This is a genomic window from Pseudomonas sp. CFBP13509 (assembly GCF_005233485.1).
GTDB lineage: Bacteria > Pseudomonadota > Gammaproteobacteria > Pseudomonadales > Pseudomonadaceae > Aquipseudomonas > Aquipseudomonas marginalis.
The window spans coordinates 1-114,320 of the sequence record NZ_QGAA01000006.1; the positions used below are offsets into that span (position 1 = coordinate 1).

Consider the following 114,320-nt stretch of genomic DNA (forward strand, 5'->3'; position numbering starts at 1 on the left):
GCGAGATTCTCGGTCTGTTCGGCCTGGTGGGGGCAGGGCGCACGGAGTTGTTCCGTTTGCTCAGCGGCTTGGAACGCGCCAGCGCCGGCAGCCTGGAGCTCTGCGGTGAAGCACTGACACTGCGCTCACCGCGTGATGCCATCGCCGCCGGTGTACTGCTGTGCCCCGAGGACCGCAAGAAGGAGGGCATCCTCCCGCTCGCAAGCGTCGCCGAGAACATCAACATCAGTGCCCGTGGCGCCCATGCGTCGTTTGGCTGGCTGTTGCGCGACGGTTGGGAAAAGGGCAACGCCGACCAGCAGATCAAGGCGATGAAAGTCAAAACGCCTAACGCTGAACAGAAAATCATGTACCTGTCCGGCGGCAACCAGCAGAAAGCCATTCTTGGCCGCTGGCTGTCGATGCCGATGAAGGTGCTGCTGCTCGACGAACCGACTCGCGGCATCGACATCGGCGCCAAGTCGGAGATCTACCAGATCATTCATAACCTGGCGGCCCAGGGCATTGCGGTGATCGTGGTGTCCAGCGACCTCATGGAAGTGATGGGCATCTCCGATCGCATCCTGGTGATGAGCGAAGGCGCGCTGACCGGCGAACTGAGCCGCGATCAAGCGGATGAAGCACGCCTGCTGCAACTGGCACTCCCGCGTTCGCGGGCTTGAAGAATAAGAGGGTGTAGGCATGTCTCAGGTAAAAACTGCAAAGGGCTTCTGGCCGGGCTTCAACCAGCGCAAGTTTCTCGATGACTGGGTGATGCTGTTGGCGGCATTGGGCATCTTTGTGCTCAGCGCGTTGTTTATCGACAACTTCCTCTCGCCGCTGAACATGCGCGGCCTGGGCCTGGCGATTTCCACCGTGGGCATCGCCGCCTGCACCATGCTGTTCTGCCTGGCGTCGGGGCACTTCGACCTGTCGGTGGGCTCGGTGATTGCCTGCGCCGGTGTGGTGGCGGGGATCGTGATTCGCGACACCGACAGCGTGGCGCTCGGTGTATCCGCTGCATTAGCCATGGGTTTGGTGGTAGGGCTGATCAACGGCATTGTCATCGCCAAGCTGCGTATCAATGCGTTGATCGCGACGTTGGCGACCATGCAGATCGTGCGCGGCCTGGCCTACATCTTCTCCAACGGCAAGGCGGTGGGGGTGATGAACGAGGATTTCTTTGTGTTCGGCAACGGCCAACTGTTGGGCGTGCCGGTGCCGATCATCATCACCGTGCTGTGCTTTGTGTTTTTTGGCTGGCTGTTGAACTACACCACCTATGGGCGCAACACCATGGCGATCGGAGGGAACCAGGAAGCCGCGTTGCTCGCGGGGGTGAACGTTGATCGCACCAAGATCATCATCTTTGCCGTGCACGGCCTGATCGGCGCGCTGGCCGGGGTGATCCTCGCCTCGCGCATGACCTCGGGCCAGCCGATGATCGGCCAGGGGTTCGAGCTGACGGTGATTTCCGCCTGCGTGCTGGGTGGGGTGTCGTTGAGCGGCGGCATCGGCATGATCCGCCATGTGATTGCCGGGGTGCTGATCCTGGCGATCATCGAGAACGCGATGAACCTGAAGAATATCGACACCTTCTACCAGTACGTGATTCGTGGCTCGATCCTGTTGCTGGCGGTCATCATCGACCGCATGAAGCAGCGCTAGATCGAACACCTCCCACCTTTGGATCGCCACTGTATTGAGGGGCGGTATTTGCCATAATGCCCCCGCTTTCATACCTATAGGCCCGATATGCAGGAAAACGCCCACACCCCCGTCAAAGACGCAGCCCCCACCGGCACCCAGACCCTGCTGCGTGGCCTGGGCGTCGTGCAGGCGGTGGCGGCCGGTGCGCGGGATCTGAAAGAGATCGCCAGGCGCATCGGCACCACCCGCAGCACCACCCACCGCCTGGCCAGTTGCCTGGTGGAAGAGCGTTACCTGCGCGTGGTGCCGCAAGTCGGCTACCTGTTGGGGCCGAAGTTGATCGAGCTGGGATTTCAGGCCCGCGAAGAGCTGCCGCTGGTGACCCTGGCGGTGCCGTACCTGGATGAGCTGTCGGCATTGACCGGCGACACCATCCACCTGGCCATTCGCGAATACGACGACGTGCTCTACCTGCACAAGAACCCTGGCCGCAACGGTCCGGAAATGCGCTCGCGGGTCGGCCATCGCATGCCGTTGGCGCGCACGGGCGTGGGCAAGGCGATGCTGCTGGATGACTCGGTGCAAGAGTGGCAGCGTTTGTACGAGACCAGCCTGCCGGCGGGTGGGAAAAACCTGCAATGGCCGCAGCATCCAGAACAATCCTGGGCGCAGTTCGAGCAGCGCATGCGTGAGTATGTGGTGGGCGGGTATGCGTTCGACCTGGAAGACAACGAACCGTCGATCCGGTGCGTGGCGGCACCGGTGCGCGATGCCAGCCGGCGAATCGTCGCCGGCATCAGCATCGCCAGTACCGTGCCCTACATGCCGCTGGAGAAAATGGCCGAGCTGATCCCTGTGATCAAACAGGTCGCAGCGCGGCTGTCAGCGGAGTTGGGTGCGAAGGCCTGACCAGCCCCGTAGCGTGAAGGCCCTCCCACCCATAGTATGAAGGCCCCCCGTAGCAGCTGCCGAGCGCAAGCGAGGCTGCGTCAGCGGTGTATCTGACACACCGCAACGCAGCCTCGCTTGCGCTCGGCAGCTGCTACGGGTTTACGCGGTGTTGGTATCTACTGGGAGTGGGGTGAGGGCACTCAGGCCTTCAAGGTCGCCATATCGATGACAAAGCGGTACTTCACATCACCGGCGATCATGCGGGTGTAGGCCTCGTTGATCTGGCGAATGTCGAGCATTTCGATGTCGCAGGTGATGCCATGCTCGGCGCAGAAATCCAGGACTTCCTGGGTTTCGGCAATGCCACCGATCAGCGAACCTGCCAGCACTTTACGTCCCAATACCAGTTTGGCGGCGTTGACCGGTGGGTCCACGGGCTCGATCAGGCCAACCAGGATGTGCACGCCATCAAAGCGCAGCACGTCGAGGTAGGGGTTCAGGTCGTGCTGCACCGGGATGGTGTCGAGCAGGAAGTCGAAGCTGCCGGCGGCGGCTTGCATCTGTTCGGCATCGGTGGACACGATCACATGGTCGGCACCCTGGCGGCGGCCTTCTTCAGCCTTGCTAGCCGAGCGGGTGAACAGTGTCACTTCCGCGCCCATGGCCTTGGCGAACTTGATGCCCATGTGGCCCAGGCCACCCATGCCGAGAATCCCGACCTTGTCGCCAGCCTTGACGCCGTAGTGCTTGAGCGGCGAATAGGTGGTGATGCCTGCGCACAGGATCGGCGCGGCGCTGGCCAGGTCGAGCTTGGCCGGGATCTTCACCACGAAGTGCTCGCTGACCACGATGCTGTCGGAGTAACCGCCCATGGTGTTGCTGCCATCGACGCGGTCCGGGGTGGCGTAGGTCATGGTCGGGCCTTCGAGGCAATATTGCTCGAGGTCCGATTTGCACGCTTCGCAGTGGCGGCACGAATCGACCATGCAGCCGACGCCGACGAGGTCGCCGACTTTATGCGCGGTCACGCGGGCGCCGACGGCGGTTACCTTGCCGACGATCTCGTGGCCCGGCATCAGCGGGTACACGGCGATGCCCCATTCGTTGCGCGCCTGGTGGATGTCGGAGTGGCACACGCCGCAGTAGAGAATCTCGATGGCCACGTCATCGGCGCGCGGGCTGCGGCGTTCAAACGACATGGGGGCGAGGGGAGTGGTGGCCGACTGGGCGGCGTAACCGATGGCGGTATACATGGCGAAAACCTCGCAAAAGCAGGGACAGATGAGGCGGGCCATTTTCCGCGTCACCCCCTGATGCGGCCATGGCGATTGCTCCGAGTCTCATGCCTAAAGCTCCGGAGGAGCCGCTAAAAGCAGCAAGCTACAAGTCGCAAGCTATAAACTGCGTGCTCTCTTGCAGCTTGAGGCTTGAAGCTTGCTGATGCTCAGATCTGAAAACTCCCGAGAACTGCTTTTATGCTATTGACCCGCCATGTTGATGCCAACGCCACGCTGGTTGCCCTGATCGAGGGGCTGACGTCCCGCGACGGTTTCTCCCCGACCCATCTGCCGGGTGTGCAAGTACTGCGCGCCAGTTGCGACGTAGCGCGCGGCCCGCAGATCTACGAGCCGAGCCTGATGTTCGTGGCCCAAGGCAGCAAGGTCGCCTACCTGGGCCCGCGTACGCTGGAGTATGGCGCCGGGCACTACTTGATCCAGGCGATGCCGGTGCCGTTCGAGTGCGAGACGTTCGCCATGGCGCCCGGTGCGCCGCTGCTGGGGGTGACCGTGGGCATCGACCGCGTGGTGCTGGGTGAGTTGGTGATGGCCATGGGCATGCAGGCCGGTCCGCCGCCGACCGCGCAAACCCTGGAGTCGATGAGTTCGGTGGTCCTGGATGACGCCATGCGCGGCTGCGTCGAGCGGCTGCTGCAGTGCCTGCACGATCCACTGGAAAGCCGGATCATGGGCCCGGCGCGGGTGCGGGAATTATTGTTCACCGCCTTGCGTGGCCCCCAGGCCGATGTGCTGCGCGCCTTGGTGGAACAGCAAGGGCAGTTTTCGCGGATCGCCACGTCGTTGAATCACCTGCATGCCCATTACGCCGAGCCGCTGAATATCGAGACGTTGGCGGGGTACGCGCATATGAGTGCGTCGACGTTTCACGAGCATTTCAAACGCTGCACGCTGTTGTCGCCGGTGCAGTACTTGAAGCGTTTGCGCTTGCTCAAGGCTCAGCAGTTGCTGCTGGTGGAGGGCATGGGCGTGGCGCAGGCGGCGCACAGCGTGGGGTACCAGAGTACGTCGCAGTTCAGTCGCGAGTACAAGCGCTACTTCGAGCGTAACCCTGGCGAAGAGCGGGCTGCCTAGTCATTTCAGGCAAGCCCCCTCCCACAGTTGACCGAGTTTGACTGCATAAAAAAGGCTCCCATTCGGGAGCCTCGCTTGGCTTACATATTCGGGTAAGTCGGCCCACCCGCACCTTCCGGTGTGACCCACGTGATGTTCTGCGAAGGGTCCTTGATGTCACAGGTCTTGCAGTGCACGCAGTTCTGGGCGTTGATCTGGAAGCGCTTCTCGCCGTCTTCCTGGGTGATCACTTCATACACGCCGGCCGGGCAGTAACGCTGCGCCGGTTCATCGTAGAGCGGCAGGTTGGTGCCGATCGGGATGCTTGGGTCTTTCAACTTCAAGTGGCACGGCTGCTCTTCTTCGTGGTTGGTACCGGAGATGAACACCGAGCTCAACTTGTCGAAGCTCAACTTGCCGTCGGGTTTCGGGTAGTCGATCTTCTTGCTGTCCTTGGCCAGCTTCAGGCAGGCGTAGTCCGGCTTGGTATCGTGCAGGGTGAACGGCATCTTGCCGCCGAGGATGTTCTGGTCGAACCAGTTGAAGCCGGCGCCGATGATCGGGCCGAACTTGTGCATCGCCGGGCCGAAGTTGCGGCTGGCGAACAGTTCTTCGTAGAGCCAGCTTGCCTTGAAGCTGTCGACATAGTTGGTCAGCTCATCGCCGCCTTCGGATTCGGCCAGCAGGCGTTCGGCCACGGCATCGGCAGCGAGCATGCCGGACTTCATCGCAGTGTGGCTGCCTTTGATCTTGGCCACGTTCATGGTGCCCAGGTCGCAGCCGATGAGCGCGCCGCCCTTGAACACCATCTTCGGCAACGAGTTGATACCGCCCTTGGCCAGGGCGCGTGCGCCGTAGCTGATGCGCTTGCCGCCTTCCAGGTACTGGGCCAGCACCGGGTGGTGCTTGAGGCGCTGGAACTCGTCGAATGGCGACAGGAAGGTGTTGCTGTAGGACAGGTCGACGATCAGGCCGACGACCACCTGGTTGTTTTCCAGGTGATAGAGGAACGAGCCACCGGTGTTCTCGTTGCTCATGATGTCCAGCGGCCAACCGGCAGTGTGCACCACCAGGCCTGGCTGATGCTTGGCCGGGTCGATTTCCCAGATTTCCTTGAGGCCGATGCCGTAGTGCTGGGCGTCGGCGTCGCTGTCCAGGTTGAAGCGCTGGATCAACTGCTTGCCGATATGCCCACGGCAGCCTTCGGCGAACAACGTGTACTTGCCACGCAGTTCCATGCCCGGGGTGTAGACGCCTTCTTTGGGCTGGCCTTCACGGTCGACGCCGAGGTCGCCGGTGATGATCCCGCGCACCACGCCGTTTTCATCGAACAGCGCTTCCTGGGCGGCGAAGCCTGGGTAGACTTCCACGCCCAGGTTCTCGGCCTGCTGAGCCAGCCAGCGGCACAGGTTGCCCAGGGAGATGATGTAGTTGCCTTCGTTGTGCATGGTCTTGGGCACAAAGAAGTCTGGCACCTTGGTGGAGGTGTCGGCGCTGCGCAGCACATAGATGTCATCGCGCACCACGGGGGTGTTGAGCGGGGCGCCGAGTTCCTTCCAGTCCGGGAACAGTTCGTTCAGGGCACGGGGCTCGAACACGGCACCGGAGAGGATGTGTGCGCCCACTTCGGAGCCTTTCTCGACCACGCAGACGCTGATTTCCTTACCGGCTTCGGCGGCCTTCTGCTTCAGTCGGCAGGCGGCAGACAGGCCCGCCGGGCCAGCGCCGACGATGACCACGTCGAATTCCATGTATTCGCGTTCCACAGGCTATCTCCTACTCAAGGCTCAACAGGCTTTTTTTCTAATGGGTGGAGGTTCGGTGTCGTGTCCGTCATCGCCGTGCGCAACGGCAGGGGATGACCCACCTGTCTCTCTAGGTGGCGCATTATATATAGACCACTGTCAGCGTCCAATACAAACGTTTGTTTGAATTGCCCGCAGGCTAGGTAAATCAAAGCAACGCGGCTTATGACTGGCCATTTTGCCGTATTGACCAGAATAGGCGTTCCGGTCAATATACGGTCGGTTTTGCACAGACCGTAGGCAGACTGTAGGTTTCAAGAGCACGTCCAAAAGCACGGCAAAGGCAAAACAGGTGACGCGCGTTTAATTGATGGCGCGCAGTTTACACGCCGCGATAAAGAATGACCTCCCAGTCACCACTGACGAACGGTCATCACTTCCCGTGAGCAAGGTCATTCGCCGCCGTTTTTGGAGGTGCCCTTGTGTGCCGATGAGCATCAACCGCCAGGTTCGCCTAGGCGACTTTCTTTTCACCGGAGAGTAACGAGGAATCCATGAAGGTTCTTGTAGCTGTCAAACGCGTTGTCGATTACAACGTGAAAGTTCGCGTCAAGGCGGACAATTCCGGCGTCGACCTTGCTAACGTCAAGATGTCGATGAACCCTTTCTGTGAAATCGCCGTGGAAGAAGCCGTACGCCTGAAAGAGAAAGGCGTGGCGACTGAAATCGTTGTGGTTTCCATCGGCCCGACCACTGCTCAAGAGCAGTTGCGTACCGCCCTGGCACTGGGTGCCGACCGCGCTATCCTGGTCGAGTCCGCTGAAGAGCTGACCTCCCTGGCCGTGGCCAAGTTGCTCAAGGCCGTTGTCGACAAGGAACAGCCTCAGCTGGTGATCCTCGGCAAACAGGCGATCGACAGCGACAACAACCAGACTGGCCAGATGCTGGCTGCACTGACCGGTTACGGCCAGGGCACCTTCGCTTCGAAAGTCGAAGTGAGCGGCGACAACGTTGCCGTGACCCGCGAAATCGACGGCGGCGCGCAGACGGTTTCCCTGAAACTGCCGGCCATCGTCACCACCGACCTGCGTTTGAACGAGCCGCGCTACGCGTCCCTGCCAAACATCATGAAAGCCAAGAAGAAGCCTCTCGAAGTGCTGACTCCGGATGCTTTGGGCGTTTCCACCGCCTCCACCAACAAGACCGTCAAAGTTGAAGCGCCGGCTGCACGCAGCGCGGGCATCAAGGTCAAGTCGGTGGCTGAACTGGTCGAGAAACTGAAAAACGAAGCGAAGGTAATCTAATCATGACTATCTTGGTAATCGCAGAACACGACAATAAGGTGCTGGCCCCGGCCACCCTGAACACTGTTGCTGCTGCCGCTAAAATCGGTGGCGACATCCACGTACTGGTCGCCGGTCAAGGCGCTGGCGCCGTGGCTGAGGCTGCAGCCAAAGTGGCTGGCGTAAGCAAAGTACTGCTGGCCGACAACGCCGCTTACGCTCACCAACTGCCGGAAAACGTCGCCCCCCTGGTAGCAGAGCTGGGCGCTGGCTACAGCCACATCCTGGCTGCCGCCACTTCCAACGGCAAAAACATCCTGCCGCGCGTTGCCGCGCAGCTGGATGTTGACCAGATCTCCGAGATCATCTCGGTAGAAAGCGCCGACACCTTCAAGCGCCCGATCTATGCCGGTAACGCGATTGCCACCGTGCAATCGACCGCTGCCGTCAAAGTCATCACCGTGCGTGCCACCGGTTTCGACCCGGTTGCCGCTGAAGGTGGTTCGGCTGCCGTTGAGGCCGTTGTTGCTGCCCACGATGCTGGCACGTCCAGCTTTGTTGGCGAAGAGCTGGCCAAGTCGGATCGTCCTGAACTGACCGCTGCCAAGATCGTCGTTTCCGGCGGCCGTGGCATGCAGAACGGTGACAACTTCAAGCACCTGTACGCCCTGGCCGACAAGCTCGGCGCTGCGGTCGGCGCCTCCCGCGCGGCCGTCGACGCAGGCTTCGTACCCAACGACATGCAGGTCGGCCAGACCGGCAAGATCGTTGCGCCACAGCTGTACATCGCCGTCGGTATCTCCGGCGCGATCCAGCACTTGGCCGGCATGAAAGACTCCAAGGTGATCGTCGCGATCAACAAGGACGAAGAAGCACCGATCTTCCAGGTGGCCGATTACGGCCTGGTGGCGGACTTGTTCGAAGCCGTACCTGAGTTGGAGAAGCTGGTCTAATCCAGCCGCTTCACTTATAAAGAGCCCGGTCTAGTGACCGGGCTTTTTTTGGCCCGGGCTTTTTTGAACGCCGGAGAAACCGCCATGGAACTGCGCCCCTGGGCCGTACTGCTGGGACTTACGCTGCTGCCGAGCCTGACCCAGGCAGCCGGCAAATGTGACCGCCTGGTGATCACCGGCAGCCCGGACGCACCGCCGCTGCTGTGGCGCGATCCCCAAGACCCGACGCACCTGATCGGCGCCACCGCCGATGTCTTGCAACAGGTAGCCAAGGAGCTTGGGTTGAAAATCGATCTGCTCTACGGCCGCAAGCGTTCCCTGGCCCTGGACGAAGTGCGCAGCGGGCGCATGGACATCCTCGCCGATGCACCGCTGAACCTTGGCGAGCTGGAAACCCTCGACTACATCCACCCGGCGCTGGTACAGCTCGATTATCTGGTCTGGACCCGCAAGGATTCGGCGCTGGCCTATACCACGGCGGCCGACCTGCATGGCCACAAGGGTGCAGTGTCGGAGCGAGCACGCTTGAGCCGCGACTTTGAAACCTTCGCCGGCCAGCAACTGACCCTGCAACGCCTGCCCACGTTGACCCCGGCCTTCCAGAAACTGCTGCTGGGGGAAGTGGACTACGTGCTGGCCGGGCGTTACTCCGGCATGGCCATGGCCCAGACGTTAGGGATGAGCAATGACCTGGTGGCCCGCGACGTGCCCGTCGATCAGCCCGGCCTGTACCTGGCGATTTCCCACAACTCGGCCTGCAATGATCCGTGGCTGCGCGGACAGCTGGCCAAAAAGATGACAGAATTGCCCGGGTCTGGTGTGACGGAAGCCGCGCTGCAGCGCAATCTGGAGCGTTGGAAAGCGCAATTGCAACAACCCGTCGGCACCCCAACAAAGTAGGGATTTTCAGTGACTCTTCGACCTTTTTTCGCGGCCCTCGCCGTTGTCGCTCTGGCGGGATGTGCAGCCGATCCTGCGCCGAATGAACAAATTCGCCTCACCCAGCAAGCCCTGGAACAAGCCAACGCCGTGGGCGCCAGCACCGATGAATCACCCGAACTGAAACTGGCCGAAGACAAATTCGCCCAGGCCAAGGCCGACATGGCCGAGCAATCCTACAAGGACGCGCGCATGCAGGCCGAACAGGCCGAGCTGGATGCGCGCCTGGCCGAAGCCCAGGTGCTGACCCGCAAGAGCCAGGAACAACTGAACGTGCTCAATACCCGCATCACGCGCCTGCGCAAGCAATTGCAGCTGGGAGAAGCCCAATGAACCCGATGATCCGTGGTCTGGGCTGTGCCGTGCTGCTGGGCAGTGCGGCACTGGGCGGTTGTGCCAGCCACCCTAGTGGCGAACAGGCCTTGCAACAGGCGGGCAGCGACTTCCAGAAGGTCAAGGAAGACGCCAACGTGCTGCGTATCGCACCCAAGGACGTGATCCGCGCCGGTGAATCCCTGGCGCGGGCCGACCGCTTGTCCAGCTACTGGGGCAGCGGTGCCGACGTGGTGCATTACGCCTACCTGAGCCAGCGCTACAGTGCCATCGCCCGCGAACACACCGAGCAGACACTTAACGAAGAGCGTGCCGCCAAGCTCGAACTGGAACGCCAGCGCCTGCAATTGGCCCTGCGTGAAAGCAAGCTGATCAGCGTGCAGCAGCAGGGTAAATGGCTCGAAGAACAGATCGCCAGCCTGACCACCACTCAGACCGATCGTGGCCTGGTGATGACCCTGGGCGACGTGCTGTTCGATACCGGTGAAGCGGAGTTGAAAAACTCGGCGAACCGCACCGTATTGAAAATCGTGCAGTTCCTGCAACTGAACCCCAAGCGTGTGGTGCGCATCGAGGGGTACGCTGACAATACGGGTGGTCAGCAGGAAAACGTCAAACTGTCCCGTGATCGCGCGCAATCGGTGGCCGATGTGCTGGTGGACCTGGGAATCGACGAGAAACGCATCCAGGTTGAGGGCTACGGCGACCAGTACCCGGTGGAAGCCAACGCCTCCGAACGTGGCCGCGCGCAGAACCGTCGCGTAGAAATAGTGTTCTCCGACGAGAAAGGCCAACTGGGCGCCGCTCGCTGAAGCCTTGCGCAAATCAAAAGTGTGGGAGGGGGCATGCCCCCGATAGCGGTGGATCAGTCACTATTTTCGGCGACTGACACTCCGTCATCGGGAGCAAGCCCCCTCCCACATTGTTCTGTATACATCTGAGTATTCTCTCCACTCACCTTACAGTTTTTACTGTCACTCCCGCGCGCGCTCGACTATTGTGGCAACTGTCCCCGTACACTTCTAAACTGTGCTGGTATGTTTCACACAAAAATAAAATACCCGTGAAATCGAGTGCTGCGTCATGACCAATCTGTTGCTTTACCAACGTATCGCCCAGCAACTGGCTGAGGACATCCGTCGCGGTGTCTATCAACCTGGCGAGCGCGTGCCCTCGGTGCGCAAGATGAGCTCCCAGCTCAATGTCAGCCACGCTACGGTATTGCAGGCCTACGCCAACCTGGAAGACCAGGGGCTGATCCGGGCACGGCCGCAGTCCGGTTACTACGTGCACCAGACGCCGGCGCTCACCGCTCCGACGCCGGACATCGCGCGGGTCGAGCGCCCGGGGTTGGTCACCCGCAGCAGCATAATCCAGCAAGTATTGGGTGAGTCGCGCCGCGAAGGCGTGTTCCCCTTGGGCGCCGCCGTGCCGAGTGTCGACTACTTGCCGGTCCGGGCGCTGCACCAGCAACTGGCCAAGGTCACGCGCTTCCAGAGCCCACGCGCCTTCAGCTACATGTTCAGCCCCGGTTTCGAGCCGTTGCGCCGCCAGGTGGCGATTCGCATGCGTGACGCCGGCGTGGTGGTGGACCCCTCCGAAGTGGTGATCACCCACGGCTGTGTTGACGCCTTGCAGATGTCGCTGCGGGTGCTGACACGTCCCGGCGACTTGATCGCGGCTGAATCGCCGACCTATTACGGCTTGCTGCAACTGGCCGACCTGTTGGGCCTGAAGGTCATCGAGATCCCCAGCGACCCGTCCACCGGCATGAGCCTGGAAGCCCTGCAACTGGCCGCCAACCAATGGTCGATCAAGGCCCTGGTGTTGACCACGCGCCTGAGCAACCCCTTGGGCGGCACCATGCCCGAGGAACGGCAGAAACAGTTGCTGCGCCTGGCCTCGGATTTTGATATCCAGATTGTCGAAGACGATATTTACGGCGAACTGATGTTCGAACTCGGCCGCACCAAGGCTCTCAAGGCCTATGACCGCCTGGACCGGGTCATCTATTGCTCGAGCTTTTCCAAGACCTTGTCGCCGGGTGTGCGCATCGGCTGGATGATCGCCGGCAAGTACCAGCAGGAAATCCAGCGCCTGCAAATGTTCAGCACCCACTCGGCCTGCAGCGTCACCCAGATGGGCGTGGCAGCGTATCTGGAGAACGGCGGGTACGACCGGCACCTGCGTTACATCCGCCAGGAATACCGCAAGAATCTCAGCGCCTTCCAACTGGCGGTGCAGCAGTATTTCCCGGAAGGCACCCAGATGACTCGTCCGACGGGCGGCTTTATTTTGTGGGTCAGTTTGCCTGGGCGGGTCAATACCCAGGAACTGCACGTGCGCGCCCTGCAACAGGGCATCAGCATTGCGCCGGGCTTGATCTTCAGCAATACCGAGCAGTTCAACCACTGCATTCGCCTTAACTGCGGCACACCTTGGAACCGCGAAGCAGAGCGTGCGCTGATGACCCTGGGGATGCTGGCCAGCCAGCTATGCCAGGAAACCGCAGCCGGCTTTTGAGGCGCCGAAAAGGGGCAGCGCCGATAGCTGGCTGATCACCGCGCTTGTCATGCCGCGCACAACAAGCGAGCATATGGCCCTCTGCCGTTAATGCTGTAGGCAATATGACCTCGATTGTTCGCGCTGCTTTGGTGATTGGCCTGTTAAGCCTGTGTAACGTCGGCACAGCGCTGGCGGCGGCACCCGTGGCTGAAAACAAGCCCGCTGCCAATACCCAGCCGGATGCCCCGGCAAAAAAACCTTCCACCGCCAAGCAAGCCCCCGTCGCGAAGAAGCCAACCGCCACGGCGAAAAAACGTGCGTCGACGGCGAAAAAATCCAAGTCAGCCCAGGAAGTGGCACAGACCAAACTGCCACCGGCACAGTTGGATTTGTCCCTGCCTTCGGACATGGTCAGGCACCTGCAGCCCCTGGGTACCGTGCCCAAGCCCAAGAGCGTGCCGTTGTTGCCGCCGATGTTCGGTGAAAAGCCCACCGACAACAGTGCGTTCCAGATCAACGGCCGTTTGCTCAGCAATGAGATGAAGTTGCAATTGCGCAACGAAGAGCGCCGTGAAGTGGAAGGTGCCGCGTTGGAATTCGAGTTCAAGCAATAAACTTTTTCCTACCAAGTGACGCAGGCCATCGACCATCTGTCGCAGACTGGTCGGTCACTTTTATTTTGTGCGAAAAACCCCTGTTAACCCATTTTAAAACGGCTGTTTAAGGGCGTACCCTAGCCCGGCCGTCCCTATTGAGTCGTCGAGGACCTGCTGGTCATGAATTGCCGTGAAGGCTGTGGCGCCTGCTGCATCGCCCCCTCCATCAGTTCGCCCTTACCCGGTATGCCCAATGGCAAACCGGCGGGCGAACGCTGCCTGCACCTGTCGGTCGAACAGCTGTGCCAACTGTTCGGCCGACCGGAGCGCCCGGCGGTGTGCAGTGATTTCAAGGCGGATATCGATGTCTGCGGCACCGACCAGGCCGATGCGATCCGGTTGATCGGCTGGTGGGAGCAGATGACGGCGGCTTGAGGGGCTTTACTATCGGAACTTCAACAATAAGGAATACGACAATGGGTTCGCTGAAACGAATGGCTGTGCTGTGCGGTTTTACGCTGGTATTTGCTGCCACTGCCCAGGCTGAGGATTGGCAGGTTGCCAAGGATGAAGACGGTATCAAGGTGTCCCTGAGCGAAGTCGCCGGCTCCAAATACAAGGCGTATCGCGGTGTGACCGTGATCAAGGCGCCTGTCGCCAGGATCCAGGCCCTGCAGGAAGATGTGGCCGGTGCCTGCTCGTGGATTCATGAGTGCAAATCCCAGAAGCTGGTGGACAAGAAAGGCGATGAGGCCTGGACCTACACCCAGTTCAAGGCGCCTTTCCCGGTGACCGATCGTGATTCATACATCCATGTCACCACCACCAAGGACGCCGACGGCAGCGTAACCCGCAAGCTGCAGGGCGTGCCGACCTACAAGCCCGAAGAAAAAGGCTACGTGCGTGTCGCTCAGGTCGAGGGCTTCTGGAAACTGGTCCCTAAAGGCGCCAATGAGACCGAAGTCACCTACCAGGTACACACCGAGCCAGGCGGCAGCGTGCCGTCGTGGCTGGCCAACAAGTTCGTGGTGGAAGCGCCGTTCAACACCCTGAAAGCCTTGAAGGAACACGCTGAAAAATAACTGTGCTTGATCCGGTGCTTCCTGACTTGAGTGGAACGTTTGCCGAGCCCTCAAGGTCCAGATAGAGGTAAGCCCACACATGGGTTTTATCGAGGAGGCACCGATGCAAAAGTGGCAGATTACCTTCGTTGATGATCACGGCGTACAGTCCGTGGAGCAGTTCACCTGCGAGCACAAGCCCAGCCTCGAAGATGCGGCACACATGATCCGCAACAAGCTGGTGCCCGTGGCCGCCGAACTGGACCTCAACGACCTTGAGGGCCGCAAGCCCGAGCCAACGGTCAAGATCCTCAAAGACCAGAACAGTATTCAAATCCTCGACATCTCTCCCGCCGCCTGAACATTTCCTGTATGCCATTCAAGCACCTCTGGTGGAGGTGATAGCTTCGCGCTACTCTGCAAGTGAGATCAGCGAATGAATCGCTAAGGTCTGGTCTTGTCAGCTACATGCTTGTTTTCCCGTGGTGATGTTGTTGCCGTGGTACCCGCGCCGTCAGCGCGCGGGCTTTGGGAAGCACGGAAAGTCTATCCATCGGTTTGAGGAGGACGTTTCATGAGCACAGCCTATCAAGAAGACATCAGCACCAACGTTCTGCGCCGCATGAAAGAAGGCGGTTTCGACTTTTCACGGTTCCACCCCATTGAGTTCTACGCCATTTTCCCGGATGAGGAACGGGCGCGCAGGGCTGCGGGTGAATTTCGTGGTGAGTCCCTGAATGCCCAGGTCAGTGCGCGCGACGATGGCGCCTGGTACCTGGAACTGAGCAAGATCATGTTTGCAACCTACGATGGCATAGGAGACTTCGAGCAGGACTTTGAAGCGGTGGTCGAGCCGCTGGGCGGAATCATCGAAGGTTGGGGCGTCAAGCAGGAGGTGCGTGGGTTACCCATGTAGCGCCATTGTATGAGCAACACAGCGTATCGGCTGACCCTGGGGTCGGCCGATTTTGTATGTGCTGTGTGAAAATTTCCGGAACTACCGTTGCCCTTTCCCGCACAAAAAAAAAGCCACCCGAAAAGGGTGGCTGAAAGGGAAGACCGAAGGAGCCGGTCAGTACACGAGCTTCAAGGTACCGAGTGCGGGATGGGTAAGGCTGTAGGACGTGTCCTGTTCAGCGGATGGGGAGAATTATCCGCAGGCTGGCACGGGCAGTGAAATCAACTCTGACTATGCTGTTGATAGCCAAAGCCTGCATTGCCATGAAGCGTGCGGCAGTGCAGTGGGGATTCCGCGCACCAGGACGGTGCGATCAGGTCTTTGCTTATATTCAACTCACTGATTTTTAAGTGTTTATGCCGCTGGCACGGGCCTTGCGATGGTTCTCGCGTCCGGGTGACAAGGAGTACGGCATGATCCGCACTTATTACGACGAAATGTACGATGGGGCAGGGCAGGTTCGCCCTCACTACCGCGAGTTCGCCCGCTGGTTGGCCGACACCCCCGCTGAACTGCTGGCCCAGCGCCGGCGCGAAGCCGATTTGCTGTTTCACCGCGCCGGGATCACCTTCACGCTTTACGGCGACGAGCAGGGCACCGAGCGCCTGATTCCGTTCGACACCATCCCCCGCAGCATTCCCGCCAGCGAATGGCGGATGGTCGAGCGTGGCTGCATCCAGCGGGTCAAGGCGCTGAACATGTTTCTCGCCGACCTCTATCACGAACAACGCATCATCAAGGCCGGGATCATTCCCGCCGAACAGGTACTGGCCAACGAGCAATACCAGTTGGCAATGCAGGGGCTGAACCTGCACCGCGACCTGTATTCCCACATCTCCGGAGTCGACCTCGTACGCGACGGCGACGGCACCTACTACGTGCTGGAAGACAACCTGCGTACACCCAGCGGCGTGAGCTACATGCTCGAAGACCGCAAGATGATGATGCGCCTGTTCCCCGAGCTGTTCGCGGCCCAGCGCATCGCGCCGATCGATCATTACCCCAACCTGCTGCTCGATACCCTGAAAAGCGCCAGCCCCCTGGATAATCCCAGCGTGGTGGTACTGACCCCGGGGCGCTTCAACAGCGCGTTTTTCGAGCATGCATTTTTAGCCCGGGAAATGGGTGTGGAGTTGGTGGAAGGCGCGGACCTGTTCGTACGCGATGACCGTGTGTTCATGCGCACCACCGACGGCCCCAAAGCCGTGGACGTGATCTACCGTCGCCTCGACGACGCATTCCTCGACCCGCTGGCCTTCAACCCCGACTCCATGCTCGGCGTGCCCGGCCTGCTGGCGGCGTATCGCTCGGGCAATGTGGTGCTGGCCAATGCCATCGGCACCGGGGTGGCGGATGACAAGTCGGTGTACCCCTTCGTCACCGAGATGATCCGTTTTTACCTGGACGAAGAACCGATCCTGCAGAACGTTCCCACCTTCCAGTGCCGTAAGCCCGACGAATTGTCCCACGTGCTGGCCAACCTGCCGGACCTGGTGGTGAAGGAAACCCAGGGCTCCGGCGGCTACGGCATGCTGGTGGGGCCAGCGTCCACGGCCGCGGAAATCGAAGCCTTCCGCGCGCGTATCAAGGCCAAGCCCCACGCCTATATCGCACAGCCAACCCTGTGTTTATCCACCTGCCCGACCTTTGTCGAAAACGGCATTGCGCCGCGCCATATTGATCTGCGCCCGTTCGTGTTGTCCGGCAAGGAAACCCGTGTGGTACCCGGCGGTTTGACCCGTGTCGCGCTGCGTGAAGGGTCGCTGGTGGTCAATTCGTCCCAGGGCGGCGGCACCAAAGACACCTGGGTGGTCGAGGACTGATGCCATGTTGAGTAGAACTGCCTCGGATTTGTACTGGATGTCGCGCTACCTGGAACGCGCGGAAAACCTCGCGCGCATGCTCGATGTCAGCTATTCGCTGTCGCTCATGCCCCAGGATGGGCGCGGTGATGGCCTGCATGAACTGGCCATGCCGCTGTTGATCACCGGCACGCTGGATGATTACCGCGAGCGCCACGGCGAATTGCACGCCGAACGCCTGTTGCATTTCTTCGCATTGGATGCGGCCAACCCGGCCAGCATCTACAGTTGTCTCGGTGCCGCGCGGGCCAGCGCCCATGCTGTGCGTGGGCGAATCACTGCCGACATGTGGGAAAACATCAACGCAACCTGGCTGGAGATTCGCGAAATCTCACAGCAGGGCCTCAGCCGCTACGGCATGAGCCGGTTCTGCGAGTGGGTCAAGGAGCGTTCCCATCTGTTCCGGGGGGCGACCTACGGCACCATTATGCGCAATGACGCCTTTCGTTTTATTCGGCTGGGTACGTTTATCGAGCGCGCCGACAACACCCTGCGGCTGCTGGATGCGCGCTATGAAATGGCCGGCGACCAGGCCGAAGCCGTTACCGATGGCACCGCCCACGCTTACTATCAATGGAGTGCCTTGCTGCGCGCGTTATCGTCGTTCGAGGCCTACACCGAGATCTACCGCGACGCCCCAGGTGCCCGGCAAGTCGCGGAGCTGTTGCTGTTGCGCGCCGATGTACCGCGCTCCCTGCGGGCCTGCAGCGAAGAGATCGACCAGATCCTCGCCAGCCTGCCCGGCATCAACGGCCGTCCGGCCCAGCGCCTGGCTGCCGAGATGGACGCGCGCCTGCGGTTTACCGCGATCGATGAAATCCTCGAGGAAGGCCTGCACGCCTGGCTGACCGACTTTATCCCCTTGGTCCGCCAGTTGGGCGACGCCATCTACAGTTCTTACCTGGAGGCCGCATGAGACTCTCCATCAGCCACGAAACCACCTACCACTACGAAGACCAGGTACGCGCCAGCATCCAGTACCTGCGCCTCACGCCCCACGACAGCGAGCGCCAGCATGTGCTCAGTTGGCAACTGGACCTGCCTCGCCCGGTGCGCGCGCAGATCGACCCGTTCGGCAACATCCTGCACGTGCTGACCCTGGACGAACCCCACGACGCCATCATCATTGGCGCCCGTGGCCAGGTGGATATCGATGAGCTGCGTGAGGCTGAACACGAGAGCCAGTCAGCCTTTCCGTTCCTGCGCTGCACCCGCCTGACCGAGCCCGACGACGCCCTGCGCGCCTTTGCGCAACAGCATTGCCACCAGCGTCGTGATCGCACGGCCCTGATCGACCTGATGCACGCCCTCAACCAGTCGATGGTCTACACGCCCGGCGCCACCGAAGTCGACACCTGCGCCGCCCAGGCCTTCGCAGGGCGGGCGGGGGTATGCCAGGACCATACCCATGCGTTCCTGGCCTGCGCGCGCAGCCTGGGCATTCCTGCGCGGTATGTGTCTGGGTATTTGTACACGGAAGACAGCACTCACCTGGCCAGCCACGCCTGGGCCGAAGCCTGGCTGGATGACGCCTGGTACAGCTTTGACGTGACCAACCAACTGGCCCGGCCGGAGCGGCATTTGAAACTGGCCGTGGGCCTGGACTACCTCGACGCTTGCCCGGTACGCGGTATGCGCCGTGGCGGAGGGCATGAGCAGATGCATGCCAAGGTGTTCGTGGCGCCGACGCCGGTGGTCCTGGTCCAGCAGCAATAACCCGCTCGCCACCGAGATCAGGCTGGGTTCAGGGGTGTTGTTTACGCCCCGCCATATGCTTCAAGTACCCCACCAGCAATTCCAGCTCGCTGTCAGGCAACACGCTGGCGGCGAACGCTGGCATCTTTGCCTGCGGCCAGTGCCTCAGGCTCTGCGGGTCGCGGATATAGCGCTTGATGAAGTCGCCGCTGAAATATTCCGTAGGGTTGTAGGGAACATTCAGGTCCGGCCCCACCTGTGCGTCGCCGGCGCCATTGAGGCGGTGGCAGGCCAGGCAGTTCTTCTGGAACAGCGCAAAGCCCTGGTTGACCGGATCATTCGCAGCCAGCGTCGGGTCGGGCAGCAGCGCCGGAAAACGTTCGGCCACCGTCTTCAACTGCTTGATCGCGCAGATCTGGAACGGCCACTGCTCCGGGCTGATATGCCCGGCCTGCGGATCGGTCCACACCAGGTAGAACGGCCCGGCACTCGGCTTGCCGTCTGCCAATGGGGGCCATGGGTGGGCCGGGTCTTCCACGGCCAGCCAGGCGCGGGCACCGTTTTTTTGCAGCAACGGTGCAGCCGTCAGTTCGGCGGCGAAGCCATCCAGGGCAACGGCTTGCAGATGATTATCGGGCTGTAGGCCCGGCAGGAGCACTGCCAGCGGTACTGCGCGATAGGTCATGTTGCGCTTGTAGGAAACGTCATCGACGACCTGCACTGTCTGCGCGTCCGGATGCTTGAGCAGGTCGGCGGTCTGCCAGGTCTTGCGGCTGTGATCCAGCTCGACGGTCAATTGCGCCGCCGAAGCGGGCAGGGCGAGCAACAAGGCAAGGAATGCGAAGATCGGTTTCAAGACGGCGGCCCCGTGTTAAGTGGCGATAGGGCCCACGATAGCGGAAAAGTGCAGATAAAAAGGCAGCCCCTGCAACAGGATCGCTATGCACGAAGTCCCGGCAGGTGCTGCCAAAAGCGGTAATCCTGAGGTAAGAACAGGCTCAAGAAGAGGTCACCCAATGACCTTGGTCAAGTTGGGCAAGATCAGAATCAATGTGGTGGCGAACAGAATAAGTCCTGCCTGACGTACTTTCGAATGTTTAAACATGGCTGACTGCCTTTTGTTGTTATTCCTGAGCGTCAAATGCGTGCCGTTGAATATGAGTATCGCAATGTGACGTGTCGCTTTTCTTACAGCTGCTCCAGCAAAACCCGGCAGCAACTTCTTACTGATTGAACCTTAGAGCCCTCGTTCTGCGCGGCTTAGACCCATTTCATATCACCTAATCAGCATTTCAGCTTAAAAAGGCATGAGGCATAACGCCATCTTGGCGCCAATGCCTTGGCTAGACAGCTAAAACGATTAATCCAGCAATTACCTTAGGTGCCTACCGTTCGTCCGAGCGTGGCGGTCAAAAGCAATGAGCGCATCCGTCATTGAAACCGTGTCAATCGGGCCTAAGGTAAGGGCATTACTGCGCAATGGTTCGAGGACGTCATGACCCAAGCTTTGATCTTTGATGCGATACGCACGCCCCGCGGCAAAGGCAAGGCCGACGGCGCCCTGCACAGCGTCAAGCCGGTAAACCTGGTGGCCGGCCTGCTCACCGCGCTGGGGCAACGCAACGACCTCGACACTCAACAGGTGGATGACATCGTGCTCGGCTGCGTCACCCCGGTGGGCGACCAGGGCGCCGACATCGCCAAGACCGCCGCCCTGGTGGCGGACTGGGCCGTCAGCGTCGCCGGTGTACAGATCAACCGCTTCTGCGCCTCGGGCCTGGAGGCGGTTAACCTCGGCGCGATGAAAGTGCGTTCCGGCTTTGAGGACCTGGTGGTGGTCGGCGGTGTGGAGTCCATGTCCCGCGTGCCCATGGGCAGCGATGGCGGGGCCTGGGTGCTCGACCCGCAGACCAACATGCACAGTCACTTCACGCCCCAGGGCATTGGCGCCGACCTGATTGCCACCCTGGAAGGTTTCACCCGCGAGGATGTCGATACCTTTGCCCTACAGTCCCAGCAGAAAGCCGCCAGGGCGCGTGCAGACGGTTCCTTCAACAAGTCGTTGATCGCGGTGCAGGACCAGAACGGCATCGTGCTGCTGGACCATGATGAATTCATTCGCGCCGATTCCACCCTCGAAGGCCTGGGCAAGCTCAAGCCCAGCTTCGAAATGATGGGGCAGATGGGCTTCGACGCCACCGCGTTGCGGGTCTACAGCCATGTGGAACGCATCCACCATGTCCACACACCAGGCAACAGCTCCGGCATTGTCGACGGTGCCGCATTGATGTTGATCGGCTCCGAAGCGAAGGGCCGCGAGCTGGGCCTGCAACCGCGGGCACGCATCGTTGCCACGGCGGTCACCGGTACCGACCCGACCATCATGCTGACCGGGCCGGCGCCGGCCACGCGCAAGGCCCTGGCAAAGGCAGGTTTGCACGTGGAGGACATCGACCTGTTCGAGGTCAACGAGGCCTTTGCCTCGGTGGTGCTCAAGTTCATCAAGGACATGGGCATCGACGCCGCGCGCGTCAACGTCAACGGCGGCTCCATCGCCATGGGCCACCCGCTGGGCGCCACGGGCTGCGCGATCCTCGGCACCCTGCTCGACGAACTGGAGGTGCGCCAGCAGCGCTACGGCCTGGCCACCCTGTGTGTTGGCGGCGGTATGGGCATCGCCACCGTTATCGAACGCCTCTGAGCCAAGGAAGTTGTCATGACCGATGCCATTCGTTACGAAAAAGGCCAGGACCAGATCGTGGTGCTGACCCTCGACATGCCCGGCCAGAGCGCCAACACCATGAACGCCGCGTACCGTGAGGCAATGGCGGCCACCGTCGCACGCCTGCAGGCGGAAAAGGACGACATTGCCGGCGTGGTTATCACCTCGGCGAAGAAGACCTTTTTCGCGGGCGGCGACCTCAATGAACTGATCAAGGTCGACAAGGCCCACGCCCAGGATTTCTACGACAGCGTCCTGGTGTTGAAGGCGCAACTGCGCAGCCTGGAAACCCTCGGCAGGCCGGTGGTGGCCGCCGTCAATGGCGCAGCCCTCGGCGGCGGTTTGGAGATCTGCCTGGCGTGTCACTACCGCGTCGTGCTGGATGACAAGTCGGTGCAACTCGGTTTGCCGGAGGTCACCCTTGGCCTGCTGCCAGGCGGCGGTGGCGTGGTGAGGATGGTGCGCATGCTTGGGCTGGAAAAGGCCTTGCCGTATTTGCTCGAAGGCAAGAAAGTCCGGCCCCAGCAAGCGCAGCAAGCCGGGTTGGTCGATGAGCTGGCGGCGGATCGCACTGAGCTGCTGGCCAAATCCCGCGCATGGATTCTCGCCAATCCGCAGGCCAGGCAGCCGTGGGACAACAAGGCCTATCAGATTCCCGGTGGTACGCCGTCTCACCCGAAAGTGGCGCAAATGCTCGCCATCGCACCGTCGATTTTGCGCAGCAAAACCAACGGCTGCTTTCCGGCCCCGGAGAAAATCCTCTGCGCCGCCGTGGAAGGCGCGCAGGTGGATTTCGATACCGCACATGTGATTGAAACCCGCTACTTCACCGAATTGGTCACCGGGCAGGTGGCGAAAAACATGATGGGCACCTTCTGGTTCCAACTCAATGAAATCAACGCCGGCAGCTCGCGGCCTCAGGGCTTTGCACCTTACGTGACGCGTAAGGTCGGGGTGCTCGGCGCCGGGATGATGGGCGCAGGCATCGCCTATGTCAGCGCCTGCGCCGGTATCGATGTGGTGCTCAAGGACATCAACCTGACGGCCGCCGAGAAGGGCAAGGCGCATTCGATGGCGCTGTTGGACAAGAAGGTCAGCCGTGGGCAATTGACCGCTGAGCAGCGCGAAACCACCCTCGCGCGGATTCATCCTACGGCTTCGGATGCTGATCTGGCCGGCTGTGACCTGATCATCGAGGCCGTGTTCGAAGACCGTGAACTCAAGGCCAAGGTCTCGGCTGCCGCACACAATGTGGTCGGCGCCGACGCGGTGATCGCCTCCAACACGTCTACCTTGCCCATCAGCGGCCTGGCCACGGCGGTGCCGGATCAAGGCAAGTTCATCGGCCTGCATTTCTTCAGCCCGGTGGACAAGATGCCCCTGGTGGAAATCATCAAGGGCGCCCGCACTTCGGAAGAAACCCTGGCCCGAGGGTTCGATTTCGTCCTGCAAATCAAGAAAACTCCGATCGTGGTCAACGACAGTCGCGGGTTCTTCACCTCGCGGGTGTTCGGCACCTTCACCCATGAAGGCATCGCCATGCTCGGCGAAGGCGTGGCTGCGCCGATGATCGAGACCGAGGCGCGCAAGGCGGGTATGCCGGTGGGGCCGCTGGCGGTGTCCGACGAAGTGTCTCTCAGCCTGATGAGCCATATCCGACAACAGGCTGCCAAGGATCTGCAGGTTGAAGGTAAAACAGTCCCAACCCATCCGGCCACGGTGGTAATTGATCTGTTGGTGAACGAGTACAAACGCGCGGGCAAGGCCGCGGGGGGAGGTTTCTACGAGTACCCGGCGGGCGGGCAGAAGCATTTGTGGCCTGAATTGAAAGCGCGCTTTGAGCGAGCCGACCAGCGCATTTCAGCGCAGGATGTGCGCGACCGTTTGCTGTTTATCCAGGCCATCGAGACCGTGCGCTGCGTGGAGGAGGGCGTGTTGATGTCCACCGCGGATGCCAACGTGGGGTCGATCTTCGGGATCGGTTTTGCCGCCTGGAGTGGTGGCGCGTTGCAGTTTATCAACCAGTACGGCCTCAATGACTTCATCGCCCGCGCCCGCTACCTGGCCGAACAGTATGGGGAGCGGTTCTCGCCGCCGGCGTTGTTGCTCGACAAAGCTGCGCAGAACACGACCTTCTGACGGTTTTGGGCATGTACAGGGCTTGCCTTGTCAGGGTATTTCAAGGCAGGCTCTGGGGTGTGCATTATTCCCATCACCGTGTCAGGTATTTTTTATGTCGCTACGCGTCTGTATCCTGGAAACCGATATCCTGCGTCCAGGCTTGATCGATCAATACCAAGGCTACGGGCAGATGTTCAAGCGCCTGTTCTCCAAGCAGCCGATTGCCGCCGAATTCGTTGTGTACAACGTGGTGCAGGGCGAATACCCGTCGGACGACGAAGTGTTCGACGCCTACCTGGTGACCGGCAGCAAGGCCGATTCCTTCGGCACCGACCCCTGGATCCAGACCCTCAAGACCTACCTGCTCGAACGCTATGAGCGCGGCGACAAGTTGCTGGGCATCTGCTTCGGCCATCAATTGCTCGCGCTGCTGCTGGGCGGCAAGGCCGAGCGCGCCGGCCAGGGCTGGGGCATGGGCATTCACGATTACAAACTGGATACCAAGGCGCCGTGGATGAGCCCTGAAGTGCCAGAGCTGACGCTATTGATCAGCCACCAGGACCAGGTCACCACCTTGCCGGACAATGCCACGGTCATCGCCTCCAGCGAGTTTTGCCCGTTCGCCGCCTATCACATCGGCGACCAGGTGCTGTGCTTCCAGGGGCACCCGGAATTTATCCATGATTATTCCCGCGAGTTGCTGGAGATTCTTCAGACGACCCTGGGTGAAAAAGTCTACACAAACGGCGTCGCCAGCCTGGCGCGCGACCACCACGGCGTGACCGTGGCGGAATGGATGATGCGCTTCGTGGCGCACAAGCCTGAGGCCCGGGTTTAAAGCCAGCCCGAGCGCTTGAAACTGGCCCACAAGCCCGTGCAACCGAACGCAATAAACCCGAGCACAGCAAAATAGCCGTAGTGCCATTGCAGCTCGGGCATGTTCTGGAAGTTCATCCCATAAATCCCCGCCACCGCGGTGGGGAACGCCAGGATCGCCGCCCACGCGGCAAACTTGCGCTGCACCACGCTCTGGCGCGACGCTTCGAGCAATACACCGATCTCGATGGTCTGGCTGGCGATATCGCGCAGGGTGGTGAGGTCTTCCATCTGCCGCGTGACGTGGATCTGCACGTCACGGAAATACGGGCGCATGTTCTTGTCGATAAACGGGAAGCTCAGCTTCTGCAGTTCCTGGCTGATCTCCACCATCGGCGCCACATAGCGCTTGAGTCGCAGCACGTCGCGGCGCAGGCCATGGATCTTCTGGATATCGCGCTCGCTCAGCGAGCTGCACAGCACGTTGTGCTCCAGTTCATCGATCTCGGCGTGGATCGCCTCGCTGACCGGCTGGTAGTTCTCGGTGACAAAATCCAGCAGGGCATAGAGTACGAAATCTTCCCCATGCTCCAGCAATAGCGGCCGAGCCTCACAGCGTTGCCGAACAAAGCCGTAGGACGCCGAATGGCCGTTACGCGCAGTGATGATGTAGCCGTTGCCGGCGAAGATATGGGTCTCGATAAACTCCAGCTTGCCGTTCTCGCGCACCGGTGAATAGGTGACGATAAACAGTGCGTCGCCGAAGGTTTCCAGCTTGGGGCGGCTGTGTTTTTCCAGGGCATCTTCGATGGCCAGTTCATGCAGGTTGAACTGGCGTTGCAGGTTGGCCAGCTCCTGCGCGTTGGGCTCTTCCAGGCCGATCCACACAAAATGCCCGGGTTTGGCGGCCCAGGCCGCGCCTTCGTCGAGGGTGATATCAGTGACTTTCTTTCCGGCGCTGTACACGGCGGCCGCAACAACTCTACCCATGGTGCTGATCACTTCTTATTAGGAGGACAGGTGTTGGGCAGCTTAGCTTGAATGGCGTTCCATTGTTCCTGTTGCAGGCATGTGCTTTTTGTGGCGAGCACGCCTGTTTGCGTCGGCGCACGAAGCACCCGTAAACAAGGGGTTCAGGCAGATTGCACGTCGCGATCCATCGCAGCGATGCATTCATTCATCTGCGCCTGACAGGTCTGCATCAACTGCGGGATGTCATCCGAAGTCAGGCCCACAGTGGGAATCGGCGGCAACGAACGTATGAGCACATCACCGCTGTTCCAGCGATTGAGCTTCATATGGGTGACGTAATTGCTGACACACACCGGCACGATGGGCACGCCAGCGGCGATGGCCATATGAAACGCGCCTTTCTTGAACGGCAACAGGCCTTTGCCCAGGTTGCGCGTGCCTTCCGGAAACACCCAGATCGACGTGTCCTGATGCTGCAACGTATGAGTGGTGGTGAGCATCGCGCGACGTGCCTTGTGCGCATTGCCGCGGTCGATCAGCACATTGCCCGCCAGCCAGAACAACTGGCCGAACAGCGGTACCCATTTCAGGCTCTTTTTGGCGATACACACAGTGCGATGGGGCACCACGGTGCCCAGCACAAACAGGTCATAGTTGGACTGGTGGTTGGCGATGATCACACACGTACCAGGCTTGTTGCGCAGGGAGTCGACATCGGTCTTCACCTTCAGGCGCAGGATCCACATGGCTGGCAGCGCATAGAGACGCGCGCACAAGCGGCTGTTGTCCGGGTTGAACGGCCGGCAGGTCCCGAGCAGCACGCCCAGTACACCGGCCACCATAAAGTGCAGGCCCATCAATAACATGCGTAACAGAAAAAGCATCGACACGGCCCATCGGGATAAAAGGTGGCGCAGTGTACGGATGTGCACTGAGTTCGGCAATTACCCGTAAAGAGGTAGGAGATAGGCGATGTTTAAGCACATGTTTCAATATGTGCCGATATAGGCAGGCTAGAGCGGCTAAAGATGTTTCGGATTCATTTGTACGAAAAAGCCCGACGCAAGGTCGGGCTTCGATGTTTCGGTTGTAGGGCTTAACTCAGGATATGCCCCTGATCCTGGATGATTGCCTCATCCAACGCCTCCAGCAGCGCCTTACGCACCTTCAGCTTGGTGTGCTTATGGGCGTTCATATTCAGCTTCTTCAACTGACGTGCCGCTTCCAGCGCCGCCGCCTGCAGCTCTTCAGGTGCCACCACCTTGTCGAGGAAACCGGCCTGCAACGCGCCTTGCGGGTCAAACATCTCGGCATTGATCACCGACCGATGAAACGCCGACTTACGCAGACGCTCCCGCGCCAGCTCGATACCGGCGTGGTGCATGGTCATGCCGATCGCCACCTCATTCAGGCCAATGCTGAACGGGCCTTCCACCCCAATCCGATAATCCGCCGACAACAACAGGAACGCACCCTTGGCCACCGCATGCCCAGGGCACGCCACAATCACCGGGAACGGGTGGGACAACAGGCGACGCGCCAACGTCGAGCCCGACGTCACCAGGCCGATGGCTTCTTTAGGGCCGGCTGTCATTACCTTCAAGTCATAACCACCCGACAGGATCCCCGGCGTGCCGGTGATGATCACCACCGCCCGATCTTTCTCGGCCTGGTCCAGCGCTGTATTAAACGCACTGACCACATCCGGAGAAATGGCATTCACCTTGCCGTTGCTCAGGGTCAGGGTCGCGATACCGTCTTCGAGGTGGTAAGCAATCAACTCACTCATGACGCGGTTCCTTGTAGGATTTGTTGTAGAGAGGCTGTTTATAAAGGCGCATGCGCAGACGTTACCCACCACGCCCGCCCCGGTAAAGCGCCGTGACTGACTACCCAGTCAGACTTTCCCCGCAAGGAGAGCGCCGGAAGGCCTGGGGCAGGGCGCAACACCGACCCCAGACACAGGCCGCCCATGCCCAAGAATGGCAGAATCACCACCCCTCGCCGGGCACATCCCGGCATACCCATCTAACCGCATGAAAATTCTAAAAAAAACCTTTGCCATCAGAAAGGCTTTCGACTACATTAGCGCGCCTCGACAGACTGAACTGGTTTGACGAGATACGGTGAAGTGTCCGAGTGGCTTAAGGAGCACGCCTGGAAAGTGTGTATACAAGAAATTGTATCGAGAGTTCGAATCTCTCCTTCACCGCCACATTCTGAAAACGCAAGCCCCTGATTTTCCTAGAGAAAGTCGGGGGTTTGTGGTTTTTGGCGTCTGAAAAATGGCCATATGGGACAGATCTGGGACAGATGGTGCATATTGGTGCCTATCGCGTACTCGGCTTACGATCACCAATAGATCCCAAATTAGGAGCACGCCGTGTTGATAAAACTCTGCCGTGACGGCCTTCTATTGGCCTTGATGTTGTACCTGTCAGTTGGAGCCCAGTTTGATTTTGATCCAGCCCAGTGGCCTATCGGCCTGCGCTGGGGGCTTTTAGGAACCTGGTTGTTGCTGATGGTTTGCTTGATCAGTGTTTATCGGGAGCGCGCACAACGGGAAAATGCGCGCTTCGGAAAGTCTGAATAAATTGCCTTTGATAGACGGCCTCAGACTGATAGAGCCATTCAACTTGGCTCACATGGGGTCTTATCATGAAAGCAGCAACACTATCTGTAGTTCTCAATCAAGCGCTATCGTCTTCTGCTGATGTAGCCGAACCTCGCCGTCGTTCCGGTCCAGGGCTGTCTTGGATTCCCTCACGTCCCGCCTCAGTAGCTTGCTCACCGGTGGCTAGACCAGTCACCTATGCCAGTCCCGCAATTGACATCGATGCGTATACGATTCCCGTAAGGCCGCGATGGGGCGAACAAAAAACCGGCCCTGGGCTGGCTTGCTGTGATTACAATGAGCCATCATCAAAGGAGGCAGTAACTATGCAGATGCATGAGGTAGTAGAAGTTATTGAGGCGTCGAACGTGGAAGAGGTGGATGAACTGTTGGCTGCTGGTTGGAAGCTTGTAGCCGTAGTGGCGGGGAGTCGTCATTCCTACGGAGTGGCTGAGGTTGGGCCGATTTACGTACTAGGTAAATCTTAGTAAGGCTAGAGTGATGTGTCGCTCAAGTGCCTGAGCTAACTGTGACAAACGTTGAAACGGCCCCCTCCTTGCGCCTAGGATCGGGGGCTTTTTTATACCTACTGTTTACGAATCCCCCCTATTCTGGTCTATCAGAACCCCCTACATTAGGTCTGGCGCACAGCCCAACATTTTGAAAGGAGGTGACCTGTGTACGAAAGATTGACTGACCCCGCCGCCATTGATAGCGCTAATCGGTATTTCAATGACTTGATTGCCTTAGCGGACCCTGCTGAGCAGCTGCCATTTTTACGGCCTCAGGTCGAAGACTTCCGATTCGAAGTGTTGAACCATAACGGCATGTTAAGTATTCAGAACCAGTTGCGTGGTTTTCTGTGGGGGCTGCTTGTGGCGGGTGTGTTGACGCCAGAACAGGGGCGAGACTTGAGCCAGCGGTTAGAAGTAGGCCGTCAAACCGGATGGTTGTGATGACTGACGCTGATCCGCTGTCTGGTATCGTGCTTCCGACGCGGGTGCGCAGTCATACCGAAAAACACCTGGCGCGTTTGGGGCGTGCCGAGCGTGCCTACGAAGTGCATCGGGCACTGGAACGCGCCGAGGGGTTTGTGGAAGGTCTAGATGTGTGCGGTGCGCTCAATCCGCGCACCGTTGAAGCGCTGTACAGCCTTTTTGACGGTGTGGCCACCGTGCAGCTGGAAGCTTTGAAGGACGGTTCAGATACGTGGCAGTCAGAGCTTTAACGCTAACTGCAACATCCCCACCACATCCGGCCCATCCTCGTTAATCCACGTCCCGTAATGCTGACGGATCATGTTCCCGTTGGTGTGTCCCATCTGTTCCGCGATCCAGTCAATCGACGCTATCCCTGTGGTCAGCAGTTGACTGGCATACGTGTGCCGGCATTGGCCAGGCCCACGATAGCGAACCCCGGCCGCGAGCAAGTGAGCCTTGAAAAACCTATCCCTGACCACGAAGTCGCTCACGTGCGGTAATCCGCTTTTCGTATTCAAGAAAACAAAGTGCAGCTTGTGCTGCCGTACCGTCTTGTTGTCCCGCTCGACAATATCGACGGTTTCCGCCTTTCTTTTCCGATTCAGTGCGTCGATCTTCTGCAGTGCATCCCAGGCCGGGACGAGTAGTCGAACCTTGCGCGTTGAACGCCGGGTCTTCGTCACCCTGTAAGCCCCGCGCACCTTGGATCTGCGGAATGTTACGGTCCCTTGCGCCAGATCCACATCCTCCCATGCCAGGGCAATGGTCTCGGATACGCGGGGGCCGGCCCATATCATGAACTGGACTGTGCATGTCCACGGGCCAACACCCGTACCAAGTAACTCGGATGTATTTGAAATTGCAGGTGCAGAGGTAAAGAAACTGGCGGCGGCGTTGAAGCTCGTCACGCAGTAAAATAATAAGTTTTTGAAGTGTAAATCGACGGCTTTGTGGGAAAAGTGTTGGTTGTGGTGTGGGGCATTTGGCGATGTTTATGACGTTTTTGGCAAGTGATCAACTTTTTCTCTGGTCAAGTTGGTTTGAAAGCGGTCAATTAATGTTCCGTGCTTTAACTGGTACTCTAGCATTGAAAGCTTTTCAATCTTATTGGTCTCATAATTGATTATAAAGTAGAAGGGGTCTTCCAATCCGCTGAATTTCGTAGATCTTGCTATTAGTACTTTGTGAGCCCCTGAGCCGTAAAGTTTTGCATTAAAATATATGTCTCTAGTGTCAGAGCCCGAAGGGATTGCCAACAGCATTACGCAATGACATTTTTGCGGAGGTATACCGAATAGATCTGAAATTACTTCTTGTGCGTCCTCACCAAAAGACGAGGATGGCAGCTCCGGAGTTCCTCTCAGTATAGAACTTTTAATACCGTTGCACTCGGCTTCGTTTGCCGCATACTCTCCCAGGGTAAGAATAAAAAAATTGAAACCGATTTTAGCGATAGCTCGTTCAGTCTCTTGCATGTCCACGACCATTTCTACCTGTACTATCGGATTTTCTATAGTGTTAGGTTGAACATCAGCATGCTTTTGTCGAATAGATGGAAGAGTTCGTCGCATATTTCTTAGAAGGGCAGTATGGCCTTCATTGTTTTCCGTCTTTAGTACGAGCTGCCCCTTGAGCTTCTGGAAAAAGCGAGGCTTGAAATTTTGGGTTTTTTCAGATGGGGAGTCTACCCATATTCCTACGGTGGGAGGTTTATTAACGGTTTCTTTTTTTAGGAATTCGTACTTGTCATTTGTCCACTCATACACTGTAACCTCAAAAGACTTTGAGGTTATTTTTTTGATCATGTTGATTGTAGTCTTGCTCAATGCGATTTCGAGGGCGTCATACATTTTTTTTAGGTGTGGTGAGTCTTGAGCCGTATAGTATATTTTTTCACCTTCGAAATAGCACTGAGCTAATATGGTTTCTACCCCGTTCTTGTCTTCTTCTGACTCAAGCAGTCTGCCAAATTCGTCTATAACATAACGATTTCTGGTCTCTATTGAAGGCTTGGCGGTTTGCCCACCTCGCTCCCTAGATTTTGACTGCATGAAATTTCTACCAAGTCCTGTTGGCGATCTACGCATTAGTGATAGTTCAAGTTTTGAAAAGGTCACGGTGTTGCACTCAACGCAAACTAAATCGATAAGGATATAGTCTTTGTCATCGCCGCCCATGCCGGCAGGAAACACATGCTCATCAGAGAAGGGACCAAAACTACCGCAGTAGATGCATTTTTTTTGTTTGTCCATTTTTATGCTCCGTTTGGATTCGTTTTATACAGTGGTTTCGATGTATAAGTTGCACCTTTGTCGTGGTGTTAATACTTGAATTCGGCGCTTTTGGATATTGGTTTTTAAGGTTGTGCAAATCATAAGTTGGGTGTGTTGCGTAAGTGATCCACGTAGGCGGAAGTTATACTTAGCTTGTTTGCTATTTCAATAATTGTTGTTTTTTTCGATTTTTTTTCTTTTTGAGCTATCACTTCAAGGCATTGGTAACCATGAATGGTACAGCTAAGTATGTTCAGTGAACCTATAGCTATCTGATTGGTGTTCGAAGGGTTGTTGTAAGTGGAAGTGAACGCGTGCAGGCTATGATTAATGTATTTAACGGCTGGTGCAATTTGAGTAAGGGCTTCTCTTTCTAGTTTGGTATAGCGGTGTGCGATACTTACAAAGTGTTCGCGTAGAAAAGGAGTATCAATTTCTTCCGGTATCTGGTGTCCTAAGACCGCTTGCTGTGCGGCCGCGGAGTCGTAAATTTTAATGCATTCTTTGAATATATGCTCCAACTCACTTCGCGTTCGTTCTAGCTCCTCGTTGATACACATTTTTTTGTTTTTTACTGCGCTGTCGTCTTTTTTTCGATCTCGAATTACATTTATTCCGAAGCCGATAAAAATGCCAATTGCCGTAGTTGCTATTGGTAATAGCAGTTCAAGACTCGATTTTTCTCTTTGTGCTAAAGATAGATAGCTGAGGCAATTGTGGAAGGTTTCAATATCCATTTGTCTTCCTGAGATAACAAGCCAGTAAAATGAGTAGGTTTGGTAGCAGATAGTTATGTTTTTGACTGATCTGTATTGCTTGAGTTTTCCGTGTTTTCGGTGGCTTTTGAGGACTCAGTATCCTCTTTGATTTTGGGGTTTTGAAGGCTTTCGTTGTCGTCAGTCGAAGAAGATGGCGATGGCTCGACGTTTTCAGGGGAGGCTAATACTTCAATTTGAGAGTTGTCTCTTTTTGGAAGTTTCTCTGAAATGTTTGCGATTGGGGCACGCATTCCATTTATTGCATCTAAGATGGCAGCATTTGGCCGAGTAAAGTTTTGTATGGCGTCTGATATCGCTCCGTTCGGCATGTTTAGGCGTTTAATCGCGTCTGCGTATATCGAGCTTTGGTTTTTCATAGCTGCTGCGAGTTCACTGCTGATATTTAGTCCGGACATAATGGCGCGTGCTTGCTCCGCTGCTTGGCTAAAGCCGTGTGAACTCGGGGCTAAAATGCTATTGAGAAATGCGCTATTTGGGAGTGATATGTTCCGGTCTTTGATCTTGTCGACGCTAGTTTGAAGAGAGTCAATTGAGTCGTCTGGCGCTTTCCCATCAGATCGGAGCTTGTTGATTTCTTCTTGAAGCTTTTCTAATTCGGCATCTCTAACTGATATGGCTAATTCGCTTTCGGTCAAAGAGGCACTTTGCTGCTTTATTAGATTGTCTAGAAGTATTACAAATGACCCCATTTCGTCGGCGGTTCCAGATAGTCCGTTAAATACGTTTAGAAAGTACTTCAGGATTTCGTTATTGGAGAAGTCAGGGTATTTGACCTTGTGGTCGATCTCACTCCAGCCTTCTTGAAATATAGTTCTGACTTGTATTTCAACTAGTATGGGTTCTTTTTCAGGTTTGTAAGAGATACCGTAATGAATTGATCTGTATCCTGCACTATGTATTTCCTCCGCAGCACCGCGTGCAATGATTTTGGATATTTCCGTATCACCATCTCTTTTAAAAATAGTAATGTCATCTACGTGCCAGGTTTCACGTATTTGTTTATCGACGACGATACATTCTTCTTTCAATAAGTGAAGTGCTCTCACACCAATCAGGTCAGAAAAAACCGACCTGTAGTTTTCGGGTGCGATGGTTTGCCATTTGCTCTTTGGTTGTGTTTCAAGGTTTTTTCTTAAGATTTTTTTTAATAGCGCAAAGGTGTCTTTAATTCTCCATCTAACGGAGTGAACACCCTCGAACGCTTGAATCCGGTTAGCAATAGCACCGCCGTATAGCGCTAGCGTAGATCGCATTTTTTCATGCTGAATTGCGATGCCAATGAACCGCTCCCAATTAAGTAGGGACTTGTCCCAATCATTCTCCGTATAACCTGCCTTTAGAAGAAAGTCTTCTTTATTCATTTGAAAAGCCATTTTTTACCCCCGTTGGCACATGCATGCGCTGACTATAGATCAAGCACCTGTCCTTTTGCCATTATCGAATTTCCCACTCGAGTTTCTTCTTCACCGATTCGATGACGAAACTACCTAAGAACCACTTGTCCTCTTCCCTCCAATGGGCTTCGTGCTGACGTGCTTTGCAAGGCACTCAAAGAAAAAGTCTCTTGGAAAAGCACTTATCCCCTCCCGCCGACGGGCTTTGTGTCCCTTTTTTGTGCAAACGGCTAGTGGGTGCAAGCGAGGCTCCCGCCCAAGCCCGCTGAGGGGTCTGCGGGATGTTTCGCAATTACACAGAGTGCAAGGCTTTGCAAAAAAGTGCAGTGGCTTTGCACATGCGTCAGGGGGCGGCAGGGGAGGGGGCACTTAGACGAGGTGCCCGGTTTACGGGGGCTATGGTTATGAAAACCTGCTGCAGGCGGTGTTTTCGTTTTCGGAACCGCTCATTTCAGGGCTATACCAGCCGCTGTCGAGCCCTACGTAAAAATGACCGTGAGGCCCAGCCTGTAAGGGTTTCCGGCATTCCGAGACATTGCACAGCATCGCCATCAATTTCCGGTTGTCAGTACCCATCAAGAGCGTGTGGAAAAAAAACGCCAAAAAGGTCAGCGCATGGCTATTTTTCAGGCGAGGGGTGGGGAAAGGGTAATTTTAGTAATCGGTATGTCAGAACGGGCTGGAGCCCTTACAGGACGTGGCTTTCAGCCATTACCATGGAGGGTAATATAAGGTAACGAAAGAGGTAATATTTTATTCAAGTCCCCATTTTACTGGGTTTGGCGGCTCACTGACATTACTAGCACTGAAAGTAATTTTCTAACCATTTACTTACCTTATTATTACCTCTGTAAAACTATATCAACTACCTGATTTTATTAGGCTTTATCCAGTTTTTCGCAGCTCATTACCAAAATTACCTTTTTCCCACGCCTCAACATAAATCGTTCAAAACGTCTGTTGTGACCGTTTTCTGCAACCTGGTGCATTTAAGCCATGGGACTGCCATGGGACAGATCCTGCGCGCACCACCGGGCTGCAGCCCTTATAAACCGGGGGGCTTGGTTCAAAAAAACGAGAACGGGTAGTTTCGAATCTCTCCTTCACCGCCAAATTCGATGTAAACAAAACCCCTGGTTTCGAGAGAAACCAGGGGTTTTGTGATTTCTGGGGTTTGAAACACTAACCTAATTCAAATCATTCGCTTGGCGTATCCATCCTTCGCCCTATGACGTCCAGCAAGTCACACCCATCGCGTAACGGGATTGAGCACAGTAAGGCAAAATCGCTGAGTACGACCGCATCGCTATTTATTTCACCGCGCAGCGCAAGGTTCTCTAGGACCTGTGTCACGGCACGCAGTCGATAGGTCGCGGCGTCGAGGAGGATTTCCAGTGGTGCGGTTGTATCGACAAAAAGCGCAGGTGTGGCACTGTCATTGCTGGTTAGGGCCATGTATTGGTTCATATGTGGAGCTCCGGTTGTCGAAGGGTAGCAACCACACATTTGTCGCCAAACAAAAGGGTGGCAGCTGTACGCAGGTTGGCGAACCGGGACAATCGGAAAAACCGGCAGACCCGAAGGTCTCCCACGCACAGCTACCATCGAGCAGCTTATTGCGCGCAGAAGCATCCCGCAAATCGCCGGGAGGCATCTGTCGATTTATCCTCGAGTCGCCAAACCCGATCGCCATTTCAGCGACCGAGGGACTATAGGTTGGGCGGTTTTGAAGTGGGAGAGTGGCGCTTCTGAGAGCTTTGTAGGAAGTTGCTCAAATCTATTGCTGCTGCGCAATACATCTCCCTTCAATGCCTATGCCGATGATGCACATCCGGAAAATGCGCATGGCTGTGCCTCAGCGGACTGTGCACATGCCCATGGCTATGGGGTTCCGCCGGATCCCACGCAAACCCGTGCTCATGCTGATGGTGTTCATCATGTACATGCCGATGCCCGTGTTCCGTCGCGTCATGCTGATGTTCATGGGCATGCCGCTCCGTCAGGTGCAGCCAAACCCCCACGGCCATCAGCGCTGAGGCAATCCAGAACGCCAGCGTCACTGACTCACCCAACAACAGCACCGCAATCGCAGCACCCAGGAACGGCGCGGTGGAAAAATAGGCTCCCGTGCGAGCGCTGCCCAGTCCGCGCAACGCCAGCACGAACATCACCAGGCTGATGCCATAGCCCAGAAAACCCACCAGCAAGATAGGTGCAAGCTGCGCCATGCCCGGGATCTGCGCCCCGAGATAAAGCGCCAACCCGCCATTCACCAGCCCCGCAATCAACCCCTTGGCCCCGGCGATAAACAGCGCGTCCGATGCAGACACCTTGCGCGTCAGGTTGTTATCGATCCCCCAGCACAGGCACGCCACGGCAACCGCCAGCGGCCCCGTCCAGTCATGGCTTGTGCCACCGCCGTCGGCCCCCGACAGCACCACGCCGCCCAGCACGATGGCGATCATCCCCAGGACGATGCGACGGTCGGCGTTTTCCCTGAACACGACCCAGGCGATAACGGCGGTCAGCACCGATTCCAGGTTGAGCATCAGGGAGGCGGTTGCGCCGGCGGTGCGGCTCAAGCCGAACATCAACGCGACGGGCCCGAGGATGCCGCCGAATGCGATGGCGCCGAGCAGCCAGGGCCATTCCGATGGGGTCAGTCCGCTGGGTTTCCAGCCACGATCACGGATCAGGCGCACGCCGGCGAGGCCGACGCCGCTGCCGAGGTAGAGCAGGCCGGCGAGCAGCACGGGCGAGAGGCCCAGGCCGAGGTGTTTGGCGAGCGGGGTGCTGGCGCCGAACAGGGCGGCGGCGGCGAGTGCATAGAGGATACTGAGGTTCATGGGCCATCCTCGAAAGGTTGGCCCATGATACGTCGCGGGCTCAGTTGAAAGCCCGAGCGATTTTACTGCGCGGTTTTCAGCTTGATCACATCACCGGAAATCTTGGTGGTGTAACCGCTGAGTACCCAGGCCCAGAACCAGTTTTCCTGCACTTGGGTGTTGATCAGCGCATCGCCGCCTTTTGCCTTGATGGCGGCATCCTGGGCGCGCACGAAACGGCTGTTCTGGCCGATCGGGATCACGCCGAACAACATGATGCCGGTGGCGCTGGCTTCACTGTGGCCCAGGACGGTGTATTGGCTGCTGTCGTATTGCGGGGATTTGATGGCGGTGCCGGTGCAACCTGCGAGGGTGAAACCGAGAACGGCTGCTGCAACCACTTTACTGATGTACTTCACTGGGAAACTCCATGGACTAAAGCCCGAGATTCAATTCTCGGGGGCTGCACTTTAATCGCCCCGGCAAGGGATTGAAATCAATCTTCCCCTGTCAGATATGCAACCACGCCAGGCTACCTAACACCACCGCCACACCCGCCGCCGCATAGGACATGCGCTTCAACCACTCCCTCCTCGTCAACAACGTAATCGCCGCCAGCGAAATCGCGATCTGAATCGCGGTCATCGCCTGGGCCCAACGATGGTGCTGGTGCAGGGCCTGCTCGGATTTTTCATCCCATTCCTTTGAGGTCGCCTCCAGTTTCTCCGCTTGCTTGCGTACCTCTTCCTTCTGGCTTTTGTAGCGCTCGATCTCATCCTTGTAATGGGCGGCATCCACACCGGGAATATGGGTCGCGAGTTCCGCCAGGTTCTGCCGGCTGGACTTGGCCTGGTAGTAGTTCCACTGGTTGGCGGCTTCGGTCTTGATGATGGCCGCGTTGTTCTTGTCCATCGCCGCTTCGCTCTCGGTGGAGCCGGCCTGGTAGCTGAGCATGGCGCCAAGGGTGGCCATCAGTGCGGTCATGACGGCGATGCGACTGGCGAAACTGTCGCCGTGGACGTGGGCGTGTTCGGTGGTGTGTTCGAGGTGTTTTTCGTGGGGGCTGGGGACTTCGAAGGCTTCGGACATGGTGGCGCCGGTGAAGGGACTGAGGGAGTCTGATTCTTCACCAGTGAAGCTGTCTCAAGCCTGTACGTAACGCCGGATCAAGCGCACATACACCGCAATATTGATCGCCAGCACCAATGCGCCCAGGCCCAGCTGGATCTGTGGCGTCAGCCCGGCCGGGTAGATCAGTGTGAGGATGTAATGCTCGATAAACCCACCGCCATAACCGTCCTGCCCGGCGAGGTGGCGGAACAGGTTTTCCCAGCGGGTCAGCGGGCAGGGCAGGTGGAACACTTCGACCGCCACGCCCCACGCAGCGGCGGGCAAGTGCAGCCAGATAACCGGGCGCCATTTCAGCGCCAGCAGCCCACCAAACAGTACGAACAGGATGAAGCACAGGTGGAACAGCACGAGGCTGTCTGCGGCTAGACGATAGAGCATGTTTGGTTTCGCTTTTAGGTGACTGAAGGCGCGGACTGTCCCGTTTGAGGCTATAGCTCCAGTTGAACGGCGTTGATGCCAAATGCCTTGGCAATCTTTTCCCGCGTCGTCCGGCGAGGTTTGTTCACCGCCTCTTGCTGGGCAAATGCGGATTGGGAAATGCCCAGGCGTTGGGCGACTTCTTCCTGGGTCAGGTTCAGGTGTTCGCGCCAGGCTCGGATCGGAGTGGCTCCATCTACCAGGCGGCTGACCACCGCGTGGGGAATGAGGTTTGGATCGTTCTGCCGGGCCAGATAGTGTTCATAAGGGATTACCACGAAGGCTGGCTTGCCCTCCGTATTGTGGATGATCTGTATGGCAGTAGGTTCGCTCGTCACGTTTCTTGACCTCTTGAATGCTGACTACCTGGATATTGCCGTCCCAGTCGAAAAGGACTCGGTAATGACCCACCCTTAATCGGTAACCGTGGGGGTGGTTGACCAACGCCTTGACGTTGACTGCCTCGGGCATGCGTTCAAGCGCGAAGACGGCATCGCGTACTTGTTGCTGATGATACGAATGCAATCGAAGCAATTGCTTGACGGTTTTTCGGGTCCAGTGGATTGAGTTCATCAGAGGTTAATAAGTCTTTTATAAGGTTTGCAAGGGGTATTTTTCAAAGGAGAGCTATCGGCCGAACGCTCTGTTCCTACAAACCCTAGACGGCCGCATCGCAGGCGGGCGGGTAAAACTGTTGCCCGGTATGAATCACTGATCGCACACAGACTGCAGTCCTGTGCCGACTCAATACCTGGCCGCGAAGGTTGCTTGCAGGTAACCCAGGCCGTTATTGTGCTGAATCCATTTAGTCCTTCTTCCAGGGTTTGTAGTGATGAATGCACCGCGTACCGCAGTCGGTCCGATCAAGGCCGTGATTTTCGATATGGACGGGTTATTGCTGGATACGGAAGGCATCTACACCGAAGTCACGCAGATCATCGCTGAACGCTACGGCCGAACCTACGACTGGGGCATCAAGCAGCACATCATCGGGCGCGGCGCCCAGGATTTGGCCGACTATGTGGTCAAGGCGCTGGACCTGCCGATTACCCCGTCTGAATTCCTCGAAATTCGCGAACCGCTGATGAGCGAGCGCTTTCCCAAGGCCTTGGGCATGCCTGGCGCGGAAGCTCTGGTGCGGCACTTGAAGGCGCACAACATTCCGATTGCCGTGGGCACCAGTTCGTCGCGCAATTCGTTTGGCCACAAGACCACCTTGCACCGCGAGTGGTTTGGGTTGTTCGACACCATCGTCACCGCTGACGACCCGGAAGTCGGCGCCGCCAAGCCGGCGCCGGACATCTTCCTCACCGCTGCACGCCGCCTGGGCGTTGCCCCGGAGGATTGCCTGGTGTTCGAGGATTCGCCGTTTGGTGTAACGGCGGCGAAGGCTGCCCATATGACCGCGATCGCCGTCCCTGATGAAGCCATGGCCGACAGTAAGTACCAGCATGCCGACCAGATCATCCGCAAGCTTGCGGACTTCGACCTGGCGGCCTATGGCCTACCCCCCATCTCCTGAACCAACAAGGTCAACAGGTGGGAGGGGGCAAGCCGCTCCCACATTGGGTTATGCGCTGAAGCCACCATCGATAGTCAGGCTGGCACCGGTGATATACCCCGCTTCCGGCCCGGCCAGATATGCCACGAAACTGGCAATCTCTTCCACGTGCCCGTAACGGCCCACCGCCATCAACCCGATCAGGCTCTCGGCAAAATCACTGTTTGCCGGGTTCATATCGGTGTCCACCGGCCCAGGTTGCACGTTGTTGATGGTGATGCCGCGCGGCCCCAGGTCCCGCGCCAAACCCTTGGTCAAACCGACCAGCGCCGCCTTGCTCATTGCGTACGGGCCACCACCGCCAAACGGCATGCGCTCGGCATTGGTGCTGCCGATGTTGATCACCCGGCCACCTTCACCCATATGCCTGGCGGCTTCCTGGGTGGCGATAAACACGCTGCGCACGTTGATCGCCAGGGTCTGGTCGAAGTCTTCCAGCTTGAAGTCTTCCAGCGGTGCAATGGCCAGCACGCCGGCGTTATTCACCAGGATGTCTAGGCGGCCGAAGGCTTCCACGGTGGCGTTGACTGCGTTGCGGATCGCAGTGGCATCGGCGCTGTCGGCGTGGATCGCCAGGGCTTTGCCGCCTTCGCTGATCACGCTGTGCTGCAGGGCTTCAGCCTTGGCGGCCGAGCTGACGTAGGTAAAGGCAACGGCTGCACCCTGTGCTGCCAGGCGCTTGACGATGGCGGCGCCGATGCCGCGGGAACCGCCTTGGATCAAGGCGACTTTGCCGCTGAGGTTGTGTGTGGTCATGTCGATCTCCTGGTCATTCAAGGCGCAATGCCCTGTTGTTGGGGCCGAGTATCGACCTCGCTCGCCGCTGCCGGTAGACCGTGATTGCTATAGTCTGTGTAAACCAAAAGTTTAGAGTGTGGCGTTATGGAAAGCTTTGGCAGTATCGAATGCTTTGTGCGCAGCGCCGAAGGCGGCAGCTTTGCCGAGGCGGCCCGGCACCTGAGCCTGACCCCGGCGGCGGTCGGCAAAAGCGTCGCCAAGCTGGAGGTGCGCCTCGGCGTGCGGCTGTTCCAGCGCAGCACCCGGCGTCTGGCCCTGACCGAAGCCGGCAAGTTGTTCCTGGCCGAAGTCAGCGGCAGCCTCACCACCATCCAGAATGCCGTGGCTAACCTGGCCAGCGCCGAAGGCCGGCCGGTGGGCACGCTCAAGGTCAGCATGGGCACCGTGTTTGGCAATCGCTACGTGGTGCCGTTGCTGGGGGCGTTCATGGCGCGCTTTCCGGATATCAGCCCGGACTGGCATTTCGACAACCGCCAGGTGGACCTGATCGGCCAGGGCTTCGATGCCGCCATCGGTGGCGGTTTTGAGCTGCCCCAAGGGGTGGTGGCGCGCAAGCTGGCGCCGGCGCATCGGGTGTTGGTGGCCTCGCCGGATTACCTGGCGCAGCGCCCGCCGGTGCGCGAGCCCGAAGACTTGTCGCGCTGCAAGGGCATTCTGATCCGCTCGCCGCAAACCGGGCGTATCCGGTCCTGGCAATTGACCAGTGTCGCGCGCGAACACCGCCCGCTGGTGCTCAAGCCCGGCATGACCATGAGCGACTCCGAAGCCGCCTGCTGTGCCAGCGCCCAGGGCCTGGGGATTGCGCTGGTGAGCATGCCCATGGCCGTGCCGTTCCTTGACAGTGGCGCGGTGGTGCGCGTGTTGCCCGGCTGGTGTGTCGACGACGGCAATATTTCCATCTACTACGCGGAGCACAAACTGCTGCCCGGCAAGACCCGGGCGTTTGTGGATTTCATCATCGAGCAGTTTGCCGAGAAGAAGCTGGGCCAGAGGTTCAGCGCAATCTGAAACCAGGTGCCGGTCAGCGGCCGAACCGAGTCGGCCAGCCAATCACCTGCTTCGGCCGTGGCGTCGCGTAAGTGCGGATCTTCGACGTCGACAACCCTAGTCGCACCAGGGATTCGGCAATGGTCACCGCCGCCGTCACCCCATCCACCACCGGCACGCCGGTGCGCTGGCGAATCTGCTCATCCAGCCCGGCCATGCCGCCGCAACCCAGGCAGATCACTTCGGCCTTGTCCTCGCGGATGGCCAGTTCCGCCTGGCGCACGATGGCTTCCATGGCGGCCAGCGGGTCTTCCTCCAGTTCCAGCACCGCCATGCCGCTGGCGCGCACCGAGGCGCAGCGCTGGTACAGGCCGGCGAGTTTCAGGCGGTCTTCGATCAGCGGCACGGTGCGGTCCAGGGTGGTGACCACGGAGTAGGCGTGGCCCAGGAACATTGCGGTGCTGGCCGCCGCTTCGGTGATGTCCACCACCGGCACATTCAGCAACTCCTGCAAGCCTTCCCGGCCGTGCTCGCCGTAGCCGGCCTGGATCACCGCATCGAACGGTTGGTCGTAGGCCATCACCCGGTCCATCACGGCGATGGCGGCCAGGTAGCTTTCAAAGTTGCCCTCCACCGATTCCGCGCCGAAGTAGGGCGTGAGCCCGACAATCTCGGTGCCCGGCGAGGCCACGGACCGCGCCTGTTGAGCGATGGTTTCAGTGATGGATTCGGTGGTGTTGACGTTGACCACGAGGATACGCATGGAAGGTCCTTACTCAGTGACTGACGTTATCGACGGCAATGCTTTCGCCGCTGACATCGGCGTAGAACGGCTGGCGCTTGGCGATCAGCAGGTACAGCAACCCTGCAATACCGGCGCCAAACAACCAGGAAAACGGCGAGACGCTGGCAAATCCCGGCAACAGCGCCAGCAGGATGGCGATCACGGCTGCAGGAATAAACGCCGCCACTGCACGCATATTCACCCCACGGCTGTAGTAATAAACGCCATTCGGGTTTTCGCTATACAGCTGCGGTACGTCCACCTGGCTTTTACGAATCAGCCAGTAATCGACCATGATCACCCCGTACAGCGGCCCCAGCAGCGCGCCCAGGCCGGAGAGGAAATACACGATCACCAGTGGGCTGTTGTAGAGGTTCCACGGCAGGATCAGCACGGCCACGGTGGCGCTGATCAAGCCGGCACGGCGGAAGTTCAGGTATTTGGGTGCCAGGTTGCTCAGCACAAAGGCCGGCGCGACGAAGTTGGCCATGATGTTCACCGCCACGGTCACGATCAGGAACGCCAGGCAGCCCAGCACGAGAAAGAAGGTATTGGGGATGGCTGCAATGATTTCAGTCGGGCTTTCGATCACTCGGCCATTGAGTTGGAATTGCCCGCCGCACAGCAGCACGGTGATGGCGGCAAACACCAGGATATTCACCGGCAGGCCCCAGAAGTTGCCGACGAGGATGGTCTTGCGGCACGGCGAAGAGCGCGCGAAGTCGCAAAAGTTGAGGATCAACGTGCCATAGATCGCCAGCCACAACGCGCCACCGGCAAAGATATTGCGCCACATCTCGCCGCCGCTCAGCGGTTCGCGGATCGACCAGGCAATGTGGCCGCCGGCCTGGAAGTACATCCAACCGGCCAGCGCCGCCACCGTCAGCAAAATCACCGGCCCGGCGAAGCCTTCATAGCGGCGCACCATCTCCATGCCATAAGCGAGGATCACCAGTTGCACGAACCAGATCGCCACGAAACAGGCCCAACCCAGGGTCGATAGTCCCAGGATCGAGTTGTGGTCATAGTCGGCAAAGCCCGGATGAATCGCCGTCAGCAGTACGCGGAAAACCACCGACGCCAGGTACGTCTGGATACCAAACCAGGCAATCGCTATCACGGCGCGGATCAACGCCGGGATCTGCGCGCCGTGAATGCCGAAACTGATGCGGCTGATCACCGGAAACGGCACGCCGGTCTTCTGGCCCATATACCCCGACAAGTTCATGAAGAAGTACACCAGCGCCGCGCCGATGCCCAGGGACAACAGGATCTGCCAGCCGCCCAGGCCCAGCGCGTAGAGGCCGATGGCGAACGAATAGTTGGCGATGTTGTGCACGTCATTGGTCCAGAGCGCGAAGATGCTGTAGCGCCCCCAGCGTCGGCCTTCGACCTTGGTGGGCGCCAGGTCCTTGTTGTGCAGGCGCGGGCTGAGCACCAGGGGGCCGGGGCTTGCGGCGTCCGGGTTCAGGGTGGAGGAGGGCAGATCCAGTGCGATGTTATTCGAGAGGCTTGTACGCATTCCGGCAGGCTCCGGCACATCTGCCGAGGCGCTGCAGATGGCAAAGTGTATGTAGGTTTTGTATTTATTGTATACAAGGCGTATTTCACCTTAAGCCACATGCGTGCCAGCTTTGGATCTATGAAAGTCCTGGGTAATTTCGTTTTTATAGGTTAGTTAAATAACTGGCTGAATTTGAAGAGATATAAATTGACCGATTGAACAGCTATTTATTTTTGCGTTGTCAGCCTGTGAATCACCAGGCCAACCGAGGGGAGGGGGGAGGTGTTACGTTATGGTGCGGCTGAAGAAAAATTGCACACATAAATGGCACCGATGGTTACATCTATGTGTACATCTCTAACACTCAACCCAAAACAAAATGAGGGAGGGGGCTTGCCCTAATACCAGTCAGTTAAGCGTACATCGCCTCCTGTAGGAGCGAGCTTGCTCGCGAAAAACGTCAACGATAACGCGTGCTTCCTGAATGAACGCGGCGCCTGTGAGTTTTTCGCGAGCAAGCTCGCTCCTACAAAAAGCCTCAACTGACTAGCATCAGGGCAAGCTCCCTCCCACATTTTTTACAGCATCAACTTCAAGCCTTGCTGATGATATTCCCGGCATGCAGCCCGCATTCCTTCTGCGTGGCTTCTTCCCACCACCAGCGTCCTTCGCGCTCGTGCTGGTTCGGCAGCACAGGACGGGTGCACGGCTCACAGCCGATGCTGATAAAGCCGCGCTCATGCAGGCTGTTGTACGGCAGCTCCAGCATGCGGATGTAACCCCAGATCTCCTCGCTGGTCATCTGCGCCAACGGGTTGAACTTGTACAGGGTACGTTCCGGGGTGGAGAAGGCGGTGTCGATTTCCAGCGCCGCCACCTGGCTGCGGGTGCCGGGGCTCTGGTCGCGGCGTTGGCCGGTGGCCCAGGCGCTGACGCCGGAAAGCTTGCGGCGCAGCGGCTCGATCTTGCGCACGCCGCAGCATTCGCCATGGCCGTCCTTGTAGAAGCTGAACAGGCCTTTCTCCTTGACGAAGGGTTCCAGCTTGCTCTGGTCCGGAGAGATCAGTTCGATGTCGATCTTGTAGAAGTCGCGCACCTGCTCGATAAACCGGTAGGTCTCCGGGTGCAGGCGACCGGTGTCGAGGCTGAACACCTTGACGTTCTTGTTCAGCTTCCAGGCCATGTCCACCAGCACCACATCCTCGGCGCCGCTGAAGGAAATCCACAGGTCATCACCGAACTGGCTGAACGCCAGCTTGAGAATGTCCTGGGCAGACTTGTTGGCATAGGTCGTGGCGAGTTCAACGACATCGAAGGCTTGGTTCATCAGGACGGTTCCTACAGGTCAATGGCGCTGAGCGCTCTATAGGGGAGCGATGGTATCAAAATCCGCCCTGCGTTGCGGCGGCGGGCTTGAATCGCTAGAGTTCGGCAGTCCTTTTGCTCGCTCAACTAACAACATCTAATGGGAGTGTCTTGTGGAAATTGCCTGTCTCGACCTGGAAGGGGTGCTGGTGCCGGAAATCTGGATCGCCTTCGCCGAAAAAACCGGTATTGAATCCCTGCGGGCCACCACCCGTGACATTCCCGACTACGACGTGCTGATGAAGCAGCGCCTGCGCATCCTCGACGAACACGGGCTCAAGCTCGCCGACATCCAGGAAGTGATCGCCACCCTCAAGCCGCTGGACGGTGCCATCGAGTTCGTCAACTGGCTGCGCGAGCGCTTCCAGGTGGTGATCCTGTCCGACACCTTCTACGAATTCTCCCAGCCGCTGATGCGCCAGCTGGGTTTCCCGACCTTGTTGTGCCACCGTCTCATCACCGACGAAAACGACCGCGTGGTCAGCTACCAACTGCGCCAGAAAGACCCCAAGCGCCAGTCGGTATTGGCGTTCAAGACCCTCTACTACCGCGTGATCGCTGCGGGCGACTCCTACAACGACACCACCATGTTGGGCGAGGCCGACCGCGGGATTCTGTTCCATGCGCCGGACAATGTGATCCGCGAATTCCCACAATTCCCGGCGGTGCATACGTTTGAAGATTTGAAGAAAGAGTTCATCAGGGCGTCGAATCGGCCGTTGAGCCTGTAATTTCTTTCGGTTCGGCTGATGGCCCTATCGGGGGCTTGCTCCCGATGGGGAAGGTAGCGCCACTACCATGTTTCTGTCAGCTCCCTGCAAGCAACCGCTCATAAGGAATACTCAAGCCTTCATGCAGCCGCTTGATCATCGACAGGCTCAGCTTGCGCTTGTGGTTCAGCACTTCGGATACACGTCCGCTGGTGCCGATAAATGGCTCCAGGTCGCGGGCAGTCATGCCCAGTTGCTCCATGCGAAATTTAATGGCTTCCACCGGATCAGAAGGTGGTATTGGGTAATGTTCGGCTTCGTACTTCTCAATGAGTACTGCAAGAATTTCCAGCTCATCGCCTTCAGTCGAGCCGATGTCCGCTCCCCAGAGCTGCTGTACCCGCGCGAGTGCAGCAGTGAGGTCTTCCTCGGAGTGTATGGGTTTGATGTTCATTACACGGTCTCCGCGTTGATCTGGTCGTACTGCGCATGAGTCCCTACGAACCGTATGAACCCAAGCTGTCGCTGGTAATCGATCGCCATGATCACTCGATATTTGTTGCCGCCCACGTTGAATACAACCCTGCCACCTTTGAGAATGCTCGCGGTCCTGAGCGCTGCCTTGAGTGCTTGTGGCGTCGGGTAAATGGCCTTTTCCATATGCCGATACAATTCAATAAGCGGCGCTTTTGCATCGATATAGGCGGGTTGGTTTTCCCAGAATATTCGTAAGGTCGATAGAGCGATTATCCGCATCGCTGCAACCTCCCAATTTGGGAGATAGTAGATGCGCTTGAGAGGAGATGCAATCTCGGAAGTATTTCCTGACGGGTAGGCAGTCGCTTCATGTGATCCTTCACAGACGGCGGGCGGACGGTTGAAGCCGGACGCTATCCTCCGACGTTCAACTGCGTCTACTGTGGGTCTGATTCAGGTTTTTTCTACTGCTTGGCTCTGCGTCTGAGAGCCAGGAAGGCACTGCGCGCTACAGGTTTTCCAGCGTTTGTAACAACACCTGTACCTTCGTCAGCGACTCCTGGTACTCCGCCTCCCACTGCGAATCCGCCACGATCCCACCGCCGCCCCAGCAACACACCTGGCCATCCTTGACCAGCAAACTGCGGATGGCGATGGAGCTGTCCATCTCGCCGCGCACATCCAGGTACACCAGCGAACCGCAGTACAGCCCGCGTCGGGTCGGCTCGAGTTCGTCGATGATCTGCATCGCGCGGATTTTCGGGGCACCGGTGATCGAACCGCCGGGGAAGCTGCCGGCGATCAGGTCGAGGGCGTCTTTGTCGTCGGCCAATGTGCCGGTCACGCTACTGACCAGGTGATGCACGTTGGGGTAGCTTTCCAGGCTGAACAGTTCCGGCACGTTTACCGAGCCAGTGCGGCAGGTGCGGCCGAGGTCGTTGCGCAGCAGGTCGACGATCATCAGGTTCTCGGCGCGGTCCTTGGGGCTGGCCAGCAGTTCGGCGGCATTCGCCGCGTCTTCTTCCGGCGTAAGGCCGCGGGGGCGGGTGCCTTTGATCGGGCGGGTCTCGACGTGGCGCTCGCTGATGCGCACGAAACGCTCCGGCGACAGGCTCAGCACCGCGCCGTCGTCCGGCAGGCTCTGGAACCCGGAAAATGGCGTCGGGCAGGCTTCGCGCAACGCGCAGTAGGCGGCCCAGGGATCGCCCAGGCACGGCGCGCGGAAACGCTGGGCGAAGTTGACCTGGTAGCAGTCGCCCGCCTGGATGTAATCCTGGATCCGCACGATGGCTTGGCGGTAGGCCTCGGCGCTGAGGTCGGGGGCCATCGGGCCCTGGAGTTTGAACGTCGCGCAGGTGTCGACCGCCCCCTGGCTGAACAACGCGATCAGCCGTTGCCGTTCGCTGTCTGCCAGCGAGGGATGAAACACCAGCTGGCTGGCCTGCGCCTGGTGGTCACTGATCAGCGCCCAGGCATACAGCCCGAAGCGCGCGTCCGGCAGGTGCAGGTCATCCACCGCCAGGTGCGGCATGAGCTCCAGGTGCCGACCGAAGTCGTAGCTCAGGTAGCCGATCAAGCCACCGGCGAACGGCAACTGCAAACCGGCAGGAATTGCGGCTTCACCCAATCGCGTCAGGTTTTCCCGTAAGCGATGCAGGAAAGAAGCGCCGCTTTCGTCAGGCGCTACCGTCAAGGTTGCTTCGGGCCAGGCGCTGAGCAAATCGTAACGCCCACGCTCGGCCGCCGGGCGGCCGCTGTCGAGCAGGACCGCGCCGGGAGCGTGGCGAATCGCCGCAAAATACTCGGCGGGGTTGGCCCGGTAGGGCAATGGGTGTACGGAGCAGGTCGACATGCGGGGTTGGATCAGCCAATGGCGCGGGGGGAGAGGGATTGTAGTCCCCCGTAGGATTTGCTCCTAGGGGGGATGTCGGGGATAGACAGTTCGAAGACCGGATCAGCCTTCCACGGGCGGAATATGCCCGAACATCTCCTGCACGAACTTCACCCGCTCTTCCGGGGTTTCCGTCACGCCGGCGGCTTTCAGGTCTTCCAGTCGAGCCTCCACCGCATGGGTGCGCAAGGTCAGGCCGCAGTCGTTGGCGATCTGGATATTCAGCCCCGGCCGCGCATTCAGCTCCAGGATCAGCGGGCCCTTTTCCTGGTCGAGCACCATGTCCACGCCGATATACCCCAGCCCGCACAGCTCGTAGCAGCCGGCCGCGAGCTTCATGAACCCGTCCCAGTTGGGCAGTTGCACGCCATCCACCGCGTTGGTGGTGTCGGGGTGTTTGGTGATGATGTTGTTCAGCCAGGTGCCGCGCAGGGTCAGGCCGGTGGCGAGGTCGACGCCCACGCCAATCGCGCCCTGGTGCAGGTTGGCCTTGCCGCCCGACTGGCGGGTGGGCAAGCGCAGCATCGCCATCACCGGGTAGCCCATCAGCACGATGATGCGGATATCCGGTACGCCTTCGTAGCTGATGCTCTTGAAGATCTGGTCAGGCACCACGCGGTACTCGATCAGCGCACGGTCGCGGTGGCCACCCAGGGAGTACAGGCCGGTGAGGATGCTGGAAATCTGGTGCTCGATCTCTTCATGGCTGATGATCTTGCCCGACACCGTGCGGTAGCGCCCCTCGAAACGGTCCGCCACCACCAGGATGCCGTCGCCGCCGGCGCCCTGGGCCGGCTTGATCACGAAGTCGCTGCGCCCACCGATGATCTCGTCGAGCTTGTCGATTTCCTTCTCGGTGGAGATCACCCCGTACATTTCCGGCACATGGATGCCCGCAGCGATGGCCCGCTCCTTGGTGATGATCTTGTCATCCACAATCGGATACAGGCTGCGCTTGTTGTACTTGAGCACGTAGTCCGCATTGCGCCGGTTGATGCCCATGATCCCCCGAGCTTCCAGGGCCTTCCAGGTCTTCCAGAAGCCGAACATTACGAGTCAGCCTTGAGGAAGGCCTTGAATCGCACCAGCTCGGTCAGGCGGTAGCCGCGATAGCGACCCATTGCCAGCATGAAGCCCACCAGGATCAGCAGGATCGCCGGGAAGGTGAATACGAAATAGATCAGCTCCGGCACGCTCATGATGATGTGCGCCAGGGACGCGGCGAACAGCGTACCAATCGCGACTTTCATGGCATGGCTGGCGCCGCGCTCTTCCCAGGTGATCGACAGGCGTTCGATGGTCATGGTCAAGATCACCATCGGGAACAGCGCCACCGACAGCCCGCGCTCCAGCCCCAGCTTGTGGCTGAACAGGCTGATGGCGGCGATCAGCACCACCACGAAGGTCAGCACCACCGACAACCTCGGCAGCATCTGCAGCTTCAGGTGTTCCAGGTACGACCTGAGGGACAGGCCCAGCGCCGTGATAATCGTGAACAGCACAATCCCGAAGCCCAGCTGCGTCTCTCGGAACGCCAGGGCAATCAGCACCGGGGTAAAGGTGCCCAGGGTCTGCAGGCCGATCAGGTTGCGCAGGATCAGGATCACCAGCACCCCAATCGGGATCATCACCATGATCATGAAGGTCTGCTGGGTTTGTAGCGGCAGGCCGTACAGCGAGTATTCGAGGAAGTTGGCGTCGGTGTTCTCGTCGGTCAGCTTGGCCAGGCGAATCGCGTTCATTTCGCTGTTATTGAGGCTGAAGGTGACCATGGCTTTCTTGCCGCCATCGACGGTGATCAGGTTTTCATCGCCGGTCCACCACAGCAGGCGGTCGGCGGGCAGGCCCTGTTCGCCGGTTTCCGGGTTGAAGTACAGCCAGTCGTTACCATTGAAGCTACGCAGCCACAGCTCCGGGGTTTGCGGCTGGTCGGCCACCAGGCGGATGGTGTGGACCTTTTCCACCGGCACGTGGGCAATGGACAGCAGCAGCTCGACGATCTTGGCCTTGTGCGGCGTCGACGGGTCGCCGGCCAGCAACAGCTTCACGTTGTCGTCGTTGAGGTTGTTGGTGCGCTTGATGGCTTCGGTGATGAAGGTCTCGACGTCGGCCGAATGCTGGCGGATCGGCGCCAGCAGGGCTTCGGCGGCGATTTTTTCCGGGCCTTCCACGGCAATGCTGTCGCGGAAGGTCGGGCCCTTGATCTTGGTTTTTTCGCCGCTGTAGCGCTTGGTCAGCACCAGGCGGTAATACAGGGTCTGGTTGCCCTTGGCGCGGCGTGCCGACCAGGTGACCTTACGGTTGCCGTCGATGCGGTTGACGCTCACCCCGTAGTTATTCGAGATAAAGCTCTCATTAAGGCTGACGAAGTCGCGGCTCAAGGGCGGCACGAACATCTGGATCTTCACCGGGTCCTTGGGGTTGGCGACGAACTCGACCTTGGCGTCGATGTTCCACAGGTCGTCGGTGGCGTCCTCGGTGACGGGAATGCCCAGCACGAAGATCTGGTAGGCGGTGACCGAAATACCCAACACCACCAGGATGGCGATCAGGATTCTCAGGTGCAGGGTTAGAGCGCGCATTCGGTTTACTCGGCGGTATGAGCGTCGGCGGCGCAGGCGGGTTTGCCTGCTGCGTATTTAAGACTGGGGTCGACCAGCGCATCAAAGCGTTTGAGCGCTTCGGAGCCGATCAGCAGCGGGTATTGGAAAGCGCTGCGGTCAGTCAAGTTCACTTCGATGCTGCGTAAAGCGGTGCCCATGCAGATATCCAGGGCAATCACAGGACGGGCGGTGTAGTTCTTGTCCTCATCGGGGTCGTAGTCGCCGGCGCGCCGCTTGATCTTGCTGACGCGGGCCAGGGGGCGTTCGATGGGATGGGAATGGGCGGTGTCGATGGCCAGGTAGAAGCGCACCCAGGATTCGCCGTTGCGCTTGAAACGCTTGATGTCACGGGCGCTGAGGGAGGCGGTCTTGGCGCCGGTGTCGAGCTTGGCGGCTACTTCCAGGTCGATGCCGGCCAATTGCGCGTATTCATTGAGGCCATACACGGTCTTCTCGGCGGCAGCGCCAAGGCTCGGCATGGACAATAGGCAAAACAACAGGGGGAAGGGCTTGAGTCTCATAGATCCTGAGGCGGTGCAGTGCGATGTTCAATTCAAGGCGACTGGCATTGCTGCGCAAGCTCCCTTCGTGCGCCGTTTCATCAAGTGATGTCAGGCAAATGCGGCGGGCATTCTAACATGATGCTTTTCTGGCGCCAGCGCTGGCAGCCGGCCATGCCCTGAGCGAGTGCAGCCCGGATTATTAGACGATTGTCGACAATATAGATTTATTCTTTGACTGGTAGCGGTTTATTGGCTAGTTTTTGCCACATTGCTTTCCAAGGTGTCGACAATATGCTGGGTCAATCAGAAGCTCCGATAATGGCGTCGGACGAATCCCAAACGATGTCCGAGAACGTCTTCCGACGCATCCAGGCCGCCATCGTCAAGGGTGAGATCGCTCCCGGCAGCAAGATTTCCGAGCCGGAACTGGCCCGCACCTACGGCATCAGCCGTGGCCCGCTGCGCGAGGCGATCCACCGCCTGGAAGGCCAGCGCCTGCTGGTGCGCGTGCCCCATGTGGGCGCCCGGGTCGTGTCCTTGAGCCACGCCGAGCTGGTTGAACTGTATGAAATCCGCGAGTCCCTGGAAGGCATGGCCTGTCGCCTGGCCGCCGAGCGCATGACCGACGCGGAAATCGAAGAATTGCGCCAGGTGTTGCACACCCACGAGCGCGACGCCGCGTTCCAGGCGGGTGTCGGCTACTACCAGCAGGAAGGCGACTTCGATTTTCATTACCGGATCATTCAAGGTGCGGGTAACCGCACCCTCACCCAGATGCTCTGCGGCGAGCTGTACCAGCTGGTGCGCATGTACCGCATCCAGTTCTCCGCCACCCCCAATCGTCCACGCCAGGCCTTTGCCGAGCATCACCGCATTCTTGATGCGATTGCCGATCGCGACGGTGAACTGGCCGAGTTGTTGATGCGCCGGCATATCGGTGCTTCCAAACGCAATATTGCCCGTCATTTCCCAGGCGGCGCCCCTGATAGAGGTGAGTCATGAGTTCTAACAACAAAAGCACACCCGGCCAGCGTTTCCGTGACGCGGTCGCCAGCGAGCACCCCTTGCAGGTGGTCGGTGCGATCAACGCCAACCATGCGCTGCTGGCCAAGCGCGCCGGCTTCAAGGCGATCTACCTGTCGGGTGGCGGCGTGGCGGCCGGTTCCCTCGGCGTGCCGGACCTGGGCATCACCGGCCTGGATGACGTACTCACCGACGTGCGCCGTATCACCGACGTCTGTGACCTGCCGCTGCTGGTGGACGTGGACACCGGCTTCGGCTCCTCGGCGTTCAACGTCGCGCGCACGGTCAAATCAATGATCAAGTTCGGCGCCGCCGCCATCCATATCGAAGACCAGGTCGGCGCCAAGCGCTGCGGCCATCGTCCTAACAAAGAGATCGTGTCCCAGCAGGAAATGGTCGACCGCATCAAGGCCGCCGTGGACGCGCGCACCGATGATAGCTTCGTGATCATGGCGCGCACCGACGCGTTGGCCGTGGAAGGCCTGGAGTCTGCCCTGGAGCGTGCCGCCGCCTGCATTGAAGCCGGCGCCGACATGGTGTTCCCGGAAGCCATCACTGAACTGGAAATGTACAAACTGTTCGCCGCCCGTGTGAAGGCGCCGATCCTGGCCAACATCACCGAGTTCGGCGCGACGCCGCTGTATACCACCGAACAGTTGAAATCTGCCGATGTTTCCATCGTGCTGTACCCGCTGTCGGCCTTCCGCGCCATGAACAAGGCCGCCGAGAACGTCTACACCGCGATCCGTCGCGACGGCACTCAACAGAACGTGATCGACACCATGCAAACCCGCATGGAGCTTTACGATCGCATCGACTACCACACCTTCGAGCAGAAGCTTGACGCGCTGTTCGCCGCGAAAAAGTGACGAACACGCCTCCCTGAATAACGACAAAATTGGAGAAAAACCATGGCTGAAGCAAAAGTACTGAGTGGTGCCGGCCTGCGTGGCCAGGTCGCCGGGCAGACCGCACTGTCCACCGTGGGCCAGGCCGGAGCCGGCCTGACTTACCGTGGCTACGACGTGCGCGAACTGGCCGCCGATGCACAGTTTGAAGAGGTCGCTTATCTGCTGCTGTACGGCGAACTGCCGACCCAGGCCGAACTGGCCGCCTACAGCGCCAGGCTGAGCACGCTGCGTGACCTGCCGCAAGCGCTGAAAGAAGTGCTCGAACGCATCCCCGCCGACGCCCACCCGATGGACGTGATGCGCACCGGTTGCTCCTTCCTCGGTAACATCGAGCCGGAAAAAGACTTCAGCGTGCAACGCGACGTGACCGACCGCCTGCTCGCCGCGTTCCCGGCGATCATGTGCTACTGGTACCGCTTCAGCCATGACGGCAAGCGCATCGACTGCGTGACCGACGAGCCGAGTATCGGCGGCCACTTCCTGCACCTGCTGCATGGCAAGAAGCCGAGCGAGCTGCATGAGAAGGTCATGAATGTGTCGTTGATCCTCTACGCCGAGCACGAGTTCAACGCCTCGACCTTCACCGCGCGGGTGTGTGCCTCGACCCTGTCCGACCTGTACTCCTGCATCACCGCCGCCATCGGTTCCCTGCGCGGCCCGCTGCACGGCGGCGCCAACGAAGCGGCGATGGAAATGATCGAGCGTTTCGGTTCGGCAGAGGAAGCCGTCGAAGGCACCCTCGGCATGCTGGCTCGCAAGGACAAGATCATGGGCTTCGGCCACGCGATCTACAAAGACAACGACCCGCGTAATGAAGTGATCAAGGGTTGGTCGAAAAAGCTCGCCGACGAAGTGGGCGACACCGTGCTGTTCCCGGTCTCCGAAGCCATCGACAAGACCATGTGGGAGCAGAAGAAACTGTTCCCCAACGCCGATTTCTACCATGCCTCGGCGTACCACTTCATGGGCATCCCGACCAAGCTGTTCACGCCGATCTTCGTCTGCTCGCGGCTGACCGGCTGGGCCGCGCATGTGTTCGAACAGCGCGCCAACAATCGCATCATCCGTCCAAGCGCCGAGTACATCGGCGTTGAACAGCGCAAGTTCGTGCCAATCGAACGTCGCTGAATGGGAACACCGACGATCCCGAAGTGGAAACCGGACCAAGTGTGGGAGGGGGCTTGCCCCCGATGGCGGTTTATCAGTTGCCATAGGTGTTGAATGACACACCGCTATCGGGGGCAAGTCGAATCGTCGCACCGCCCCTCCCACATTTGGATCGCATTTCAATTCCGGATCGGCCCAGGTCTTCCTTTTGCAATCACCGTGACCGAGTCCTGACGATGAACACTGAATTTCGCAAACCGCTCCCCGGCAGCCGCCTGGATTACTTCGACGCCCGCGCGGCCGTCGATGCAATCAGCCCCGGCGCCTACGCCACATTGCCCTACACCTCTCGTGTGCTCGCCGAGAATCTGGTGCGCCGCTGCGACCCGGCCACCCTCAACGCATCCTTGAGCCAGTTGATCGAACGCAAACGCGACCTCGACTTCCCCTGGTTCCCGGCCCGCGTGGTGTGCCACGACATTCTCGGCCAGACCGCGCTAGTCGACCTCGCCGGCCTGCGAGATGCCATCGCCCTGCAAGGCGGCGACCCGGCCCAGGTCAACCCGGTGGTCCCCACCCAGTTGATCGTCGACCATTCCCTGGCTGTCGAAGCCGGTGGTTTCGACCCGGACGCGTTCGAGAAAAACCGCGCCATCGAAGACCGTCGCAACGAAGACCGCTTCCACTTTATCGAGTGGACCAAAAAGGCTTTCAAGAATGTCGACGTGATCCCGCCGGGCAACGGCATCATGCACCAGATCAACCTGGAGAAAATGTCCCCGGTGGTCCAGGTGCGTGACGGTGTGGCCTTCCCGGATACCTGCGTCGGCACCGACAGCCATACCCCCCACGTCGATGCGTTGGGCGTGATCGCCATTGGCGTCGGCGGCCTTGAAGCCGAAAGCGTCATGCTTGGCCGCGCCTCGTGGATGCGCCTGCCGGAAAGCGTCGGTGTCGAATTGACCGGCCAGCTGCTGCCGGGCATCACCGCCACCGATATGGTGCTGGCCCTGACCGAGTTCCTGCGCCAACAGAAAGTGGTCGGCGCCTGGCTGGAATTCTTCGGTGAGGGCGCGTCCAAACTGACCCTCGGCGACCGCGCGACCATCTCCAACATGGCCCCGGAATACGGCGCCACGGCGGCCATGTTTTATATCGACCAGCAGACCATCGCCTACCTGAAACTCACCGGCCGCGAAGACGAGCAAGTCGCCCTGGTCGAGCAGTACGCCCGCCATACCGGCCTGTGGGCGGATGACCTTAAAGGTGCGCAATATGAGCGTGGTCTCACCTTCGACCTGTCCAGCGTGGTGCGCAACATGGCTGGCCCGAGCAACCCGCACGCCCGCGTCGCCACCCGCGACCTGGCCGCCAAGGGCATCTCCGGCCAGTGGGATGAAGTGCCGGGGCAAATGCCCGACGGCGCGGTGATCATCGCCGCCATCACCAGTTGCACCAACACCAGTAACCCGCGCAACGTGATCGCCGCCGGGCTGCTGGCGCGCAACGCCAACAGGCTTGGGTTGACGCGCAAGCCGTGGGTCAAGTCGTCCCTGGCACCGGGTTCGAAAACCGTGGCCATGTACCTGGAAGAAGCCGGCCTGGGTCATGAGTTGGAAAAGCTCGGCTTTGGCGTGGTGGCGTTTGCCTGCACCACCTGCAACGGTATGTCCGGCGCGCTCGACCCGGCGATCCAGCAAGAGATCATCGACCGCGACCTGTACGCCACCGCCGTGCTCTCGGGTAACCGCAACTTCGACGGGCGTATCCACCCGTACGCCAAGCAGGCGTTCCTGGCTTCGCCGCCGCTGGTGGTGGCCTATGCGATTGCCGGCACCATCCGTTTCGACATCGAGAAGGACGTGCTCGGCCTGGACGCCGACGGCAAGGAAATCCGCCTGCAGGACATCTGGCCGAGCGACGAAGAGATCGACGCGGTGGTCAAGGCCTCGGTCAAGCCGGAGCAGTTTCGCGCGGTGTATATCCCGATGTTCGCGATCCACGAAGACACCGGCCCGAAAGTCGCGCCGTTGTACGACTGGCGCCCGCAGAGCACCTATATCCGTCGCCCACCGTACTGGGAAGGCGCGTTGGCCGGTGCGCGGCCGCTCAAGGGCATGCGCCCGCTGGCGGTGCTGCCGGACAACATCACCACCGATCACCTGTCGCCGTCCAACGCGATCATGCTCGACAGCGCCGCCGGCGAATACCTGGCGAAAATGGGCCTGCCGGAAGTCGACTTCAACTCCTACGCCACCCACCGTGGCGACCACCTGACCGCCCAGCGCGCGACGTTCGCCAACCCGAAACTGTTCAACGAAATGGTGCGGGAGAACGGCAAGGTCAAGCAGGGCTCCCTGGCGCGGATCGAGCCGGAAGGCCAGGTCACGCGGATGTGGGAAGCCATCGAAACCTACATGGAGCGCAAGCAGCCGCTGATCATCATTGCCGGCGCCGACTACGGCCAGGGCTCGTCCCGCGACTGGGCCGCCAAGGGCGTGCGCCTGGCGGGTGTGGAAGCGATTGCGGCCGAGGGTTTCGAGCGCATCCACCGCACCAACCTGGTGGGCATGGGCGTGCTGCCCCTGGAGTTCCTGCCCGGCACCGACCGTCACACCTTGCAGATTGATGGCAGCGAAACCTACGACGTGATCGGCCAACGCACCCCGCGTGCGCAGTTGACGCTGGTGATCAATCGCAAGGATGGCGAACGTGTCGAGGTGCCGGTGACGTGCCGCCTGGACACCGCCGAAGAAGTGTCGATCTACGAAGCCGGCGGCGTATTGCAACGTTTTGCCCAGGATTTCCTGGAATCGGCGACCACCGCCTGAAGAGGATGACCATGGCACACGCAGCGCAAATCAAGATCCCCGCCACCTATATGCGTGGCGGCACCAGCAAGGGCGTATTTTTCCGCCTCCAGGACCTGCCCGAGTCGGCGCAGGTGCCGGGAGCGGCGCGGGATGCCTTGCTGCTACGGGTGATCGGCAGCCCCGATCCCTACGACAAGCAAATCGACGGCATGGGAGGCGCCACATCGAGCACCAGCAAAACCGTGATCCTCGCCAAAAGCACCCGCGCCGATCATGACGTCGACTATCTGTTTGGCCAGGTCTCCATCGACAAGCCCTTTGTCGACTGGAGTGGCAACTGCGGCAACCTGTCGGCGGCGGTGGGTTCGTTCGCCATCAGCGCCGGGCTGGTCGATGCGGCCCGCGTGCCCCAAAACGGCGTGGCGGTGGTGCGGGTGTGGCAGGCCAATATCGGCAAGACCATCATCGCCCACGTGCCGATCACCGACGGGGCGGTGCAGGAAACCGGCGACTTCGAGCTGGACGGCGTGACCTTCCCGGCGGCCGAAGTGCAGCTGGAATTCATGGACCCGGCGGCGGAAGAAGAGGGCGGCGGCGGCTCGATGTTCCCCACCGGCAACCTGGTCGACGACCTGGAAGTGCCCGGCGTCGGCACCTTCAAGGCCACGCTGATCAACGCCGGCATCCCGACGATTTTCATCAACGCCGAAGACCTCGGCTACACCGGCACCGAGCTGCAAGGCGCGATCAACAGCGACCCCAAGGCCCTGGCGATGTTCGAGACCGTACGGGCCTATGGCGCGTTGCGCATGGGGCTGATCAAGCACCTCGACGAAGCGGCCCAGCGCCAGCACACGCCGAAGGTGGCGTTTGTGGCCAAGCCTGCCGACTACGTAGCGTCCAGTGGCAAGGCGATCAAGGCCGGCGATGTGGATTTGCTGGTGCGCGCCCTCTCCATGGGCAAGCTGCACCACGCGATGATGGGCACGGCGGCGGTGGCGATCGGCACGGCGGCGGCGATTTCGGGGACCTTGGTCAACCTCGCAGCGGGCGGTATTGAACGTAATGCCGTGCGCTTCGGGCATCCCTCCGGCACCTTGCGCGTGGGGGCTGAAGCCACCCAGGTGGACGGTGAGTGGGTGGTGAAGAAAGCCATCATGAGCCGCAGTGCACGGGTGTTGATGGAAGGTTTCGTCCGCGTACCCGGCGACGCCTTCTAAAACCCTGCACAGATCCAATGTGGGAGGAGGCTTTTTGTAGGAGCGAGCTTGCTCGCGAAAAACTCACAGGCGCCGCGTTCATTCAGGAAGCACGCGTTATCGTTGACGTTTTTCGTGAGCAAGCTCGCTCCTACAGGAGGCGATGTGAACTGGCATTAGGGTAAGCCCCTCCCACAGAGGATTTCTATTCCTAAAGGCAGGCATCCAAGATCTGCTTCCAGTAACCGTTAGCCCGAGGATTGACCCCACCCATTTTTGGAGATCTGCCATGAGCACCAACGTCGACCAGAACAACCGCCCCGACTACGACCAGGTTTTGCAGGACATCGCCGACTATGTCCTCAACTACCGGATCGAGTCCCAGGCCGCCTTGGACACCGCCCGCAACTGCCTGATGGACACCCTCGGTTGCGGCCTGCTGGCCCTGCGTTTTCCCGAGTGCACCAAGCACCTGGGGCCGATGGTTGAAGGCACGGTGGTACCGTTTGGCGCGCGGGTGCCGGGCACCTCGTTTCGCCTGGACCCGGTCAAGGCGGCCTGGGACATTGGCTGCATCGTGCGCTGGCTCGACTACAACGACACTTGGCTCGCCGCCGAGTGGGGGCATCCCTCGGATAACCTCGGTGGCATCCTTGCCGTGGCGGATCACCTGTCGCAACAGCGCGTGGCCAATGGCGACGCACCGCTGACCGTGCGCGCGGTGCTGGATGCGATGATCATGGCCCACGAAATCCAGGGTGTGATTGCCCTGGAAAACTCGTTCAACCGTGTCGGCCTCGACCATGTGCTGTTGGTGAAAGTCGCCTCCACGGCGGTCACCGCCCAGCTGATGGGCGCCAACCGCGAACAGCTGCTGTCGGCACTGTCTCACGCCTTCGTCGATGGCCAGGCCTTGCGCACTTACCGGCATGCGCCGAATGCCGGCTCGCGCAAATCCTGGGCGGCGGGGGATGCGTCGAGTCGCGGCGTACGCCTGGCGGACATCGCCCTGCGCGGCGAAATGGGCATCCCCGGTGTGCTGAGCGCGCCGCAATGGGGCTTCTACGACGTGCTGTTCAGTCACACCAACAAAGACCTGGCGCTCAAGCCCGAGGACAAGCGTGCGTTCAGCCTGTCCCAGCCGTATGGCACCTACGTGATGGAAAACGTGCTGTTCAAGATCAGCTTCCCCGCCGAGTTCCACGCGCAGACCGCCTGTGAAGCCGCGGTGACCTTGCATCCGTTGGTCAAGGATCGCCTGCACGACGTCGAGCGCATCGTGATCACCACCCATGAGTCGGCGATTCGCATCATCTCCAAGGTCGGGCCACTGGCCAACGCCGCCGACCGCGACCATTGCCTGCAATACATGACCGCCGTGCCCCTGGCATTCGGCAATCTGGTGGCCGAGCACTACGAGGAGGCATTCCACGCCGCTCACCCGATCATTGATCAGTTGCGCGACAAGATGGTCATCGTCGAAGACCCACGCTACAGCCGTGAATACCTGGAAGCCGACAAGCGTTCCATCGCCAATGCCGTGCAGGTGTTCTTCAAGGATGGCTCCAGCACCGAGCAAGTGGCGGTGGAATACCCGATCGGCCATCGCCGTCGTCGAGTGGAGGGCATTGCGTTGCTGGAAGACAAGTTCAAGGCCAACCTGGCCACGCGCTTTACCGCCCAGCGCAGTGCCGAGATCTTTGCGTTGTGCACGGACCAGGCGAAGCTCGAGGCCACGCCGGTCAACCGCTTCGTGGACCTGTTCGTCATCTAGCAGGCGCCGCAAAAGCAAAAATGTGGGAGAGGCAAGCCCCCTCCCCACAGTTGTTGCGTTCACTCAAACCGCAGGATCACCCGGCGGTTGTGCTTGCTCTTCTTCTCGATCTTCTCGCAGAACACCCGGCCGATTTCCTCGGTGTTGAGCACATGGGTACCGCCGCACGGCTGGATATCGATCCCGCCGATTTCAATCACCCGTACCGAGCCCTGGATCACCGGCGGCGCAACCGCCTGGGTGCGGGTGATCTGCAGCAGGGTGGCGTACTCCGAAGCCGGCATCGACAGGGTCTTCACCTCGTGGGCCTGTTCGATCAGCGCATTGAGGTCACGGGTGATGCTGTCCTTGTCGAGGGTCATTTCCGGCAGGTCGAAATCCAGGCGGCCTTTGTCGGCACTGATGCTGCAACCGGTCACCGGTGCGTCGATGAGCGAGCACAGCAGGTGCAGGCAGGTGTGCATTTTCATGTGCTGGTAGCGCCGCTCCCAATCCAGACCGGCGTCCACCAGCACGCCGGCGATCAACTGCTCCGGGCAGTGTTCCACCTGGTGCCAGATGATCGAACGCAGCACCGGGTCGCGCACCGTGCCGGTCACGTCGACCCGGGTACCGTCCGCCAGGGTCAGGTGGCCGGTATCGCCGGGTTGGCCGCCGCCGGTGGGGTAGAACAGGGTGTGCTCCAGGGCGATGCCGTGTTCGCTGACGGCAATCACCCGGGCGCTGAATGCGTTCTGGTAGGGCGCGCTGTCAAACAGCGCCAGGGTTTCCATGGTGTGCACGGACATGTTCAACCTCCGACGATCAGTGGGCTGGCTTGCAGCAGGTGGCGCACCATCGCGCTCAAGCCAGGGGGGGAGAGCAGGGTGATTTCGAATTCCGGCCCGCAGACTTTCAGGTTCAGCGGCAGGCGCGGCAGGTGGTTGCCGGATTCGAGGCGGTGCAGCCTGAATTGCAGGTGGTGACGTTCCTTCACCGTTGGCTCCAGCATCAGGCCTGGCAACGGATGAAAGTCGGCGTCCAGCACCGTGACCTTGTGGCTGGCATTGACCTCGCCGACCACGTGCAGGCGCTCATCCAGGGCGAAGGCCCCGAGGTAGTTGCTGTGGTCCGATTCATCGTTTTTTTGCAGTTGGATCTGGTTCACCACCTTCACCTTGGTGCCGGCGGGTACGTCCTGGGTGATCACACAGGAGGGGCTGATAAACACGTTGTCGCCGATCAGCACATAGCCCAGCACCCGGGCCCCGGAGCCGACCTCGACGTTGTTGCCCAGGCGCGGATGGCGCTTGCCATCGGGATTGTTGGCGATGCCGCGGGCACCCAGGGTCACGCCGCAGAGGATGTAGCAATCGTTGCCGATCTCGCAGGTCTCGCCGATTACCGTGCCGTAGCCGTGGTCGAGCACAAAGCGCCGGCCGATACGCGCCGCCGGGTGGATTTCGGCCCCGGACAGGACCTTGCCCTGGTTGCTCAGCTTGAGGGCGATGCGTGAAAACACGCCGTTGGTCTGGTCGGGGAAATTCCACACCAGGTGCGCAAGCCGGTAATAGAGCACCGCCTTGAACGACGCGTAGGACTCCAGGATCAGTTCGCCGCGCCCACGGGATGCCGGGTCGCGATAGGCGTAGGCGATCAAGTCCTCGGCCACCGCCTGGGCGGCATTCTGGATCAGTGGCGCGAGGTGCGGCTCCAGCTGTTTCATCTGCATGGGGGTGAGGGTCTTGATGAGCTGGGTGAGCAACTCATCGTGCAACTGTTGCATGTCGATAAAGCCGCCCATGGAGGCACCCCCGCATTCTGGCTGGTTGGAAGACCCGTTATTCGAAACTGGGCAGGTAGCTGTCGGCATTGTCGTAGACCATGGTCAACACCACCGTTTCGGGCGGCAATTCGGGGGCGAGCCTGGCGATGGCCACCATGTTGGCGGCGGAGGACAGGCCCAGGCTGATGGCATCGGTGCGCATGATGCGTTTGATCATGTCGATGCAGTCCTGGCGCGAGACCTTGAGCATGCCGTCGATCACATCCAGGTTGAGGATGCTCGGGATCAGGCCGATCGACAGGCCCTGGATATGATGCGGCGCGTGCTGGTTCTTCAGCAGGTCGCATTCTTCGGGCTCCACGCCCATCACGCGCAGGGCTGGCCAGGCGGCCTTGAGGGTTTCGCCGATACCGGTGATATGGCCGCCGGTGCCGATGCCGCTGACAAAATAATCCACGCGGCGATCACCGAAGGCGCGGAGGATTTCCGGCGCTGTGGTGTCACGGTGGGTTTGCGGGTTGGCGCCGTTGCGTTGCTGGTTGAGCATCACGTAGCTGGGGTTTTCCAGCTGCAACTCCATGCATTTTTCACCGTGGGAATTGTTGCCGAGGCGGCTGTCGGAGAGCACCACCTTGGCGCCGTACAGGCGCAGCAGCTTCTGTTTTTCGGGGCTGTAGTTGTCCGGGATCACCAGCACCACCTTGTAGCCCAGCACGTTGCCGGCCATCACCAGGCCGATACCGGTATTGCCACCGCTGGGTTCGATGATGGTTTGCCCGGCGTCACGGATCAGCACGCCGCGCCGCTCGGCGTCGAGGATCATGCCCAGGGCGATGCGCGCCTTGTGGCTGCCCCCCGGGTTGAGGGATTCGAGCTTGACGTAGACCTCGATGCCGAGGTCTTCGGAAAACTGCGCCAGGCGGACGATCGGCGTATGGCCGATGGCGTCGAGGATAGAGTTATGCAACATCGGTCAGCCCCCGGGTCAGTACAACGGCATGTCGGGTTCGACGTCGCGAACCCAGTGTTTCATGCCGCCTTGCAGGACTTTGGTGTTGGCGAAACCCGCCGCCAACAGGGTGCTGGCCGCTTGCTCGGCGCGGGTGCCGGCGTAGCAGATCAGGTAATGGGTGTTGTCGCGGCTGAGACGCCCGAGCTGGCCATCCAGCTCGGCCAGGGGGATATGCACCACCCCCGGTAATTTGCACACCTCCAGTTCGCTGGCGTCGCGCACATCCAGCAGGACGTCGGCGCTGCTGGGGTGTTCGAGTACCTGCTTGAGTACGCGCGGCTTGATGTAGCGCTCTTCGGCCAGGGACGGTTGGCTGGGCACGGCGTCCGCACAGACGGCTGGCGCCAGGGTTTCGCTGGGGCGCAGGTCGGAGCAGCACGGGCAGTCGGCACGGCGCTTGAAACGGATTTCGCTGAACTTCATCGCCAGTGCATCGAAGCGCATCAGGCGGCCGGACAGGGGCTCGCCAATGCCGATCAACAGTTTGATCGCCTCGGTGGCCTGGATCATCCCGACCACCCCGGGAAGCACGCCGATCACCCCTCCGGCGCTGCAATTGGGTGCCAGTTCCGCGGGCGGTGCGCTGGGGAACAGGCAGCGGTAGCACGGCCCGCCTTGGTAGTTGAGCACGCTGATCTGCCCGTCGAAGCGGTAGATGGCGCCGTACACCAGGGGTTTGCCCAGTTGCACGCAGGCGTCGTTGACCAGGTAGCGGGTGTCGAAATTGTCGGTGCCGTCGATGACCAGGTCATAGGCGCCCACCAGTTCCAGGGCATTGTCGGCGTTCAGGGCGGTGTCGTGGGCGTTGATCTGGATATGGCGGTTGAGGTCCTGCAAGCGCTGCTTGGCCGAGTCGACCTTGGGCATGCCCAGGGTGCTGTTGCCGTGGACGATCTGGCGTTGCAGGTTGCTGCTTTCCACCACGTCGAAATCCACCAGCCCCAGGGTACCGACGCCGGCCGCTGCCAGGTACAGGCTGATGGGCGAGCCCAGGCCGCCGGTGCCGATAATCAGGACCTTGGCTTTCTTGAGGTTCAACTGGCCTTCGCGGCCGACGCCGGGCAGGGTGATATGGCGCACATAACGTTGCACTTCCTCGTTGCTGAGGCTGTCGACGTCCATACCGCCGGAGGTGGCGAGCAGCACTTCGATGCGGGCTTTTTCCGGCAGCCGGTCATCGGCGCCAATCAGCTCTTCCTCAGCGGTGAACAGGAAGTGTTCCTTGAGCTGGTTGTTCTTTTCGTGAAACAGATGGGCGCGCAACTGCGGGTGGCTGCTGCAGAGGTTTTCAATGACTTCGCGCAATGTCGATCCGGCGCCCTCGAGGGTCGATTCCGGCAGCTTGGCCACGCGAACCAGAATGTCGGGGAAAGAGACAGCGTTCATGGACAACTCCGTGTGCAGGTCGTTGAAGGGGTTAAGGGTGAAATGCTCGCCATCCCAGGCAAACAGTTTTGAACCCAGGGCCTGGCCCTGGCGAACGTCGACCACCAGGTAACTGACGGGGTAGATCGGCTCGCCCATGAACAGGGCCTTGTCCTGGTCTTCATCGCTGAAATAGGCGCCGACATCCGGGTGGGAGTGGTAGATCACCACCACCGGGTTGTCGCTGCGAAACGCCTTGTTCATCAGCAGGGTGTCGGCCACCGAGAAGGTGTAGCCATTGGCCGCGCTGCGCGGGTACATCTCGGGGTTTTTGCGGTGCAGTTCGTTCTGGATGTTGCTGCCCAGGTACACGCTGCCGTCGGCGAAGACAAAGCCGCAGCATTCCTCGGGGTAGCTGCGGCTGGCGTGGGCGTAGATCTGTTCCAGGGCTTTTGGGCGGAGGACGTCCATGTTTCTCTCGCGTTGATGGCGGGTCAATTTTTCTTGGCCAGGAGTTTTTCAATGGGCAACTTGGTGATCGCAAAGCCGGCCAGCAGGATGGCCGAATACAGCATCAGGTCGCGGGAAATCGCCACGCCTTCGTACCAGGCGCCGATGATCACCGCGAACACCGGGAAGATGATGAACACGAACGACAGGATGATCGGGCTCAAGCGCTTGAGCAGCATGAAATACACGATGAACCCACCCACCGAGGCCACCAGCCCCAGGTAGAACAGCGCGCTCCAGGAGCGCAGGGTGATGGCTTCGAAGGTCGGCGTCTCAAACCACAACCCGGCCACGAACAGCATCAGCCCGGCAATGCCGATGGGCAGCGTGTTGTAGGTGATCACGCTGATGGCGCTGCCTTTTTGCTTGGTGATGACGTAGCACAAGGCGTGCATGATCGCGGCCGCCAGGATCGCCAGTACCCCCAGGAACTCGGCGTGGTCCAGGTGCAGGCCCTGGCTCCTGATGATCATGTAGAGGCTGCCGAAGCCGATACCGATGCCGACCACCTGGGAAAAGTAGATGCGCTCGCGCAGGAACAACGCGGAGAAAATCAGGATGAATACCGGCATGCAACTGAACAGCAGGGCGGTAAGACCGGATGACACATGCATCTCGCCGTAGTTGAGCAGGTAGTACGGCACGCTGAAGTAGGACAGGGTCACGAATACGAAAAACCAGCGACTCTCGCGGGGAAACAGGATGGGCTCGCGGCGCACCTTGGCAAAACACAGGAACAGCGGGAAGGCGATCAGGAAGCGCAGACCGGCGGACGTCAGCGGCGGAACACTCTCCACGGCGATCTTGATCCCCAGCCACGTGGTGCCCCAGCTCAGGCACACGATCAGGAACATCACGCTGGTCACCAGCCCGGCCAGCCACTGCTTTTGCGTTTTGGTTTTGGCGTTGTTTTCGAGAACGGCGGACATTGGCATCGTTTATTGCTTCCCTGAGCCTGAATTGAACTCTATATTGAACTTGTAATGAGTTATGAAATTCGGCGATTGAACCCGTAAAAGCACACTATTAGGGCGAAAGATGGCTGTCAAAACAAATATTGACATGGTGTCAATTATGCGTGAGGGGTTGTCCAACGGGCAGGGCGTGAAGTACAAGCGCCTGTCCGATGTCATGGAACGGGGCATCCTCGAAGGCTTGATTGAGCCGGGACGAAAACTGCCGCCTCATCGGGTGCTTTCCGACAATCTGGGGGTGACCATCGGCACCATCAGCCGGGCCTACGGTGAGCTGGAGCGTCTGGGTTTGGTGGTAGCGCGAGTGGGTGACGGCACTTTCGTCCGCAAGCGTGGGATGGAGCGCCAGCGTGATGAAGGATTTCGTAACTTCAGCGAGGAGCCGCGCCAGTACTTCGACATGAGCCGCAACATGCATATCCCGGGTCAGGAAACCACCTTCCTGGCACAGAGCTTCCAAACCCTGTCGACCAACGCCAAGTTCCTCCAGGACATCAGCGCCTACACCCCGGATGCCGGCCTGCCGCGTTATCGCGACGCGGGCGCGCAGTGGCTGGTGCAGCGTGATTTTCATCCGATCCCCGAGCAGGTGATCTGCGTCAACGGCGGCCAGCATGGACTGCTGTGCGCGATGATGGCCCTGCTGCGCGCCGGCGATACGGTGGTCACCGAACAATTGACTTATCCGGGGCTGATCACCGCCGCACGCATGCTGGGTATCCGCCTGATCGGCCTGGAGATGGACGAAGAAGGCGTGCTGCCGAGCGCGCTGGATGAAGTCTGTCGTAATCACCGGGTTTCAGCGCTGTATTGCACGCCGACCATCCAGAACCCGACCACGGCGGTGTTATCCGTGGCGCGCCGCGAAGCCTTGGTGAAGGTGTGCCGGGAACATAATCTGCTGATTCTTGAGGACGAAGCCCACGGCGTATTGGTTGAAGACCGTCCACCGCCCCTCAGCCATTTCGCCCCCGAACGTACGATTTTGATCAGCAGCCTGAGCAAGGCCGTGTCTGCCGGGCTGCGTGTGGGCTATGTGCATGCGCCCCCGGCGCTGGTCAGCCGTATCTCGGCGGCCTTGCGCTCCACCTGCTGGATGGCCACGCCGGTGACCCTGGAACTGGCGACGCAGTGGATCGAAAACGGCACGGCGGAATACCTGCTGCGCCAACAGATCAACGAGATCAGCCGCCGCAAGACCCTGGTGCAGGACTTGTTGGCCGGCCTGGCGTACCGCACCCACCTGAACAGCCCGCACTTCTGGATCGAAGTGCCGGAGCCCTGGCGCGCGTCGGAAATCGAGGCGGAGCTCAAGCAGAATAATTACCTGATCGCCACCGCCGAGGCGTTTGCCGTAGGGCAGACGGCGGTGCCGCAGTTCATTCGGGCGAGTATCTGCAATACCTCGGGCGATGATCAGTTGTTGCGGGCGGGGTTTGATGCATTGGCGACGGCGTTGGGGCAAGGGGGAGGGCGGTTTCACCTATAGCGAGTGGACGTCGATGCTGTGAGCAGGCTCGTTGTGAGCGGGCTTGTCGAATCGTCGCACCGCCCGCGCTGGGCTGCGAAGCAGCCCCAATCAAGATAAATGCGGTGTGTCAGCCAGTTCTCGGTGACTGGTTTAGGGCTGCTGCGCAGCCCAGCGCGGGGCAAGCCCGCTCGCCACAGTAAAACAGTGTCTCAAGGCATTATTTGAAGCGCCGCTCCACACCTTTTTCCACCAGAATCTTCGCCGAAATCTCTTCCACCGAAAAATGCGTGGAATTGATGTGCGCAATATTCTCGCGACGGAACAGATTTTCTACTTCGCGCACTTCGAACTCGCACTGGGCATAACTGGAGTAGCGGCTGTTGGGCTTGCGCTCGTTGCGGATGGCGGTGAGACGGTCCGGGTCGATGGTCAGGCCGAACAGCTTGTGCGAATGGGCGCGCAGCGCGGCGGGCAGCGTCAGGTGCTCCATGTCGTCTTCGGTCAGCGGGTAGTTGGCCGCACGGATGCCGAACTGCATGGCCATGTACAGGCAGGTGGGCGTTTTGCCGCAGCGCGACACGCCGACCAGGATCAGGTCGGCCTTGTCGTAGTAGTGGGTGCGGGCGCCGTCGTCGTTGTCGAGGGCGAAGTTCACCGCCTCGATACGCTCCATATAATTGGAGTTATGCCCAATGGAATGGGACTTTCCGACCGAATAGGAGGAGTGTTCGCTCAATTCCTGCTCCAGCGGCGCCAGGAACGTCGAGAAAATGTCGATCATGAAACCATTCGACGTTGCGAGAATCTCACGGATGTCTTGATTGACGATGGTGTCGAAAATGATCGGCCGAAAGCCGTCTTTTTCAGCCGCCAGATTGATTTGTTGTACCATGGCCCGCGCTTTATCCACGCTGTCGATATAGGGCCGCGTGAATTTGGCGAAGGTATTGTTTTCGAACTGCGCGAGCAGGCTCTGACCCAGGGTTTCGGCGGTAATGCCGGTGCCGTCGGAGATAAAGAAAGCAGATCGTTTCATTTGAGCCCTGGGCCTTAAGCTGATGACGAATCTTGGATATGATAGGCGCGATTTTGCCGTCCCATAGTGGGCCGCATTCTCACTTATTTTCCAGGTCCAGGCCACAAACGCAGGTAATCGCTCCTACGAGCAGCCGGCGTCCTGAGCTTTTCCAACACAGTTAGTGGAGAGATCACCTTGGTAGAGTACGTAGTTTCCCTCGATAAGCTCGGCGTCCATGATGTAGAGCACGTAGGGGGCAAGAACGCATCCCTCGGCGAGATGATCAGTAATCTTGCAGGCGCAGGTGTGTCGGTGCCGGGTGGTTTCGCCACCACGGCCCAGGCCTACCGCGATTTCCTCGAACTGAGCGGCCTCAACGCTCAGATCCACGCCGCGCTGGATGCCCTGGACGTCGATGACGTCAACGCCCTGGCCAAAACCGGCGCCCAGATCCGCCAATGGATCATGGAAGCCGAGTTCCCCGAGAAGCTCAACGAAGAAATCCGCACCGCCTTCGCCACCCTGTCGGCCGGCAACCCGGACATGGCCGTCGCCGTGCGCTCCTCGGCCACCGCCGAAGACCTGCCTGACGCCTCCTTCGCCGGCCAGCAAGAGACTTTCCTTAACATCCGCGGCGTGGAAAACGTGATCCGCGCCGCCAAGGAAGTGTTTGCCTCGCTGTTCAACGACCGCGCCATTTCCTACCGTGTGCACCAGGGGTTCGACCACAAGCTGGTGGCCCTGTCTGCCGGTGTGCAGCGCATGGTGCGTTCGGAAACCGGCACCGCCGGCGTGATGTTCACCCTCGACACCGAGTCGGGCTTCCGTGACGTGGTGTTTATCACCGGCGCCTACGGCCTGGGCGAAACCGTTGTACAAGGCGCGGTCAACCCCGACGAATTCTACGTGCACAAGCACACCCTTGAAGCCGGCCGTCCGGCCATCCTGCGCCGCAACCTGGGCAGCAAGGCCATCAAGATGATCTACGGCGACGAGGCCAAGGCCGGTCGTTCGGTGAAAACCGTGGACGTCGACAAGGCCGAGCGCGCGCGCTTCTGCCTGAGCGACGCGGAAGTCAGCGAGTTGGCCAAGCAAGCGATGATCATCGAAAAGCACTACAAGTGCCCGATGGACATCGAATGGGCCAAGGACGGTGACGACGGCAAGCTGTACATCGTGCAGGCCCGCCCGGAAACCGTGAAGAGCCGTACCTCGGCCAACGTCATGGAACGCTACCTGCTGAAAGAAACCGGCACCGTGCTGGTGGAAGGCCGTGCCATCGGCCAGCGCATCGGCGCCGGCAAGGTGCGGATCATCAAGGATGTGTCCGAGATGGACAAAGTCCAGCCTGGCGACGTACTGGTTTCCGACATGACCGACCCGGACTGGGAACCGGTGATGAAGCGTGCCAGCGCTATCGTGACCAACCGTGGCGGGCGTACCTGCCATGCGGCGATCATCGCCCGTGAGCTGGGGATTCCTGCGGTGGTCGGTTGCGGCAACGCCACCCAACTGCTCAAGGACGGCCAGGGCGTGACCGTGTCCTGTGCCGAAGGCGACACCGGCTTCATCTTTGAAGGCGAGCTGGGCTTCGACATCAAGCAAAACTCCATCGACGCCATGCCCGACCTGCCGTTCAAGATCATGATGAACGTCGGCAACCCGGACCGTGCCTTCGACTTCGCGCAGTTGCCGAATGCCGGTGTGGGCCTGGCCCGCCTGGAGTTCATCATCAACCGCATGATCGGCGTGCACCCCAAGGCCCTGTTGAACTACGACGGCCTGCCGCTGGACATCAAGGAAAGCGTGGACAAGCGCATCGCCGGCTACGACGACCCGGTGGGCTTCTACGTCGAGAAGCTGGTGGAAGGCATCAGCACCCTGGCGGCGGCGTTCTACCCGAAAAAGGTCATCGTGCGCCTGTCGGACTTCAAGTCCAACGAATACGCCAACCTGATCGGCGGCAAGCTCTACGAGCCCGAAGAAGAAAACCCGATGCTGGGCTTCCGTGGCGCCTCGCGCTACATCAGCGAAGCGTTCCGTGACTGCTTCGAGCTTGAATGCCGCGCCCTCAAGCGTGTGCGCAACGAGATGGGCCTGACCAACGTCGAGATCATGGTGCCGTTCGTGCGCACCCTGGGCGAAGCGAGCCAGGTCGTCGACCTGCTGGCCGAAAATGGCCTGTCCCGCGGCGAAAACGGCCTGCGCGTGATCATGATGTGCGAACTGCCGTCCAACGCCATCCTCGCCGAAGAGTTCCTGGAGTTCTTCGACGGTTTCTCCATCGGTTCCAACGACCTGACCCAGCTCACCCTGGGCCTGGACCGCGATTCCGGGATCATCGCCCACCTGTTCGACGAGCGTAACCCTGCGGTCAAGAAGCTGCTGGCCAATGCCATCCAGGCGTGCAACAAGGCCGGCAAGTACATCGGTATCTGCGGCCAGGGCCCTTCCGATCACCCGGACCTGGCCAAATGGCTGATGGAGCAGGGTATCGAAAGCGTCTCGCTGAACCCTGACTCCGTGCTGGAAACCTGGTTCTTCCTGGCGGAAGGCCAAGCGTCCGCCTGAGGTCGCCATGTCAAAAGTGCCGGTCCCCCGTCAGGGTGACCGGCATTCTTATCTGTACAGGGCGGAATCCTTGCGGACGTCGCCCTTTTTTGTGCAAGAGCATTATGCAAAGCAGCAGCAACCTGTTTCCTGTCGCCCTGATCAGCGCTGAGCGTCGTGGCGACCTGAGTGAAGACGTGTATCGCCTCAAGCCCGGTAACAGCCCCGACGGTACCGTCGAGCTGGCGGTGACCCGTTTGGGCCTGGCCGATGTCCCGGAAAACCGGGGCATCCCGGTTATTTTGTTGCACGGCAGTTTTTCCAACCGGCGTTTCTGGTATTCGCCCAAGGGGATCGGCCTGGGCGCCTACCTGGCCCGCCAGGGGTTCGATGTGTGGATCCCGGAAATGCGTGGCCATGGACTGTCCCGGCGTAATCAGGACTACGCGCTTAACCGCGTCGCCGACTACGCGCGTTACGACTTGCCGGCCATTGGCGCGTTTGTGCGTGAGCAAAGTGCGCAGATTCCCCATTGGGTGGGTCATTCCCTCGGCGGCACAACCCTGGCGGCGGCCTTGGGTGGGCAGCACCTTGGCGCGCCGGCAGTGGCCTCGGTGGCCTTGTTTGGCTGTCAGGTCAGTCGCAACCACTGGCCGTTGAAGCTTCCGCCGGTGGAGTGGACCGGCCGTCTGCTTTTAAAGCGCTTCGGCGAAGTGTCCGGCTCGCGGCTCAAGCGGGGCCCGGAGGACGAACCGGCCGGCGTGCTGATCGAAGCCATGCGCTGGAATGGCCTGTTCGGTCGCTTTGGCGAGGGTAAGCGCGATTGGTGGAAAGGCCTGGCGGACGTCGATGTGCCGCTGCTGGCCGTCAGCGCGGCGGGCGACCGGCAGGATCCGGACTGGGCGTGCCGTAAGCTGTTCGAGCAGATCGGCTCCGAGCACCGTCAGTACCTGTGCCTGGGGCGCCAGCAAGGGTTTAGCGGTGATTTCGGACATGTGGAAATGCTCGTCAGCAAGGCCGCCCAGGCCGAGGTCTGGCCGCTGGTTGAGCAATGGTTGAACGACCCGCTGACACCTTTATTGGCTGCCAAGCCCGAGGCATTGGTCGTAGTTTGACCCAGGGCTCTGCCAAGGGCGTTTCGCTCGTGTGTGGTTGCGGCTAATATATGACGCGTTAAACGCTTCTGGTCATATTCAGTCGCGCAGTGGTTATTGCGTTGCGATGAAGCGAATGGGATGTTGCGCACCGGCTCCGGCTGGTGCTTCTTTCGAAAGACACTTCTTTGGCGGAAAGGAATTTTTCAATGAACCATTACGTGACCCCCGACCTGTGCGACGCCTACCCGGACCTGGTGCAGGTAGTCGAGCCGATGTTCAGCAACTTCGGCGGCCGAGATTCCTTCGGCGGCGAGATTGTCACCATCAAATGTTTCGAAGATAACTCCCTCGTCAAGGAGCAGGCCGACCAGCCGGGCGCCGGCAAGGTGCTGGTGGTCGACGGTGGTGGTTCCCTGCGCCGCGCGCTGCTGGGCGACATGATCGCCGAGAAAGCCGCGAAGAACGGTTGGGAAGGGTTGGTGATCTATGGCTGCATCCGTGACGTCGATGTGATCGCCCAGACCGACCTTGGGGTACAGGCGCTGGCCAGTCATCCGATGAAAACCGATAAGCGCGGCATCGGCGACCTGAACGTCGTGGTGACATTTGCGGGTGTGACGTTCCGCCCGGGTGAGTACATCTACGCCGACAATAATGGCGTGATCGTCTCGCCAAGCCCGCTGCAGATGCCTGAATAAACCGCAATAACCGACAGGGGTGAGGATGTTCGAGGAAGAAAACGCGCAGTGGGGGCTGGTGCATGCCCTGGTGCTGGACGGTAAAGGCGGTGCGCGTTCGATTGCCCGGACTGAGCTCGACGACTTGCAACTGCAGCCCCAGGAAAGCCTGTGGCTGCACTGGGATCGCAGCCATCCCCAGACCCAGACCTGGCTGCGCAAATCCAGTGGCTTGAGCGAATTCGCCTGTGACCTGCTGCTGGAGGAGAACACCCGCCCACGCCTGTTGCCGCTGCCGGATGCCGAGTTGCTGCTGTTCCTGCGCGGGGTCAACCTCAACCCGGGGGCCGAGCCGGAAGACATGGTCTCGGTACGTATCTTCGCTGCCGCCAGCCGCGTGATCTCCCTGCGTCTGCGCCCGTTGCGCGCCACCGATGAACTGCTGGTGCAGTTGGCGGATGGCAAGGGGCCGAAAACCGCTTCGGAGCTCATCCTTTATATGGCGCAGTACCTGACCAACAAGGTCCAGGATCTGGTCACGGATTTGTCGGAAATCGTCGATGCGGAGGAAGAAAAACTCGATACCGACGAACGGTATACACCTGAACATGGCAGTGTTTTGCAGATCCGTCGCCGAGCGGCCGGGCTCAAGCGTTTCCTGTCGCCGCAGCGGGATATTTTTGCCCAGCTCACGCGGATAAAATTGCCTTGGTTCTGTGACGACGATGCCGACTACTGGAACGAATTGAACAACAGCCTGACCCGCTACCTGGAAGAGCTCGAATTGACCCGGGAGCGCGTGGGGCTTGTGCTTGAGGCCGAAGACCGGCGCTTGAGCGTGCGCATGAACCGCACCATGTACCGCTTCGGGATCATCACGGGAATCTTCCTGCCGATGAGTTTCCTGACCGGTTTGCTGGGTATAAATGTGGGGGGGATACCGTTCTCCGCCAGTCCCTACGGATTCGTGATTGCATGCCTGTTGATGGTCTCGGTGGCACTCGGACAATGGTGGCTGTTTCGACGATTGCGCTGGGTTTGAGCTGAATATGACCTGAACGTAGGAAGGGGCCTATGTGACCCCAGGAATTTTACCCTCGTCTTTTAAAACACTTGCGAGAGGTCTTTATGCACGATCCGTTCGAACAGTCTTTGCGTGACATGCTCAATGCCTCGCCGTCCAACCGTGACGACGATGCCTGCCTGGGCCGCGTATTGAAAACCGCTAACCGCCAGGTGGGCGCGGGTGACCTGTTCGGTCTGCTCGGCCGCTGGATGCCGGCGTTGATGATGGCCCTGAACAACGGTTCGGCCCACGTGTCGCCGGTTTCCCGTCGTAAACCCCTTGCTCGCACTGCTGATAAGGCTGATTGAATATGGAACTTGATCTCTGGACCCAGAGCCTGGTCACCGCGATGACCGCATTGTGGACCAAGGTGGCGAATTTCATCCCCAACCTGTTTGGTGCCCTGGTCCTGGTGTTGCTGGGCTTTGTCGTGGCCAAGCTGCTCGACACCCTGCTGTCCAAATTGCTCGCGAAACTGGGCCTTGACCGCCTGATGGCCGGCACTGGCCTGACCAAGCTGCTGGGCCGCGCCGGGTTGCAGGTGCCGATCTCCACGTTGATCGGCAAGATCGTCTATTGGTTTGTTTTGCTGATTTTTCTGGTTTCTGCGGCGCAATCCCTTGGACTTGAGCGAGTTTCAGCTACGCTCGACATGCTGGCGCTGTATTTGCCGAAGGTTTTCGGCGGCGCGCTGGTGCTTCTCGTAGGCGTTTTGCTTGCTCAACTGGCCAATGGGCTGGTGCGCGGCGCCGCTGAAGGTGTGGGGTTGGATTATGCCGCTGGCCTGGGGCGTATCGCCCAGGGGTTGGTGATCATCATCAGTATTTCGGTCGCGATCAGCCAGTTGGAGGTCAAGACTGACCTGCTCAACCACGTGATCGTCATCGTTTTGATTACCGTTGGTCTGGCCGTTGCGCTGGCCATGGGCTTGGGAAGCCGGGAAATTGCCGGCCAGATTCTCGCGGGAATCTATGTGCGTGAGTTGTATCAGGTTGGGCAACAGGTGCGTGTGGGCGAGGTCGAAGGGCAAATCGAGGAGATCGGCACAGTCAAGACGACGGTGCTGACCGATGACGGCGACCTGGTGTCGCTGTCCAATCGGATTCTCCTCGAGCAGCAGGTCAGTAGCCGCTAACCCGGTAAACCCTGCTAATGTACGCCGCCGCAAGCCCGGCTGACCGGGCTGTAGCGGACATTGACCTGACTGTCGGCACGACTTGTTTTGAATAAAGCCCAAACGCTGTCCACGCGCTATGACCCCCGTGAGCTCTCTGATGAGGAGTTGGTCGCGCGCGCACACACGGAGCTGTTTCACGTAACTCGCGCGTATGAAGAATTGATGCGCAGATATCAACGCACTCTGTTCAACGTTTGTTCAAGGTATTTAGGGAACGATAGAGATGCGGATGATGTCTGTCAGGAAGTGATGCTCAAGGTGCTGTACGGCCTGAAGAACTTCGAGGGCAAATCGAAGTTCAAGACGTGGCTGTACAGCATCACCTACAACGAGTGCATCACGCAGTATCGGAAGGAACGGCGAAAGCGTCGCTTGATGGACGCCTTGAGTCTGGACCCCCTTGAGGAGGCGTCTGAAGAAAAGGCGCCGGCACCCGAGGAGAAGGGCGGACTTGATCGCTGGCTGGTGTATGTGAACCCGATTGACCGGGAAATTCTGGTGCTACGATTTGTCGCAGAGCTGGAGTTCCAGGAAATCGCTGACATCATGCACATGGGTTTGAGTGCTACAAAAATGCGTTACAAGCGTGCTCTAGATAAATTACGTGAGAAATTTGCGGGCGAGACTGAAACTTAGTGCGTGGCAAATATCTCTTACGTGTAGGCAAGTTCTGTTAGACTTGTCGCCGAGTTGTCCCCCGGTTTGTGGGACTGCTTTACAATCACCAGATGGGGATTTAACGGATGAAACTGAAAAACACCTTGGGCTTGGCCATTGGTTCTCTTATTGCCGCTACTTCTTTCGGCGTTCTGGCACAAGGCCAAGGCGCAGTTGAAGGCGAGCTGTTCTACAAGAAGCAGTACAACGATAGCGTCAAGCACATCGAAGACGGCTTCAATCCTGGCGCTCGCATCGGTTACTTCCTGACCGACGACCTGTCCTTGAACCTGTCCTACGACAAGACCAACCACACCCGTTCGAACGACGGTACTGGTAACCAGAAGATCAAAGGCGATACCGGCAGCCTGGTTGCCCAGTATCACTTCGGTCAAGCTGGCGTAGACAGCCTGCGTCCATACGTAGAAGGCGGCTTCGGTCACCAGAGCCGTACCAACGTCCAGGCTGACGGCCACAGCGGTCGCGACCAAACTACCTTCGCTACCGTTGGTACTGGTGTGAAGTACTACTTCACCAACAACCTGTACGCTCGTGCCGGTGTTGAAGCTGACTACGGTCTGGACAACGGCAAGTGGGACTACTCCGCACTGGTTGGCCTGGGCGTGAACTTCGGCGGTAACGCTGGCGCAGCTGCTCCAGCTCCTACCCCAGCACCAGCTCCAGAGCCAACTCCAGAGCCAGAAGCTCCAGTTGCCCAGGTTGTTCGTGTTGAGCTGGACGTTAAGTTCGACTTCGACAAGGCCGTTGTTAAGCCTAACAGCTACGGCGACGTGAAAAACCTGGCCGACTTCATGGCTCAGTACCCAGCTACCAACGTAGAAGTTGCTGGTCACACTGACTCCGTAGGTCCAGACGCCTACAACCAGAAGCTGTCCCAGCGTCGTGCTGACGCTGTTAAGCAAGTCCTGGTTAAAGACGGCGTGGCTCCTAGCCGTGTAACTGCTGTAGGTTATGGCGAATCCCGCCCAGTTGCTGACAACGCAACTGAAGCTGGTCGTGCTGTTAACCGTCGCGTAGAAGCGTCGGTTGAAGCTACCGCTCAGTAATTACTGAGATGTAGAAGAAACCCGGCCTCGGCCGGGTTTTTTTTGCTTGGAATTTGCCTCAGGCGCTGACTGCGGCAGCGACATAAGCCGTCTGCTCGGCGGCCGCAACATGGCCGATCACCAGAATCGCCGGGCTCTTCAAGGCAAATGCCTGTGCGTCTTCGTGCATCCGCGACAGCTCACTGCGGCATTCGCGCTGTTGGAGCAATGAGGCGTTTTCGATCATTGCCACCGGCATATCTGTCGCCATCCCGCCTTCGAGCAATTGCTGGCGAATCTCCTCCAGCTTGGCCACTCCCATATACACCACCAATGTCGTCCCGCCCTCGGCCAATGCGCGCCAATTAAGGCTGCTGTCGTCCTGGGTATGGGCCGTGACCAGGGTCACACCGCGGCTGACGCCACGCAACGTCAGTGGAATCGCGCAATTCGTTGCCCCCGCCAGCCCGGCGGTGATCCCGTTGACCAACTCTACCTCGACGCCGCGTTCGCGCAGCCACCCGGCTTCTTCGCCACCGCGGCCGAAAATGCACGGGTCACCCCCTTTCAGCCGCACTACGCACTTGCCTTGGCGGGCGTAACGCAGCATCAGGCGGTGGATAAAGTCCTGCGGGGTCGAGCGGCAGCCGCCGCGTTTGCCGACCGTGATCACCCGTGCCTCCGCGCAGTGCTCCAGCACTGCGGGGTTGACCAGGTCATCGATCAGTACCACATCGGCTTCGTGCAGGGCCCGTACAGCCTTGAGGGTCAACAGCTCCGGATCGCCAGGGCCCGCGCCCACCAGCCAGACTTTTGCGTTCATGGGTTTTTCCTCGTCTAGAGCTGACGTCAGTTGTGAAAGAGTGAATACAGAAGAATCAGGTTGATCAGCATCGAGACCAGGCCCAAGGTGCGCCAGACCTTCAATGGTTCGCGCTCCAGCAGGGGCCTGGGGCGGATGCTCAGCTCCTGGCGGTCGGCCTGTTCCAGCACCAGCAGCCATTCCTCGGCGGTTTCATAGCGATGCGCCGGCTGTGCAGCCACGGCGCGCTCCAGGCTCAGGGGGAGCCAATCGGGGAGATCCGGGCGATAGCGGCTGGCGCTGACAGCCTGGGCAAATCGAGGCCGTTGGAAGGCTTCGATTTCCCCGTAGGGGTAATGCCCGGTCAACAGGTAATACAAGGTGACGCCTACGCTGTACAAATCCTGCTGGGCTGTCGGACGGTCGCCATTGAACGCTTCGGGCGCGATAAAGCTCGGGGTGCCGGGCAGTACGTGGGCCCGGTCCTCGGAAAGACCGGGGCAGTAGGCCAGACCGAAATCCAGCACGCGCAATTCACCGTCATCCCCCAGCAGCAGGTTTTCCGGCTTGATGTCGCGGTGAAGGATCTGCCGTCGGTGCAGCATGCCGACTGCGCGCAGCAAACGCTCGGCGACGGACTGCCATTGCGCCAGGGGCAATGGGCCCTGGTGCTGGAACAGCTCGGCCAGGGTTTGCCCCGGATATTCCCGCATGACGTAGTACAAATGCTGGCGCCCGCTGGCGGCGTGCACCTCAGGAAAGGCACGCCCGGCTACCCGTCGCAAAAACCACTCTTCCGACAGTAATGCCTGGCCGGCGTCGCTGTCGTCGTCGCGGCTCAGTGGCAAGGTTTTCAGCAGCCAGGGTTGCTGTTGGGCATCGCGCACCCGGTACAGCAACGACTGCCTGCTTTGCGCCAGCACGCTGTCCACCTGCCAGCCTTCAAAGCGTTGCCCGGATTTCAGTAGCGGTGGCAAGGGCCATTGCTGCAATTGCACCAGGGCGTCGCCGAGGGTGGCGGCGCCAAGCGTGTCGATGCGCACCAGCAAGGCGCTGGCATTGTCCTGGCTGCCCGCCAGGTGTGCGGCATTGACCAGCGTGGTGACCGCCAGGTCCAGGTCGGTTTGTTCGCGCAGGATCGCGCTGATGCTGTGATCGCCCAGGGTGGCCCAGACGCCGTCGCTGAGCAGCAGGAAGCACTCACCTTCGCGCAATTGACCGTCGAGAAAATCCAGCACCAGGTGCTGATCCAGGCCGAGGGCACGCTTGAGCACGTGCTGCATGCCCGGTTGTTCCCACACATGGTCTTCGCTGATGCGCTGCAACTCACCGTCCAGCCAGCGATACGCCCTGCAATCACCGACATGGGCCAGGGTGAAACGCTGGCCGCGAAAGACCAGGGCACTGAGGGTGGTCAGCAACGGCTGGCCGCCGCCATTGGCCTGCAACCAGCGGTTTTGCGCCTGCAGCAAGCGCTCCAATGCCTGTGCCACACCCCAGGTTTGCGGCGTGGCGTAGTAATCCAGGGCCAGGGCCTGCAAAGTCGAGCGTGCGGCCAGTCCGCCGTCGGCGCACTGGCTCACACCGTCGGCCATGGCGCACAGGTAACCTTTGCTCGCCGCCAGTTCCGCTGCGGGGGTGACGACCCGCAGCGCATCCTGGTTTTCCGCCCGTGGGCCGATGGCGCTGGCCTGGGCGACGCTCAGTTGCAGGCTCATCAGACGCGCGCAGCGGTCACTGCGGCCGAACCCCAGGTGGTTCTCCAGCGACGCTTGACGCCATGCAGGCCGAACCAGGCCAGTACGCCCAGGCTGGCGAACAGCCACAAGGCCAGTTGATAGCTGCCGGTGCTCTGCTTGATCGCGCCCATGCCCGCGGCCAGGGCGAAACCGCCGATGCCGCCGGCCATGCCGATCAAGCCGGTCATCACACCAATCTCACGCCGGAAACGCTGTGGCACCAACTGGAACACCGCGCCATTGCCCGCACCCAGGCCGAGCATGGTGCAGACGAAGAGCGCCAGTGCCGCATAGGAGCTGGGCAGGTTGAAACCCACCGCCGCAATGCAGATCGCCGCGACGCTGTACATGCCGAGCAGGGTGCGGATTCCGCCGAAACGGTCGGCCAGGGCGCCGCCCAGTGGGCGCATCAGGCTGCCACCGAACACGCAGGCGGCGGTGTAGTAGCCGGCAGTCATGGGGCTCAGGCCGTATTGGTCGTTGAAATAGCCGGGCAGGGCGCTGGCCAGACCGATAAAACCGCCGAAGGTCACGCTGTAGAAGAACATGAACCACCAGCTGTCGCGGTCGCCCAGGGCCTTGAAGTAATCGGCCATGGACTTGGCTTTCGGCCGCTCGGGTGCGTTGCGTGCCAGCCAGGCGAAGACGATCAGCGTCAGGATCAGTGGAATCAGCGCAAAGCCGAACACATTGCTCCAGCCAAACGCCGCCGCCAGCACCGGGGCCAGCAACGCCGCGAACACCGTGCCCGAGTTACCGGCACCGGCGATGCCCATGGCCTTGCCCTGGTGTTCGGCCGGGTACCATTGGGACGCCAGCGGCAGCGCCACCGCAAAGGATGCGCCGGCCATGCCGAGGAACAGTCCCAGCAACAAGGCTTGTTCGTAGCTGTGAATCCCTAGTTTCCAGGCGCTGAACAAGGCGACGATCACAATCACCTGGCCAATCAGCCCGGCGGTCTTGGGCGACAGTTTGTCCGCCAGCATGCCCATCAGGAAGCGCAGCACCGCGCCGGCCAGGATCGGCGTCGCCACCATCAGGCCGCGTTGTTGGGTGGTCAGGTGCAGGTCGGCGGCAATCTGCACCGCCAGGGGGCCCAACAAATACCAGACCATGAAGCTCAGGTCGAAATACAGGAACGCGGCAAACAGGGTCGGGGTGTGCCCGGATTTCCAGAAGCTTGATTTCATCACGCACCTCAACGGTTGGGAGTCTTGTAAGAAGGCCTGGTGATGGAGCCGCCGGCTGAGGCCGCCCCACCGGCCCCGTGCTACCGGGGCCAAAACAAAAAAACGCCGCCACCGGGTTCGCAAGGGCAAACCGGGTGTGCGACGTCTTTGTCGTGAAGGGGCAACCGCCGTTGGTTACCTGTGGTGATTACTTAGCAAGTCCTGCGCCAACATGCCGGCCGTAGCTCCCGTCTTCTCCAGCTCCGCGCAAACCCGTAGATACCGTCTTATCCAACACCGCGCAAATCCGCAGCTGCCGACTCAAGCTCGAGCCGCGGCCGACGCAGCCTCGCCAAGGCTCGACAGCTGCTACGAAAACCAATCCACCTCACGGCCCCCCCCGTAGCCCAATCCACCTCACGGCCTTACCCCCGTAGCAGCTGCCGAGCGCAAGCGAGGCTGCGTCGGCCGCACTGCCGATTCAAGCTCGAGTCGCGGCCGACGCAGCCTCGCTGGAGCTCGACAGCTGCTACGGATGTTTAACCGAGCAGTTCACTCATGGCGATGATCTGCTCCGCCACCTGGATCAGTTTCTGCTGGCGGCTCATGGCCTGGCGGCGCATCAGGGTGTAGGCCTCTTCCTCATTGCAGGCCTTCATTTTCATCAGCATGCCCTTGGCCAACTCGATGCGCTTGCGCTCGGCCAACTGTTGGTCACGGGCCTGGAGCTGGGCGCGCAAGGCCTGGTCGCTCTCGAAGCGAGCCATGGCCACGTCGAGGATCGGTTGCAGGCGCTGCGCCTGAATGCCTTCGACGATGTAGGCGCTGACCCCGGACTTGATGGCCTGGCGCATCACGTCGGGGTCGTGCTCGTCGGTAAACATTACGATGGGCCGGGGCTGGTCGCGGCTGACCAGTACCACTTGCTCCATCACATCGCGGCCCGGTGACTCGGTATCGATCAGGATGACGTCCGGGCGCACCGTTTCGACGCGCGCAGGCAGGTCGATGGTCAGGCCGGATTCATCGATCACTTCAAAGCCAGCCTCGATCAGCGCTGTCCTCAGGCGGCCGACTTTGCGTGGCGTGTCGTTGATCAACAGGATTCGCAGCATGGACATCCTCCTGTCAGCGCAAGGCTTGGCGGCTGGTAGGGTCCGCCATGGCATGCAGGCGGAAGCTGCGCGCGTAGCCGGCGGGATCCGAGCCGTCCCAGATCTTGCCGTCGATCAGTTGACTGCTGCGCATGTCCTGGCCGTTGTCGCCGAGGCCCAGTGCCTCGGCGGCCTGACGATACAGCGCCAGCTGTTGCACTTGGCGAGCAACGCCGAGGTAATCAGGGTCTTCGCGCAACAGGCCCCAGCGTCGAAACTGGGTCATGAACCACATGCCATCGGAGAGGTAGGGCAGGTTGACCTCGCCATCGGCAAAAAAACGCAGGGCGTGGGGGTCCTGCCATTGGTCGCCCAGGCCGTCGTCATAGGCGCCCAGCAAACGCGGCTCGATGCAGTCGAGCGGGGCATCGAGGTACTCGCGGCCACTGAGCAATTGTGCGGTGGAGCGGCGGTTTTCGGTGTTTTGCTCGATAAAGCGGCTGGCCTCGAGGATCGCCATCACCAGCACGCGGGCGGTGTTGGGGTACTGGTCGACAAACGCCTGGGTGCAGCCGAGCACCTTTTCCGGATGGTTCGGCCAGATCGCCTGGGTGGTCGCCAGGGTAAAGCCCTGGTGTTGCTTGACTGCACTGGCGCACCAGGGCTCGCCGACGCAAAAGCCATCGATACGCCCGGCCTGCAGGTGCGCGAGCATTTGCGGGGGCGGTACCACGACACTGTCCACATCCTGTAGCGGATGAATGCCTTGGCTCGCCAGCCAGTAGTACAACCACATGGCGTGAGTGCCTGTGGGAAAGGTCTGGGCGAAAGTCAGTTTTGTTCGGCTTTGGTGCACGTGGCGGTCCAGCGCCTCAGGAGTGACCACGCCCTGCTGTTGCAGGCTGCGGGACAGGTTGATGCTTTGGCCGTTCTGGTTCAGCCCCATCAAGACTGCCATGTCGGTAGGTGCGACGCCGCCGATGCCCAGGTGCACGGCATAGACCAGCCCGTACAGGCTGTGGGCGGCGTCCAGTTCGCCGCTGACCAGTTTGTCCCGCAGGTTGGCCCATGAAGATTGGCGCTTGAGGTTGAGGGTCAAGCCATAAGGCTGGGCGAAACCTTGGGTCGCTGCCACCACCAGGGATGCGCAATCGCTCAAGGCCATGAAGCCCAGGTCAAGGCTGCTCTTTTCCGGCGCATCACTGCCGTTGACCCAGGCCAGCGGGTCGTTCGTCGGGCTGTTGCCAACCGAATCGTTCATCAACACCTACCTTTTCTTTCACAAAAAAGCGTCGTTCCCTCAGATGGCGATGCAAGGCCATTGCGGGTAACGACGCCTTTGTCCGTAAGCCCGCTCCGCCGTTGGTGCGCGCCTTGATACGGAGTCCGTAGCAAGGCACATGCCACGGGCCGATGGGCGCCGCCAGCCGTCAACTTTTCATCAAGATTGAAACTCGGCTGCCTCTCAGTATGGCCGCTTCTTACTGCCAGGCCGCCCAGGAAATCCCAGGTGTACGCTCACTTTTCCGTAACAACTCCCTGTCTCTGGCTGCTGCTTGCCGCGCTGATGCTGGGAAGTGCCGGTGCCCGGGGCGAAACCTACCAGGCGCAGGACGAGAGCCTGCATACCGTCTTTACCGCCTTGTCCGTGCCCATGGGCCTGCCCATCGTCGTGAGCGGTGAAGTGGCGCGCATACGCATCAGCGAGGTCATTGACCTCGCTATGCCGCTGCACGCCCTGGAGACGCTTGCGTTGCAGTACGGCTTGATCTGGTACAGCGATGGCCAGGCGCTCTACCTCTACAACGCCAGCGAGGCAAAACGTTCGGCAGTGGTGCTGCGGCATATATCTGTCGAGCGGTTTCGTGGCCTCATGCGCCGTTCGGGTCTTGATGAGACGCGCTACCCCCTGCGCGTGAGCGGGGCACGCACATTCGATGTATCCGGGCCACCTCATTATGTCGACCACGTTTTGCGCCTGGCCCAATTGATGGATCGCGAGCGTGCTGAATTACAAGTAGGTAACCAGGCGTTTGCTGTCGTTCAGGTACTCAACACCCACGTGGCAGACCGCGGCTATGCCATGGGTGACGAAAAGGTCACGGTGCCGGGAATCGCGTCGACGATCGAAACCCTGTTGGGTTCTGAACAGAAGGGACCGCTGGCCGACAAGAACCTGGTGGTGATCGCATACCCGGATACCAATAGCCTGCTGATCAAGGGTAAACCTGCGCAGTTGGGGTTCATCGAGCGCCTGGTGGCGGAGTTGGACACGCCCAAGCGGTCTATCGAAGTCTCGCTATGGATGGTGGACGTGGACCGTGACGAACTGAAAAAGCTGGGCTTTGACTGGGACAAGGATGGGAAGGCCCAGGCCACGCGCATTCTGGAGCCGATGGACGATAACCGCGTGATGGCGCAAATCGCCACGCTGGAGCGCCGGCGGCGAGCAAGGGTGATGACGTTGCCGGTGATTCTCACCCAGGAGAATGTGCCGGCCATGTTCCAGGATAACCACACCTTCTACCTGCCTGCTCCCGGAGCCGACCATGCTGATTGGAAGCCCGTGCAATACGGCTCCCAGGTCAGCGTACTGCCGCGTTTTGCCGAAGCGAACCAGATCGAGATGCTGCTCCATGTCGAGGATGGTCGACAATTGAGCCAGGCGGGGCGGCGCGGCAAACCGACCGCGGTCGGACGGGTGAGTGCCAGCAGTGTGGTGAGGGTCGCGCAGGGCAAGCGCCTGTGGCTGGGAGCGTTCAGCCGTGAGGCGCATGAGCCGGGACGCAGCACCGCTCCAGCCGGCCCGGCCAAGGTTCGCCTGTTTGTCATTCAGGCCCGGGCCGCGGGTAGCGAGTTGAAGGCGTTGGCCACAGGCGTGGGCGCACCACCGTTGAGTGCGGCGCAATACGAGCGCGTGCAACGTGCGTTTGTACGCCCGGGTCGCGATAGCTCTCCGTGAATAAGGTGTTGACCCATGCATTTGGAAATTCTTCTACAGGAACAACTGATCAGCCGCAGGCGCCTGGCAGCCTTTGCTGCTGGAAAGGTGCTGCCATTGTCGCCGGGCATCATCCACTGCGTGGAAGTTCGGGTTAATGGCCGGTTGCTCGCATTGGGCGAGTTGGTGCAACTGGAGGATCGGTTGGGTGTTGAGTTGCACGAGGTCTATAAATGGGGGAGCGCCTGACGTATGTGGGTGAAGTGTCTTACAGGGTGTTGCTAAAAAGCGTCGGCTGTATGGGGTTTTTCCTAGCGTGGGCTGCAAGGTGGTTTTTTATAGTCGTGATGTGGGCACAAGAGCCAGTACTGGAAAATAAGGACTTCAATGTCAGTAGTCGGATGTCGAGGTAGATATGGCCGTCGTGAATGATGAGTTGACGACGTCCCTGCTCTTTTCCCAGTGGACGCTGCATGGCGATGGTCGCCTGACCGGCGACGGCAGCGACGTCCAGTTGCCACCCAAGGAGCTGCATGTTTTGCGGCTGTTGTTGGTCTCTGGCGGTGTACTGATGACCAAGGATCGTTTGCTAGAGTTGGCCTGGCCCCAGGGGGAGGTCGCCGAGGAGTCGCTGACCCGTTGCATTTATTCGCTGCGCAAGCATCTTGGCGCTGACAAAGGCTTTATCAAGACCATTTATGGTCGCGGGTATCGCTTTACATGCCCGGTGAAGGCTGAGCGAGCAGGGCCCGGGCCTATGAATACCCTGCCGCATGTGTGTTCGGCCTGTGGACAAGTCAGTCATGGCTGAGTTCTGGCGCCGGCTGCTGTGGCTTGGCCTGGTGACGAGCGGCAATCAGGCACTGGCCTATTGCTGGGAGGAAACCGCCCATCGCTACGATATCGAGCCGGAGTTGCTACAGGCTATCGCCGCCGTGGAGTCGGATTTTCGCCCGGATGCGATGAACTACGCCAACGGTAACGGCACACGGGATATCGGCCTGATGCAGATCAACAGTATCCATTTGCCTCGCCTGCTCAAGCTGGGTATCACCGAGGAAAGGTTGTTGAGTGAGCCTTGCCTGTCGGTGGAAGTCGGGGCGTCCATACTGGCCGAGTTTATCCAGCGCTTTGGCTACAACTGGACGGCGGTGGGGTCCTACAATGTCGGGCCCGGCTCCGGCCCTGAGCGCGACGCGTTGCGCATGCGCTATGCGGAAAAAATCTGGGCACGTTATGAGGCCCTGGTACAGCAACGCTACTGACGTTTGGGCGGCGCGCCTCGCGTGCACCCCGCCACCCCGCTATAATCGCCGCCACCTTTCGCCGCCATCCGAGTCTAGCCCGCCCATGTATACCCTGGCCCGCCAGCTGTTGTTCAAACTCTCCCCGGAAACCTCCCACGATCTGTCCCTGGACCTGATCGGTGCCGGTGGCCGCCTGGGGCTCAATGGCCTGGTATGCAAGGCGCCGGCGAAAACGCCGGTGTCGGTGATGGGGCTCGACTTCCCCAACCCGGTCGGACTGGCTGCCGGCCTGGACAAGAACGGTGCGGCCATCGATGGCTTCGCGCAGTTGGGTTTCGGTTTTGTGGAGATCGGCACCGTGACGCCGAGACCGCAACCGGGCAACCCCAAGCCGCGTATCTTCCGCCTGCCGGAAGCCGAGGCGATCATCAATCGCATGGGGTTCAACAACCTGGGCGTCGATCATCTGCTGTCGCGCGTCGAGGCCGCAAAGTACAAGGGCATCCTCGGCATCAATATCGGCAAGAACTTCGACACGCCGGTCGAGCGCGCAGTGGATGACTACCTGATCTGCCTGGACAAGGTCTACGCCCACGCCAGCTATGTCACCGTCAACGTCAGCTCGCCCAACACCCCGGGCCTGCGCAGCCTGCAGTTCGGCGATTCGCTCAAGCAACTGCTCGAAGCCCTGCGCCAACGCCAGGAAGACCTGGCCGTGCGCCATGGCAAGCGTGTGCCGCTGGCAATCAAGATCGCCCCGGACATGAGTGACGAAGAAACCGTGCTGGTGGCCCAGGCCCTGGTGGATGCGGGCATGGATGCGGTCATCGCGACCAACACCACCCTCAGCCGTGTCGGCGTCGAAGGGTTGGCCCATGGCGATGAAGCGGGCGGCCTGTCGGGGGCGCCAGTGCGTGACAAGAGCACTCATATCCTCAAGGTGCTGGCCGCTGAGCTGGCCGGGCGTTTGCCGATCATCGCGGTGGGCGGCATCACCGAAGGCAAGCATGCAGCCGAGAAGATCGCTGCGGGTGCCAGCCTGGTGCAGTTGTACTCGGGTTTTATTTACAAAGGCCCGGCGCTGATCCGCCAGTCAGTGGATGCAATTGCGGCCTTGCGCGTGTAGGAGCGAGGGGGACGCCTAGTTCTTGCTCGCGAAGAACGTCAACGATAGCGCTGCGCATCTGGCTTAACGCGGCGCCCTCGGGTTCTTCGCGAGCAAGAACTAGGCGTCCCCCTCGCTCCTACGGTAGTCCTCATTATTCTCAGGCCAATAAAAAGGGCTCCTTAAGAGGAGCCCCTGGGCCGAAGCCCGCCGCCTGGATAGGGCGTGCGTGGTTAAGTCGCTACATATTCGAGGTGGTGTCGGAATTAAATGCCCTTGATTAGCCGACGGCGTGAAGTTCGTTGAGTCTGTGGATTCCCGCAGTGCCAGTCATACCGTCCCAGTTGTCGCCGCGTCCTTCTCGCCAGCCGTTGATCCAGGCTTGGCGTACCGACGGTAGAGTAAATGGGCAAAGCTCACGGGATTTGCCATGAACGCCATATTGATATCCGCGTAAAAATGCTCTTTCCAACGGATCACGCTTAAGTCTTCTCATAGGGTGTTTCCCTCACTTGTTGACTGTCTTGATATCCTTCGGCCTCGTCTGAGGCCGGGCAGAGTTTTTCTGCCGTTGGTGGGCTCGCTGCCGGCGTGGCGAGCCTAGGTGTCGGCGTCGTTACGGCGCCAACCTGTGTTGAGTTCTAACCAATAGGTCACATGGATTCAATGATCGTTTTGTCATAAGCACGTAACGATAACGATGCTATAGCCATAAGCTGGGATGGCTTTTCGCCCCATTTGTTGGGCAAAGCCAGCTATGATGCACCCTGCAAAGAGGATGGGTTTAATCCTTTAGTGAGAATGTCCTTCTGTTGCTGTCGGTTATTATTCGACGAAGGGTCGGAATATTTCTTTTTGTTGCGTCAAATTCTCTCTCTGCCCCGTCAATAAAGGCTCCAAGGCCCGTCAGACGGGGTGGAACGGCACATTCGTGCCACGCGAGCACTCTTCAAGAAAAGTGCTTGATTGAAAACCGAGCCGGCGATGCGTCGCCCGTTCACTTATTGCTGAAAAGCCTGGAATGCCCCATGTCGGACCGTTTTGAACTCTTCCTCACCTGCCCCAAGGGCCTCGAAGGCCTGCTGATCGAGGAAGCCGTCGGGCTTGGCCTTGAGGACGCCCGCGAGCACACCTCGGCCGTGCGCGGCATGGCCGACATGGAAACCGCTTATCGCCTGTGCCTCTGGTCGCGCCTGGCCAACCGTGTGTTGCTGGTGCTCAAGCGCTTCCCGATGAAGGACGCCGAAGACCTCTACCACGGTGTGCTGGATATTGAATGGGCCGATCACATGGTTTCTGACGGTACCCTGGCGGTGGAATTCAGCGGTCACGGCTCAGGCATCGACAACACCCACTTCGGCGCGCTGAAGGTCAAGGATGCGATCGTCGACAAGCTGCGCACTCCGACCGGCGAACGCCCGTCCATCGACAAGATCAACCCGGACCTGCGCATCCACCTGCGCCTGGACCGTGGCGAAGCGATCCTGTCCCTTGACCTGTCCGGCCACAGCCTGCACCAGCGCGGCTACCGCCTGCAGCAGGGCGCCGCGCCGTTGAAGGAAAACCTCGCGGCGGCGATCCTGATTCGTGCCGGCTGGCCGCGCATTGCTGCCGAAGGCGGCGCGCTGACTGACCCGATGTGCGGCGTGGGCACCTTCCTGGTGGAAGGCGCGATGATCGCCGCCGACATGGCACCTAACCTGAATCGCGAATTGTGGGGCTTCACCACCTGGCTCGGCCACGTCCCGGCGCTGTGGAAAAAACTCCACGCCGAGGCCACTGAACGCGCGGCCATCGGCATGAACAAGCCGCCGTTGTGGGTGCGGGGCTACGAAGCCGACCCGCGCCTGATCCAGCCCGCCCGAAACAACATCGAGCGCGCCGGCCTGAGCCACTGGATCAAGGTGTACCAGGGCGAAGTCGGCACCTTCGAGCCGCGCCCGGACCAGAACCAGAAAGGCCTGGTGATCTGCAACCCGCCCTACGGCGAGCGTTTGGGTGACGAAGCCAGCCTGTTGTACCTCTACCAGAACCTCGGCGAGCGCCTGCGCCAGGCCTGCATGGGCTGGGAAGCGGCGGTGTTCACCGGCGCGCCGGACCTGGGCAAGCGCATGGGGATCCGCAGCCACAAGCAGTATTCGTTCTGGAACGGCGCATTGCCGTGCAAGTTGCTGCTGATCAAGGTCAACCCGGATCAGTTCGTCACCGGCGAGCGCCGTACCCCGGAACAGCGCCAGGCCGAACGTGAGCAGGCGGTTTACGACCAGGCCCCGGCCGAGCCGCAGGAGCGCCAGTACAACAAGAATGGCAACCCGATCAAGCCCGCCCCGGCCCCCGTGGTCGAGCAGGCGCGCCTGAGCGAAGGTGGGCAGATGTTTGCCAACCGCCTGCAAAAGAACCTCAAGCTGCTGGGCAAGTGGGCCAAGCGTGAAGGGGTGGATTGCTACCGCGTATACGACGCCGATATGCCTGAATACTCCATGGCCATCGACCTGTACCACGATTGGGTTCACGTGCAGGAATACGCCGCCCCCAAATCCATTGATCCGGAAAAAGCCTCGGCCCGCATGTTCGATGCCCTGGCGGCCATTCCCCAGGCACTGAACATCGACAAGAGCCGCGTGGTGGTCAAGCGTCGCGAGCGCCAGAGCGGTACCAAGCAATACGAGCGCCAGAGTGCCCAGGGCAAGTTCACCGAGGTCAGCGAAGGCGGCGTGAAGCTGCTGGTCAACCTCACCGACTACCTGGACACCGGTCTGTTCCTCGACCACCGTCCGATGCGCATGCGTATCCAGAAGGAAGCGGCCGGCAAGCGTTTCCTCAACCTGTATTGCTACACCGCCACCGCCAGTGTGCACGCAGCCAAGGGCGGCGCGCGCAGCACCACCAGTGTCGACCTGTCCAAGACCTACCTGGACTGGGCACGTCGCAACTTCTCGCTCAACGGTTTTTCCGACAAGAACCGCCTGGAGCAGGGCGATGTGATGGCCTGGCTGGAGGCCAGCCGCGATGAGTTCGACATGATCTTCATCGACCCGCCGACCTTCTCCAACTCCAAACGCATGGAAGGCATCTTCGACGTGCAGCGCGACCACGTGCAGTTGCTTGACCTGGCCATGGCGCGCCTGGCACCGGGTGGCGTGCTGTACTTCTCGAACAACTTCCGCAAGTTCCAGTTGGAGGACAATCTCAGCGAACGCTATGCGGTCGAGGAAATCAGCGACAAGACCATCGATCCGGATTTTGCGCGTAATGCGAAGATCCACCGGGCGTGGAAAATCACTGCTCGCTGATCGCCGCCACGAAAAAGCCGCAAGCCTGGACTATTCCGGGCTTGCGGCTTTTTTACGCTGGTCAAACCCTGGGCCGATGGCTATAACTTAAGGCCTAGCCAAAGTGACACCCCCCGCACGCTGGCGTTGTGAGTGTTGCCTATGCCGTTGCAAGCCGTTCGCCCGAAAATCCTAGGCTTTATCAGTGAACAGGCGTCGGCTTGGCTGGTGGCGTTGGTGGTGTTATTGGCAGGTTTTGCGCTGACGGCCATCGTCGCCTGGGCGGCCTCCGACCTCTATCAGCAACAGGTTCGCCAGCGCTTTCAGTTGCTGGTCAACGAGCGTTACAGCCGCTTGCAGGAACGTTTCGAGGATCAGGAGCAACGCCTGAACAGCCTGCGGCGGTTCTTCGTCAACTCCGATGTTGTGTCCCGCGAGGAGTTCGACGGGTTTGCCCAGCCGTTACTGTTGCGCGCCCGGGCCTACGCCTGGGCACCCCGTGTGTTTCGCGGACAGCGCAGCCAATTTGAACAAGAGGTGTCCCGCCTGCGTGGGGTACCCTTTGTTATCCGTGAACTTAATAGCGTCGGCGAACTGGCCCCGGCGCCCGAGCGTGATGAATACGTTCCGGTGCTCTACAGCCAGACTCAAAGCTTGCTGGGGTCGCCCCTGGGTTTTGATCTGTTGGCCCAGCCCCTGCGGCGCTCGACCCTTGAGCGGGCGCAAAAGAGCGGCAAGCTGGCGGTGTCCCAACCGATGCAGTTGGTGGGGGTCGAGCCGGCTTATGCCACGGGTGTATTACTGGTCGCGCCGGTGAGTCACCTGCCCACGTCCGAGCCGTCCCCAAATGAGCCATACGGTTACGTAATGGCGGTGATCAGCATGCGCCAGTTGGTCGCCGAGGGCTTGCCAAAAGCGGAGCGGGACAACCTGGTGATGCAGATCGTCGACACCTCCGACCTGCAAAAGCGCGTGCTCTTCGAGTCCGGCAATGCCGTGGCCAACAGTGACCTTGCTGGCGCGCGTCGCCTGACCCTGGGCGATCATGTGTACGCCCTGAGCCTGCGCCCGAGCAAGGTGTTCGAGCAGGCCAACTATTCCTCGCTGTCCACGATCCTGACCATGGGTAGCCTACTCAGCCTGCTGCTCAGCGCCTTGCTCTATGTGCTGGTGAGCCAGCGCCAGCGTGCGTTGAAACTGGTGGAGCAACGCACTGTGCAGTTGCGCTTGCGTGAGCAGGAACTACGTGGTGCCCATGGCCAGTTGCGCAGCGTACTCAACGCCGCTACCCAAGTGGCGATCATTGCCACTGACTTGCGGGGCGTGATCAACACCTTCAACGCCGGTGCCGAGCAGATGCTGGGGTACGAGGCCGACCAGGTGGTGGGCAAGCTGACCCTGGAAAGCCTGCACTTGGCGTTGGAGCTGGAGGCACGTTCCGCGAGCCTGAGCGTGACCTTGGGCAAGCGTATCCCGGCGAGCCAGGCGATGCTGGTGGAAAGCCCCGACAACCTGCACGAAGCCCGGGAGTGGACCTTGGTCCGCCAGGATGGCAGTCAGTTGATTGTGAACATGTTGGCCACCGTATTGCTGGATGACCATGGTCTGTGGATCGGTCACCTCGCGATTTACCTGGACGTCACCGAGCAGAAACGCGCTTACGAGGCCCTGGCGGCGCGGGACCGCCTGCTCAAGAAACTCAGTGCCCACGTACCCGGGGGGATCTTCCAATTCACCCTGGAACCCCAGGATAACTGGCGCTTTATCTACGCCAGCGACGGCATGCGCGATATCTATGAAATCGAGGTCAGCGCGTTGCAGCGGGATGCGACGAAGGTCTTCGAGCGAATCCACCCGCTGGACGCGGAACGGGTGCGGGCCTCGATTCGCCTGTCGGCATTGCAGTTGAGCCACTGGCGCGAAGAGTACCGGGTGCAGTTGCCGCAACGGGGGTTGCGCTGGATTCGCGGCGAGGCCACCCCGGAAGAGTTACCGGGGGGCGGTACGCTGTGGCATGGCTATGTGTCGGACATTTCGGACTTGAAGCGGGTTGAAGAGGAGCTGCGCGCGCTGTCCATCACAGATTCCCTGACCGGGATTCACAACCGTCGCTATTTCCAGGACCGCCTCAGGACCGAGATGGCGAGACTCAACCGGACCAGTGGGGCGCTGTCGGTGATCATGCTCGATATCGATCATTTCAAGCGTATCAACGACCAGCACGGGCATGCGGTTGGCGACGGGGTGTTGCAGGAGTTATGCAGGCGCATCAGTCAGCGTCTGCGCCGCACCGACGTGTTCTGCCGCCTGGGGGGCGAGGAATTCATGGTGCTGTGCCCCAATACCGATGGCGAGCAGGCTTATGGCCTGGCCATGGAGTTGTGGCAATCCCTGCGTAACCTGCCGATGGAGCCTGTGGGCATCGTCACCGCCAGCTTTGGTGTGGCCAGCTGGCGGGTGGATGAAGGCATTGATGGCCTGTTGTTGCGTGCCGACTCGGCGGTGTACGTGGCCAAGCAGGCGGGCAGGGACCGGGTAGAGGCCGAGAAGGCGCGGGCCTGATGCTCGCTCCTATAGGACGGGAGCCGCCGCCGCCAGTTTTGGCTGGCGGTACAGATCCAGCAGCACCTGGTCCAGCACCGACGACGCGCCCCACGGCTTCGGATCGTTGAGGATCGCCACCACCGCCCAGGTGTTGCCGTTGTTGTCGCGGCTGAACCCGGCAATGGCGCGCACGGTATTCAAGGTACCGGTCTTGACGTGGGCTTCGCCGCGCATGGCGGTGGTCTTCAGGCGTTTGCGCATGGTGCCGTCGGTGCCGGCGATCGGCATCGAGCTGATGTATTCCGCAGCGTAGGGGCTTTTCCAGGCGGCTTGCAGCATGGCGGCCATTTCGCGGGCGCTGACCCGTTCGGCACGGGACAGGCCCGAACCGTTCTCCATCACCAGGTGTGGCGCGGTGATGCCTTTCTTCGCCAGCCACTGGCGCACCACACGTTGCGCGGCCTTGGCATCGTCGCCGTCGGCATCGTTGCGGAACTGCGCGCCCAGGCTCAGGAACAATTGCTGGGCCATGGTGTTGTTACTGTATTTATTGATGTCGCGGATGATTTCCGCCAGGTCCGGCGAAAAGGCGCGGGCCAGTACCTTGGCATCCTTGGGCACCGGTGCCTGGATATCGCGGCCCTGGATGCTGCCGCCCAGTTCCTGCCAGATCGCCCGTACCGCGCCAGCGGTGTAGGTGGCGTGGTCCAGCAACGACAGATAAGTCTGCGAGCTGCAGCCATCGGCCAATTGGCCGCTGACGGTGACCGTCATACTGCCATCGGCGCCTGTGACCGGGTTGTAGCGTACGTCGCCGGTGCACTGCTTGGCGTTGGAGGCCTTGACCTGGTTGTCGATGCGGATGCTGGCAATCGGCGGCTCGACCGAGACGAGCACGCGCCCCGAATCGTTACGGGTCACAAAGCGCAGGGCCTTGAGGTTGACCAGCAGGGCGTCGGGCTTGACCAGGAACGGTTTGTTCTCGTCGTTGCCGTCATCATTGAATTCCGGCAACTGCGGTTGGTTGAAGAAACTGCGGTCCAGCACCAGGTCACCGGTGACTTGCTGCACGCCATTGGCCCGCAGGTCGCGCATCAGCAGCCAGAGTTTTTCCATGTTCAGCTTGGGGTCGCCGCCGCCCTTGAGGTACAGGTTGCCGTGCAACACGCCACCGCTGAGGGTGCCGTCGGTGTAGAACTCGGTTTTCCACTGGTGGTTGGGGCCGAGCATTTCCAGGGCCGCATAGGTGGTGACCAGTTTCATGGTGGAAGCCGGGTTTACCGAGACGTCGGCGTTGAATACCGTGGGGGTGCCGGGGCCGTTCAGCGGGATCATCACCAGGGACAGCGCAGTGTTTTGCAGCTTGGCTTTGGCGAGTGCCTGCTGGACGTTCGGGGGCAGGGTGTTATTGATCGGGGCTGCGGAGGTGGAAAAGGCCAGTGGCAGGAGAAAACTGGCGAGTAGCAATGGACGCAAAGATTTGATCATAAGAAGTAAAACCCTACTGCTGAGGAGGGTGAAAAAGGCGAGGGGTAGATAGGAAAATTCCCTCAATGGTCATGAAAGTGTCGGCATTATGCCCCAAGGTGAAGGCACTTGTAGCTGAACGATAGCTGGTAATTGGCGTTTTTTTAACAGCAAACGGCCGCCTGTCCCAGAGAGTCGGGCAATCGTCGTCTTAAACTGCTAAAGTGCCGCCCGTTATTACTTATGAGGATTGTTCCAATGGCGACTAACCGTTCCCAGCGTCTGCGCAAAAAACTGTGCGTTGATGAATTTCAAGAGCTGGGTTTCGAACTGAACCTGGACTTCAAAGAAGGCCTGAGTGAAGAAGCTATCGACGCTTTCCTCGAAGCATTCATCAAAGAAGCCATGGAAGCCAACGGCCTGGGCTATGTCGGCGGCGATGACTACGGTCTGGTTTGCCTGCAGAAGCGTGGCTCGGTCTCCGAAGAGCAGCGCGCTGCCGTCGAAGCCTGGCTGAAAACCCGTTCCGAGCTGACCAAGGCTGAAGTCAGCCCGCTGCTGGACGTGTGGTATCCGGAAAAGCCGATCAACGCGGCTAAGTGATACTGAAAAAAACGGCGACCTGAGGGTCGCCGTTTTTTTATGCCTTGCGCCAGTTCAGAATCAGCAGCGTCAACACCCCCGCCACAATCCCCCAGAACGCCGAGCCGATGGAAAACAACGTCAAGCCTGACGCGGTGACCATAAAGGTGATCAGCGCCGCTTCCCGTTCCTTCGGCTCATTCATGGCGATACTCAAGCCATTGATGATCGAGCCAAACAAGGCCAAGGCCGCAATCGACAGCACCAGTTCCTTGGGCAAGGCTGCGAACAGTGCCGCCAGTGTTGCGCCGAACACCCCGGCTATCCCGTAGAACACCCCGCACCATACGGCGGCGGTGTAGCGTTTATTACGGTCTTCATGGGCGTGGGGGCCGGTGCAGATCGCTGCGCTGATCGCCGCCAGGTTGATGCCGTGGGAGCCAAAGGGCGCCAGCACCAGCGAGGCCAGGCCGGTGGCGGTGATCAGCGGCGAGGCCGGCACGTTATAGCCATCGGCCCGCAGTACGGCGACGCCGGGCATGTTCTGCGAGGTCATCGCCACCACGAACAACGGAATCCCGATGCTGATGGTTGCCGCCAACGAGAAGTGCGGTGTCGTCCACACCGGCGTCGCCACTTCCAGGTGGAAACCGCTGAAGTCAAGCAAGCCCATCAGCCCCGACAGCAGGGTACCGATCATCAGGGCGGCCAGTACCGCGTAGCGTGGCGACAGACGCTTGATGATCAGGTAGGTGAAAAACATCCCCAGTACCAGGCCGGTGCGATGCTGCGCGGCGACGAAAATTTCGCTGCCGATCTTGAACAGGATCCCCGCCAGCAACGCGGCCGCCAACGATGCCGGGATGCGCTTGACCAGTTTTTCAAAGCTGCCGGTGAGCCCGCAGAGCGTCACCAGCACCGCGCAGGTGATGTAGGCGCCGATGGCCTCGCCGTAACTCACACCGCCCAGGCTGGTGATCAACAGCGCCGCGCCGGGGGTGGACCAGGCAATGGTGATCGGCGTGCGATAGCGCAGGGACAGGCCGATGCTGCAGACCGCCATGCCGATGGAAATCGCCCAGATCCACGAAGAAATCTGCGCCGTGGTCAAGCCGGCCGCCTGGCCGGCCTGGAACATCAGCACCAGGGAGCTGGTATAGCCGGTCATCATGGCGATAAAGCCGGCGACGACGGCGGAGGCAGAAGTGTCGGCCAGCGGGCGCAAGGGCGCTTGGGTGGCGTCGGTCATGGAGAGGTGTTCCTTTTACCTGGGTGTTTGCCGGTGACGGCGCAGATTCAAGCCTAAACTCAAACGTAACGACTCATTGCAATACAGACGGCACCGCAAACAGCCGTACAGTGTGTTGGCGCAGTGGGTTGTGTACAATGTGCGCTGTTTTTAGGTGATACTTGCCAGCGACCCCGTGTTGCCGTATTACCTTAAAGTTGCCGTATTACCGTTAATTCGCCGCCGTTCTCCCTACCCGAGTGCCCATGAACGAACAGTTGCAACCTCTCAAGAAACAACCGCGAGCCGGCAAGGTCGGTCGCAGCGGAACCCAGGACGATATCGTCTACGCGCATATCTTCGAGGCGATCCTCGAGCAGCGCCTGGCACCCGGTACCAAATTGAGCGAAGAGGCACTGGGCGAAATCTTCGGCGTCAGCCGCACCATTATTCGCCGCGCGCTGTCGCGGCTGGCCCATGAAGGCGTGGTGTTGCTGCGGCCCAATCGTGGCGCGGTGGTGGCGAGCCCAAGCGTGGAAGAAGCACGTCAGGTGTTCCTGGCCCGGCGCCTGGTAGAGCGAGCGATCACCGAGCTGGCGGTGCAGCACGCCACCGCCGAGCAACTGGCCGAACTGCGCCAGATGGTCAACGACGAGCGCGACAGCTTCTCCCGCGGCGATCGCGGGGCGGGCATCCGCCTCTCCGGCGAGTTCCACCTCAAGCTGGCCGAAGCCGCGAAAAACGCGCCGCTGATCAGCTTCCAGCGCAGCCTGGTGTCCCAGACCTCGTTGATCATCGCCCAGTACGAAAGCGGCAACCGCTCGCACTGCTCCTACGATGAGCACACGCAACTGATCGACGCTATCGAAGCGAGGGACGCGGCGCTGGCGGTGAATTTGATGATGCATCACATGGATCACATCGACAGCAAGCTCAACCTCGACGAGGAAAGTGCGTCGGATGATTTGCATGCGGTGTTCTCGCATCTGTTGCAGACCAAGAAGCCGGGGCGTTCTTCGGTCAAGCTGTAAACCCGATTAAAAAATGTGGGAGGGGGCTTGCTCCCGATGGCAGAGTGTCAGTCACTGAATTAAGTGCCTGATCCACCGCTATCGGGAGCAAGCCCCCTCCCACATTTGTTTTGTGTCGTGGCGCAGATCAGCGTTGGTGCACGAGTTTGCCGGCCGCATACGTCTGCAACACCGTCCGATCATCCCCCAGGGTCATCAACACGAACAACGTCTCGGCAATGTTATTGGCTTGCTTCAAGCGATAGCTCAGCAGCGGCGTGGCGTTGTAGTCCAGCACCAGGAAGTCGGCATCGGTGCCCGGCTGCAGCGTGCCGATCTTGTCTTCCAGGCGCAGCGCCCGCGCACCACCCAGGGTAGCCAGGTACAGTGACTTGAAGGGGCTCAACCGCGCGCCCTGCAGTTGCATGACCTTGTAGGCTTCGTTCAAGGTTTGCAGCAGCGAGAAACTGGTGCCGCCACCCACATCGGTGCCCAGGCCGACATTCAGCTTGTGTTTCTCGGCCATCGGCAGGTTGAACAGGCCGCTGCCGAGGAAGAGGTTCGAGGTCGGACAGAACGCCACCGCCGACCCCGTCTCCGCCAACCGTGCGCACTCGTCATCACACAGGTGCACGCCGTGGGCAAACACCGAGCGCTCGCCCAGCAGCTGGTAGTGGTCGTACACATCCAGATAGCCGCTGCGCTCCGGAAACAGCGCCTTCACCCACTCGACTTCCTGCTTGTTCTCACTGATGTGCGTCTGCATGTACAGGTCCGGGTACTCGCCCAGCAGTTGCCCGGCGAGCGCCAATTGTTCCGGCGTGCTGGTCGGCGCAAAACGCGGGGTGACCGCGTAGTGCAGGCGGCCCTTGCCGTGCCAGCGTTCGATCAGCGCCTTGCTTTGCTGGTAGCCGGATTCGGCGGTGTCGGTAAGGTAGTCCGGAGCGTTGCGGTCCATCATCACCTTGCCGGCGATCATGCGCAGGTCGAGTTTTTCCGCCGCCTCAAAGAATGCGTTCACCGACTGCGGATGCACACTGCCGAACACCAGTGCGGTGGTGGTGCCGTTGCGCAGCAGTTCCTTGATAAAAATGCCTGCGACTTCTTCGGCGTGGGCCTTGTCGGCGAACTGGCTTTCGCACGGGAAGGTGTAGGTGTTGAGCCAGTCCAGCAACTGCTCGCCATACGCGCCGACCATGCCGGTTTGCGGCAGGTGGATATGGGTGTCGATCAGGCCGGGGATGATCAGCGCATCCTGGTAATGGGTGATGTCGATGTCGGCAGGCAAGCTCGGCAGCAGGTCGGCGGCATGGCCCACGGCGCTGATCCGGCCGTTTTCGATCACCAGCAGGCCGTCTTCGAAATACTCGTAGGAGGCTTCGATCCCAACTTCAGCGGGGTCGGCGATGCTGTGCAGGAGGGCGGCACGGTAGGCTTTGCGAGTCAAAGGCATGGTCGTCTCAATTGATAGCTTGGCTTCGGCGCGAGGCCGGCAGCAATTTGGCAATGGGTTCGGCGCTCGCGGTGTGCTGGCCGAAACTGGCGTTATAGGTGGCGATGATTTCGCCGGCGATGGAGATGGCGATCTCCACCGGCAACTTGCCCTTCACCTCGCTGAGGCCCATGGGGCAACGCATGCGTTGCATCTGCGCGGCGTCGAAGCCGCGATCGCGCAGGCGGTGTTCGAACTTGACGCGTTTGGTCTTCGAGCCGATCAGGCCGAAGTAGGCAAAGTCATTGCGTTTGAGCAGGGCGGCGGTGAGTTCCAGGTCCAGCGCGTGATTGTGGGTCATGACGATGCAGTAACTGCCCACCGGCAGGTCGGCAATTTCGTCCACCGGCTCTTCGCTGACGATTTTACGCACGCCCTGGGGGATATGTTCCGGAAACTCCTGCTCGCGGGAATCGATCCATCGTACCCGGCACGGCAGGCTCGCCAGCAACGGCACCAGCGCGCGGCCGACATGGCCGGCGCCGAACACCGCGATCTGCGCCTGTACCTGGCCCATGGGTTCGAACAGCAGCACGGTGATGCCACCGCAGCACTGGCCCAGGCTGGCGCCGAGGCTGAAGCGCTCCAGATGGGTGTTCTGCTGGCCACGCACAAGCATGTCGCGGGCGATCTGCATGGCCTTGTATTCCAGGTGCCCGCCGCCGATGGTGTCGAAGGTTTGCGCGGCACTGATCACCATCTTCGAACCGGCATTGCGCGGCGTGGAGCCGAGCTCTTCGATGATGGTCACCAGTACGCAGGGTTCACTCTGGTTTTGCAGGTCGGCGAGGGCGCTGATCCAGTTGTTCATGTTTACCTCAACATTACTGTTGTCAGTTCGGGCAGCGCCTCGGTCTAGAGCGAAGCCATTTCAGTTTCAGCCTCGACAGCTGTCGCCGTCTGCAACTTGCGCATCTGCTCACACCCCCACAACACCCGCTCTGGTGTCGCCGGCGCATCGATCTTCGGCTGATGGCGATAATCAGCCAGGCTCGCCACCGCATCCTTGATCGCGCACCACGAGGCAATCCCGAGCATGAACGGTGGCTCGCCCACGGCCTTGGAATGGAACACCGTGTCTTCCGGGTTCTTGCGGTTTTCCACCAGCTTCACACGCAAATCCAAAGGCATGTCGGCCACCGCCGGGATCTTGTAGCTGGCCGGGCCGCAGGTCTCTAGCTTGCCCTTGTTGTTCCACACCAGCTCTTCCATGGTCAGCCAGCCCATGCCCTGGATAAAGCCGCCTTCCACCTGGCCGATATCGATGGCCGGGTTCAGCGAGGCGCCCACATCGTGGAGGATGTCGGTGCGCAGCATCTTGTATTCGCCGGTCAGGGTGTCGACGATCACTTCGCAGCACGCCGCGCCGAAGGCGAAGTAGTAGAACGGCCGACCGCGGGCCTGGCTGCGGTCGTAGAAGATTTTCGGAGTCTTGTAGAAGCCGGTGCTCGACAGCGACACCTGGGCGAAATACGCCTGCTGGATCAACGCTTCAAAGCTCAGGATCTGCTCGCGCACGCGCACATGGCCGTTATGAAATTCCACATCCGCTTCGCTCACGTCGTACTTGCGCGCGGCGAATTCCACCAGGCGTTGCTTGATGGTTTCGGCGGCGTTCTGGGCGGCCTTGCCGTTCAGGTCCGCACCGCTGGAGGCAGCAGTCGGCGAGGTGTTGGGCACTTTGTCGGTGTTGGTGGCGGTGATCTGCACGCGGTCGATGTCCACCTGGAACACTTCGGCCACCACTTGCGCGACCTTGGTGTTCAAGCCCTGGCCCATCTCGGTGCCGCCGTGGTTCAGGTGGATGCTGCCGTCGGTGTAGATATGGATCAGCGCGCCCGCCTGGTTCAGGAAGCTCGCCGTGAACGAGATCCCGAATTTCACCGGCGTCAGCGCCAGGCCTTTTTTCAGGATCGGGCTGTGGGCGTTGTACAGGCGGACCGCTTCGCGGCGCTCGGCGTATTGGCTGCTGGCTTCAAGTTCGGCGGTCATCTCTTCGAGCATGTTGTGCTCGACGGTCTGGTAGTAGTGGGTGACGTTGCGCTCGGTCTTGCCGTAGTAATTGGCCTTGCGCACCGCCAACGGGTCCAGCCCCAGATGGCGCGCGATGGCGTCCATCACTTCCTCGATGGCGACCATGCCTTGCGGGCCACCGAAGCCGCGATAGGCGGTGTTGGACGCGGTGTTGGTCTTGCAGCGATGGCCGTTCACCGTGGCATCGCCCAGGTAATACGCGTTGTCGGCGTGGAACATGGCGCGGTCGACGATCGAGTTGGACAGGTCCGGCGAGCAGCCGCAGTTACCGGCCAGCTCCAGGTTGATCCCGTGCAGGCGACCGCTGTCGTCGAAGCCCACGTCGTATTCGATATAGAAGGGGTGGCGCTTGCCGGTCATCAGCATGTCTTCGACGCGCGGCAGGCGCATCTTGGTCGGCTGGCCGGTGAGGCGCGCCACCACCGCGCACAGGCACGCCGGGCTGGCGGCCTGGGTTTCCTTGCCGCCGAAACCGCCGCCCATGCGGCGCATATCGACGACGATCTTGTTCATCGACACATCCAGCACTTCGGCCACCAGCTTCTGCACTTCGGTGGGGTTCTGCGTGGAGCAATAGACGATCATGCCGCCGTCTTCGGTGGGCATTACCGAGGAAATCTGGGTTTCCAGGTAGAAGTGTTCCTGGCCGCCGATATGCAGGGTGCCCTGGAGGCGGTGCTTGGCGGTCGCCAGCGCGCCGGCCGAATCACCCCGTTGGTGAGTGTGGCTGTCGAGCACGAAGTGCTTGTTGCGAAAGGCCTCGACCACATCCAGCACGGGCTCCAGGTCTTCATATTCGATCACGGCCGCCATCGCGGCCTTGCGTGCGGTGTCCAGGTCGCGGGCGGCCACGGCCAAAACCACCTGGCCGACGAACTGCACCGTGTCTATGGCCAGCAAGGGGTCGCCGGGCAGCAGCGGGCCGATGTCTTTCAGGCCCGGCACGTCTTCGTGGGTGATGACGATACGCACACCGTCGAAGGCGTAGCAGGGCGTGGTGTCGATGCGGATGATCCGGGCGTGGGCGCGGTCGGACATGCGTGCATACAGGTGCAGCTGGTTGGGGAATTCCAGGCGGTCATCGATGTACTGCGCTTCACCGGACACGTGCTTGGCGGCGCTGTCATGCTTGACGCTGCGGCCGACCCCGGAGGTCAGGTCCTGGGCAAACAGCGCGGCCAGTTCGGCCTGGGTTTTTTCCACGGCGTGATGGTTAGACATAAGCGGTCACCCGAGTCTCGATGTGCGGCGTTTGCAGTTCGATGAAGTATTTGCGCAGCAGGTTCCGGGCGCTGAGCAGGCGGTATTCCTTGCTGGCGCGGAAGTCCGACAGCGGGGTGAAATCCTCGGCCAGGGCAGCGCAGGCTTTCTCGACGGTGGCGGCGTTCCAGGTGGCACCGACTAACACGGCTTCGCAGTTTTTCGCGCGTTTTGGCGTGGCGGCCATGCCGCCGAACGCGACGCGGGCATCACTGATCACACCGTTGTCGATCTTCAGGTTGAATGCAGCGCAGACGGCGGAAATATCATCGTCCAGGCGCTTGGAAACCTTGTAGGCACGGAACAGCGCGTGGCCCTTGGGTACGATGATTTTCTCGATGAACTCGCTGTCCTGGCGCGCCGTCACACGGTAGTCGATGAAGTAGTCTTCCAGGGCCAACGTACGGCGCGTGTTGCCTTTGCACAGCACGATCTGCGCGCCGAGAGCGATCAACAGCGGCGGCGAATCGCCAATGGGCGAAGCGTTGCCGATATTGCCGCCCAGGGTGCCCTGGTTACGAATTTGCAGGGAAGCGAAGCGGTGCAGCAGGTCGCCGAAATCCGGGTATTCGTGGTGCAGCACGGTGTAGCAGTCGGAGAGGGCAGTGGCGGCGCCGATTTCCAGGCGGTCGTCGAAGTCCTCGATGCGCTTCATCTCTTCAATATTGCCGACATAGATCATCACCGGCAGGGTGCGGTGGAACTGGGTGACTTCCAGCGCCAGGTCGGTGCCGCCGGCCAGCAGGCGGGCTTGCGGGTAGGCGTCGTAGAGGTCGGCCAGGTCGGCAACGGTGAGGGGCACCAGGCAGCGTTTGTCGCCGCTGTTGAGTTCACCGGTTTGGGTCGGCGCGATGGCTTTGAGGCGGGCGATGGTCTCGGCCTGGCGGCTGTCGAACTGGTCCGCCGGTTTGTTGCAGCAGGCCTGTTCGGCGGCGGCCAGGATCGGCCGATAGCCGGTGCAGCGGCACAGGTTGCCGGCCAGGGCTTCGTGGGCCTTCTGGCTGTCGGGGGCGTCGCTGTTCTTTTGCAGGGCGAACAACGACATCACAAACCCGGGGGTGCAAAAGCCGCATTGCGAACCGTGGCACTCCACCATGGCCTGTTGCACGCTGTGCAGTTGGCCCTGGTGCTTGAGGTCTTCGACGCTGATCAATTGCTTGCCGTGCAGCGACGATACAAATGTCAGGCAGGAATTGAGGCTGCGATAACGGATCTGCTCAACGCCCTGAGGGTCGGTGTGCAACTCGCCGACCACCACCGTGCACGCACCGCAGTCGCCGCTGGCGCAGCCTTCCTTGGTACCGGGTTTGCCCACATGCTCGCGCAGATAGTTGAGCACGGTCAGGTTGGGGTCCAGGGCGTGCTCGCTACGGAGTTCCTGGTTAAGTAAAAACTGGATCACGGAAGGCCTCGCAGACTCATTATTGTTGTTAACCGCTTTGCGCCGAATCTAGTCATGTCTGACTTTTCGGTCAATGATTTTCTGACTGGAAGGTCAGGAAATTGCGATCGCAACACTTTCAATTATGGTTCAGTCTTCTGAAACCGGCGTTTTTGGGGGCGTGTGGGTGTTCAGCTTTGCTTATTTCATGCCAAATTCGCCACGGTGGGCGTAGCGCCATCAGCGGGCCAATGCGCTACACTGCCGCGCTTGTACCGATAGACGATTTTGAAGGGAAAACATGACGTTCAAGGCGCCGGACAGTCTCGCCGAGCAAATCGCTCACCACCTCGCCGAACGTATCATTCGCGGCGATCTCAAGCCTGGGGAGCGGATCCAGGAACAGAAAGTCACGCTGGCGCTGAATGTCAGCCGTGGCTCCGTGCGTGAAGCTTTACTGATCCTCGAACGCCGCCACCTGATCGCGATCCTGCCGCGCCGTGGCGCCCACGTGACCGAGCTCACGGCGCACAAGGTGCAGAGCCTGTGCACGCTGATGAGCGAGTTGTATATCCTGCTTGGCAATGCGGTCGCCCAGGGCTGGCAGACCCAGGCCGACATGGCGCCGTTCGTCCAGATCCAGCAGCGCCTGGTGAGCAATTTCGAGCGCCAGGACATCCGCGCCTTTGTCGAAGAATGCTTCAATGTGATGCGCGCCGCGTACCCCTTTGCCAACAACCCGTATTTGCAGGAAACCGTCGAAAACCTGCAGCCGGCGATGAACCGTGCCTATTACCTGGCCCTGGATCAGCGCAAGGCGTCCATGAGCGAGTACCTGGCGCTGTTCGAGCAACTGCTCGCCGCCGTACTCGCCCGTGACCTGGAGCAGATCCGCCAGGTGCTGTCGGCCTACTGCCAGCGCAGTAGCTCGCTGGTCATCGCTGCGTTGGCGGACGCCTAAACGTGCGGCTCAAGTGCATCAAACTGGCGGGGTTCAAATCCTTCGTCGACCCGACCACGGTGAACTTCCCCAGTAACATGGCGGCAGTGGTCGGGCCCAATGGCTGCGGCAAGTCGAACATCATCGACGCCGTACGCTGGGTGATGGGCGAGAGCTCGGCAAAAAACCTGCGTGGCGAGTCGATGACCGACGTCATCTTCAACGGCTCCACCAGCCGCAAGCCGGTGAGCCAGGCCAGCATCGAACTGGTGTTCGACAACTCCGACGGCACCCTGGTCGGCGAATACGCGGCCTATGCGGAAATCTCCATCCGCCGCAAGGTCACGCGCGACAGCCAGAACAGTTACTTCCTCAACGGCACCAAGTGCCGACGCCGGGACATTACCGACATCTTCCTCGGTACCGGCCTGGGCCCGCGCAGCTATTCGATCATCGAACAGGGCATGATCTCCAAGCTGATCGAAGCCAAGCCCGAAGACCTGCGCAACTTTATCGAGGAGGCGGCCGGCATCTCCAAGTACAAGGAGCGCCGCCGCGAGACTGAAAACCGTATCCGCCGCACCCATGAAAACCTCGCCCGCCTCACCGACCTGCGCGAAGAGCTGGAGCGCCAGTTGGAGCGCCTGCACCGCCAGGCCCAGGCGGCCGAGAAGTATCAGGAATACAAGGGCGAAGAGCGCCAGCTCAAGGCGCAACTGTCGGCCCTGCGCTGGCAGGCGTTGAACGATCAGGTGGGCCAGCGCGAAGCGATCATCGGCACCCAGGAAATCAGCTTTGAAGCGCTGGTGGCCGAACAGCGCAATGCCGACGCCGCCATCGAGCGCCTGCGCGACGGGCACCATGACCTGTCCGAGCGCTTCAATCTGGTGCAGGGCCGTTTCTATTCGGTGGGCGGTGATATTGCCCGGGTCGAGCAAAGCATCCAGCACGGCCAGCAGCGCCTGCGTCAGTTGCAGGATGATCTGAAGGAAGCCGAACGCGCGCGCCTGGAGACCGAATCGCACCTGGGCCACGACCGCACCTTGCTGCTGACGTTGGGCGAAGAGCTGGACATGCTCACCCCCGAGCAGGAAATCACCAACGCCGCCGCCGAAGAGGCCGCCGCTGCGCTGGAAGAATCCGAAACCACCATGCACGGCTGGCAGGAGCAGTGGGACGCCTTCAACCTGCAATCCGCCGAACCGCGGCGCCAGGCCGAGGTGCAGCAGTCGCGCATCCAGCAACTGGAAACCAGCATGGAGCGCCTGGCCGAGCGCCAGCGTCGCCTGCAGGAAGAGCGCGTGCTGCTTGCCGCTGACCCGGAAGACGCGGCGATCATGGAGCTCAGCGAGCAACTGGCCGAAAGCGAAATGACGCTGGAGGAGCTGGAAGCCAGCGAAGAACAACAAGTGGAGCGCCTGGAGCAATTGCGTCAGCAACTGCAACAGGCGACCCAGGCCCAGCAGCAGGCCCAGGGCGATTTGCAGCGGCTCAATGGCCGGCTGGCGTCCCTTGAAGCCTTGCAGCAAGCGGCGTTGGACCCAGGCACCGGCACCGCCGAATGGCTGCGTGATCAGCACCTGGCCGAGCGTCCGCGCTTGGCCGAAGGCTTGAAAGTTGAAGCCGGTTGGGAGCTGGCCGTAGAGACCGTTTTAGGCGCCGACCTGCAAGCCGTGCTGGTGGATGATTTCGGCGGCTTCGACCTGGCCGGTTTTGCCCAGGGTGATCTGCGTCTGCTCAGCCCCGCCGCTGATGGCACCCGAGTGCCGGGCAGCCTGCTGGATAAGGTCGAGGCGGCGATTGACCTGTCGCCGTGGCTGGGCCAGGTCAGGCCGGTGGATTCCCTGGAGCAGGCCCTGGCCCGGCGTGGTCAACTGGCTGGCGGCGAAAGCCTGATCAGCCGCGACGGTTACTGGGTCGGCCGCCACTTCCTGCGGGTGCGCCGTGCCAGTGAAGCGGAAAGCGGCGTTCTGGCCCGTGGCCAGGAAATCGTCAACCTGATCGCCGAGCGTGAAGAGCGCGAAGCTACCTTGGAAAGCCTCGAAACCGAACTACAAACCCTGCGCGCCACCCAGCGCCAGCAAGAGACCGGCCGCGAACATCTGCGCCGCCTGTTGCAGGACGAAGCGCGTCAGCAAGGCGAATTGAAAGCGCAGCTCTCCGCGAGCAAAGCCAAGGCCGAGCAACTGACCCTGCGCCGTACCCGTCTCGATGAGGAAGTGGCCGAGATGGGCGAGCAGCGCGCCCTGGAACACGAGCAGATCGGCGAAGCGCGCCTGCAATTGCAGGAAGCCCTCGACAGCATGGCCCTGGACACCGAGCAGCGCGAATTGCTGCTGGCCCAGCGTGACAGCCTGCGCGAGCGCCTTGATCGTGTGCGCCAGGAAGCCCGCCAGCACAAGGACCACGCCCATCAGTTGGCCGTGCGCCTGGGTTCGCTCAAGGCCCAGCACAATTCCACAGCCCAGGCCCTTGAGCGCCTGGAGATGCAGTCCGAACGCCTGACCGAAAAACGCGAGCAACTGAGCCTCAACCTGGAGGAGGGCGAAGCGCCGCTGGAAGAGCTGCGCCTCAAGCTTGAAGAGTTGCTCGACAAGCGCATGACCGTCGACGAAGAACTCAAGACCGCACAGATCGCCCTGGAAGACGCCGACCGCGAATTGCGCGACGCAGAAAAACGCCGGACCCAGGCCGAGCAGCAATCCCAGCTGATTCGCGGCCAGCTCGAGCAACAGCGCATGGAATGGCAAGCCCTGACCGTGCGCCGCAAGGCCCTGCAAGACCAATTGCTCGAAGACGGCTACGACTTGCACGGTGTGCTCAATACCTTGACCGCCCAGGCCAGCGAGAAAGAAGCCGAGGAAGAACTTGAACGGATTGCCGCACGTATCCAGCGACTGGGCGCGATCAACCTCGCGGCCATCGATGAATACCAGCAGCAGTCCGAGCGCAAACGTTATCTGGATGCCCAGGACGCCGACCTGGTGGAAGCCCTGGACACCCTGGAAAACGTAATCCGCAAGATCGACAAGGAAACCCGTAATCGCTTCAAAGATACCTTTGATCAGATTAATGGCGGTTTACAGGCGTTATTCCCGAAAGTTTTCGGTGGTGGCAGCGCTTACTTGGAACTGACGGGCGAAGATCTACTCGATACAGGGGTAACGATCATGGCGCGGCCTCCGGGCAAGAAGAACAGCACCATCCATTTGTTGTCCGGCGGCGAAAAAGCCCTGACCGCATTGGCCCTGGTGTTTGCCATCTTCAAGTTGAACCCGGCGCCGTTCTGCATGCTCGATGAAGTTGATGCACCATTGGATGACGCTAACGTTGGACGCTATGCGCGACTGGTCAAGGAGATGTCCCAGACGGTGCAGTTCATCTATATCACCCACAACAAGATCGCCATGGAAATGGCTGATCAGTTGATGGGGGTGACAATGCATGAACCGGGTTGTTCACGTTTGGTCGCGGTGGATGTCGAAGAAGCGATGGCGATGGTGGAATCCTGAGCTGCGCCATGAGAGAAAGTTTTCCGCGCGATGTCAGGTGATTTACCGGCCGAGTGAAAGTGGCAAATGGACATATTTGTTCAAGGCATTTTGACAGACGGTGTAAAGTTATCTTTGGTCGTGCTAGTTTAATGTCAATTTTTCGTATGCGTGGGCAAAACGTCAGTCAGAACATAGAGTTGGCGCCACGTTTTAAAGCGGTTTGCACGGTGCTAAACCCCTTATTTTTCAGCATTTTTTATTAGAGGCACGGGATTACATGGAAATCGGTCTGCGCGAGTGGCTGATCGTCATCGGCATCATTGTCATTGCCGGTATTCTTTTTGATGGCTGGCGCCGCATGCGCGGTGGCAAGGGCAAGCTCAAATTCCGTCTGGACCGCAACCTGTCCAACTTGCCCGACGACGACGGCAGCGCCGAGCTGCTGGGGCCGCCCCGTGTGCTGGATACCCATAAGGAACCGCAACTGGACGAGCATGACCTGCCGTCGATGAGCGCGCCGCTGCGTGAAGCCCGCGAGCCGTCCTCCAAGCGTGGCAAACGCGCCAGTGCAGCCGCTGCCGAACCGCATCAGGGTGACCTGAACCTCGATGTCGATGAAGGCCCGAGCTTCAGCAGCCGTGATGACGATTTCCCGGATGAAAACGCCGGCAAGAATGCGCCGCGCCAATCGGTCAACGATCAGCCTGCCGCTGAAGAAGTGCTGGTGATCAGCGTGATCTGCCGCGACGCCGCCGGCTTCAAGGGCCCGGCCCTGTTGCAGAACATCCTCGAAAGCGGCCTGCGCTTTGGCGAAATGGATATTTTCCACCGCCACGAAAGCATGGCCGGCAACGGCGAAGTGCTGTTTTCCATGGCCAACGCGGTCAAGCCAGGCACTTTCGACCTGGACGACATCGACCTGTTCAGCACCCCTGCGGTGAGCTTCTTCCTCGGTCTGCCGGGCCCGCGTCACCCGAAACAAGCGTTCGACGTGATGGTGGCCGCTGCCCGCAAGCTGTCCCAGGAACTCAACGGCGAGCTCAAGGATGACCAACGCAGCGTCCTGACCGCCCAGACCATCGAACACTACCGTCAGCGCATCGTCGAGTTCGAGCGTCGCGCCCTGACACAGAAACGCTGAGGATTGGTTTCCAGCGTTGTCATTAGAATAAGCGCACCAACATTTGAGCAGCTTCGGCTGCTCTTTTGCTTTATGAGAGAACACCCATGACCGCCGCCCACACCCGCATCCTCGAACTGCGCGCTGAACTGGATCAGCACAACTACCGTTACCACGTGCTCGATGAGCCGAGCATTCCGGACGCCGAGTACGACCGGCTGTTCCACGAGCTCAAGGCCCTGGAGGCCGAGCATCCGGACCTGGTGACGCGGGATTCGCCGACGCAGCGGGTCGGCAGTGCGGCGTTGTCAGCCTTTACCCAGGTACGCCATGAGATCCCGATGCTCAGCCTGGGCAACGCGTTTGATGAAACCACCATGCTCGAGTTCGATCGCCGGGTCACCGAGGGTCTTGACCTGCCGGTGGGCGACCTGTTTGGCGGTGGCACAGCGGTGGAATACAGTTGCGAGCCGAAGCTGGATGGCCTCGCGGTCAGCCTGCTTTATCAGGATGGCGAGTTGGTACGCGGCGCCACCCGAGGTGACGGCACCACTGGCGAGGACATCAGCGTCAACGTGCGTACCGTGCGCAATATCCCCTTGAAACTGCATGGCAGCGGCTGGCCGGCGACCCTGGAAGTGCGCGGCGAAGTGTTCATGTCCAAGGCCGGTTTCGAGCGGCTCAACGCCTCGCAACTGGAACTCGGCGGCAAGACCTTCGCCAACCCGCGTAATGCGGCGGCGGGCAGCTTGCGTCAGCTGGATTCGAAGATCACCGCCAGTCGTCCGCTGGAGTTCTGCTGCTACGGCATCGGCCAGGTGACCGGGGATATCAGCGACACCCATATCGGTAACTTGAAGCAACTGCAGAAGTGGGGCATGCCCATCAGCCATGAGCTGAAACTGGCCAAGGGCATCCAGGAGTGCTTGGACTATTACCGCGATATCGGCGAGCGACGTAACAGCCTGCCCTATGAAATCGACGGCGTGGTGTTCAAGGTCAACAGCATCGCCTCCCAGCGTGAACTGGGCTTTCGCGCCCGCGAACCGCGCTGGGCCATCGCGCACAAATTCCCGGCCATGGAAGAACTCACCGAGTTGCTCGACGTGGAGTTCCAGGTCGGCCGCACCGGCGCCGTGACGCCGGTGGCGCGCTTGAAACCGGTCAAGGTCGCGGGCGTCACCGTGTCCAACGCCACCCTGCACAACATGGATGAAGTCGCGCGCCTGGGCTTGATGATCGGCGATACCGTGATCATCCGCCGTGCCGGGGATGTGATCCCGCAGGTTGTCTCCGTGGTCACCGAGCGCCGCCCGGAACACGCCCGTGCGGTGCAGATTCCCGAAAGCTGCCCGGTGTGCGGTTCCCATGTGGAGCGCACGCAACTGGTCAAGCGCAGCAAGGGCAAGGAAACCGTCAGCGAAGGCGCGGTGTACCGCTGCGTCGGGCGCCTGGCCTGTGGTGCCCAGCTCAAGCAGGCGATTATCCATTTCGTCTCGCGCCGGGCCATGGACATTGACGGGCTCGGTGACAAAACCATCGAGCAACTGGTGGATGAAAAACTCATCGGTTCGCCGGCCGACCTCTACAAACTCAAGTACGAGCAGATCATCGACCTGGAAGGCTTTGCCGATATCTCCAGCAAGAAACTGATCACTGCCATCGAAAACAGCAAGACCCCGACCCTGGCGCGCTTTATCTACGCCCTGGGCATTCCCGACGTGGGCGAAGAGACGGCCAAGGTGCTGGCGCGCTCCCTGGCGTCCCTTGAGCGTGTGCAGAAGGCCTTGCCGGAAGTGTTGACGTACCTGCCGGATGTGGGCCTGGAAGTGGCCCATGAGATCCACAGCTTCTTCGAAGACAGCCACAACCAGGAAGTGATCGGCGCGTTGCTGTCGCCTGATGAATGCGGCCTGCAATTGCAGGATCAGGGTGAGCTGAGCGCCGAGTTCGCCGCCAGTACCACCTTGGGCGGCTTCCTCGACAAGCTGCACGTACCCTCCGTCGGCCCCGGCGCCGCGCAGAAACTTGCGGACAAGTTCGGCAGCCTGGAAGGTGTGATCAAGGCGGACTGGCTCGACATGCGCCAGGCGCTGCCGGAGAAGCAGGCCAAGGCTGTGCGCGACTTCTTTGATAACCCGGACAACGCCAGCCGCGCCGTGGCGATTGAGCAGCAGCTCAAGGACTTCGGCATGCATTGGCAGAGCGAGAAGAAGGTGGTCGAAGGCCTGCCCGAGGCAGGGCATACCTGGGTGCTCACCGGCTCCCTGGAGTTGATGAGCCGCGACGTGGCCAAGGACAAGCTCGAAAGCCTCGGCGCCAAGGTGGCCGGCTCCGTGTCGGCCAAGACCCATTGCGTGGTGGCCGGGCCGGGTGCCGGCTCCAAGTTGGCCAAGGCCAGCGAACTGGGGTTGAAGGTGCTGGACGAAGAGGCCTTTGTCGCGTTCCTTGCCAAACACAACATTTCGGTCTGACACGGCGCCGATGGTGAGCGGGCTTGTCGAATCGTCGCACCGCCCGCGCCGGGCTGCGAAGCCGCCCTTGAAGAAAGTGGAACGATCCTGAGTCCCAAATGATCTAGTCTCAGTCACCCAGGGAGAGATCGCCATGTTCCGCTACTTCGAGCAACTCAGCTCGCGCATCGCCGCACCGTTCATGGCCGAAACCTCGCGTAACAGCAAGGTGTGGCAGTGCCGGTGCGGGCAAGCGCTGTTCTTTAGCAACAGCCAATGCCTGGCTTGCCAGGCGCTGCTGGGTTATCAGCCGCAGCAAAGCCGCTTGTCCTCTCTGCAGCCGGGGCCTGTGGAAGGCACTTGGCTACAGGACGACAACCTCGATGCCGGCGCCTTCCGCCGCTGTGCCAATCTCGACACCGCGGCGGCCTGCAACTGGCTGATTCCCGCCCACAGCACCGCACCGTTGTGTGTGGCGTGCAGCCTCAACCGCACCATCCCCGACCTGTCGATCCCGGAGAACCCCGAGCGCTGGCGCAAGGTGGAGACCGCCAAGCGTCGGCTGGTGGCACAGTTGATCAGCCTGGGCCTGCAAGTGGTGCCCAAGAGCGTCGACGAGGACAGCGGCCTGGCTTTCGACTTCGTCGGCATCGACCTGGAAGGCAACGCGCCCATGACCGGGCATGCCAACGGCCTGATCACCCTCGACATCAAGGAAGCCGACGACGCCCACCGCGAAAAAATCCGCGTGCAGATGCGCGAACCCTATCGCACCTTGCTGGGCCATTTTCGCCATGAGGTCGGCCACTATTACTGGGATCGCCTGATCGCCAACAGCCACTGGCTGGAGCCTTTTCGCAGCCTGTTCGGCGACGAACGCGCCAGTTATGCCGACGCGCTCGATCAGCACTACCAGAACGGCCCACGCCCCGACTGGCAGCAGACCTGCGTCAGTGCCTACGCCACCATGCACCCCTGGGAAGACTGGGCCGAAACCTGGGCCCACTACCTGCACATGATGGACGCTGTCGACACCGCCCTGGGCTTTGGCATGAGCGCCCGTGAGATGGACCTGGATTACCAGCCATTCCCCCTCACCACCCTCTATGACCCCGAACATCCCGGCGGCGTGGCATTCCTGTCCTTCGTCAACGCCTGGATCGAACTGGCCGGCATGCTCAATGAGCTGTCCCGCGCCATGGGCCAGCCGGACTTCTACCCGTTCGTGCTGCCACCGGCGGTGATTGCCAAGCTGCACTTCATCCACCTGGTGATCCAGGAAGAGGGTGGCCGGGCGGACGAGGTGTTGCAGGCACAATGATGAACCCCTGTGGGAGGGGATGCTGACGGCGGTGGCAAGTGCTTGAACCCCTTCATATTTTTAATCCGTCGCCAACGGTTGTAACTTCCGATGAGATCGGTACAATGGCCCCGCTTGCCGAGAGGCCAGCGTCGTTATGGTGACCCCATCGGTCCCCCCGCAACGATTACCCGTGAACCTGGTCAGAGCCGGAAGGCAGCAGCCACAGCGGGAACATTGTGTGCCGGGGTGTGGCTGGTGGGGTTGCCTCCATAACGCTCTTCCTTGCAGTCCTCCTTCGATTCAAATTCAAATGACCTGTTTTCAGTCAACTGCCGATGTTTTATTGCGCGGTCGATGATGGTTGTTTCACAACTTTCCAACACCCCTCTGGACAACCCCAAACCGCCTTGTTAGTTTCCGCCGGCCACTTGTTACAGAGTATGACGAGGGCGCTGACTTGATATTGAAGTGCTATCACTTCTTTAACTAACAAGGATGTCTGTGATGAAAAGCCTGCAAGGGTTACCCCGTCTTATCAGTGCCTCGGTAGGTGCGCCGGGTAAAGCCCGCAACTTACCCGCCGATGTGCAGTGCATCCAGTATTTATTCAATCTGATCATTCCCAAGATGGGTTTCCCGCTGGCCGAAAACGGCAAGTGCGATGGCCAGTTGGTACAGTGCATCAGCCAATACCAGTTTCGCCACCTCAAGTATGCCCATCCCGATGGCGTGGTCGACCCCACCGGTCGCACGTTCAATAGCCTGATCGAAGAAGCGGTGAAGGTACCGGTGAAGGCCTTCCCGACGATGCGCATCCCGAGTTTTCTCAATGCATTCGGCAACAATCAGGGCGATGCGGTGCAGGCCACGGTCAATGTGTACCTGGACCGCATGCGCGCGATGATCGAGGCCGAGCGACGTAACCGGCAGTTGATGCTCCAGGCCACGTGCGACGGGGGTATGACCCTCAGCGAAACGGACTTTCAGAATGCCGCCACGCAGTTGGGCAGCGGTATTTCGGTGAATATCATCAAGGCCTTCGCCACTGTGGAATCAGGTGGGCGTTCCGGGTTCGGGCCGGCCAAGTTGCCGGTGATCGCGTTTGAAGGGCACTTGTTTCGCAAGTACACCAAGCACATCTACGACCAGGCGCACCCGCTGCTGTCCTACCCCTACAAGAAAAAGGCCGGGCCGCAGTGGCAGGCCAATAACAAGGACCAGATCAAGGCTTGGGAAACCATGGCCACCGCGTTTGCCCTGGATCAGGAAGCGGCACTCATGTCGGCGTCGTGGGGCATGTTTCAGATCATGGGCTTCAACTACGCGTCGTGCGGTTACAAGACGGTGTTTGAGTTCGCCGCAGCATTAAAGGTAAATGCCGGCAACCAACTAAAAGCCTTCCTCGGTTTTTGCAGCAAGAGCCCGGCATTGATGAAGGCCATGAAAGCCAAGGATTTTACCGGCATGGCACGTAACTATAACGGCGAGGACTACGGCAACTACGACGTCCTTATGCAAAAAGCCTACGAAAAACTTGAAGGGAAAAAATAGGATGATCCGTTTTCTAGCGATAGGTGTGTTGTCGTTGTGCGCCGTGGGCCCTGCCTTGGCCGGTCCGGCCGCGTTGCATTCGGGCAAGTACGAAGGGCTGATGCTGGCGGTGACGCCGGAGCATCAGGTCGAAGGGTTCTATTCGGAAGCCATGGGCGAGGGCGTCACCCGCCGTTGCGCGTTTTACCTGCAAGGCAAGCCTGAGGCGCTCACCACTTGGCTTGACGAGGCGCACCCCGGCAGCCTGGCGCCTTCGTCCGATGGCGTGACCCTCACGGTGGAAGAGGGCCGCCAGCACCCCGGCTGCCTGAATGTGCTGATGCCGGAGATTGCCACCGGCCTGGACCTGACCCAGACCGCCAGCAAACAATGGATCGGCCTGGTGACGGTATCCGCCGACAAGGCTTACCTGCTGAAAACCCCAGGCGCCAAGGCCGCCAAGCGTCCGTATATCGTCAAGCGCGATGTGGTCGGTGTTCTGGCCTTCAAGGACGGCTGGGCCCAGGTCGAGTTCATCAATGCCGACGACCGCTCGTTCAGCGGCTGGATCAGCCAGGATCAATACAGTCGACTGGTCGCGCCCAACTGAGTCATCCCAATCGCCGCAGTGTGCCGGGCACGCTGCGGCGTTTTTGTGCCTGGGGTTCAGGCCTTGTTGCGGTTGAACAGCTTGCGAATCACTGCGAGCAGCGCCACTACGCCGATCACCAGGAACTTCTTCGCAGCCAGCAGGAAGATACCGATCTTGGCAAATAGCCCGGCCTTGGCGGCGATCCCACCGGCAACCAACGCGGCGAGGCCGTAAGTGGCAAGCTTGTCGGTTTTCGGGTTGAAGTCGGTATAGAGGTTGCCGTC

At 60.2% G+C, this 114,320-nt stretch carries 102 protein-coding genes, 1 tRNA gene, 1 other RNA gene and 2 pseudogenes (1 of these 106 running past the window's edge); 60 read left to right on the forward strand and 46 right to left on the reverse strand.

From position 1 onward, the window contains the following. The 3 genes from PspCFBP13509_RS11375 to PspCFBP13509_RS11385 form a co-directional block, all read left to right on the forward strand. On the forward strand, positions 1–662 hold a 662-nt coding region (locus PspCFBP13509_RS11375), incomplete at its 5' end, for an ATP-binding cassette domain-containing protein (protein ID WP_137212055.1). A gap of 19 nt (positions 663–681) precedes the next feature. Next, complete coding sequence (araH, locus tag PspCFBP13509_RS11380) at positions 682–1,647, forward strand: L-arabinose ABC transporter permease AraH (protein WP_065924819.1); 966 nt, start codon at positions 682–684, stop codon at positions 1,645–1,647. Positions 1,648–1,734: 87 nt separating this feature from the next. After that, a complete protein-coding gene (locus PspCFBP13509_RS11385) occupies positions 1,735–2,538 on the forward strand; it encodes an IclR family transcriptional regulator (RefSeq protein ID WP_027603627.1) in 804 nt (267 codons plus the stop codon). A 182-nt stretch (positions 2,539–2,720) separates the two neighbouring features. On the opposite strand, the gene PspCFBP13509_RS11390 is transcribed toward PspCFBP13509_RS11385, so the two are convergent. Beyond that, positions 2,721–3,773 (reverse strand): NAD(P)-dependent alcohol dehydrogenase, encoded by a 1,053-nt coding sequence (locus PspCFBP13509_RS11390; protein ID WP_065924818.1) that lies wholly within the window; start codon positions 3,771–3,773, stop codon positions 2,721–2,723. A 222-nt stretch (positions 3,774–3,995) separates the two neighbouring features. Here PspCFBP13509_RS11390 and PspCFBP13509_RS11395 point away from each other — a divergent pair, with 222 nt between their 5' ends. After that, positions 3,996–4,889 carry an AraC family transcriptional regulator gene (locus tag PspCFBP13509_RS11395; RefSeq protein ID WP_027603629.1) on the forward strand — a complete coding sequence of 298 codons (894 nt, stop codon included), beginning with the start codon at positions 3,996–3,998 and terminating at the stop codon, positions 4,887–4,889. A gap of 80 nt (positions 4,890–4,969) precedes the next feature. Here the strand turns inward: PspCFBP13509_RS11395 and PspCFBP13509_RS11400 are convergent, their stop codons facing one another. Continuing rightward, positions 4,970–6,634, reverse strand: a complete 1,665-nt coding sequence (locus PspCFBP13509_RS11400; RefSeq protein ID WP_027603630.1) for an electron transfer flavoprotein-ubiquinone oxidoreductase — start codon at positions 6,632–6,634, stop codon at positions 4,970–4,972. A 533-nt stretch (positions 6,635–7,167) separates the two neighbouring features. On the opposite strand from PspCFBP13509_RS11400, the gene PspCFBP13509_RS11405 reads away from it, so the two are divergent. The 14 genes from PspCFBP13509_RS11405 to PspCFBP13509_RS11470 all read left to right on the forward strand — a co-directional run bounded on the left by PspCFBP13509_RS11405 (position 7,168) and on the right by PspCFBP13509_RS11470 (position 18,819). Further along, positions 7,168–7,917, forward strand: coding sequence for an electron transfer flavoprotein subunit beta/FixA family protein (locus tag PspCFBP13509_RS11405; RefSeq protein ID WP_065924817.1), 750 nt, complete (start codon positions 7,168–7,170; stop codon positions 7,915–7,917). Positions 7,918–7,919: 2 nt separating this feature from the next. Further along, the gene (locus PspCFBP13509_RS11410; protein WP_065946916.1) at positions 7,920–8,849 is read left to right on the forward strand and encodes an electron transfer flavoprotein subunit alpha/FixB family protein; all 930 of its coding nucleotides are present in this window, start codon (positions 7,920–7,922) and stop codon (positions 8,847–8,849) included. A gap of 84 nt (positions 8,850–8,933) precedes the next feature. Further along, the gene (locus tag PspCFBP13509_RS11415) at positions 8,934–9,749 is read left to right on the forward strand and encodes a substrate-binding periplasmic protein (RefSeq protein ID WP_137212056.1); all 816 of its coding nucleotides are present in this window, start codon (positions 8,934–8,936) and stop codon (positions 9,747–9,749) included. 9 nt (positions 9,750–9,758) lie between these two features. Further along, a complete protein-coding gene (locus PspCFBP13509_RS11420; RefSeq protein ID WP_115489087.1) occupies positions 9,759–10,121 on the forward strand; it encodes a DUF4398 domain-containing protein in 363 nt (120 codons plus the stop codon). Then, entirely contained in the window at positions 10,118–10,933 is an 816-nt protein-coding gene (locus tag PspCFBP13509_RS11425; protein ID WP_065946914.1) for an OmpA family protein, read from the forward strand. The genes PspCFBP13509_RS11420 and PspCFBP13509_RS11425 overlap by 4 nt, the downstream gene beginning before the upstream one ends. Before the next feature lie 271 nt (positions 10,934–11,204). Then, entirely contained in the window at positions 11,205–12,644 is a 1,440-nt protein-coding gene (locus PspCFBP13509_RS11430) for an aminotransferase-like domain-containing protein (protein WP_017527404.1), read from the forward strand. 104 nt (positions 12,645–12,748) lie between these two features. Next, positions 12,749–13,240, forward strand: a complete 492-nt coding sequence (locus PspCFBP13509_RS11435) for a translation initiation factor 2 (RefSeq protein ID WP_137212057.1) — start codon at positions 12,749–12,751, stop codon at positions 13,238–13,240. Positions 13,241–13,402: 162 nt separating this feature from the next. After that, the gene (locus PspCFBP13509_RS11440) at positions 13,403–13,657 is read left to right on the forward strand and encodes a YkgJ family cysteine cluster protein (RefSeq protein ID WP_065940713.1); all 255 of its coding nucleotides are present in this window, start codon (positions 13,403–13,405) and stop codon (positions 13,655–13,657) included. Positions 13,658–13,698: 41 nt separating this feature from the next. Continuing rightward, complete coding sequence (locus tag PspCFBP13509_RS11445; protein ID WP_027603637.1) at positions 13,699–14,304, forward strand: START domain-containing protein; 606 nt, start codon at positions 13,699–13,701, stop codon at positions 14,302–14,304. Positions 14,305–14,407: 103 nt separating this feature from the next. Further along, positions 14,408–14,644, forward strand: coding sequence for a hypothetical protein (locus tag PspCFBP13509_RS11450; RefSeq protein ID WP_027603638.1), 237 nt, complete (start codon positions 14,408–14,410; stop codon positions 14,642–14,644). Between the two features lie 213 nt (positions 14,645–14,857). Further along, positions 14,858–15,199, forward strand: a complete 342-nt coding sequence (locus PspCFBP13509_RS11455) for a ribonuclease E inhibitor RraB (RefSeq protein WP_015885395.1) — start codon at positions 14,858–14,860, stop codon at positions 15,197–15,199. Between the two features lie 455 nt (positions 15,200–15,654). Next, entirely contained in the window at positions 15,655–17,064 is a 1,410-nt protein-coding gene (locus tag PspCFBP13509_RS11460) for a circularly permuted type 2 ATP-grasp protein (RefSeq protein WP_027603639.1), read from the forward strand. Between the two features lie 4 nt (positions 17,065–17,068). Next, complete coding sequence (locus PspCFBP13509_RS11465; protein WP_027603640.1) at positions 17,069–18,019, forward strand: alpha-E domain-containing protein; 951 nt, start codon at positions 17,069–17,071, stop codon at positions 18,017–18,019. Continuing rightward, positions 18,016–18,819, forward strand: a complete 804-nt coding sequence (locus tag PspCFBP13509_RS11470; protein WP_027603641.1) for a transglutaminase family protein — start codon at positions 18,016–18,018, stop codon at positions 18,817–18,819. Before PspCFBP13509_RS11465 ends, PspCFBP13509_RS11470 begins: the two co-directional genes overlap by 4 nt. 28 nt (positions 18,820–18,847) lie before the next feature. On the opposite strand, the gene PspCFBP13509_RS11475 is transcribed toward PspCFBP13509_RS11470, so the two are convergent. Further along, on the reverse strand, positions 18,848–19,654 hold the full coding sequence (locus PspCFBP13509_RS11475; protein WP_137212058.1) for a c-type cytochrome: 807 nt from the start codon (positions 19,652–19,654) through the stop codon (positions 18,848–18,850). Between the two features lie 639 nt (positions 19,655–20,293). On the opposite strand from PspCFBP13509_RS11475, the gene PspCFBP13509_RS11480 reads away from it, so the two are divergent. The 3 genes from PspCFBP13509_RS11480 to PspCFBP13509_RS11490 all read left to right on the forward strand — a co-directional run bounded on the left by PspCFBP13509_RS11480 (position 20,294) and on the right by PspCFBP13509_RS11490 (position 24,479). Further along, on the forward strand, positions 20,294–21,499 hold the full coding sequence (locus PspCFBP13509_RS11480) for an acetyl-CoA C-acetyltransferase (RefSeq protein ID WP_065924811.1): 1,206 nt from the start codon (positions 20,294–20,296) through the stop codon (positions 21,497–21,499). Positions 21,500–21,514: 15 nt separating this feature from the next. Next, the gene (locus PspCFBP13509_RS11485; RefSeq protein WP_137212059.1) at positions 21,515–23,659 is read left to right on the forward strand and encodes a 3-hydroxyacyl-CoA dehydrogenase NAD-binding domain-containing protein; all 2,145 of its coding nucleotides are present in this window, start codon (positions 21,515–21,517) and stop codon (positions 23,657–23,659) included. Between the two features lie 94 nt (positions 23,660–23,753). Further along, entirely contained in the window at positions 23,754–24,479 is a 726-nt protein-coding gene (locus PspCFBP13509_RS11490) for an amidotransferase (RefSeq protein ID WP_027603645.1), read from the forward strand. On the opposite strand, the gene PspCFBP13509_RS11495 is transcribed toward PspCFBP13509_RS11490, so the two are convergent. The 3 genes from PspCFBP13509_RS11495 to PspCFBP13509_RS11505 all read right to left on the reverse strand — a co-directional run bounded on the left by PspCFBP13509_RS11495 (position 24,476) and on the right by PspCFBP13509_RS11505 (position 27,218). Next, positions 24,476–25,447: a magnesium and cobalt transport protein CorA gene (locus PspCFBP13509_RS11495; protein WP_027603646.1), complete on the reverse strand. Its 972-nt coding sequence runs from the start codon at positions 25,445–25,447 to the stop codon at positions 24,476–24,478. The genes PspCFBP13509_RS11490 and PspCFBP13509_RS11495 overlap by 4 nt on opposite strands. 143 nt (positions 25,448–25,590) lie before the next feature. Next, on the reverse strand, positions 25,591–26,313 hold the full coding sequence (locus PspCFBP13509_RS11500; protein ID WP_137212060.1) for a lysophospholipid acyltransferase family protein: 723 nt from the start codon (positions 26,311–26,313) through the stop codon (positions 25,591–25,593). A 212-nt stretch (positions 26,314–26,525) separates the two neighbouring features. Then, positions 26,526–27,218, reverse strand: coding sequence for a crotonase/enoyl-CoA hydratase family protein (locus PspCFBP13509_RS11505; RefSeq protein WP_137212061.1), 693 nt, complete (start codon positions 27,216–27,218; stop codon positions 26,526–26,528). A 336-nt stretch (positions 27,219–27,554) separates the two neighbouring features. Here PspCFBP13509_RS11505 and PspCFBP13509_RS11510 point away from each other — a divergent pair. The 4 genes from PspCFBP13509_RS11510 (at position 27,555) to PspCFBP13509_RS11525 (ending at position 29,271) form a co-directional block, all read left to right on the forward strand. Next, positions 27,555–27,644, forward strand: a tRNA-Ser gene (locus tag PspCFBP13509_RS11510). 168 nt (positions 27,645–27,812) lie between these two features. Next, positions 27,813–28,022: a hypothetical protein gene (locus PspCFBP13509_RS11515; protein ID WP_137212062.1), complete on the forward strand. Its 210-nt coding sequence runs from the start codon at positions 27,813–27,815 to the stop codon at positions 28,020–28,022. A 698-nt stretch (positions 28,023–28,720) separates the two neighbouring features. Next, positions 28,721–28,999, forward strand: coding sequence for a hypothetical protein (locus PspCFBP13509_RS11520; RefSeq protein WP_137212063.1), 279 nt, complete (start codon positions 28,721–28,723; stop codon positions 28,997–28,999). Then, on the forward strand, positions 28,999–29,271 hold the full coding sequence (locus tag PspCFBP13509_RS11525; protein WP_137212064.1) for a hypothetical protein: 273 nt from the start codon (positions 28,999–29,001) through the stop codon (positions 29,269–29,271). The genes PspCFBP13509_RS11520 and PspCFBP13509_RS11525 overlap by 1 nt, the downstream gene beginning before the upstream one ends. On the opposite strand, the pseudogene PspCFBP13509_RS11530 reads toward PspCFBP13509_RS11525, so the two are convergent. From PspCFBP13509_RS11530 to PspCFBP13509_RS11580, 11 genes and pseudogenes are all read right to left on the reverse strand, one after another. Continuing rightward, a pseudogene (locus PspCFBP13509_RS11530) lies at positions 29,260–29,829 on the reverse strand (tyrosine-type recombinase/integrase); the annotation flags it as partial. The gene PspCFBP13509_RS11525 and the pseudogene PspCFBP13509_RS11530 overlap by 12 nt on opposite strands. A gap of 186 nt (positions 29,830–30,015) precedes the next feature. Next, on the reverse strand, positions 30,016–31,275 hold the full coding sequence (locus tag PspCFBP13509_RS11535; protein ID WP_137212065.1) for a hypothetical protein: 1,260 nt from the start codon (positions 31,273–31,275) through the stop codon (positions 30,016–30,018). Between the two features lie 119 nt (positions 31,276–31,394). Next, positions 31,395–32,033 (reverse strand): hypothetical protein, encoded by a 639-nt coding sequence (locus PspCFBP13509_RS11540; RefSeq protein ID WP_137212066.1) that lies wholly within the window; start codon positions 32,031–32,033, stop codon positions 31,395–31,397. 53 nt (positions 32,034–32,086) lie between these two features. After that, complete coding sequence (locus PspCFBP13509_RS11545) at positions 32,087–33,436, reverse strand: RelA/SpoT domain-containing protein (RefSeq protein ID WP_161985726.1); 1,350 nt, start codon at positions 33,434–33,436, stop codon at positions 32,087–32,089. Between the two features lie 1,230 nt (positions 33,437–34,666). Further along, positions 34,667–34,936, reverse strand: a complete 270-nt coding sequence (locus PspCFBP13509_RS11550; protein ID WP_065924801.1) for a short-chain dehydrogenase — start codon at positions 34,934–34,936, stop codon at positions 34,667–34,669. A gap of 338 nt (positions 34,937–35,274) precedes the next feature. Then, positions 35,275–36,315, reverse strand: coding sequence for a DMT family transporter (locus PspCFBP13509_RS11555; RefSeq protein WP_137212068.1), 1,041 nt, complete (start codon positions 36,313–36,315; stop codon positions 35,275–35,277). 62 nt (positions 36,316–36,377) lie between these two features. After that, positions 36,378–36,713 (reverse strand): hypothetical protein, encoded by a 336-nt coding sequence (locus PspCFBP13509_RS11560; RefSeq protein WP_032887540.1) that lies wholly within the window; start codon positions 36,711–36,713, stop codon positions 36,378–36,380. Positions 36,714–36,804: 91 nt separating this feature from the next. Beyond that, positions 36,805–37,383: a DUF4337 domain-containing protein gene (locus tag PspCFBP13509_RS11565; RefSeq protein WP_137212069.1), complete on the reverse strand. Its 579-nt coding sequence runs from the start codon at positions 37,381–37,383 to the stop codon at positions 36,805–36,807. 54 nt (positions 37,384–37,437) lie between these two features. After that, a complete protein-coding gene (locus PspCFBP13509_RS11570) occupies positions 37,438–37,803 on the reverse strand; it encodes a DUF2784 domain-containing protein (protein WP_065924798.1) in 366 nt (121 codons plus the stop codon). A 50-nt stretch (positions 37,804–37,853) separates the two neighbouring features. Further along, the gene (locus tag PspCFBP13509_RS11575; protein WP_065946900.1) at positions 37,854–38,180 is read right to left on the reverse strand and encodes a helix-turn-helix domain-containing protein; all 327 of its coding nucleotides are present in this window, start codon (positions 38,178–38,180) and stop codon (positions 37,854–37,856) included. Beyond that, positions 38,164–38,415, reverse strand: a pseudogene (locus PspCFBP13509_RS11580) (type II toxin-antitoxin system RelE family toxin); the annotation flags it as partial. The pseudogene PspCFBP13509_RS11580 and the gene PspCFBP13509_RS11575, both read right to left, overlap by 17 nt. Positions 38,416–38,674: 259 nt before the next feature. On the opposite strand from PspCFBP13509_RS11580, the gene PspCFBP13509_RS11585 reads away from it, so the two are divergent. Then, entirely contained in the window at positions 38,675–39,364 is a 690-nt protein-coding gene (locus tag PspCFBP13509_RS11585) for an HAD-IA family hydrolase (protein ID WP_137212071.1), read from the forward strand. Between the two features lie 48 nt (positions 39,365–39,412). Here the strand turns inward: PspCFBP13509_RS11585 and PspCFBP13509_RS11590 are convergent, their stop codons facing one another. Beyond that, entirely contained in the window at positions 39,413–40,159 is a 747-nt protein-coding gene (locus PspCFBP13509_RS11590; RefSeq protein WP_027603657.1) for a 3-oxoacyl-ACP reductase family protein, read from the reverse strand. A gap of 126 nt (positions 40,160–40,285) precedes the next feature. Here PspCFBP13509_RS11590 and PspCFBP13509_RS11595 point away from each other — a divergent pair, with 126 nt between their 5' ends. Then, positions 40,286–41,209 carry a LysR family transcriptional regulator gene (locus PspCFBP13509_RS11595; RefSeq protein ID WP_065924796.1) on the forward strand — a complete coding sequence of 308 codons (924 nt, stop codon included), beginning with the start codon at positions 40,286–40,288 and terminating at the stop codon, positions 41,207–41,209. A 13-nt stretch (positions 41,210–41,222) separates the two neighbouring features. Here the strand turns inward: PspCFBP13509_RS11595 and PspCFBP13509_RS11600 are convergent, their stop codons facing one another. From PspCFBP13509_RS11600 to PspCFBP13509_RS11610, 3 genes are all read right to left on the reverse strand, one after another. After that, complete coding sequence (locus PspCFBP13509_RS11600) at positions 41,223–41,951, reverse strand: aspartate/glutamate racemase family protein (protein ID WP_027603659.1); 729 nt, start codon at positions 41,949–41,951, stop codon at positions 41,223–41,225. Positions 41,952–41,964: 13 nt separating this feature from the next. Then, complete coding sequence (locus PspCFBP13509_RS11605; protein ID WP_065924795.1) at positions 41,965–43,494, reverse strand: NCS1 family nucleobase:cation symporter-1; 1,530 nt, start codon at positions 43,492–43,494, stop codon at positions 41,965–41,967. Positions 43,495–44,068: 574 nt separating this feature from the next. After that, a complete protein-coding gene (locus PspCFBP13509_RS11610; protein WP_027603661.1) occupies positions 44,069–44,803 on the reverse strand; it encodes a phosphoadenylyl-sulfate reductase in 735 nt (244 codons plus the stop codon). A 151-nt stretch (positions 44,804–44,954) separates the two neighbouring features. Between PspCFBP13509_RS11610 and thrH the strand changes: the two genes are divergently transcribed. Further along, positions 44,955–45,572 carry a bifunctional phosphoserine phosphatase/homoserine phosphotransferase ThrH gene (thrH, locus tag PspCFBP13509_RS11615; protein WP_065924794.1) on the forward strand — a complete coding sequence of 206 codons (618 nt, stop codon included), beginning with the start codon at positions 44,955–44,957 and terminating at the stop codon, positions 45,570–45,572. Positions 45,573–45,648: 76 nt separating this feature from the next. Here the strand turns inward: thrH and PspCFBP13509_RS11620 are convergent, their stop codons facing one another. The 6 genes from PspCFBP13509_RS11620 to rloA form a co-directional block, all read right to left on the reverse strand. Further along, complete coding sequence (locus PspCFBP13509_RS11620) at positions 45,649–46,005, reverse strand: helix-turn-helix domain-containing protein (RefSeq protein ID WP_065924793.1); 357 nt, start codon at positions 46,003–46,005, stop codon at positions 45,649–45,651. Beyond that, a complete protein-coding gene (locus PspCFBP13509_RS11625; protein ID WP_065924792.1) occupies positions 46,005–46,307 on the reverse strand; it encodes a type II toxin-antitoxin system HigB family toxin in 303 nt (100 codons plus the stop codon). The genes PspCFBP13509_RS11620 and PspCFBP13509_RS11625 overlap by 1 nt, the downstream gene beginning before the upstream one ends. Positions 46,308–46,536: 229 nt before the next feature. Next, the gene (gene pabB / locus PspCFBP13509_RS11630; RefSeq protein WP_137212072.1) at positions 46,537–47,880 is read right to left on the reverse strand and encodes an aminodeoxychorismate synthase component I; all 1,344 of its coding nucleotides are present in this window, start codon (positions 47,878–47,880) and stop codon (positions 46,537–46,539) included. Positions 47,881–47,982: 102 nt separating this feature from the next. After that, positions 47,983–48,969 (reverse strand): alpha-L-glutamate ligase-like protein, encoded by a 987-nt coding sequence (locus tag PspCFBP13509_RS11635; protein ID WP_053132723.1) that lies wholly within the window; start codon positions 48,967–48,969, stop codon positions 47,983–47,985. Continuing rightward, the gene (gene rloB / locus PspCFBP13509_RS11640; protein ID WP_027603667.1) at positions 48,969–50,501 is read right to left on the reverse strand and encodes an osmotic stress tolerance membrane protein RloB; all 1,533 of its coding nucleotides are present in this window, start codon (positions 50,499–50,501) and stop codon (positions 48,969–48,971) included. Before rloB ends, PspCFBP13509_RS11635 begins: the two co-directional genes overlap by 1 nt. 5 nt (positions 50,502–50,506) lie before the next feature. Beyond that, positions 50,507–51,043: a retropepsin-like aspartic peptidase RloA gene (gene rloA, locus PspCFBP13509_RS11645; protein ID WP_065924789.1), complete on the reverse strand. Its 537-nt coding sequence runs from the start codon at positions 51,041–51,043 to the stop codon at positions 50,507–50,509. Positions 51,044–51,316: 273 nt separating this feature from the next. Between rloA and PspCFBP13509_RS11650 the strand changes: the two genes are divergently transcribed. From PspCFBP13509_RS11650 to prpD, 6 genes are all read left to right on the forward strand, one after another. Further along, the gene (locus PspCFBP13509_RS11650; protein WP_027603669.1) at positions 51,317–52,027 is read left to right on the forward strand and encodes a GntR family transcriptional regulator; all 711 of its coding nucleotides are present in this window, start codon (positions 51,317–51,319) and stop codon (positions 52,025–52,027) included. Then, complete coding sequence (gene prpB, locus PspCFBP13509_RS11655; RefSeq protein ID WP_027603670.1) at positions 52,024–52,917, forward strand: methylisocitrate lyase; 894 nt, start codon at positions 52,024–52,026, stop codon at positions 52,915–52,917. The genes PspCFBP13509_RS11650 and prpB overlap by 4 nt, the downstream gene beginning before the upstream one ends. A gap of 42 nt (positions 52,918–52,959) precedes the next feature. Further along, positions 52,960–54,087: a bifunctional 2-methylcitrate synthase/citrate synthase gene (gene prpC, locus PspCFBP13509_RS11660; protein WP_065924788.1), complete on the forward strand. Its 1,128-nt coding sequence runs from the start codon at positions 52,960–52,962 to the stop codon at positions 54,085–54,087. 215 nt (positions 54,088–54,302) lie between these two features. Beyond that, positions 54,303–56,897 (forward strand): Fe/S-dependent 2-methylisocitrate dehydratase AcnD, encoded by a 2,595-nt coding sequence (gene acnD, locus PspCFBP13509_RS11665; protein WP_137212073.1) that lies wholly within the window; start codon positions 54,303–54,305, stop codon positions 56,895–56,897. Between the two features lie 11 nt (positions 56,898–56,908). Then, a complete protein-coding gene (gene prpF, locus PspCFBP13509_RS11670) occupies positions 56,909–58,099 on the forward strand; it encodes a 2-methylaconitate cis-trans isomerase PrpF (RefSeq protein ID WP_137212074.1) in 1,191 nt (396 codons plus the stop codon). A gap of 268 nt (positions 58,100–58,367) precedes the next feature. Beyond that, positions 58,368–59,852: a 2-methylcitrate dehydratase gene (prpD, locus tag PspCFBP13509_RS11675; protein ID WP_137212075.1), complete on the forward strand. Its 1,485-nt coding sequence runs from the start codon at positions 58,368–58,370 to the stop codon at positions 59,850–59,852. Between the two features lie 59 nt (positions 59,853–59,911). Here the strand turns inward: prpD and PspCFBP13509_RS11680 are convergent, their stop codons facing one another. Genes PspCFBP13509_RS11680 through PspCFBP13509_RS11700 form a run of 5 tightly spaced genes read right to left on the reverse strand, consistent with a single transcriptional unit; the run spans position 59,912 to position 65,382 of the window. Beyond that, entirely contained in the window at positions 59,912–60,640 is a 729-nt protein-coding gene (locus tag PspCFBP13509_RS11680) for an alanyl-tRNA editing protein (protein WP_027603675.1), read from the reverse strand. A gap of 2 nt (positions 60,641–60,642) precedes the next feature. Continuing rightward, positions 60,643–61,635, reverse strand: coding sequence for a serine O-acetyltransferase (locus PspCFBP13509_RS11685; RefSeq protein ID WP_065924785.1), 993 nt, complete (start codon positions 61,633–61,635; stop codon positions 60,643–60,645). Between the two features lie 37 nt (positions 61,636–61,672). Then, entirely contained in the window at positions 61,673–62,587 is a 915-nt protein-coding gene (locus PspCFBP13509_RS11690) for a PLP-dependent cysteine synthase family protein (protein ID WP_137212076.1), read from the reverse strand. A 15-nt stretch (positions 62,588–62,602) separates the two neighbouring features. Next, positions 62,603–64,465: a molybdopterin-synthase adenylyltransferase MoeB gene (gene moeB, locus PspCFBP13509_RS11695; RefSeq protein WP_065924783.1), complete on the reverse strand. Its 1,863-nt coding sequence runs from the start codon at positions 64,463–64,465 to the stop codon at positions 62,603–62,605. Positions 64,466–64,488: 23 nt separating this feature from the next. Next, positions 64,489–65,382 (reverse strand): DMT family transporter, encoded by an 894-nt coding sequence (locus PspCFBP13509_RS11700; protein WP_161985727.1) that lies wholly within the window; start codon positions 65,380–65,382, stop codon positions 64,489–64,491. A gap of 160 nt (positions 65,383–65,542) precedes the next feature. On the opposite strand from PspCFBP13509_RS11700, the gene PspCFBP13509_RS11705 reads away from it, so the two are divergent. Further along, complete coding sequence (locus PspCFBP13509_RS11705; protein ID WP_027603680.1) at positions 65,543–66,967, forward strand: aminotransferase-like domain-containing protein; 1,425 nt, start codon at positions 65,543–65,545, stop codon at positions 66,965–66,967. Between the two features lie 199 nt (positions 66,968–67,166). Here PspCFBP13509_RS11705 and ppsR read toward each other — a convergent pair whose 3' ends face one another. After that, positions 67,167–67,985 (reverse strand): posphoenolpyruvate synthetase regulatory kinase/phosphorylase PpsR, encoded by an 819-nt coding sequence (ppsR, locus tag PspCFBP13509_RS11710; protein ID WP_027603681.1) that lies wholly within the window; start codon positions 67,983–67,985, stop codon positions 67,167–67,169. Between the two features lie 177 nt (positions 67,986–68,162). Here ppsR and ppsA point away from each other — a divergent pair, with 177 nt between their 5' ends. The 8 genes from ppsA (at position 68,163) to PspCFBP13509_RS11750 (ending at position 76,258) form a co-directional block, all read left to right on the forward strand. Further along, positions 68,163–70,538 carry a phosphoenolpyruvate synthase gene (gene ppsA / locus PspCFBP13509_RS11715; RefSeq protein WP_065924780.1) on the forward strand — a complete coding sequence of 792 codons (2,376 nt, stop codon included), beginning with the start codon at positions 68,163–68,165 and terminating at the stop codon, positions 70,536–70,538. A 104-nt stretch (positions 70,539–70,642) separates the two neighbouring features. Continuing rightward, positions 70,643–71,632 (forward strand): alpha/beta fold hydrolase, encoded by a 990-nt coding sequence (locus PspCFBP13509_RS11720; RefSeq protein ID WP_137212077.1) that lies wholly within the window; start codon positions 70,643–70,645, stop codon positions 71,630–71,632. Positions 71,633–71,820: 188 nt separating this feature from the next. Further along, on the forward strand, positions 71,821–72,312 hold the full coding sequence (gene rraA / locus PspCFBP13509_RS11725; protein ID WP_027603684.1) for a ribonuclease E activity regulator RraA: 492 nt from the start codon (positions 71,821–71,823) through the stop codon (positions 72,310–72,312). A 25-nt stretch (positions 72,313–72,337) separates the two neighbouring features. Further along, on the forward strand, positions 72,338–73,333 hold the full coding sequence (locus PspCFBP13509_RS11730) for a zinc transporter ZntB (RefSeq protein WP_027603685.1): 996 nt from the start codon (positions 72,338–72,340) through the stop codon (positions 73,331–73,333). A gap of 86 nt (positions 73,334–73,419) precedes the next feature. Continuing rightward, the gene (locus PspCFBP13509_RS11735; protein WP_015885347.1) at positions 73,420–73,665 is read left to right on the forward strand and encodes a hypothetical protein; all 246 of its coding nucleotides are present in this window, start codon (positions 73,420–73,422) and stop codon (positions 73,663–73,665) included. A gap of 2 nt (positions 73,666–73,667) precedes the next feature. Continuing rightward, positions 73,668–74,492, forward strand: a complete 825-nt coding sequence (locus tag PspCFBP13509_RS11740; RefSeq protein WP_003175519.1) for a mechanosensitive ion channel family protein — start codon at positions 73,668–73,670, stop codon at positions 74,490–74,492. 87 nt (positions 74,493–74,579) lie between these two features. Next, entirely contained in the window at positions 74,580–75,170 is a 591-nt protein-coding gene (gene sigX, locus PspCFBP13509_RS11745; protein ID WP_003175518.1) for an RNA polymerase sigma factor SigX, read from the forward strand. A 107-nt stretch (positions 75,171–75,277) separates the two neighbouring features. Next, positions 75,278–76,258, forward strand: coding sequence for an OmpA family protein (locus PspCFBP13509_RS11750; protein WP_065873888.1), 981 nt, complete (start codon positions 75,278–75,280; stop codon positions 76,256–76,258). A 58-nt stretch (positions 76,259–76,316) separates the two neighbouring features. On the opposite strand, the gene cobA is transcribed toward PspCFBP13509_RS11750, so the two are convergent. The 5 genes from cobA to PspCFBP13509_RS11775 all read right to left on the reverse strand — a co-directional run bounded on the left by cobA (position 76,317) and on the right by PspCFBP13509_RS11775 (position 82,302). After that, positions 76,317–77,060 carry a uroporphyrinogen-III C-methyltransferase gene (cobA, locus tag PspCFBP13509_RS11755; protein WP_137212078.1) on the reverse strand — a complete coding sequence of 248 codons (744 nt, stop codon included), beginning with the start codon at positions 77,058–77,060 and terminating at the stop codon, positions 76,317–76,319. A 26-nt stretch (positions 77,061–77,086) separates the two neighbouring features. Then, positions 77,087–78,757 (reverse strand): bifunctional protein-serine/threonine kinase/phosphatase, encoded by a 1,671-nt coding sequence (locus tag PspCFBP13509_RS11760; RefSeq protein ID WP_137212079.1) that lies wholly within the window; start codon positions 78,755–78,757, stop codon positions 77,087–77,089. Next, positions 78,757–79,968: a nitrate/nitrite transporter gene (locus tag PspCFBP13509_RS11765; protein WP_027603689.1), complete on the reverse strand. Its 1,212-nt coding sequence runs from the start codon at positions 79,966–79,968 to the stop codon at positions 78,757–78,759. The genes PspCFBP13509_RS11760 and PspCFBP13509_RS11765 overlap by 1 nt, the downstream gene beginning before the upstream one ends. Before the next feature lie 518 nt (positions 79,969–80,486). After that, positions 80,487–81,062, reverse strand: coding sequence for an ANTAR domain-containing response regulator (locus tag PspCFBP13509_RS11770; RefSeq protein WP_027603690.1), 576 nt, complete (start codon positions 81,060–81,062; stop codon positions 80,487–80,489). A gap of 13 nt (positions 81,063–81,075) precedes the next feature. Further along, entirely contained in the window at positions 81,076–82,302 is a 1,227-nt protein-coding gene (locus PspCFBP13509_RS11775; protein ID WP_137212080.1) for a CmpA/NrtA family ABC transporter substrate-binding protein, read from the reverse strand. A gap of 306 nt (positions 82,303–82,608) precedes the next feature. Between PspCFBP13509_RS11775 and sctC the strand changes: the two genes are divergently transcribed. The 5 genes from sctC (at position 82,609) to PspCFBP13509_RS11800 (ending at position 86,355) form a co-directional block, all read left to right on the forward strand. Beyond that, entirely contained in the window at positions 82,609–84,003 is a 1,395-nt protein-coding gene (gene sctC, locus PspCFBP13509_RS11780; protein ID WP_137212140.1) for a type III secretion system outer membrane ring subunit SctC, read from the forward strand. 15 nt (positions 84,004–84,018) lie between these two features. Next, positions 84,019–84,231 (forward strand): FliM/FliN family flagellar motor switch protein, encoded by a 213-nt coding sequence (locus PspCFBP13509_RS11785; RefSeq protein ID WP_027603693.1) that lies wholly within the window; start codon positions 84,019–84,021, stop codon positions 84,229–84,231. Between the two features lie 166 nt (positions 84,232–84,397). Then, complete coding sequence (locus tag PspCFBP13509_RS11790; protein ID WP_137212081.1) at positions 84,398–84,793, forward strand: winged helix-turn-helix domain-containing protein; 396 nt, start codon at positions 84,398–84,400, stop codon at positions 84,791–84,793. Further along, entirely contained in the window at positions 84,786–85,247 is a 462-nt protein-coding gene (locus tag PspCFBP13509_RS11795; protein WP_027603696.1) for a transglycosylase SLT domain-containing protein, read from the forward strand. The genes PspCFBP13509_RS11790 and PspCFBP13509_RS11795 overlap by 8 nt, the downstream gene beginning before the upstream one ends. A gap of 85 nt (positions 85,248–85,332) precedes the next feature. Next, entirely contained in the window at positions 85,333–86,355 is a 1,023-nt protein-coding gene (locus PspCFBP13509_RS11800) for a quinone-dependent dihydroorotate dehydrogenase (protein WP_137212082.1), read from the forward strand. 259 nt (positions 86,356–86,614) lie between these two features. On the opposite strand, the gene rmf is transcribed toward PspCFBP13509_RS11800, so the two are convergent. Next, positions 86,615–86,830, reverse strand: coding sequence for a ribosome modulation factor (rmf, locus tag PspCFBP13509_RS11805; RefSeq protein ID WP_002553055.1), 216 nt, complete (start codon positions 86,828–86,830; stop codon positions 86,615–86,617). A gap of 532 nt (positions 86,831–87,362) precedes the next feature. Here rmf and rlmKL point away from each other — a divergent pair. Then, positions 87,363–89,627, forward strand: coding sequence for a bifunctional 23S rRNA (guanine(2069)-N(7))-methyltransferase RlmK/23S rRNA (guanine(2445)-N(2))-methyltransferase RlmL (gene rlmKL, locus PspCFBP13509_RS11810; RefSeq protein WP_065924769.1), 2,265 nt, complete (start codon positions 87,363–87,365; stop codon positions 89,625–89,627). Between the two features lie 141 nt (positions 89,628–89,768). Beyond that, the gene (locus PspCFBP13509_RS11815) at positions 89,769–92,168 is read left to right on the forward strand and encodes a sensor domain-containing diguanylate cyclase (RefSeq protein ID WP_137212083.1); all 2,400 of its coding nucleotides are present in this window, start codon (positions 89,769–89,771) and stop codon (positions 92,166–92,168) included. 9 nt (positions 92,169–92,177) lie between these two features. Here the strand turns inward: PspCFBP13509_RS11815 and dacB are convergent, their stop codons facing one another. Next, on the reverse strand, positions 92,178–93,638 hold the full coding sequence (dacB, locus tag PspCFBP13509_RS11820; protein ID WP_065924767.1) for a D-alanyl-D-alanine carboxypeptidase/D-alanyl-D-alanine endopeptidase: 1,461 nt from the start codon (positions 93,636–93,638) through the stop codon (positions 92,178–92,180). Between the two features lie 237 nt (positions 93,639–93,875). Between dacB and PspCFBP13509_RS11825 the strand changes: the two genes are divergently transcribed. Beyond that, on the forward strand, positions 93,876–94,220 hold the full coding sequence (locus PspCFBP13509_RS11825) for a YggL family protein (RefSeq protein ID WP_010208515.1): 345 nt from the start codon (positions 93,876–93,878) through the stop codon (positions 94,218–94,220). 37 nt (positions 94,221–94,257) lie between these two features. Here the strand turns inward: PspCFBP13509_RS11825 and PspCFBP13509_RS11830 are convergent, their stop codons facing one another. Then, complete coding sequence (locus PspCFBP13509_RS11830) at positions 94,258–95,448, reverse strand: benzoate/H(+) symporter BenE family transporter (protein WP_065924766.1); 1,191 nt, start codon at positions 95,446–95,448, stop codon at positions 94,258–94,260. A gap of 245 nt (positions 95,449–95,693) precedes the next feature. Between PspCFBP13509_RS11830 and PspCFBP13509_RS11835 the strand changes: the two genes are divergently transcribed. Then, complete coding sequence (locus PspCFBP13509_RS11835; RefSeq protein ID WP_065924765.1) at positions 95,694–96,458, forward strand: GntR family transcriptional regulator; 765 nt, start codon at positions 95,694–95,696, stop codon at positions 96,456–96,458. A gap of 127 nt (positions 96,459–96,585) precedes the next feature. On the opposite strand, the gene guaD is transcribed toward PspCFBP13509_RS11835, so the two are convergent. Genes guaD through xdhA form a run of 4 tightly spaced genes read right to left on the reverse strand, consistent with a single transcriptional unit; the run spans position 96,586 to position 102,625 of the window. Further along, complete coding sequence (gene guaD / locus PspCFBP13509_RS11840; RefSeq protein WP_065924764.1) at positions 96,586–97,890, reverse strand: guanine deaminase; 1,305 nt, start codon at positions 97,888–97,890, stop codon at positions 96,586–96,588. Between the two features lie 7 nt (positions 97,891–97,897). Beyond that, entirely contained in the window at positions 97,898–98,740 is an 843-nt protein-coding gene (gene xdhC, locus PspCFBP13509_RS11845; protein WP_065946886.1) for a xanthine dehydrogenase accessory protein XdhC, read from the reverse strand. 44 nt (positions 98,741–98,784) lie between these two features. Beyond that, positions 98,785–101,184 carry a xanthine dehydrogenase molybdopterin binding subunit gene (gene xdhB, locus PspCFBP13509_RS11850; protein WP_065924762.1) on the reverse strand — a complete coding sequence of 800 codons (2,400 nt, stop codon included), beginning with the start codon at positions 101,182–101,184 and terminating at the stop codon, positions 98,785–98,787. Continuing rightward, positions 101,177–102,625 (reverse strand): xanthine dehydrogenase small subunit, encoded by a 1,449-nt coding sequence (gene xdhA / locus PspCFBP13509_RS11855; protein WP_065924761.1) that lies wholly within the window; start codon positions 102,623–102,625, stop codon positions 101,177–101,179. The genes xdhB and xdhA overlap by 8 nt, the downstream gene beginning before the upstream one ends. A 280-nt stretch (positions 102,626–102,905) precedes the next feature. On the opposite strand from xdhA, the gene PspCFBP13509_RS11860 reads away from it, so the two are divergent. The 8 genes from PspCFBP13509_RS11860 to PspCFBP13509_RS11895 all read left to right on the forward strand — a co-directional run bounded on the left by PspCFBP13509_RS11860 (position 102,906) and on the right by PspCFBP13509_RS11895 (position 114,054). Further along, positions 102,906–103,565, forward strand: a complete 660-nt coding sequence (locus tag PspCFBP13509_RS11860) for a GntR family transcriptional regulator (RefSeq protein ID WP_027603706.1) — start codon at positions 102,906–102,908, stop codon at positions 103,563–103,565. 2 nt (positions 103,566–103,567) lie between these two features. Next, entirely contained in the window at positions 103,568–107,056 is a 3,489-nt protein-coding gene (gene smc / locus PspCFBP13509_RS11865; RefSeq protein ID WP_065924760.1) for a chromosome segregation protein SMC, read from the forward strand. A gap of 259 nt (positions 107,057–107,315) precedes the next feature. Further along, positions 107,316–108,179, forward strand: a complete 864-nt coding sequence (zipA, locus tag PspCFBP13509_RS11870; protein ID WP_065924759.1) for a cell division protein ZipA — start codon at positions 107,316–107,318, stop codon at positions 108,177–108,179. Between the two features lie 86 nt (positions 108,180–108,265). Beyond that, positions 108,266–110,632: an NAD-dependent DNA ligase LigA gene (ligA, locus tag PspCFBP13509_RS11875; RefSeq protein WP_137212084.1), complete on the forward strand. Its 2,367-nt coding sequence runs from the start codon at positions 108,266–108,268 to the stop codon at positions 110,630–110,632. Between the two features lie 133 nt (positions 110,633–110,765). Further along, a complete protein-coding gene (locus PspCFBP13509_RS11880; RefSeq protein WP_137212085.1) occupies positions 110,766–111,932 on the forward strand; it encodes a zinc-binding metallopeptidase family protein in 1,167 nt (388 codons plus the stop codon). 146 nt (positions 111,933–112,078) lie between these two features. Further along, positions 112,079–112,175: signal recognition particle sRNA small type (ffs, locus tag PspCFBP13509_RS11885), an RNA gene on the forward strand. A gap of 243 nt (positions 112,176–112,418) precedes the next feature. Then, a complete protein-coding gene (locus tag PspCFBP13509_RS11890) occupies positions 112,419–113,465 on the forward strand; it encodes an N-acetylmuramidase family protein (RefSeq protein ID WP_065940659.1) in 1,047 nt (348 codons plus the stop codon). Between the two features lies 1 nt (position 113,466). Further along, a complete protein-coding gene (locus PspCFBP13509_RS11895) occupies positions 113,467–114,054 on the forward strand; it encodes a hypothetical protein (RefSeq protein WP_137212086.1) in 588 nt (195 codons plus the stop codon). A 56-nt stretch (positions 114,055–114,110) separates the two neighbouring features. Here the strand turns inward: PspCFBP13509_RS11895 and PspCFBP13509_RS11900 are convergent, their stop codons facing one another. Then, positions 114,111–114,320, reverse strand: the final stretch of a protein-coding gene (locus PspCFBP13509_RS11900) for a DUF2167 domain-containing protein (RefSeq protein WP_137212087.1). It continues 693 nt past the right edge of the window; 210 of the gene's 903 nt are visible here — the last part of the coding sequence; its start codon lies off the right edge, out of view; the stop codon is at positions 114,111–114,113.

Bases quoted from the DNA above. Each gene is read 5' to 3' on its own strand.
- araH (WP_065924819.1), top strand. From the start codon at position 682: ATGTCTCAGGTAAAAACTGCAAAGGGCTTCTGGCCGGGCTTCAACCAG.
- PspCFBP13509_RS11385 (WP_027603627.1), top strand. From the start codon at position 1,735: ATGCAGGAAAACGCCCACACCCCCGTCAAAGACGCAGCCCCCACCGGC.
- PspCFBP13509_RS11390 (WP_065924818.1), bottom strand. From the start codon at position 3,773: ATGTATACCGCCATCGGTTACGCCGCCCAGTCGGCCACCACTCCCCTC.
- PspCFBP13509_RS11395 (WP_027603629.1), top strand. From the start codon at position 3,996: ATGCTATTGACCCGCCATGTTGATGCCAACGCCACGCTGGTTGCCCTG.
- PspCFBP13509_RS11405 (WP_065924817.1), top strand. From the start codon at position 7,168: ATGAAGGTTCTTGTAGCTGTCAAACGCGTTGTCGATTACAACGTGAAA.
- PspCFBP13509_RS11410 (WP_065946916.1), top strand. From the start codon at position 7,920: ATGACTATCTTGGTAATCGCAGAACACGACAATAAGGTGCTGGCCCCG.
- PspCFBP13509_RS11415 (WP_137212056.1), top strand. From the start codon at position 8,934: ATGGAACTGCGCCCCTGGGCCGTACTGCTGGGACTTACGCTGCTGCCG.
- PspCFBP13509_RS11425 (WP_065946914.1), top strand. From the start codon at position 10,118: ATGAACCCGATGATCCGTGGTCTGGGCTGTGCCGTGCTGCTGGGCAGT.
- PspCFBP13509_RS11430 (WP_017527404.1), top strand. From the start codon at position 11,205: ATGACCAATCTGTTGCTTTACCAACGTATCGCCCAGCAACTGGCTGAG.
- PspCFBP13509_RS11435 (WP_137212057.1), top strand. From the start codon at position 12,749: ATGACCTCGATTGTTCGCGCTGCTTTGGTGATTGGCCTGTTAAGCCTG.
- PspCFBP13509_RS11440 (WP_065940713.1), top strand. From the start codon at position 13,403: ATGAATTGCCGTGAAGGCTGTGGCGCCTGCTGCATCGCCCCCTCCATC.
- PspCFBP13509_RS11445 (WP_027603637.1), top strand. From the start codon at position 13,699: ATGGGTTCGCTGAAACGAATGGCTGTGCTGTGCGGTTTTACGCTGGTA.
- PspCFBP13509_RS11450 (WP_027603638.1), top strand. From the start codon at position 14,408: ATGCAAAAGTGGCAGATTACCTTCGTTGATGATCACGGCGTACAGTCC.
- PspCFBP13509_RS11455 (WP_015885395.1), top strand. From the start codon at position 14,858: ATGAGCACAGCCTATCAAGAAGACATCAGCACCAACGTTCTGCGCCGC.
- PspCFBP13509_RS11460 (WP_027603639.1), top strand. From the start codon at position 15,655: ATGATCCGCACTTATTACGACGAAATGTACGATGGGGCAGGGCAGGTT.
- PspCFBP13509_RS11465 (WP_027603640.1), top strand. From the start codon at position 17,069: ATGTTGAGTAGAACTGCCTCGGATTTGTACTGGATGTCGCGCTACCTG.
- PspCFBP13509_RS11470 (WP_027603641.1), top strand. From the start codon at position 18,016: ATGAGACTCTCCATCAGCCACGAAACCACCTACCACTACGAAGACCAG.
- PspCFBP13509_RS11480 (WP_065924811.1), top strand. From the start codon at position 20,294: ATGACCCAAGCTTTGATCTTTGATGCGATACGCACGCCCCGCGGCAAA.
- PspCFBP13509_RS11485 (WP_137212059.1), top strand. From the start codon at position 21,515: ATGACCGATGCCATTCGTTACGAAAAAGGCCAGGACCAGATCGTGGTG.
- PspCFBP13509_RS11490 (WP_027603645.1), top strand. From the start codon at position 23,754: ATGTCGCTACGCGTCTGTATCCTGGAAACCGATATCCTGCGTCCAGGC.
- PspCFBP13509_RS11495 (WP_027603646.1), bottom strand. From the start codon at position 25,447: ATGGGTAGAGTTGTTGCGGCCGCCGTGTACAGCGCCGGAAAGAAAGTC.
- PspCFBP13509_RS11500 (WP_137212060.1), bottom strand. From the start codon at position 26,313: ATGCTTTTTCTGTTACGCATGTTATTGATGGGCCTGCACTTTATGGTG.
- PspCFBP13509_RS11505 (WP_137212061.1), bottom strand. From the start codon at position 27,218: ATGAGTGAGTTGATTGCTTACCACCTCGAAGACGGTATCGCGACCCTG.
- PspCFBP13509_RS11525 (WP_137212064.1), top strand. From the start codon at position 28,999: ATGACTGACGCTGATCCGCTGTCTGGTATCGTGCTTCCGACGCGGGTG.
- PspCFBP13509_RS11535 (WP_137212065.1), bottom strand. From the start codon at position 31,275: ATGGACAAACAAAAAAAATGCATCTACTGCGGTAGTTTTGGTCCCTTC.
- PspCFBP13509_RS11540 (WP_137212066.1), bottom strand. From the start codon at position 32,033: ATGGATATTGAAACCTTCCACAATTGCCTCAGCTATCTATCTTTAGCA.
- PspCFBP13509_RS11545 (WP_161985726.1), bottom strand. From the start codon at position 33,436: ATGAATAAAGAAGACTTTCTTCTAAAGGCAGGTTATACGGAGAATGAT.
- PspCFBP13509_RS11550 (WP_065924801.1), bottom strand. From the start codon at position 34,936: ATGAACCAATACATGGCCCTAACCAGCAATGACAGTGCCACACCTGCG.
- PspCFBP13509_RS11555 (WP_137212068.1), bottom strand. From the start codon at position 36,315: ATGAACCTCAGTATCCTCTATGCACTCGCCGCCGCCGCCCTGTTCGGC.
- PspCFBP13509_RS11565 (WP_137212069.1), bottom strand. From the start codon at position 37,383: ATGTCCGAAGCCTTCGAAGTCCCCAGCCCCCACGAAAAACACCTCGAA.
- PspCFBP13509_RS11570 (WP_065924798.1), bottom strand. From the start codon at position 37,803: ATGCTCTATCGTCTAGCCGCAGACAGCCTCGTGCTGTTCCACCTGTGC.
- PspCFBP13509_RS11585 (WP_137212071.1), top strand. From the start codon at position 38,675: ATGAATGCACCGCGTACCGCAGTCGGTCCGATCAAGGCCGTGATTTTC.
- PspCFBP13509_RS11590 (WP_027603657.1), bottom strand. From the start codon at position 40,159: ATGACCACACACAACCTCAGCGGCAAAGTCGCCTTGATCCAAGGCGGT.
- PspCFBP13509_RS11595 (WP_065924796.1), top strand. From the start codon at position 40,286: ATGGAAAGCTTTGGCAGTATCGAATGCTTTGTGCGCAGCGCCGAAGGC.
- PspCFBP13509_RS11600 (WP_027603659.1), bottom strand. From the start codon at position 41,951: ATGCGTATCCTCGTGGTCAACGTCAACACCACCGAATCCATCACTGAA.
- PspCFBP13509_RS11605 (WP_065924795.1), bottom strand. From the start codon at position 43,494: ATGCGTACAAGCCTCTCGAATAACATCGCACTGGATCTGCCCTCCTCC.
- PspCFBP13509_RS11610 (WP_027603661.1), bottom strand. From the start codon at position 44,803: ATGAACCAAGCCTTCGATGTCGTTGAACTCGCCACGACCTATGCCAAC.
- PspCFBP13509_RS11620 (WP_065924793.1), bottom strand. From the start codon at position 46,005: ATGAACATCAAACCCATACACTCCGAGGAAGACCTCACTGCTGCACTC.
- PspCFBP13509_RS11625 (WP_065924792.1), bottom strand. From the start codon at position 46,307: ATGCGGATAATCGCTCTATCGACCTTACGAATATTCTGGGAAAACCAA.
- pabB (WP_137212072.1), bottom strand. From the start codon at position 47,880: ATGTCGACCTGCTCCGTACACCCATTGCCCTACCGGGCCAACCCCGCC.
- PspCFBP13509_RS11635 (WP_053132723.1), bottom strand. From the start codon at position 48,969: ATGTTCGGCTTCTGGAAGACCTGGAAGGCCCTGGAAGCTCGGGGGATC.
- rloB (WP_027603667.1), bottom strand. From the start codon at position 50,501: ATGCGCGCTCTAACCCTGCACCTGAGAATCCTGATCGCCATCCTGGTG.
- rloA (WP_065924789.1), bottom strand. From the start codon at position 51,043: ATGAGACTCAAGCCCTTCCCCCTGTTGTTTTGCCTATTGTCCATGCCG.
- PspCFBP13509_RS11650 (WP_027603669.1), top strand. From the start codon at position 51,317: ATGCTGGGTCAATCAGAAGCTCCGATAATGGCGTCGGACGAATCCCAA.
- prpB (WP_027603670.1), top strand. From the start codon at position 52,024: ATGAGTTCTAACAACAAAAGCACACCCGGCCAGCGTTTCCGTGACGCG.
- prpC (WP_065924788.1), top strand. From the start codon at position 52,960: ATGGCTGAAGCAAAAGTACTGAGTGGTGCCGGCCTGCGTGGCCAGGTC.
- acnD (WP_137212073.1), top strand. From the start codon at position 54,303: ATGAACACTGAATTTCGCAAACCGCTCCCCGGCAGCCGCCTGGATTAC.
- prpF (WP_137212074.1), top strand. From the start codon at position 56,909: ATGGCACACGCAGCGCAAATCAAGATCCCCGCCACCTATATGCGTGGC.
- prpD (WP_137212075.1), top strand. From the start codon at position 58,368: ATGAGCACCAACGTCGACCAGAACAACCGCCCCGACTACGACCAGGTT.
- PspCFBP13509_RS11680 (WP_027603675.1), bottom strand. From the start codon at position 60,640: ATGTCCGTGCACACCATGGAAACCCTGGCGCTGTTTGACAGCGCGCCC.
- PspCFBP13509_RS11685 (WP_065924785.1), bottom strand. From the start codon at position 61,635: ATGGGCGGCTTTATCGACATGCAACAGTTGCACGATGAGTTGCTCACC.
- PspCFBP13509_RS11690 (WP_137212076.1), bottom strand. From the start codon at position 62,587: ATGTTGCATAACTCTATCCTCGACGCCATCGGCCATACGCCGATCGTC.
- moeB (WP_065924783.1), bottom strand. From the start codon at position 64,465: ATGGACGTCCTCCGCCCAAAAGCCCTGGAACAGATCTACGCCCACGCC.
- PspCFBP13509_RS11705 (WP_027603680.1), top strand. From the start codon at position 65,543: ATGGCTGTCAAAACAAATATTGACATGGTGTCAATTATGCGTGAGGGG.
- ppsR (WP_027603681.1), bottom strand. From the start codon at position 67,985: ATGAAACGATCTGCTTTCTTTATCTCCGACGGCACCGGCATTACCGCC.
- PspCFBP13509_RS11720 (WP_137212077.1), top strand. From the start codon at position 70,643: ATGCAAAGCAGCAGCAACCTGTTTCCTGTCGCCCTGATCAGCGCTGAG.
- rraA (WP_027603684.1), top strand. From the start codon at position 71,821: ATGAACCATTACGTGACCCCCGACCTGTGCGACGCCTACCCGGACCTG.
- PspCFBP13509_RS11730 (WP_027603685.1), top strand. From the start codon at position 72,338: ATGTTCGAGGAAGAAAACGCGCAGTGGGGGCTGGTGCATGCCCTGGTG.
- PspCFBP13509_RS11735 (WP_015885347.1), top strand. From the start codon at position 73,420: ATGCACGATCCGTTCGAACAGTCTTTGCGTGACATGCTCAATGCCTCG.
- PspCFBP13509_RS11740 (WP_003175519.1), top strand. From the start codon at position 73,668: ATGGAACTTGATCTCTGGACCCAGAGCCTGGTCACCGCGATGACCGCA.
- PspCFBP13509_RS11750 (WP_065873888.1), top strand. From the start codon at position 75,278: ATGAAACTGAAAAACACCTTGGGCTTGGCCATTGGTTCTCTTATTGCC.
- cobA (WP_137212078.1), bottom strand. From the start codon at position 77,060: ATGAACGCAAAAGTCTGGCTGGTGGGCGCGGGCCCTGGCGATCCGGAG.
- PspCFBP13509_RS11760 (WP_137212079.1), bottom strand. From the start codon at position 78,757: ATGAGCCTGCAACTGAGCGTCGCCCAGGCCAGCGCCATCGGCCCACGG.
- PspCFBP13509_RS11765 (WP_027603689.1), bottom strand. From the start codon at position 79,968: ATGAAATCAAGCTTCTGGAAATCCGGGCACACCCCGACCCTGTTTGCC.
- PspCFBP13509_RS11770 (WP_027603690.1), bottom strand. From the start codon at position 81,062: ATGCTGCGAATCCTGTTGATCAACGACACGCCACGCAAAGTCGGCCGC.
- PspCFBP13509_RS11775 (WP_137212080.1), bottom strand. From the start codon at position 82,302: ATGAACGATTCGGTTGGCAACAGCCCGACGAACGACCCGCTGGCCTGG.
- sctC (WP_137212140.1), top strand. From the start codon at position 82,609: ATGCTGGGAAGTGCCGGTGCCCGGGGCGAAACCTACCAGGCGCAGGAC.
- PspCFBP13509_RS11785 (WP_027603693.1), top strand. From the start codon at position 84,019: ATGCATTTGGAAATTCTTCTACAGGAACAACTGATCAGCCGCAGGCGC.
- PspCFBP13509_RS11790 (WP_137212081.1), top strand. From the start codon at position 84,398: ATGGCCGTCGTGAATGATGAGTTGACGACGTCCCTGCTCTTTTCCCAG.
- PspCFBP13509_RS11795 (WP_027603696.1), top strand. From the start codon at position 84,786: ATGGCTGAGTTCTGGCGCCGGCTGCTGTGGCTTGGCCTGGTGACGAGC.
- PspCFBP13509_RS11800 (WP_137212082.1), top strand. From the start codon at position 85,333: ATGTATACCCTGGCCCGCCAGCTGTTGTTCAAACTCTCCCCGGAAACC.
- rmf (WP_002553055.1), bottom strand. From the start codon at position 86,830: ATGAGAAGACTTAAGCGTGATCCGTTGGAAAGAGCATTTTTACGCGGA.
- rlmKL (WP_065924769.1), top strand. From the start codon at position 87,363: ATGTCGGACCGTTTTGAACTCTTCCTCACCTGCCCCAAGGGCCTCGAA.
- PspCFBP13509_RS11815 (WP_137212083.1), top strand. From the start codon at position 89,769: ATGCCGTTGCAAGCCGTTCGCCCGAAAATCCTAGGCTTTATCAGTGAA.
- dacB (WP_065924767.1), bottom strand. From the start codon at position 93,638: ATGATCAAATCTTTGCGTCCATTGCTACTCGCCAGTTTTCTCCTGCCA.
- PspCFBP13509_RS11825 (WP_010208515.1), top strand. From the start codon at position 93,876: ATGGCGACTAACCGTTCCCAGCGTCTGCGCAAAAAACTGTGCGTTGAT.
- PspCFBP13509_RS11830 (WP_065924766.1), bottom strand. From the start codon at position 95,448: ATGACCGACGCCACCCAAGCGCCCTTGCGCCCGCTGGCCGACACTTCT.
- PspCFBP13509_RS11835 (WP_065924765.1), top strand. From the start codon at position 95,694: ATGAACGAACAGTTGCAACCTCTCAAGAAACAACCGCGAGCCGGCAAG.
- guaD (WP_065924764.1), bottom strand. From the start codon at position 97,890: ATGCCTTTGACTCGCAAAGCCTACCGTGCCGCCCTCCTGCACAGCATC.
- xdhC (WP_065946886.1), bottom strand. From the start codon at position 98,740: ATGAACAACTGGATCAGCGCCCTCGCCGACCTGCAAAACCAGAGTGAA.
- xdhB (WP_065924762.1), bottom strand. From the start codon at position 101,184: ATGTCTAACCATCACGCCGTGGAAAAAACCCAGGCCGAACTGGCCGCG.
- PspCFBP13509_RS11860 (WP_027603706.1), top strand. From the start codon at position 102,906: ATGACGTTCAAGGCGCCGGACAGTCTCGCCGAGCAAATCGCTCACCAC.
- zipA (WP_065924759.1), top strand. From the start codon at position 107,316: ATGGAAATCGGTCTGCGCGAGTGGCTGATCGTCATCGGCATCATTGTC.
- ligA (WP_137212084.1), top strand. From the start codon at position 108,266: ATGACCGCCGCCCACACCCGCATCCTCGAACTGCGCGCTGAACTGGAT.
- PspCFBP13509_RS11880 (WP_137212085.1), top strand. From the start codon at position 110,766: ATGTTCCGCTACTTCGAGCAACTCAGCTCGCGCATCGCCGCACCGTTC.
- PspCFBP13509_RS11890 (WP_065940659.1), top strand. From the start codon at position 112,419: ATGAAAAGCCTGCAAGGGTTACCCCGTCTTATCAGTGCCTCGGTAGGT.
- PspCFBP13509_RS11895 (WP_137212086.1), top strand. From the start codon at position 113,467: ATGATCCGTTTTCTAGCGATAGGTGTGTTGTCGTTGTGCGCCGTGGGC.